Annotated in this window: 99 protein-coding genes, 5 tRNA genes, 1 pseudogene, 3 riboswitches and 2 other annotated features (1 of these 110 running past the window's edge); of the genes and pseudogenes, 24 read left to right on the top strand and 81 right to left on the bottom strand. The window is 32.5% G+C overall.

From position 1 onward, the window contains the following. The 4 genes from B7R65_RS08025 to B7R65_RS08010 all read right to left on the bottom strand — a co-directional run. Positions 1 to 289 carry the 5' end (the start) of an ATP-binding protein gene (locus tag B7R65_RS08025; protein WP_088042250.1) on the bottom strand. It extends 1,346 nt beyond the left edge of the window, so 289 of the gene's 1,635 nt are visible here — the first part of the coding sequence; it begins with the start codon at positions 287 to 289; the stop codon falls past the left edge of the window. 67 nt (positions 290 to 356) lie between these two features. Then, positions 357 to 1,883, bottom strand: coding sequence for a tripartite tricarboxylate transporter permease (locus B7R65_RS08020; RefSeq protein WP_088042249.1), 1,527 nt, complete (start codon positions 1,881 to 1,883; stop codon positions 357 to 359). Between the two features lie 24 nt (positions 1,884 to 1,907). Further along, positions 1,908 to 2,360 carry a tripartite tricarboxylate transporter TctB family protein gene (locus tag B7R65_RS08015; protein WP_088042248.1) on the bottom strand — a complete coding sequence of 151 codons (453 nt, stop codon included), beginning with the start codon at positions 2,358 to 2,360 and terminating at the stop codon, positions 1,908 to 1,910. 67 nt (positions 2,361 to 2,427) lie between these two features. Continuing rightward, a complete protein-coding gene (locus B7R65_RS08010; RefSeq protein ID WP_088042247.1) occupies positions 2,428 to 3,450 on the bottom strand; it encodes a Bug family tripartite tricarboxylate transporter substrate binding protein in 1,023 nt (340 codons plus the stop codon). A 401-nt stretch (positions 3,451 to 3,851) separates the two neighbouring features. Here B7R65_RS08010 and B7R65_RS08005 point away from each other — a divergent pair, with 401 nt between their 5' ends. Next, the gene (locus B7R65_RS08005; protein WP_088042246.1) at positions 3,852 to 4,436 is read left to right on the top strand and encodes a DNA-3-methyladenine glycosylase; all 585 of its coding nucleotides are present in this window, start codon (positions 3,852 to 3,854) and stop codon (positions 4,434 to 4,436) included. Positions 4,437 to 4,718: 282 nt separating this feature from the next. Here the strand turns inward: B7R65_RS08005 and B7R65_RS08000 are convergent, their stop codons facing one another. The 4 genes from B7R65_RS08000 to B7R65_RS21265 form a co-directional block, all read right to left on the bottom strand. Beyond that, a complete protein-coding gene (locus B7R65_RS08000) occupies positions 4,719 to 6,377 on the bottom strand; it encodes a glycerol-3-phosphate dehydrogenase/oxidase (protein WP_088042245.1) in 1,659 nt (552 codons plus the stop codon). Positions 6,378 to 6,502: 125 nt separating this feature from the next. Further along, entirely contained in the window at positions 6,503 to 7,993 is a 1,491-nt protein-coding gene (glpK, locus tag B7R65_RS07995; protein WP_088042244.1) for a glycerol kinase GlpK, read from the bottom strand. Between the two features lie 242 nt (positions 7,994 to 8,235). Then, complete coding sequence (locus tag B7R65_RS07990) at positions 8,236 to 9,012, bottom strand: GNAT family N-acetyltransferase (protein ID WP_088042243.1); 777 nt, start codon at positions 9,010 to 9,012, stop codon at positions 8,236 to 8,238. 140 nt (positions 9,013 to 9,152) lie between these two features. Then, entirely contained in the window at positions 9,153 to 9,296 is a 144-nt protein-coding gene (locus B7R65_RS21265; protein WP_179194808.1) for a hypothetical protein, read from the bottom strand. 254 nt (positions 9,297 to 9,550) lie between these two features. Between B7R65_RS21265 and B7R65_RS07985 the strand changes: the two genes are divergently transcribed. Next, the gene (locus B7R65_RS07985; RefSeq protein WP_088042242.1) at positions 9,551 to 11,431 is read left to right on the top strand and encodes an Ig-like domain-containing protein; all 1,881 of its coding nucleotides are present in this window, start codon (positions 9,551 to 9,553) and stop codon (positions 11,429 to 11,431) included. A gap of 88 nt (positions 11,432 to 11,519) precedes the next feature. Here B7R65_RS07985 and B7R65_RS07980 read toward each other — a convergent pair whose 3' ends face one another. The 10 genes from B7R65_RS07980 to B7R65_RS07935 all read right to left on the bottom strand — a co-directional run bounded on the left by B7R65_RS07980 (position 11,520) and on the right by B7R65_RS07935 (position 22,118). Next, positions 11,520 to 13,064, bottom strand: coding sequence for a response regulator (locus B7R65_RS07980; protein ID WP_088042241.1), 1,545 nt, complete (start codon positions 13,062 to 13,064; stop codon positions 11,520 to 11,522). Beyond that, positions 13,064 to 14,500: a sensor histidine kinase gene (locus B7R65_RS07975; protein ID WP_088042240.1), complete on the bottom strand. Its 1,437-nt coding sequence runs from the start codon at positions 14,498 to 14,500 to the stop codon at positions 13,064 to 13,066. Before B7R65_RS07975 ends, B7R65_RS07980 begins: the two co-directional genes overlap by 1 nt. Beyond that, positions 14,497 to 15,483 (bottom strand): sugar-binding protein, encoded by a 987-nt coding sequence (locus B7R65_RS07970; RefSeq protein ID WP_088042239.1) that lies wholly within the window; start codon positions 15,481 to 15,483, stop codon positions 14,497 to 14,499. The genes B7R65_RS07975 and B7R65_RS07970 overlap by 4 nt, the downstream gene beginning before the upstream one ends. A 622-nt stretch (positions 15,484 to 16,105) precedes the next feature. After that, the gene (locus B7R65_RS07965; RefSeq protein WP_088042238.1) at positions 16,106 to 17,329 is read right to left on the bottom strand and encodes a sensor histidine kinase; all 1,224 of its coding nucleotides are present in this window, start codon (positions 17,327 to 17,329) and stop codon (positions 16,106 to 16,108) included. 8 nt (positions 17,330 to 17,337) lie between these two features. Beyond that, positions 17,338 to 18,009, bottom strand: coding sequence for a response regulator transcription factor (locus B7R65_RS07960; protein ID WP_088042237.1), 672 nt, complete (start codon positions 18,007 to 18,009; stop codon positions 17,338 to 17,340). 59 nt (positions 18,010 to 18,068) lie between these two features. Further along, positions 18,069 to 19,223 (bottom strand): ABC transporter permease, encoded by a 1,155-nt coding sequence (locus B7R65_RS07955; RefSeq protein ID WP_088042236.1) that lies wholly within the window; start codon positions 19,221 to 19,223, stop codon positions 18,069 to 18,071. Next, complete coding sequence (locus tag B7R65_RS07950; protein WP_088042235.1) at positions 19,177 to 19,917, bottom strand: ABC transporter ATP-binding protein; 741 nt, start codon at positions 19,915 to 19,917, stop codon at positions 19,177 to 19,179. The genes B7R65_RS07955 and B7R65_RS07950 overlap by 47 nt, the downstream gene beginning before the upstream one ends. Beyond that, positions 19,907 to 20,857 (bottom strand): efflux RND transporter periplasmic adaptor subunit, encoded by a 951-nt coding sequence (locus B7R65_RS07945; RefSeq protein ID WP_179194807.1) that lies wholly within the window; start codon positions 20,855 to 20,857, stop codon positions 19,907 to 19,909. Before B7R65_RS07945 ends, B7R65_RS07950 begins: the two co-directional genes overlap by 11 nt. A 34-nt stretch (positions 20,858 to 20,891) precedes the next feature. Then, the gene (locus B7R65_RS07940) at positions 20,892 to 21,149 is read right to left on the bottom strand and encodes a hypothetical protein (RefSeq protein WP_088042233.1); all 258 of its coding nucleotides are present in this window, start codon (positions 21,147 to 21,149) and stop codon (positions 20,892 to 20,894) included. A gap of 594 nt (positions 21,150 to 21,743) precedes the next feature. Beyond that, on the bottom strand, positions 21,744 to 22,118 hold the full coding sequence (locus B7R65_RS07935; protein WP_088042232.1) for a hypothetical protein: 375 nt from the start codon (positions 22,116 to 22,118) through the stop codon (positions 21,744 to 21,746). A 647-nt stretch (positions 22,119 to 22,765) separates the two neighbouring features. Here B7R65_RS07935 and B7R65_RS07930 point away from each other — a divergent pair. Then, the gene (locus B7R65_RS07930; protein ID WP_256941212.1) at positions 22,766 to 24,016 is read left to right on the top strand and encodes an MFS transporter; all 1,251 of its coding nucleotides are present in this window, start codon (positions 22,766 to 22,768) and stop codon (positions 24,014 to 24,016) included. Between the two features lie 140 nt (positions 24,017 to 24,156). Here the strand turns inward: B7R65_RS07930 and B7R65_RS07925 are convergent, their stop codons facing one another. The 4 genes from B7R65_RS07925 to B7R65_RS07910 form a co-directional block, all read right to left on the bottom strand. After that, on the bottom strand, positions 24,157 to 24,495 hold the full coding sequence (locus B7R65_RS07925; RefSeq protein WP_088042231.1) for an antibiotic biosynthesis monooxygenase: 339 nt from the start codon (positions 24,493 to 24,495) through the stop codon (positions 24,157 to 24,159). A gap of 35 nt (positions 24,496 to 24,530) precedes the next feature. Beyond that, positions 24,531 to 25,343: an ABC transporter ATP-binding protein gene (locus B7R65_RS07920; protein WP_088042230.1), complete on the bottom strand. Its 813-nt coding sequence runs from the start codon at positions 25,341 to 25,343 to the stop codon at positions 24,531 to 24,533. Continuing rightward, positions 25,330 to 26,361: a FecCD family ABC transporter permease gene (locus tag B7R65_RS07915; protein WP_373419560.1), complete on the bottom strand. Its 1,032-nt coding sequence runs from the start codon at positions 26,359 to 26,361 to the stop codon at positions 25,330 to 25,332. Before B7R65_RS07915 ends, B7R65_RS07920 begins: the two co-directional genes overlap by 14 nt. Positions 26,362 to 26,501: 140 nt before the next feature. After that, a complete protein-coding gene (locus B7R65_RS07910) occupies positions 26,502 to 27,434 on the bottom strand; it encodes an ABC transporter substrate-binding protein (protein ID WP_088042229.1) in 933 nt (310 codons plus the stop codon). A 446-nt stretch (positions 27,435 to 27,880) separates the two neighbouring features. Here B7R65_RS07910 and B7R65_RS07905 point away from each other — a divergent pair, with 446 nt between their 5' ends. The 3 genes from B7R65_RS07905 to B7R65_RS07895 all read left to right on the top strand — a co-directional run bounded on the left by B7R65_RS07905 (position 27,881) and on the right by B7R65_RS07895 (position 30,700). Continuing rightward, the gene (locus B7R65_RS07905) at positions 27,881 to 28,375 is read left to right on the top strand and encodes a HugZ family pyridoxamine 5'-phosphate oxidase (protein WP_088042228.1); all 495 of its coding nucleotides are present in this window, start codon (positions 27,881 to 27,883) and stop codon (positions 28,373 to 28,375) included. Between the two features lie 236 nt (positions 28,376 to 28,611). Further along, on the top strand, positions 28,612 to 29,667 hold the full coding sequence (locus tag B7R65_RS07900) for a Surface layer protein (RefSeq protein ID WP_088042227.1): 1,056 nt from the start codon (positions 28,612 to 28,614) through the stop codon (positions 29,665 to 29,667). A 160-nt stretch (positions 29,668 to 29,827) separates the two neighbouring features. After that, on the top strand, positions 29,828 to 30,700 hold the full coding sequence (locus B7R65_RS07895) for a hypothetical protein (RefSeq protein WP_088042226.1): 873 nt from the start codon (positions 29,828 to 29,830) through the stop codon (positions 30,698 to 30,700). A 487-nt stretch (positions 30,701 to 31,187) separates the two neighbouring features. Here the strand turns inward: B7R65_RS07895 and B7R65_RS07890 are convergent, their stop codons facing one another. From B7R65_RS07890 to B7R65_RS07835, 12 genes are all read right to left on the bottom strand, one after another. After that, complete coding sequence (locus tag B7R65_RS07890) at positions 31,188 to 32,279, bottom strand: DNA alkylation repair protein (RefSeq protein WP_088042225.1); 1,092 nt, start codon at positions 32,277 to 32,279, stop codon at positions 31,188 to 31,190. Between the two features lie 30 nt (positions 32,280 to 32,309). After that, positions 32,310 to 33,080 carry a hypothetical protein gene (locus tag B7R65_RS07885; RefSeq protein WP_088042224.1) on the bottom strand — a complete coding sequence of 257 codons (771 nt, stop codon included), beginning with the start codon at positions 33,078 to 33,080 and terminating at the stop codon, positions 32,310 to 32,312. Further along, positions 33,061 to 33,549 (bottom strand): ECF transporter S component, encoded by a 489-nt coding sequence (locus tag B7R65_RS07880; protein ID WP_088042223.1) that lies wholly within the window; start codon positions 33,547 to 33,549, stop codon positions 33,061 to 33,063. Before B7R65_RS07880 ends, B7R65_RS07885 begins: the two co-directional genes overlap by 20 nt. A 17-nt stretch (positions 33,550 to 33,566) precedes the next feature. After that, on the bottom strand, positions 33,567 to 34,163 hold the full coding sequence (locus B7R65_RS07875; RefSeq protein WP_179194806.1) for a histidine phosphatase family protein: 597 nt from the start codon (positions 34,161 to 34,163) through the stop codon (positions 33,567 to 33,569). Further along, positions 34,160 to 34,900 (bottom strand): adenosylcobinamide-GDP ribazoletransferase, encoded by a 741-nt coding sequence (gene cobS / locus B7R65_RS07870; protein WP_088042221.1) that lies wholly within the window; start codon positions 34,898 to 34,900, stop codon positions 34,160 to 34,162. The genes B7R65_RS07875 and cobS overlap by 4 nt, the downstream gene beginning before the upstream one ends. Positions 34,901 to 34,911: 11 nt before the next feature. Beyond that, positions 34,912 to 35,472 carry a bifunctional adenosylcobinamide kinase/adenosylcobinamide-phosphate guanylyltransferase gene (gene cobU, locus B7R65_RS07865; RefSeq protein ID WP_218780410.1) on the bottom strand — a complete coding sequence of 187 codons (561 nt, stop codon included), beginning with the start codon at positions 35,470 to 35,472 and terminating at the stop codon, positions 34,912 to 34,914. Between the two features lie 17 nt (positions 35,473 to 35,489). Beyond that, positions 35,490 to 36,227 carry a hypothetical protein gene (locus B7R65_RS07860; RefSeq protein WP_088042219.1) on the bottom strand — a complete coding sequence of 246 codons (738 nt, stop codon included), beginning with the start codon at positions 36,225 to 36,227 and terminating at the stop codon, positions 35,490 to 35,492. A gap of 147 nt (positions 36,228 to 36,374) precedes the next feature. Beyond that, positions 36,375 to 37,490 carry a Ger(x)C family spore germination protein gene (locus tag B7R65_RS07855; protein ID WP_088042218.1) on the bottom strand — a complete coding sequence of 372 codons (1,116 nt, stop codon included), beginning with the start codon at positions 37,488 to 37,490 and terminating at the stop codon, positions 36,375 to 36,377. A gap of 8 nt (positions 37,491 to 37,498) precedes the next feature. Further along, positions 37,499 to 38,965 carry a spore germination protein gene (locus tag B7R65_RS07850; protein ID WP_088042217.1) on the bottom strand — a complete coding sequence of 489 codons (1,467 nt, stop codon included), beginning with the start codon at positions 38,963 to 38,965 and terminating at the stop codon, positions 37,499 to 37,501. Beyond that, positions 38,962 to 40,032 carry a GerAB/ArcD/ProY family transporter gene (locus B7R65_RS07845; protein ID WP_088042216.1) on the bottom strand — a complete coding sequence of 357 codons (1,071 nt, stop codon included), beginning with the start codon at positions 40,030 to 40,032 and terminating at the stop codon, positions 38,962 to 38,964. Before B7R65_RS07845 ends, B7R65_RS07850 begins: the two co-directional genes overlap by 4 nt. A gap of 173 nt (positions 40,033 to 40,205) precedes the next feature. Further along, a complete protein-coding gene (locus B7R65_RS07840) occupies positions 40,206 to 44,354 on the bottom strand; it encodes a S8 family serine peptidase (protein WP_088042215.1) in 4,149 nt (1,382 codons plus the stop codon). 675 nt (positions 44,355 to 45,029) lie between these two features. Then, positions 45,030 to 46,304 (bottom strand): helix-turn-helix domain-containing protein, encoded by a 1,275-nt coding sequence (locus B7R65_RS07835; RefSeq protein WP_088042214.1) that lies wholly within the window; start codon positions 46,302 to 46,304, stop codon positions 45,030 to 45,032. Positions 46,305 to 46,905: 601 nt separating this feature from the next. Here B7R65_RS07835 and B7R65_RS07830 point away from each other — a divergent pair. Then, positions 46,906 to 47,754 (top strand): MurR/RpiR family transcriptional regulator, encoded by an 849-nt coding sequence (locus B7R65_RS07830; RefSeq protein ID WP_088042213.1) that lies wholly within the window; start codon positions 46,906 to 46,908, stop codon positions 47,752 to 47,754. A 62-nt stretch (positions 47,755 to 47,816) separates the two neighbouring features. Here the strand turns inward: B7R65_RS07830 and B7R65_RS07825 are convergent, their stop codons facing one another. Continuing rightward, positions 47,817 to 48,515, bottom strand: a complete 699-nt coding sequence (locus B7R65_RS07825; protein WP_088042212.1) for a TetR/AcrR family transcriptional regulator — start codon at positions 48,513 to 48,515, stop codon at positions 47,817 to 47,819. A gap of 91 nt (positions 48,516 to 48,606) precedes the next feature. Here B7R65_RS07825 and B7R65_RS07820 point away from each other — a divergent pair, with 91 nt between their 5' ends. Beyond that, positions 48,607 to 49,797: a YhgE/Pip domain-containing protein gene (locus B7R65_RS07820; protein WP_088042211.1), complete on the top strand. Its 1,191-nt coding sequence runs from the start codon at positions 48,607 to 48,609 to the stop codon at positions 49,795 to 49,797. 59 nt (positions 49,798 to 49,856) lie between these two features. Here B7R65_RS07820 and B7R65_RS07815 read toward each other — a convergent pair whose 3' ends face one another. The 6 genes from B7R65_RS07815 to B7R65_RS07790 form a co-directional block, all read right to left on the bottom strand. Then, entirely contained in the window at positions 49,857 to 50,327 is a 471-nt protein-coding gene (locus B7R65_RS07815) for a YbaK/EbsC family protein (protein ID WP_088042668.1), read from the bottom strand. Positions 50,328 to 50,405: 78 nt separating this feature from the next. Continuing rightward, positions 50,406 to 51,500, bottom strand: coding sequence for an MBL fold metallo-hydrolase (locus B7R65_RS07810; protein WP_088042210.1), 1,095 nt, complete (start codon positions 51,498 to 51,500; stop codon positions 50,406 to 50,408). Positions 51,501 to 51,797: 297 nt separating this feature from the next. Beyond that, positions 51,798 to 52,259: a 6,7-dimethyl-8-ribityllumazine synthase gene (gene ribH, locus B7R65_RS07805; RefSeq protein ID WP_088042209.1), complete on the bottom strand. Its 462-nt coding sequence runs from the start codon at positions 52,257 to 52,259 to the stop codon at positions 51,798 to 51,800. A 15-nt stretch (positions 52,260 to 52,274) separates the two neighbouring features. Beyond that, positions 52,275 to 53,468 (bottom strand): bifunctional 3,4-dihydroxy-2-butanone-4-phosphate synthase/GTP cyclohydrolase II, encoded by a 1,194-nt coding sequence (locus B7R65_RS07800; protein WP_088042208.1) that lies wholly within the window; start codon positions 53,466 to 53,468, stop codon positions 52,275 to 52,277. Positions 53,469 to 53,480: 12 nt separating this feature from the next. Beyond that, positions 53,481 to 54,128 carry a riboflavin synthase gene (ribE, locus tag B7R65_RS07795; RefSeq protein ID WP_088042207.1) on the bottom strand — a complete coding sequence of 216 codons (648 nt, stop codon included), beginning with the start codon at positions 54,126 to 54,128 and terminating at the stop codon, positions 53,481 to 53,483. Between the two features lie 377 nt (positions 54,129 to 54,505). Continuing rightward, positions 54,506 to 54,654: riboswitch (FMN riboswitch) on the bottom strand. A 382-nt stretch (positions 54,655 to 55,036) separates the two neighbouring features. Beyond that, positions 55,037 to 56,308, bottom strand: a complete 1,272-nt coding sequence (locus tag B7R65_RS07790; RefSeq protein ID WP_088042206.1) for an APC family permease — start codon at positions 56,306 to 56,308, stop codon at positions 55,037 to 55,039. Between the two features lie 129 nt (positions 56,309 to 56,437). On the opposite strand from B7R65_RS07790, the gene B7R65_RS07785 reads away from it, so the two are divergent. Then, positions 56,438 to 57,331 carry a LysR family transcriptional regulator gene (locus B7R65_RS07785; protein WP_088042205.1) on the top strand — a complete coding sequence of 298 codons (894 nt, stop codon included), beginning with the start codon at positions 56,438 to 56,440 and terminating at the stop codon, positions 57,329 to 57,331. Positions 57,332 to 57,676: 345 nt separating this feature from the next. Here the strand turns inward: B7R65_RS07785 and B7R65_RS07780 are convergent, their stop codons facing one another. Continuing rightward, a complete protein-coding gene (locus tag B7R65_RS07780) occupies positions 57,677 to 58,636 on the bottom strand; it encodes a LacI family DNA-binding transcriptional regulator (protein ID WP_088042204.1) in 960 nt (319 codons plus the stop codon). A 290-nt stretch (positions 58,637 to 58,926) separates the two neighbouring features. Here B7R65_RS07780 and B7R65_RS07775 point away from each other — a divergent pair, with 290 nt between their 5' ends. The 4 genes and pseudogenes from B7R65_RS07775 to B7R65_RS07760 form a co-directional block, all read left to right on the top strand. Beyond that, a complete protein-coding gene (locus B7R65_RS07775) occupies positions 58,927 to 59,106 on the top strand; it encodes an H-type small acid-soluble spore protein (protein ID WP_088042203.1) in 180 nt (59 codons plus the stop codon). A gap of 302 nt (positions 59,107 to 59,408) precedes the next feature. Further along, positions 59,409 to 60,815, top strand: a complete 1,407-nt coding sequence (gene bcaP / locus B7R65_RS07770) for a branched-chain amino acid transporter BcaP (protein ID WP_088042202.1) — start codon at positions 59,409 to 59,411, stop codon at positions 60,813 to 60,815. A 194-nt stretch (positions 60,816 to 61,009) separates the two neighbouring features. Continuing rightward, a complete protein-coding gene (locus B7R65_RS07765) occupies positions 61,010 to 61,273 on the top strand; it encodes a hypothetical protein (protein WP_088042201.1) in 264 nt (87 codons plus the stop codon). Positions 61,274 to 61,453: 180 nt separating this feature from the next. Beyond that, a pseudogene (locus B7R65_RS07760) lies at positions 61,454 to 61,549 on the top strand (YjcZ family sporulation protein); the annotation flags it as partial. Positions 61,550 to 61,855: 306 nt separating this feature from the next. Here the strand turns inward: B7R65_RS07760 and thiC are convergent. After that, positions 61,856 to 63,634: a phosphomethylpyrimidine synthase ThiC gene (gene thiC / locus B7R65_RS07755; RefSeq protein WP_088042199.1), complete on the bottom strand. Its 1,779-nt coding sequence runs from the start codon at positions 63,632 to 63,634 to the stop codon at positions 61,856 to 61,858. A 132-nt stretch (positions 63,635 to 63,766) separates the two neighbouring features. Further along, a riboswitch (TPP riboswitch) is annotated at positions 63,767 to 63,881 on the bottom strand. Positions 63,882 to 64,170: 289 nt separating this feature from the next. Beyond that, positions 64,171 to 64,280, top strand: a riboswitch (TPP riboswitch). A gap of 93 nt (positions 64,281 to 64,373) precedes the next feature. Here thiC and B7R65_RS07750 point away from each other — a divergent pair. From B7R65_RS07750 to B7R65_RS07730, 5 genes are read left to right on the top strand one after another with little or no spacing between them, the layout of a single operon-like run. Next, positions 64,374 to 64,976, top strand: coding sequence for a thiamine phosphate synthase (locus B7R65_RS07750; RefSeq protein WP_088042198.1), 603 nt, complete (start codon positions 64,374 to 64,376; stop codon positions 64,974 to 64,976). Beyond that, positions 64,973 to 66,064, top strand: a complete 1,092-nt coding sequence (gene thiO / locus B7R65_RS07745; protein WP_088042197.1) for a glycine oxidase ThiO — start codon at positions 64,973 to 64,975, stop codon at positions 66,062 to 66,064. Before B7R65_RS07750 ends, thiO begins: the two co-directional genes overlap by 4 nt. A 30-nt stretch (positions 66,065 to 66,094) precedes the next feature. Continuing rightward, positions 66,095 to 66,298 carry a sulfur carrier protein ThiS gene (thiS, locus tag B7R65_RS07740; protein WP_088042196.1) on the top strand — a complete coding sequence of 68 codons (204 nt, stop codon included), beginning with the start codon at positions 66,095 to 66,097 and terminating at the stop codon, positions 66,296 to 66,298. A gap of 2 nt (positions 66,299 to 66,300) precedes the next feature. Continuing rightward, positions 66,301 to 67,068, top strand: a complete 768-nt coding sequence (locus tag B7R65_RS07735) for a thiazole synthase (protein ID WP_088042195.1) — start codon at positions 66,301 to 66,303, stop codon at positions 67,066 to 67,068. Continuing rightward, positions 67,065 to 68,072, top strand: coding sequence for a ThiF family adenylyltransferase (locus tag B7R65_RS07730; RefSeq protein WP_088042194.1), 1,008 nt, complete (start codon positions 67,065 to 67,067; stop codon positions 68,070 to 68,072). The genes B7R65_RS07735 and B7R65_RS07730 overlap by 4 nt, the downstream gene beginning before the upstream one ends. Before the next feature lie 421 nt (positions 68,073 to 68,493). Here the strand turns inward: B7R65_RS07730 and B7R65_RS07725 are convergent, their stop codons facing one another. The 4 genes from B7R65_RS07725 to B7R65_RS07710 all read right to left on the bottom strand — a co-directional run bounded on the left by B7R65_RS07725 (position 68,494) and on the right by B7R65_RS07710 (position 72,295). Continuing rightward, positions 68,494 to 69,303, bottom strand: a complete 810-nt coding sequence (locus tag B7R65_RS07725; RefSeq protein WP_256941209.1) for a hypothetical protein — start codon at positions 69,301 to 69,303, stop codon at positions 68,494 to 68,496. A gap of 71 nt (positions 69,304 to 69,374) precedes the next feature. Further along, complete coding sequence (locus tag B7R65_RS07720) at positions 69,375 to 69,575, bottom strand: cation transporter (protein ID WP_088042193.1); 201 nt, start codon at positions 69,573 to 69,575, stop codon at positions 69,375 to 69,377. A 12-nt stretch (positions 69,576 to 69,587) separates the two neighbouring features. Further along, a complete protein-coding gene (locus B7R65_RS07715; RefSeq protein ID WP_088042192.1) occupies positions 69,588 to 71,981 on the bottom strand; it encodes a heavy metal translocating P-type ATPase in 2,394 nt (797 codons plus the stop codon). A gap of 14 nt (positions 71,982 to 71,995) precedes the next feature. Then, complete coding sequence (locus B7R65_RS07710; RefSeq protein WP_088042191.1) at positions 71,996 to 72,295, bottom strand: metal-sensitive transcriptional regulator; 300 nt, start codon at positions 72,293 to 72,295, stop codon at positions 71,996 to 71,998. 116 nt (positions 72,296 to 72,411) lie between these two features. Between B7R65_RS07710 and B7R65_RS07705 the strand changes: the two genes are divergently transcribed. Continuing rightward, positions 72,412 to 72,957, top strand: a complete 546-nt coding sequence (locus tag B7R65_RS07705) for a hypothetical protein (protein ID WP_088042190.1) — start codon at positions 72,412 to 72,414, stop codon at positions 72,955 to 72,957. 108 nt (positions 72,958 to 73,065) lie between these two features. Here B7R65_RS07705 and B7R65_RS07700 read toward each other — a convergent pair whose 3' ends face one another. From B7R65_RS07700 to B7R65_RS07690, 3 genes are read right to left on the bottom strand one after another with little or no spacing between them, the layout of a single operon-like run. After that, positions 73,066 to 74,730 (bottom strand): acyl-CoA dehydrogenase family protein, encoded by a 1,665-nt coding sequence (locus B7R65_RS07700; RefSeq protein WP_088042189.1) that lies wholly within the window; start codon positions 74,728 to 74,730, stop codon positions 73,066 to 73,068. A gap of 12 nt (positions 74,731 to 74,742) precedes the next feature. Further along, entirely contained in the window at positions 74,743 to 76,245 is a 1,503-nt protein-coding gene (locus tag B7R65_RS07695; RefSeq protein WP_088042188.1) for a class I adenylate-forming enzyme family protein, read from the bottom strand. Position 76,246: 1 nt separating this feature from the next. After that, positions 76,247 to 76,627, bottom strand: a complete 381-nt coding sequence (locus tag B7R65_RS07690) for a MerR family transcriptional regulator (protein ID WP_088042187.1) — start codon at positions 76,625 to 76,627, stop codon at positions 76,247 to 76,249. 577 nt (positions 76,628 to 77,204) lie between these two features. On the opposite strand from B7R65_RS07690, the gene poxB reads away from it, so the two are divergent. After that, a complete protein-coding gene (gene poxB, locus B7R65_RS07685; protein ID WP_088042186.1) occupies positions 77,205 to 78,938 on the top strand; it encodes a ubiquinone-dependent pyruvate dehydrogenase in 1,734 nt (577 codons plus the stop codon). A gap of 93 nt (positions 78,939 to 79,031) precedes the next feature. Here poxB and B7R65_RS21970 read toward each other — a convergent pair whose 3' ends face one another. The 5 genes from B7R65_RS21970 to B7R65_RS07660 form a co-directional block, all read right to left on the bottom strand. Beyond that, the gene (locus tag B7R65_RS21970) at positions 79,032 to 79,676 is read right to left on the bottom strand and encodes a methyl-accepting chemotaxis protein (RefSeq protein WP_373419559.1); all 645 of its coding nucleotides are present in this window, start codon (positions 79,674 to 79,676) and stop codon (positions 79,032 to 79,034) included. A gap of 1,346 nt (positions 79,677 to 81,022) precedes the next feature. Further along, positions 81,023 to 81,703 (bottom strand): ABC transporter ATP-binding protein, encoded by a 681-nt coding sequence (locus B7R65_RS07675; protein ID WP_088042184.1) that lies wholly within the window; start codon positions 81,701 to 81,703, stop codon positions 81,023 to 81,025. Beyond that, positions 81,703 to 82,788 carry an ABC transporter permease gene (locus B7R65_RS07670; RefSeq protein WP_088042183.1) on the bottom strand — a complete coding sequence of 362 codons (1,086 nt, stop codon included), beginning with the start codon at positions 82,786 to 82,788 and terminating at the stop codon, positions 81,703 to 81,705. Before B7R65_RS07670 ends, B7R65_RS07675 begins: the two co-directional genes overlap by 1 nt. A gap of 117 nt (positions 82,789 to 82,905) precedes the next feature. Further along, the gene (locus tag B7R65_RS07665; protein ID WP_088042182.1) at positions 82,906 to 84,285 is read right to left on the bottom strand and encodes a sensor histidine kinase; all 1,380 of its coding nucleotides are present in this window, start codon (positions 84,283 to 84,285) and stop codon (positions 82,906 to 82,908) included. Further along, entirely contained in the window at positions 84,282 to 84,959 is a 678-nt protein-coding gene (locus B7R65_RS07660; RefSeq protein WP_088042181.1) for a response regulator transcription factor, read from the bottom strand. The genes B7R65_RS07665 and B7R65_RS07660 overlap by 4 nt, the downstream gene beginning before the upstream one ends. Positions 84,960 to 85,817: 858 nt before the next feature. Between B7R65_RS07660 and B7R65_RS07655 the strand changes: the two genes are divergently transcribed. Beyond that, positions 85,818 to 87,170, top strand: coding sequence for an Nramp family divalent metal transporter (locus B7R65_RS07655; protein ID WP_088042180.1), 1,353 nt, complete (start codon positions 85,818 to 85,820; stop codon positions 87,168 to 87,170). A gap of 134 nt (positions 87,171 to 87,304) precedes the next feature. On the opposite strand, the gene B7R65_RS07650 is transcribed toward B7R65_RS07655, so the two are convergent. The 5 genes from B7R65_RS07650 to B7R65_RS07630 all read right to left on the bottom strand — a co-directional run bounded on the left by B7R65_RS07650 (position 87,305) and on the right by B7R65_RS07630 (position 92,009). Further along, positions 87,305 to 88,012 carry a polysaccharide deacetylase family protein gene (locus B7R65_RS07650; protein WP_088042179.1) on the bottom strand — a complete coding sequence of 236 codons (708 nt, stop codon included), beginning with the start codon at positions 88,010 to 88,012 and terminating at the stop codon, positions 87,305 to 87,307. A gap of 157 nt (positions 88,013 to 88,169) precedes the next feature. Next, positions 88,170 to 89,033, bottom strand: coding sequence for an alpha/beta fold hydrolase (locus B7R65_RS07645; protein ID WP_179194803.1), 864 nt, complete (start codon positions 89,031 to 89,033; stop codon positions 88,170 to 88,172). A 314-nt stretch (positions 89,034 to 89,347) separates the two neighbouring features. Further along, positions 89,348 to 90,004 carry a VTT domain-containing protein gene (locus B7R65_RS07640; RefSeq protein ID WP_088042177.1) on the bottom strand — a complete coding sequence of 219 codons (657 nt, stop codon included), beginning with the start codon at positions 90,002 to 90,004 and terminating at the stop codon, positions 89,348 to 89,350. Positions 90,005 to 90,031: 27 nt separating this feature from the next. Continuing rightward, the gene (locus B7R65_RS07635; RefSeq protein WP_218780408.1) at positions 90,032 to 91,216 is read right to left on the bottom strand and encodes a sensor histidine kinase; all 1,185 of its coding nucleotides are present in this window, start codon (positions 91,214 to 91,216) and stop codon (positions 90,032 to 90,034) included. Between the two features lie 118 nt (positions 91,217 to 91,334). Further along, positions 91,335 to 92,009 carry a response regulator transcription factor gene (locus B7R65_RS07630; RefSeq protein ID WP_088042175.1) on the bottom strand — a complete coding sequence of 225 codons (675 nt, stop codon included), beginning with the start codon at positions 92,007 to 92,009 and terminating at the stop codon, positions 91,335 to 91,337. 163 nt (positions 92,010 to 92,172) lie between these two features. Here B7R65_RS07630 and B7R65_RS07625 point away from each other — a divergent pair, with 163 nt between their 5' ends. Beyond that, positions 92,173 to 92,874, top strand: a complete 702-nt coding sequence (locus B7R65_RS07625; RefSeq protein ID WP_088042174.1) for a polysaccharide deacetylase family protein — start codon at positions 92,173 to 92,175, stop codon at positions 92,872 to 92,874. 46 nt (positions 92,875 to 92,920) lie between these two features. Here B7R65_RS07625 and B7R65_RS07620 read toward each other — a convergent pair whose 3' ends face one another. The 3 genes from B7R65_RS07620 to B7R65_RS07610 all read right to left on the bottom strand — a co-directional run bounded on the left by B7R65_RS07620 (position 92,921) and on the right by B7R65_RS07610 (position 96,559). Continuing rightward, a complete protein-coding gene (locus tag B7R65_RS07620; protein WP_088042173.1) occupies positions 92,921 to 94,027 on the bottom strand; it encodes an MGDG synthase family glycosyltransferase in 1,107 nt (368 codons plus the stop codon). Between the two features lie 346 nt (positions 94,028 to 94,373). Beyond that, positions 94,374 to 94,964 carry an undecaprenyl-diphosphatase gene (locus B7R65_RS07615; protein WP_088042172.1) on the bottom strand — a complete coding sequence of 197 codons (591 nt, stop codon included), beginning with the start codon at positions 94,962 to 94,964 and terminating at the stop codon, positions 94,374 to 94,376. 260 nt (positions 94,965 to 95,224) lie between these two features. Continuing rightward, positions 95,225 to 96,559, bottom strand: a complete 1,335-nt coding sequence (locus B7R65_RS07610) for an amino acid permease (protein WP_088042171.1) — start codon at positions 96,557 to 96,559, stop codon at positions 95,225 to 95,227. Between the two features lie 53 nt (positions 96,560 to 96,612). Continuing rightward, positions 96,613 to 96,848 (bottom strand) — a binding site (T-box leader). A 46-nt stretch (positions 96,849 to 96,894) separates the two neighbouring features. Beyond that, positions 96,895 to 97,122: a binding site (T-box leader), on the bottom strand. A gap of 591 nt (positions 97,123 to 97,713) precedes the next feature. Here B7R65_RS07610 and B7R65_RS07605 point away from each other — a divergent pair. Further along, positions 97,714 to 99,015 carry a DedA family protein gene (locus tag B7R65_RS07605; RefSeq protein WP_088042170.1) on the top strand — a complete coding sequence of 434 codons (1,302 nt, stop codon included), beginning with the start codon at positions 97,714 to 97,716 and terminating at the stop codon, positions 99,013 to 99,015. Positions 99,016 to 99,142: 127 nt separating this feature from the next. On the opposite strand, the gene pssA is transcribed toward B7R65_RS07605, so the two are convergent. The 5 genes from pssA to B7R65_RS07580 all read right to left on the bottom strand — a co-directional run bounded on the left by pssA (position 99,143) and on the right by B7R65_RS07580 (position 102,944). Next, positions 99,143 to 99,634: a CDP-diacylglycerol--serine O-phosphatidyltransferase gene (gene pssA / locus B7R65_RS07600; protein ID WP_088042169.1), complete on the bottom strand. Its 492-nt coding sequence runs from the start codon at positions 99,632 to 99,634 to the stop codon at positions 99,143 to 99,145. Between the two features lie 297 nt (positions 99,635 to 99,931). After that, positions 99,932 to 100,501, bottom strand: coding sequence for a hypothetical protein (locus B7R65_RS07595; protein WP_088042168.1), 570 nt, complete (start codon positions 100,499 to 100,501; stop codon positions 99,932 to 99,934). Between the two features lie 341 nt (positions 100,502 to 100,842). Next, entirely contained in the window at positions 100,843 to 101,409 is a 567-nt protein-coding gene (locus tag B7R65_RS07590) for a TVP38/TMEM64 family protein (protein ID WP_088042167.1), read from the bottom strand. Between the two features lie 298 nt (positions 101,410 to 101,707). Next, positions 101,708 to 102,061, bottom strand: a complete 354-nt coding sequence (locus B7R65_RS07585) for a DoxX family protein (protein ID WP_088042166.1) — start codon at positions 102,059 to 102,061, stop codon at positions 101,708 to 101,710. A gap of 334 nt (positions 102,062 to 102,395) precedes the next feature. After that, a complete protein-coding gene (locus B7R65_RS07580) occupies positions 102,396 to 102,944 on the bottom strand; it encodes an NADPH-dependent FMN reductase (RefSeq protein WP_088042165.1) in 549 nt (182 codons plus the stop codon). 128 nt (positions 102,945 to 103,072) lie between these two features. Between B7R65_RS07580 and B7R65_RS07575 the strand changes: the two genes are divergently transcribed. Further along, positions 103,073 to 103,423 carry a winged helix-turn-helix transcriptional regulator gene (locus B7R65_RS07575; protein WP_088042164.1) on the top strand — a complete coding sequence of 117 codons (351 nt, stop codon included), beginning with the start codon at positions 103,073 to 103,075 and terminating at the stop codon, positions 103,421 to 103,423. Positions 103,424 to 103,926: 503 nt separating this feature from the next. Here the strand turns inward: B7R65_RS07575 and B7R65_RS07570 are convergent. The 13 genes from B7R65_RS07570 to B7R65_RS07510 all read right to left on the bottom strand — a co-directional run bounded on the left by B7R65_RS07570 (position 103,927) and on the right by B7R65_RS07510 (position 115,319). Continuing rightward, positions 103,927 to 105,111 carry a hypothetical protein gene (locus B7R65_RS07570; RefSeq protein ID WP_256941208.1) on the bottom strand — a complete coding sequence of 395 codons (1,185 nt, stop codon included), beginning with the start codon at positions 105,109 to 105,111 and terminating at the stop codon, positions 103,927 to 103,929. 386 nt (positions 105,112 to 105,497) lie between these two features. After that, positions 105,498 to 106,070, bottom strand: a complete 573-nt coding sequence (locus B7R65_RS07565) for a cupin domain-containing protein (protein ID WP_088042162.1) — start codon at positions 106,068 to 106,070, stop codon at positions 105,498 to 105,500. Between the two features lie 281 nt (positions 106,071 to 106,351). Then, entirely contained in the window at positions 106,352 to 107,539 is a 1,188-nt protein-coding gene (gene yhbH / locus B7R65_RS07560) for a sporulation protein YhbH (protein WP_088042161.1), read from the bottom strand. 277 nt (positions 107,540 to 107,816) lie between these two features. Further along, entirely contained in the window at positions 107,817 to 108,719 is a 903-nt protein-coding gene (locus B7R65_RS07555) for an aldo/keto reductase (RefSeq protein WP_088042160.1), read from the bottom strand. A gap of 102 nt (positions 108,720 to 108,821) precedes the next feature. After that, positions 108,822 to 110,717 (bottom strand): PrkA family serine protein kinase, encoded by a 1,896-nt coding sequence (locus B7R65_RS07550; protein ID WP_088042159.1) that lies wholly within the window; start codon positions 110,715 to 110,717, stop codon positions 108,822 to 108,824. Between the two features lie 563 nt (positions 110,718 to 111,280). Beyond that, positions 111,281 to 111,775 (bottom strand): tRNA (uridine(34)/cytosine(34)/5-carboxymethylaminomethyluridine(34)-2'-O)-methyltransferase TrmL, encoded by a 495-nt coding sequence (gene trmL, locus B7R65_RS07545; protein ID WP_088042158.1) that lies wholly within the window; start codon positions 111,773 to 111,775, stop codon positions 111,281 to 111,283. Positions 111,776 to 111,837: 62 nt separating this feature from the next. Beyond that, on the bottom strand, positions 111,838 to 112,749 hold the full coding sequence (locus tag B7R65_RS07540) for an amidase domain-containing protein (RefSeq protein ID WP_088042157.1): 912 nt from the start codon (positions 112,747 to 112,749) through the stop codon (positions 111,838 to 111,840). Between the two features lie 76 nt (positions 112,750 to 112,825). Then, entirely contained in the window at positions 112,826 to 113,950 is a 1,125-nt protein-coding gene (queG, locus tag B7R65_RS07535) for a tRNA epoxyqueuosine(34) reductase QueG (RefSeq protein WP_088042156.1), read from the bottom strand. Between the two features lie 856 nt (positions 113,951 to 114,806). Beyond that, positions 114,807 to 114,889: transfer RNA gene (locus B7R65_RS07530), tRNA-Leu, on the bottom strand. A gap of 100 nt (positions 114,890 to 114,989) precedes the next feature. After that, positions 114,990 to 115,074 (bottom strand) — tRNA-Leu (locus tag B7R65_RS07525). 15 nt (positions 115,075 to 115,089) lie between these two features. Continuing rightward, positions 115,090 to 115,160 (bottom strand) — tRNA-Cys (locus B7R65_RS07520). 6 nt (positions 115,161 to 115,166) lie between these two features. Then, positions 115,167 to 115,241: transfer RNA gene (locus B7R65_RS07515), tRNA-Gly, on the bottom strand. A 3-nt stretch (positions 115,242 to 115,244) separates the two neighbouring features. After that, positions 115,245 to 115,319 (bottom strand) — tRNA-Gln (locus B7R65_RS07510). Positions 115,320 to 115,343: the final 24 nt, after the last annotated feature.

The following is a 115,343-nucleotide window of genomic DNA, read 5'->3' as shown; positions in this document are numbered from 1 at the left end:
GATGCGAATAACGAATTTCATTTTTATTTCCTACTACAATAAATTCGGCTCCAACATTTTTTCGGATACTTTCTACAATCGGCTGAATAATCACAGTAGGATTTCCACTTGAAAATGCATTTCGAATTTCCGGCATATTTGCTACTGTTTCAGAGATTGCTAAAGCTTTTAATCCTTTTTCGTGCTTAAGATTTCTTTGTAACATTTCTTGAGATACTAATTCAAAAACACCACTAATAATTAAGATAAGAATTGAAATAAAGATGATTAGTTTATAATGTAAGCGCATAAAATTTCTCCTTATATTTTTATAATAATCAAAAAACTCCTTTTATTAAAGGAGTTTTCCAAGAAAATTATGCTTCAATATTAACAATTACATTTTTTCCTTTTAATTTGATAAGGATTGGGATGATAATCCATAACGCTCCAACTATTAAAAAACCTAATGAAATTGGGTGAGTAACGAATATACTGAAATCACCATTTGATACAGTTAATGCTCTTCTTAAATTATTTTCAATCATCGGACCTAATACGATTCCAAGTACTAAAGGGGCAATTGGATAATCGTTTTTTGATAAAAAGTATCCAAATACTCCACATGCTATCAATAAGAATAAATCATTGACTGATACTTGTACCGCATATACCCCGAAGATTGAAATTGCTACGATTAATGGTAATAAATACTTCTTAGGTGTCTGTATTATTTTTGCAAAAACCTTTACTAAAGGCATATTTAAAATAATGAGCATGACATTTCCAATAAACATACTAGCAATGAGTCCCCATGCAACATCAGGATGTTCATCAAATAAAAGTGGCCCTGGTTGAATGTTATACATCATTAATGCGCCCATTAAAATGGCAGTTGTCCCTGAACTTGGAATTCCTAATGTTAATAATGGAATCATCGCTCCACCAGATGCTGCATTGTTTGCCGATTCAGGAGATGCAACCCCAGCAATCACACCTGTTCCAAATTTTTCTGGCGTTTTACTAATTTTCTTTTCTAATATATAAGCAAAAAATGATGCTAAAATTGCGCCGGCTCCAGGTAAAAGCCCTATAAAAAAACCTAATACTGATCCCCTTGCAATAGGTGCTACACTTTCTTTCAATTCCTCTTTGGATGGTAGTAAGTTATTGATACTGGCCATTTCTCCATCTTCTACTTCATTTTCAATGATTGTCTTGAATACTTCTCCTAGTGCAAATAATCCTACAGCAATTGTTAAAAATTCTAGGCCTTGATATAACCAAGGAATATCATAAGTAAAACGAGCAACACCGGAAACCGAATCAATTCCAATTGTGGCAAGTAGTAGACCTATTATTGTCATAATTAGAGCTTTTGTTACTGATTTTCCTGCTAATCCACTAACTGCACATAATCCAAGAAGCATTAATGAAAAATATTCGGCGGGTCCAAATTTGATTGCTAATGCTGATAAAGGTTTAGCTAAAATGATTAAAGCAATTAATGTAAAGATTCCGGCAACAAAGGAACCAATTGCTGAAATTGATAGTGCACTTCCAGCTCTACCTTTTTTGGCCATTTGATATCCATCTAATGTGGTAACAACAGATGATGATTCTCCAGGTGTATTTAATAAAATTGATGTTGTTGAACCACCATACATAGCACCATAATAAACACCTGCTAGCAATATAATTGCACTTCCTGCTGCTTGTTCAGGTCCTAAAAAGCTAGTTACTGAAGCTGTAACGGGTATTAAAAGTGCTACACCACTCATCGGTCCAATACCAGGTAAAACCCCTACTGCTGTTCCAATTAAGACCCCTGCAAAAGCAAATAATATATTGTACCAAGTAAGTGCAGTTTCAAATCCCTGTATTAAATAATTTACTGTACTCAACTAGAAACTCTCCCTTCACGTTCCTTAAAACCAAATTGACCATCCAGGTAATGTACCTTTTAACACATCGACAAATACAAAATAAATAATGAATGAGTAGCCCAGAGAGATCGAAATTGATTTTATCCAATTTCCACGTTCCATCGTTTGAAAGCAAACAATAAGGAACAAGAATGAACTAATAATAAAGCCAATCTTTTCTAGCAATAACGCATAAAGAATTGTTGAAATTAAGACAATAAAAAACTGCTTATAGTTAAATTGGATTGACTCCGACTCTTTTTCTTTATATTTAAAAGTCTCGTAAAATAATCGGCAGCTAAGTACACAGAGTATACAGCCTAGTATAAAAGGAAAAACATTTGGTCCAACTACACTTCCATATGCTGTGGAGGAGATATTCCGACTTTCTATCATAAACGTAATTCCAGTTATTAGAAAAATGATCGCTACGATTCGATCAAACCTTTTATTCATGTGTCTCACCTCTTAATGTTTAGTTTAGTAAAGAAAAGAAGGAGTAATTTACTCCTCCTTTAATACATTATTTTTTCATACCAAGTGCTTCTAATAAGTCTTGAACTTGTGTTTCTTGTTCGGCCAAGAATTTTTTAAAGTCCTCGCCATTTTTATATTCTGGCTGCCAGCCTTGTTTTTCTACTTCAGATTTCCACTCATCAGTATTAACTAAATCAGAAACTGTTTTTTCCCAATAAGCGTATGCGTCTTTAGACATTTTTTCTGGACCAAATATTCCACGCCAAATAATGAACTCTGCGTCAATACCTTGTTCTTTAACCGTTGGAAATTTTGAAAGGATATCGCCTTGTAATCGCTCAGGTGAAGTGACTGCTAAAACCTTTACCTTGCCCGATTTTACAAACTCAAGCGTACTAGAAATGTCTGTTGAAATAACATCAGCATTATTACCTAATAAAGCAGTAATGGCTTCTGATCCGCCATCATATGAAACGTATTTAATTTTAGTAGGATCAATTCCATATTTGTAAGCTGGTAAAATACCAATTAAATGATCCATTGAACCTGGTGCAGAACCACCAGCTAATGTAATATCTTTAGGATTTTTCTTTATATCATCTAAAAGTGATTTTAAGTCGTTATATTTTGAATCTGCTTTAACAACAATTGCACCATAATCTTTTGTTAATTGTGCTAAAGGTGTAGAGTTTTTATAGCCATATGGACTATTACCTTCTTTTTTCAAGTTATTAATAATGATTGGTGGAGAGTTTACGAACAATTTCTCATTGTTTGCTTTGTCTTGTGTAGCGTACTCAGCCATAAATACCGTACCGCCACCACCTGGTTTATTCTCAACTGTCATCGGTTGATCAACAAGTTTTATTTCACTTAATATTTTTGCAAATGATCTAGCAGTTAAATCCCAACCACCACCCGCTCCAGATGGTGCAACGATCGAAATAGCTTTATCAGGATATGATGATTTATTATCTTTACCGTTTGTTTTATTTCCGCTAGTACATGCAGCTAGACTAACGGCTAACACAGAAGTCATTACCAATAAACTAGTTTTTTTAAGTTTCATTTTACTTCCTCCTCTTTTGTAAACGCTTTCTAATAATTGAATTATAGTTTAAAAATTCTGAAATATATGATTATGAACGTAAAAGACTTAAGACCCATTAAAATCATTTTGTTCATAAAAACCACACAAAAAATACGAGTTGAAATCAACTCGTAATCTTTCGTTCTCTTATTATTTATAAATCCATAATGCACCTGCAGAAATATTTTTTGTTTCATCATTTAAGATGTTTAAAATCTCCAAATTCCGCTAATATAACTAATACTCTACCTAGTGTTGCTAATTAAAAAATACTAAGTTAACATTTAGTATAATTTTATAATTACATTCTGAAAAAACTTATTAATCCGACAAAGTGTTTATTAATAAGTTTAAACCGACAGATTTAAGAGGGATTTCATATGAATTCGAAAATCGATAAAAACTTCTTTTCTAAACCAACATTACTACTTGCCCAAGATCTGCTTGGATGTTATTTAGTTCATGAGACTAATGAGGGGATACTTTCTGGAATTATAACGGAAACAGAAGCTTATATTGGTCCAGGAGATCGTGCTGCACATAGTTTTAAAAATCGCCGAACGAAGCGAACTGAAATCATGTTTCATGAACCTGGCTTAATTTACACCTATCAAATGCATACACATACATTGATAAATATCGTAAGTGGTGAAATTGATTCTCCTGAGGCAGTCCTAATACGAGCCCTCGAACCAATCGAAGGAATTGAAAAAATGATCGAATTAAGAAAAAGTCAACCTGTTTCAAATCTAACGAATGGGCCAGGTAAATTAACAAAAGCGTTAAACATTACTATGGAGTCATATGGTAGACCCATTTGGCAACCCCCCGTTTACATAACTGAAGGGATTAAACCTGCTAATATAAGTAGTGGTCCAAGGATTGGTATAGATAATACCGGTGAAGCAAAAGACTATCCTTGGCGTTTCTGGATTACGGATAATCAATTTATTTCAAAAAAATAAAGAAGACTCCAACCACATCGAGCCTTCTTTTTTAATGCTATTTTCTAAAATCATACATTTGATAAAAAACTTGATTGAATCGGAAGGTGCGAAGTCTCCCGTGGGAGTAGTGGGACAGCTGAGACTCATGCAAGTTGTCAAAAAGGTAGGCATGCTAATACCACGACGTACTGTCGTAACACATGCATGGCCCACATCGTGTGGGCACAGGAGGCTAAAGCAGCCTACCCCACGGAAAGCGAGCATCCTGGAGTGGAAATTAACTAAAATCCTACTATTATTTCATTCCTTAAATCCAGTTACTGCATTATATATTTGCTCTTCAAGCTGCAATCGGTATTCTTTTGTTAGATAGTTACTCCAACCTAATCTCTTCTCCATATATTGAATGACCTGTTCTTTATATTTATACACAGTAGATATTTGAAAAAATAAATATCCTGTCCTTCTAACAAAAAAATCTACAGGCTTAACAATCATTTCATTTTGAATGCCATACTCTAATTGTAGAAAAAGGGATAATGGTAAATTATGTGTATTATTTCGATTACTGAGTGCAATATTTAGTAATTGTTCTATATTTGAACCGTATATTCTACTTAATCTTTCATACTCTCTTTCATTTAATCCTACTGCCACACCAACTGATTCAAAACGTTTTCGATAATAATTGAATCCTTTTGACCCCTCAACATCTCCTCCGGAAATTGGTAAACTTCTAGTTTGGCAATCTTTATATGTTTTATTTGATTCGTTAGAAATGCTATTTGATATCAGATTTACAACTGTCTCTGACATTTTACGATAACCAGTTAATTTACCTCCAGCGATCGTAATCAAGCCTGAATTTGATTCCCAAATCTCATCCTTACGAGAGATTTCTGATGGGTCTTTTCCTCTTTCATGGATTAGTGGTCGAATTCCTGCCCAGCTCGATTCGATATCTTCTTCGGTTAATTTAACAGAAGGAAACATATAATCAATGCATTTAAGGATATATTGTCTATCTGCTAAATTTACTTTTGGGTTATCAGTCTCTTTATCAAAAAATGTATCCGTAGTACCTACATACGTCTTTCCATCTCTTGGAATAGCAAATACCATCCTGCCATCTTCGGTATCAAAATAAACAGCTTGATTCAAAGGGAATTTTTCATGATCGATTACTAAATGAACTCCTTTGGTTAAACTAAGGTTTTTGTCACTTTCACTCTGATCCCTACCTCTTAAATGATCCACCCAAGGTCCGGTAGCATTGACGACTTTCTTCGCTCGAATCGTAAATGGCACCCTTGTAATCATATCGATGACCTTTACACCGATTATTTTGTTTTGATCATATAAAAAATCTGTAACTTGAACATAATTTAATGCTCTTGCTCCATTCTCTACAGCCTTTTTAATCACCTCAATTGTTAATCTTGAATCATCTGTCCGATATTCTACGTAATATCCACCACCTTTTAATCCTTCCGTTTTTATTAATGGTTCTTTTTGAATTGTTTCCTTTCGATTTAGAATCTTTCTTCTTTCATTTTTCTTTACACCGGCTAAGAAGTCGTACAGTCTTAGACCAAATGAAGTACTAAGTTTTCCAAATGAGCCTCCTTTATAGATTGGGAGTAACATCCATTCAGGTGTTGTCACGTGAGGACCATTTTCGAAAACAATGGCACGTTCTCTTCCAACTTCAGCGACCATACTAATTTCAAATTGTTTCAAATAACGCAACCCACCATGAACTAGTTTTGTTGAACGACTAGAAGTTCCAGAAGCGAAATCTTGCATTTCCACAAGCGCTGTACTCATTCCCCTTGTTACAGCGTCGAGTGCAATTCCACAGCCAGTGATTCCTCCACCAATTATGAGAACTTCGTATTCTTCATCAATTAATTTGTTTTTAATGTTCCTTCTATTTAAACTTGAAAATTGTTCATTCATTTTAAAACTACCTCACTTTAACAATTATTCTCGTTTTCAAGAGGAAAACAAAAAGAGACCGATACAAGCACAAATGCATATTTGGCAATGTGGTGTATGGTCTAAAAAAATTATTACTGTAAACACTATTTGAAAGCTAAAGTTGCATTAATAGCTTTTTTCCATCCATTATATAAATTATTACTTAATTCATCTGACATTGATTGTACAAAACAATGATCTTTTTGCCATTGCTTAGCAATTTCCTCTTGATTGTTCCAAAACCCAACTGCTAAGCCTGCTAAGTATGCTGCTCCTAATGCAGTTGTTTCATTTATAATTGGCCTCTCTACTGGTACTTTTAAAATATCACTTTGAAATTGCATTAAAAAATTATTTGTAACTGCCCCACCGTCAACTCGTAAAGTTTTTAATGAAATGTTAGCATCAGCTTCCATTGCAGTTAAAACATCTTTTGTTTGATAAGCCAACGCTTCTAGAGTTGCACGAATAAAATGCTCTTTCGAAGTACCTCTTGTTAAACCGAAGACAGCACCACGAACTTCACTATCCCAATAAGGTGTACCTAGTCCCACGAATGCTGGAACTACATATACGCCATCAGTAGAAGTAACTCTCATAGCGTACTTTTCACTGTCCTTTGCATTCTTAATAATTCTTAGGCCGTCACGTAACCATTGAATAGCTGAACCAGCTACAAAAATACTACCTTCTAAAGCATATTCAACTTTTCCATTTATCCCCCAAGCAATTGTCGTTAATAATCCATGGTTTGATTTAACCGCTTGTTCACTAGTATTCATTAACATGAAACAACCAGTTCCGTAAGTATTTTTTGCCATCCCTTTTTCAAAACAAGCCTGACCAAATAATGCCGCTTGTTGATCACCAGCTATTCCTGCAATTGGGACTTCACTTCCAAAGAAATGATAGTTGGCAGTGTTAGCGTAAATTTCTGAAGATGGACGTACATTCGGAAGCATGCACTCTGGTACATCTAGCATTTTAAGCAATTCAGCATCCCATTTTAATTCATGAATGTTATACATCATTGTTCTCGATGCGTTTGAATAGTCAGTTACATGAGCCTTACCACCGGATAACTTCCAAACTAACCAAGTATCAATCGTACCGAACAATAAATCCCCTGCAAAAGCTCTTTCCTTTGCTCCTTCAACGTGATCAAGTATCCATTTTACTTTTGTTCCTGAGAAATATGCATCAATTAATAGACCTGTTTTATCTCGAACAATCGCTTCGTATCCATTTCTTTTCAACTCTTCACAAATATCAGCTGTTTGCCTAGATTGCCAAACAATTGCATTATAAATAGGAATACCTGTATGTTTATCCCAAATTACCGTTGTTTCACGTTGATTTGTTATTCCAATACCACTTATTTGTTCATGGCTAATATTTGCTTCTACAAGGCAAGTTGCAATAACGGCAAGGATCGAACCCCAAATCTCATTTGCATTATGCTCGACCCAACCAGGCTTTGGAAAATATTGAGTAAATTCTTTTTGAGCAGTATGTACAATCTTCCCTTGCTTATCAAATAAAATTGCTCTTGAACTTGTCGTCCCTTGATCAAGTGATAAAATATATTTTTCCATATCAACTATACCCCTTACTCATCTTCTATCTATTTTACTTTATTAATTTCGGTTTATGTTTTTAGTAGGTTGTTTTCGTAAACTTTGTTGCTAGTAAACATGACGAATTGTAGATTTCCACTACAGAATGATCGCTTTCCGCTCCAGTCATCTTCTTTACTTACAGTTTGCTTTAAAAAACTTTTTAAAAACAACAATCTTTTATCAAAGAGGCTTTGAGTAGGATATTTAAATAAAATACCTTAACGTACCTTAGCATTTAATAATCGTGTTTTAGTAACCATATTGGCACTTTCAATTGTTTGTTTTGATAGCGTGTTAAAATACCAGCATCCACATATCGGAATTAATTGATTATCATAACACCATTTTTTCAGATGATAAATAATTGTTCTCCCTATACCAAGTTGTCGATAATTTTCATTTGTAAACATCCCAATACTTGCATAACTAGATAACACTTTACTTTTTTCAACAATTCCTACTCCAAGTAAACTATTATCCTTATAGATTGTAAATATTTCCCCTTTAGTAATTCGATCTTCTAGATTATTTAAAAAATCTTGACTAATATCAATTATTTTTTCAATATCATTCATTGTTGCAAGGTTAAATTCACCTTTCATATACAATTTTTCAGTAGGAATATCTTCCTTTGTATCTGAGAAAAAGTAAGCTTGATTGCTAATCGAATATTCCTGATCTAAAACTAGACTTAAAAAAAGTTCATCACATGTCGGAACAAAGATTGATTCAATTGAATGGTCTTTAATGACTTTCCGAAAAATATCCTGAGAATATTTATAATGTGGAAAGTTTAAATAAAACTGCGTTAACAATTTTTTATGATGAACAGCAAAATATCCCTCAATACGATTATTAATCATAATTTTATAAAAAACAGAATCAAGAATATGATCCTCTAAGAATGAATCAATCGGAGAACTTAATGAATTAACATAATCTAAAATAAAAATATTTAATTCACTGGTATTACTTATTTTAAATTGAATACTCAATATTATATACCTCCAATAGCATTAATTACTTCTTATCTCTAGAAAACATATTCTATTTAAATTACATTGATTCCTTTCCTAAAGCAGCGTTTCCTTATTATTTATCCTTACCAAATAAAAAAACCTCTCTTCCTATTAGTTTAATAGTGAATAGAGGTTTTTTTATATTTGCCAGGACTGATTCCATATTTAATTTTTTTATTTCTAGAATAAATAGTTAACCAAAATGCAAGGATTAGGATTCCACCTTTAACGAAATACTGACAATATGTTTCTAATCCCATTAAATACCTCCTTGCTATACAAAGATTTCCTAACTAAATTTTTTCTCTTCCATTTAAGCAATCCACATTAAGACTAATACATATTTTTCCTATATTAACAAAGTTACATTATCTATATAATTTAATAAGTTATGTAAGTTGGTTTCATTGATACATATACAATTCAAAGATATCAAACTAATATCCTCTTATTTATTTGTTTCAGCGAAGATAAACAAACATTAACAACTTAAAATAAGAAAGGTCAGATCAATTTGTCTAAAAAATTATTATCGTTTTTTATCATTTTATTTTTATCTATATCTATTCCAGTGACTCATGCAAGTGAAGCTTATTGTCATGTAGAAGGTGATTCAAATCTTACCCCTCCAATTATTCATGATCAAATTATACCAAACATAGTTCAAGAGGATTTACATTTAACAGACGAGAACTCGCCATATTATGTAAACTCTAAAATTCAAATTGCAAATGGAGTAACTGTCACAATTGATCCAGGTGTTGTAATTAGAGGCAACTCAGTCGAATCATTCGAACTTTTTGGTAACGCTAAACTCATTGCTAAAGGAACTGATTTGAATAAAATAAAATTTATAAATATTACTCTTACTGCTGAAAAAAATAGTTTAGCATCAGTTGAAATTGAATATGCAAATTTAGATTGGGTAAATTACAACTCTTTTTCATCTGGATTATTGATATTAAAGAACAGTAACATATATGGTTATAGTACTATTAAGGTAGATCAACCTTCAGTAGATAGTTTTATAGAGAATAACTTGTTTTTAGATAGTAATTTTTTGTCTGTAACACCTTCAGTAAATAATTCGATATCCATCAAAAATAATACATTTAAAGATCGTGGTTCAAGAGCAGATATACTATTTAATTATAAAAACAGTGGTAATCAAAATATTAAAATCGAAGGAAATAACTTCTTAGGAATTAATAAACAAGCCATCCAATTAGTAAAAAGTGAAGACGCGGACTCACTCAAAACCATTAATGCTCAATACAATTATTGGGGAACGTCAAACCTAAATACGCTCGAATCAAAGATATTTGATCGAAATGATGATTTAAATTTATATGCTGTTGTCGATTATCAAAACTTCTTAAATGAGTACAATAAAAATGCTGTACCTTACCCATTAGATAAGCCAAAATTAGATAAACCTGTTGGAGATAGTGATACTGTTATAAAAGGTAAAGCAGAAGCCAATCTATCTGTTATTGCTAAAATAAATAATATTGAAATCGCCTCAAGTTCTACTGATGAACAAGGTAAATTTAGTCTTACGATTGAGAAGCAAAAAGCAGGAACGATTATTGATTTAACTGCTCAAAATTCGGATGGTGCTATTAGTCCAGTAGAAAGTGTATCAGTTAGGGATTATACAGGCCCAGAAGCACCAATTGTGAATGAGATTACAGATCAATCTCGATCAATAACCGGGAAAACAGAACCATTTGCAAATGTGGGGACTAATCCTGTTTATAACTTTATAAAGGCAGATAACCTTGGAAACTTTACTATACCAATTGGTCTACAAAAACCAAATACAATGATTACAATCTATACGACAGATGCGAAATGTATGATTGGTAAAAGTACTACTGTAAGAGTAATTGATATTACAGCTCCTGCTGCACCTATCCTTCGCACTGTTCTGCATAAACCAGATTTAATAATTGGTAATACAGAGCCATTTGCAAAAGTGAAAGCCTTACTTCCTAATAAGAAGGTTATTTATGGAACGGCTGATCAATCTGGATATTTTATAGTCAATATTGGAACACAGAAACCATATACACCTATTACTTTCTATGCAATTGATGAAGCTAATCATATAAGTAAAGGGTCTATAGTGAAAGTATTAGATACAATACCACCTAGTGCACCTAAAGTAAATAAAGTTACTGTTAAGTCTAGAACGATTACTGGAACTACTGAGCCATATGTAAAGGTTAAAATTATGGTCGGTAAAAAACAAATCGCACTTGTGAATTCCAGCAAAAGTGGTAGATATAGTGCTCCTATCATAAGACAAAAATATAATACGAGTATTAAAATTTACTCAATTGACAAAGCAGGAAATATAAGTAAAGGTACTACTGTAAAAGTAAGAAAATAATCTTCAATATAAAAAGGGATAATGAAAGTAAAAACTTTCATTATCCCTTTTTGATGTTTACAATCTTAAATAATCTAATTTTTTAAAGCTATTTACTTAATAATTTTTGACGATAAATTTTTGGAGATTCATTCGCATACTTTTTGAAAACTCTACTAAAATAATTCGGGTCCTTATATCCCACTTCATAACTTATTTCTTTTAAATTAAGGCTCTCATTTTGCATTAATTGCTTTGCGTGTTCAATTCGAATTTTCATGACGAAATCACTAAAGTTTTCCCCAGTTCTCTTTTTAAACATTTTACTAAAGTAGAATGGATTCAAATTCACATAACTTGCTAGTTGAACTAATGTAATATCTTCTTTATAGTTCTCATAAATATAAGCCTTCGCAATTTCAACAAAATGGTTAATTCTAGTTTCTTTTTCTTTGCTTATCATTTGAATTAAATTAATGATTTGTTGTTCAGAAACTTTTTTTATTTGTTCAAATCCCTCTATATCTGGAAACTGAAATGAATGGACTTTAAACTGTTGCTGACTAAGAAACTGTTCCAAATGATTAAATAAGATAATAAATTCAGCTCGTATTTGCTTAGGTTCTAGTTTTAATTCAAGAGTAAGTCGGTTATATAGCTTATTTAATTGATACAATGATGCATCAAGATCAATCATATTAATTGCGCTACATATAGAAATAAGTTCCTCATTTGTTATCTTTACATGATTTGAAGAAAGACTTGTTTCTTTTGTATCACTTGAACGACTATTGAAAGAATACATCGCCTCGAAATAAGATTTTCGCCATCCATCTATTCCCTTTTGTATAGAACCAACTGCACAATTTATTTGATAACCAGTCTGCTTTATTACATACTCTTCTAATCTTTTTGCTCTATTTTTAATTTCAATTTCTTGAATTAAATTTAGGCGTTCTAGCTCGATAGGTTCAAAAATTGCAATTTTCCCTTCAACTATTGGACTAACGATGCAATTATTCTCCGATTTCATATAATGTTTCACACATTCATAAATTCTTTTTTGTTCATGATCGAGTAAACTATTATATGAATCTATTAACACGACATTACTATATCCGTACTCAACTTTAAAATCTAATAGTTTTGAAATTTCATCTGAACTTAAATCCTGAATTGTATTCAACATAATCATTATAGATAGTTCATTTTCAGTAAAGGGTCTAAAATGAGATAACATTTCAATTTGATGTAATTCCGATACTCTTTTTTGATTATCTTTTTCAATTTCTGTGATTAAGCCTTTTAATAATGTAATTATTTGCTCTCTTTTAGCCGGTTTTAATAGATATTCTTTTACACCTAATGAGATAGCTGCCTTCGCATACGAAAAATAATCATATGCCGACACGATGATTACTTTTGCTAATGGTAATTTTTTCCGAATTACTTCAACTGCTTCGAGCCCTTGAATACCAGGCATTTTAATATCCATAAATATAATATCATAATGATCTTTTTCGGTAAGTTCAATTGCCACTCTACCATTCTCTGCATGATCAATTTTAAATATATCTGGTAAACCCTTCGTAATAGTTAATTCTAAACCTTCTCTTTCGATTGGTTCATCATCAGCAATCAATAATCGATACATTATAATCCTCCTTCCATTTTGTGATTTTTTAAAGGTATTGTTAAGTTAATTTTAGTCCCTTTATTTATCCCTGTTTCAATGCCTACTATATTTTCCTCGCCATAATAAAGTTTTAACCGCTTAAATACATTTGTAGTTCCTAAGCCTGTCGATTTCTTAACCCCTTGTAATTGATAAGAAGTATCTAAAAGACTAGCTTTAATTTCATCAGACATACCTTTTCCATTATCATACACACTAATGACGATATTATTTATTGCACTTTTAATCTCTAATCCTATCACAGCATCTTTCTCCATATGCTCAATTCCGTGTATAAAAGCATTTTCTAACAATGGTTGAATGGTTAAACAAGGAATTAGTTGATTCAAGCACTCTTCTTCCACATTAAGCTCAAAACGAACTCGCTCACGAAACCTAGCTTTTTGAATAGAAAAATATTCTTTCGCGTTCATGATTTCATCTGAAATACTTACTGCTTCATCAAGTTTTCTCAAGTTGTATCTAAGTAGATTTGAAGTGGAGATCGTTAAGTCACTAGTTTGTTCTGCTCCTTCAATATATGCTAACTTTGAGATTACATTTAAAGTATTAAACAAAAAATGAGGATTAATCTGGCTTTGCAATGCTTTTAACTCTAACTCTTTTACTAATCTATCTTTTTCAACGATTTCAAGATTTTTTGCCATAAGAATTTTCAAATTAAGTACCATTTCATTAAAAATTTCACCAAGAATACTTACTTCATCTTTTGTAGAGGTTTTGAATGGACCAACCTCAAAATCACCTTTACCTATTTGCTTAGCCATGTAGATTAGTTTATTAATTGGACTTAAAATGCTTTTTGATAGCCATATTGCAAATACGATACTCATTACAGTCGTTATGACAAATAACATAACTCCTAGCTTATTCATTGAAATTGTATTCTTTACAACATTATTGTAGATAGGAAAATAATTATTTAATTCAATATCTACTAGATTTTGACTATCCTCTTTTATAAAAGAAGCTATTTTTTCGACTCCTTTATACTCATCAACATAATTCGAATAATTTTTTTGCAATAAACTTTTTGTAATACCATTTTCATCTTCCAAAAATGTATCTAAAGTATAATAATAATTCTCAATATTAAGCTCATTATTTTTTTCAATACTTTGTTTCATTAGTTTATTTTTTAATTGCCTCAGCTTATTTTTATGTTCAATTAGTAGTTTATAATTTTTTGCATCTTGGTAGATGATATAACTGCTTAAGTAACGCAAATTTTTATCGGTTTCATTTGAAATTTGTTTATAAATATATATCTTATCAATCATTAAATTATAGCTCTCTTGTACCTTTTTTCCACTTTCAAATATAAAAAAAGAGATTAGGTTTAATAGAATTACAATGATTGGAATAAAAATAAAAAGTTTCGTGCGTATTTTCAATGTCTAACCTCCTCGAGGACATTATCCTCAGTTATGACCTCAGTAGGAGTATAGTTAACTTTAACAATCTTCTTTCCTCTTAATGTATCGTCTAATAATTTCACACCTTGGAAACCCATATCATATGGTTTTTGAACAATTGTGGCCTTAATTTTGCGATCAATGATTCCTTTCATTGTTTCCTCTAAACCATCAAAACCAAATATTTGAATTTCACGATCAACTACAGTATTCGTTGCATTTGAGATTCCAATTGCATCTAGTGCACTGATTCCTATCATTATGTTAATATTTTTATACTTTCGAAGCATTCGTTCTGCTTGAAGAGATGCCTGAATTTTAGAAATATTTGAGCTAGATCTTTCAACTACATGCATATTTGGATAACGCTTTATAACATTTAATATACCATTTAATCTCATTTTTTGGCTTTCAGATGTCTCGCTCCCTATGATAATCCCGATATTTCCTTTACCTTCAGTCATATCTGCAACAGTCTGTCCTAAGCGAATTCCTGCATCATAATTATCTGTTCCAATATATGATTTTCGCAAACTATTAGGGGCATCTGTATCAATCGTTACAACAGGTATATTCTTAGCTATTGCTTGATTTATTGTTGGTGTAAATGCTTTATTATCTAAGCTTTGAACAATAATTCCATCCACCTTTGATGCTACAGCTTTTTCTAATAATTTTAATTGCTCTTCAACACTCGTTCTTAATGGAGCAACATATTCAATATTGATATCTAATTTCTTCGCACTATCCCTTGCGCCTTTCTCAACGCTTTTCCAGTAAGGATTATCATATTCTTGCCCTATTAAAATAAAGTGTTTCTTCCCTACCTTCGTTTCTTCCCGAACTGAAAGAGACTCAATAGCGCGCTCTATATTATTTGAACTTGATTCATATCTAAGAAGAACAAATATGAATAGTATTAGTAAAATAGTAAAACTAAATATCCATCGATCAAATTTCATATTTCCTCCCACCTTATAATTCTATCTTATTCATTAATGAATACGTTTTCAATATAATCTTTTATTATACTTTCTTAAGAATCTACATTCCCCACCGGACGAACCACCAAGCTTACTCACTCATTTCTTAATATAGGTTCTTTCATGGTTCTTTTTTCCACTAGAATGCCGTTGTTTTTCTCTGTAATTAATATTTCTAAAAAATAACATCAAATAATATAACTATACTTTGTTATAAGTAACATTCTATTTTTATCTTATTAAATATCTTCCTCATCCTAAAAAATCGGTAAAATACAAAGTTAAATGCTCTTCTACTATTTCACATTCGGTTATGTGAATTTCCACTTCAGGATGCTCACTTTCTATGGGCTCGGTGGTGAGTATCCTCTTCACACAATTGCGCCAGTGGGGTCACACATTCGTTCAAATCATTTTCAATAGTAAGATTTGCTTTAATCTATCATTCCTTAATAGAAGCATTCTTTTAGAAAAGGGGAGAAATTAAAAATAAAAAAATCTACTAAACCATTTTAGTAGATTTTTCACGTCAATTAATTTCCTAAATAAACAGTTCACTTTCCGACAATATTTCCTAAGAAATAACTTTAAACTACAAATCTTAAGCGGTGTTGATAGGTAAAGTAATTTCAAACATCGTTCCTTGGCCTAGTTTACTTTGTACTTTAATCTTGCCACTGTGTTCTTCAACAATCCATTTAGCAATAGAAAGTCCCAAGCCAATACCACTATTTGAAGTACGAGATTCATCTTCTTGAAAGAATCGGTCAAATATGCGATCCATATTTTCTTCTTTAATTCCTATTCCACTGTCTTGTACTTTTAGTACAAAATTATTTTTTACTTGTTCGCAGCTAATTTGAATAACATCGTTTTCTTTCGTAAACTTCATTGCATTATCAATTAATATGACTAATAACTGATGAATTCGTTCTTGGTCCCCAAAGTAAAAATAAGTATTCTTTACTTTTAATGAAATATCTTTATTTTGAAAGGTTACAATCTCTGAAAAATGATCCATTATTTCTTCTAACAATTCATTTAGAGAAAACATCTTCTTACTTAATTGAATTTGTCCTGAATCAGATCTAGCCAATGTTAATAAACTTGATACAAGTTTTGAAAGCCTTCTATTTTCTTTTAAAAGGATTGAAAAGTCTTGCGCCTTTTCTTCGATTGTAGCGTTTGGTTCCCGCAATAACAACTCCAAACGGGACTGTATAACTGTTAATGGAGTACGTATTTCATGAGACGCATCGGATACAAATTCTTGTTGTTTTTGCCAAGCATTTTTAATTGGAATAAGTGCACGCTCTGCGAGAATAAAACCTGCAACAACTGATAAAACGCTACCTAGAACCCACCCGATAATTAGAATAACAAGTAGTGTATTCAGCAAGTCTTTTTCAGAATCTATATTACGTAAAATTTGAAGTGTTATTTCCCCTCGAGGTGTATCCCCTTGAATTGAAATCGTTCGGTAATTCATATCGCCAATTTTATCATCGTATAACTGATTAATTTTTTTCGGATATTTTAGTTCATCTTGTAAAAAGATTGCATTCGCACCTGGCATTTGATTGATTAGTTTTTTATTTTCATCCCACATGACCATTAACACCCGAGGATCACGGTTTGATATCGGCATTCGAGTCGGATTTTCACTTTGTTGTACACGATCAATCATCCATACTAAGGATTGATCAACCTCTTTATACAAACGTGTATTTGTATATGAATAGATGATGAATGAAAGTATGCCTATTAGAAGACTAAATACAACAGAATTTATTATCGTTAATCTAATCTTAGTTCTTTTAAACATCTCATCACCTAATCTTCTTTCATAATATAACCAATTCCTCTAACTGTTTTGATTGCTGCTCCATAATTAAAGGGTTCTAGTTTTTTTCGAATTTGATGAACATACACTTCAACTATAGCAACTGTTGTATCTGAATCAAATCCCCAAACTCGATCAAATATTTGTTCTTTCATTAAAATTTTCCCTTGGTTTTGAATCAAGTATTCTAATAACTCGTACTGTTTTATTGTTAAATGTATTGTTTCATTATTTACCTCAACGGGATGTTCTTTCCCTCTTAATAAAATTCCATCATATTTTAATGAGCTATCGATTGTTAGATTACCACTTCTTCTTAATAATGCATAAATTCTTGCAAGCAGCTCGGGACCTTGGAATGGTTTAACGAGATAATCATCTGCACCTAAATTTAGTCCTTCGACCCGATCTTCTAAAGAATCTTTTGCTGTTAAAAACAAAACAGGTGTATGAATTCCTTCACTTCTTAAATCTGTCACTATCTCAAAACCGTTCTTCTCCGGTAACATAACATCAAGTACGATTACATCATAAATATTTTGCATCGCCATAAAAAATCCTTCTTCGCCTTCTACAGCCTTATCAACAGTAAAGTCTGGTAAGAGTAGCTCTACAATTGAATTTAATACTTCTTCATGGTCTTCAACTACTAATATCCTCATATTTCGTCCTCCAATAGACTAAAAAGGAGCGTTCCACTTGGCAACGCTCCATTCTATGTTTACTCAAAACGTAATGCCTGAATTGGTCGCATATTTGATGCTTTGTATGCAGGAAATACACCAAAGATAACTCCCACAAGAAGCGAAAATGTAAACGATAATAATATTACAGGTAACGAGAAAGCAATTGTTGTGCTTGATATTATTGAATATATTTTAGCAGCACTCATTCCTAAACCTACACCTATCATACCACCAAACGAGCTTAATACGATTGATTCGATTAAGAATTGTAACATTATATCAATTTTTTGTGCTCCAATTGCTTTTCGTATGCCAATTTCTCGTGTTCTCTCAGAAACTGATACTAACATAATATTCATGATTCCAATGCCACCAACAACTAATGATATACATGCTATTCCACCGAGCATAATCGACATTGTATCTGACACCGAGCTCACAGTATCTATAACATCCTGCTGATTTGTCACACTAAAATCGTCCTGGCTTCCACCAAATAAAACGGAAAGCGTACTTTCTACATTTACTTTTGCAAAATTAACAATGTTTTCGTTGTCTGCTTGCACGTAAACAGTACTAATCGTTGTATTTTGAAGTAATCTTTGTGCTACTTTAATTGGAAGTAGAACCGTATCATCTCCATTACCACTTGATTGAAGTACCCCGACAACTTTATATGATGTTCCATTAATTTGAATTGTTTCCCCCACAGGGTTAGACAATCCAAATAGTGTCGTTGCAGTATCGGAACCAAGGATTGCTGTTTTTAATCGTTCCTCATTATCAAAATCTGTAAAGAATCGTCCAGAACTAATTTTTAAATTTCTTACATCCTTATAAGAACTAGTTGTACCTGTCAATGAGACTTCTGAGCTCGTTTTTCCATTTTTAACGCTTACACGCCCTGATACAACTGGTGAGACCTCTTTTACGCCATTTATTTTTTTCAATGTAGCCAAATCTTTCTCTTTAAATTGAGTTGTATCAGTATTATAGAAATTAGCTGTCAGTAAATTCGTTCCTAATTCACCAATTTGATCGGAGATTTGTTTACTTGAACCTTGGCTTATTGATACAAGAATAATGACAGATGATACACCAATTATCATACCTAACATCGTCAAGAATGCCCGTAATTTATTACTAACTATACTTTTTATTGCCATTTTGATTAATTGAGACATTCCCATTTGGCATACCTCCTTCCTCACTTAGGCAGCCATCTTCAATTCTTACAACTCTAGTGGCCTCTTTTGCAATATTACTATCATGAGTAATCAGTATAATCGTATGACCTTCTTTATGAAGTTTTTTCATTAAGTCTAGAATTTCTCGTCCAGTTTTTTGATCAAGAGCACCAGTTGGTTCATCCGCTAAAAGAATATCTGGTTTTCCAGCTAATGCCCTTGCAATTGCAACCCTTTGTTGTTGACCACCTGATAGCTGAGTTGGAAGATGATTCATCCGTTCCTCCAACCCAACCTCTCTTAATACTTCAGTTGCCATATCTCTTCTTTCTTTTTGAGAAAGTCCTCTATAGCTTAATGGTAGTTCAACATTTTCTAACGCACTTAATTTGGATAATAAATTGAAGTTTTGAAATATGAACCCGATCTTTTGATTTCTTATTAAAGCCAATTGCCTATCATTCATTCTTTCGATTGCCTGTCCGTCAAATAAATAGCTTCCAGAATTCGATTGATCTAAACATCCAATCATGTTCATAAAAGTTGATTTCCCTGAACCTGATGGACCAACAATAGCAATAAAGTCTCCTTTATTAATCGTAATCGAGACATTATTTAATACATATAATGTTTCTCCACCGAACTCATAAGAATGGTTCATATTGGTTATATGAATCAAATTTTCTTTATTGACCATTCTTCCCACCGCCACGAATCATCATTCTTTCACCGTTTCCTTGAGCGCCGAAGTTCCCTCCACCCATTTGAAAACCACCTTGACCAAATTTATTAAAATTCGATGATGATTGAATTTGAGGTAGTACTACAAGTTGTCCAGCCTGGATGCCTGAAGTAATTTCAACATAATTTTCATTCGTTATTCCTGTCTTTACTTCCACAGTCTTTGTTGCTTCTTCATCTGAATTAGAAGATGAAGTACTCACAATTACATATTTAACATTGTTTCTAGAGTTTATAGCTTCAACAGGTACATATGTTACATTTTCTTTCTTTTGAACTAGAATTGAAGACTCTGTTGTCATTCCAATTTTTAAGTTTTTTGCTTCAGTCAATTTAACTTTTACGTTAAATGTCGAAACACCATTCGATACTTCACCTTCTCTTGATACTTCACTTACTTTTCCCGTATATTTTGTATCTGGAAAAGCACTTACGTCGACACTTACAGATTGTCCAACTTTTACTTTTGATATATCTAGTTCATCTACACCAATTGATGTTTCTAAATTTTTATAATTTGTAATATGTGCGATAACTGCTCCCTGGTTTACTTTATCGCCTTCTTCAACAGAAAGTGATGTAATCGTTCCAGCAAAAGGAGCCTCAATTGAATCACTTCCGTCTGTAAAGCTAATTAATTCGTCTCCTTTTTTTACCGTATCATTTACTGAAACTAGTACTTCATCAACCTCTGAGTTTGTCTCCGAAGTTAAATCTTCACTATTAATTGCTGAAATTGAGCCTGATCCACTTACTTTAACTTCCAACGTTCCTTTTTGTGCAGTTTGTGTTCTTGTTATATTTGATAAGACTTGTGCCTTAGGTTTTAAGTAAAAATACCCTCCTGTTCCAGCACAAATTATGATGATCACTATTCCAATAATCCATTTTTTCATTCTATCTCCTCCTAATTTATTAGTTGACGCTTTACTATTGGTTAAACATTCCACCATTGCCATTACCATTTGGTGGAACCTGCATGCCACCGTTACGGAAATTTTGCATCATTTGACCTCGGTCATTATTCTTAAAACTCAAATAACCAATTCCTGCTAAATTAATAATTCCAATTACTAAATTAATAATTAATAAAATAGCTACGACTTTAGGCGAAATTGAGCCAAGCTTAAAATTTGTTTTTGATTTCTTTTCAACTACATTCGTTTCATTTGATTCTAAGTTTTCCATATTTCCCACTCCTTCTAAATTGAATAATTGAATTATGAAATAGAATCCTTAACTTTTTCTTAATAAAAATAAAAAACAAAAAAGAAGCTATTATCGAATAGCTTCTTTCTCAGGCTGTTGAAAAAGTAGACAGCCTTTTATTTTGGCTATTTTCGCAAACTTGTTCTACTAAATAAGTACTATGTCGATTTTCACTCCAGGATGCTCCCTTTCCGTGGGGCGTGAGCTTAGCCTCCTCGGCGAGCCTGCGGGGTCTCACCTTCCTGCTACTCCCACAGGAGTCTCGCACCTTCCGTTACAATCACTTTCTTGCTTTTTAGTGATATTCCTGTAATCCAATATTGAATAGCCAACAAAATGAATAATCTATACTTTATTACCAACTTTCATAAACTACCTAGCATCTACTAAAAAGTTCAAACATACTTTTCATATCTCCTAGAGATAGACCCCATTAGTTTTTAGAGTGAAATGTTATTAAATCAAAAAAAAACGGCAACAAATTAAGATGTTAATTTGCTGCCATTTTTTTGATATTTTATTGTATTCTTCCTGCTAAGAGAACCCGTTCTTATCAAATTGCTTCTTTTATCATTAGGCCAATTTTACTTTACGAACAACTTGAATCTTTACATGTTTTGGAATATCACCTTTAATTATTATTTCTCCATTTGGTAATTGGATTTTTGCACCCCAACCATTTTTAAACTTTTTAATTTTCACTTGCAAAAAACGTATATCAACTAAACCTAAACCCGACTTGTTTTTTATTTCTAATTCTTGTGTCCTAGCATTGCTAATATTATGTAGTAATAGTTTTACTTTTAAAACTGGATCTTCCTCACTTTTTACAATTACATAAGCATTCCCTAATTCATCTTCTTTGAATTGATCGTAGGATACTGAAAAACTTTTTGTACTTAAGTAAATCTCACCTTGATCATTTACCTTGTATACCGGTGAAAACATATGTCTCTTCTCCTTGCTGTTAACTAAATTATGTATAGACAAACAATAAAAAATTGACGTTAAAATAACACATTATTCAAACGTCAACTCTAATAATAGTATGGGCTTAACTACTAAAAAATGCTCTTTCCAATATTTAATTAGTTTAATTAATTTTTTTTTGAATCAATAGACAGATTCCTCTAGTTTAATAATTATTACGGTTAATTGCAATTTTAAAAGACTTTTTTATGCATATTATTTGAAGTTGATATACCAACATTTTTAGTTTAAATAGGCTCTTTTCTTAAAGATTGTTTTAAAAAAGTTTTTTAAAATCAATCTAATAATGAAGAAAATGATTGTAGCGGAAGGTGCGAGACTCCTGTGGGAGTAGCGAGACAGTTGAGACCCCACAGACGCGAATGCGCCGAGGAGGCTCAACGGAAAGCGAGCATCCTAGAGTGGAAATCTAGAAAATCCATTTTTTCTAGAAACAAAGTTTACAAAAAAGACTTAAATCATAAATTTTTCCATCAAAAAATATAGGTCATTTGCATAGAATTTTAACGATAAATATGCTATTGTTCTATTGAATTATTTAAAATTTTTAACAATTATTAATCACAAGAAAATTCATTACTTTATCATGGAAGAAGGAAGTTCAGTTGATTTACAGTAAAGAGGTCGTATTACACAATGAATCACAAAGTATTAAAAATGGAGCTGCTTCAACCATTGCACTTAGTTTATCAACTAATTACTTCATTTTATTTGCAATTGCAATCCTAGGCGCATCTAACTATCAAGTGGGATTAATTTCTTCATTACCTTCTATTGTTGGTATGGCTGCTATGCTACCAGCCGCATTTATGGTAAACAAATTACAGGAAAAGAGAAGATTTACAGCTTATTCAATTTTCTTTACTCGCTTTTTTCTTCTTATAATGGTGTTTCTCCCATTCGTTCATTCTGATCACATTGCGTGGTTCTTTGTTATTTTAATTGCGCTAATGAATTTTCCAGGAACTTTTATGAATTTAAGTTGGCAAGCTTTTATAGGTGACTTAATTCCAGCAGAGCGTAGAAATACATTTTTTGGTCAAAGAAATCGTACACTTACTTTTATAGGGATGATTGTTACATTAATCGCCGGAATAAGTATGAAAGCATTTAGCTCTTCAAATGCTTTTCCATATCAATTACTTTTTTTATTTGCATTCATATTCGGAATGCTTGAACTTTACTATATTCTAAAACACAAAGAGAAAAAAACGGAAGTTCAATTAACTAAACATTACTCCCCTTTCTCGAAACATCTTTTTCAATATAAGCCATATGTTACATTCTTAATTTGTGCATTATTTTTTAATTTTGCTTGGCAAATGGCTTGGTCACTTTTTTCGATTTATCAAATACGATTTGCACACGCTACTGCGTTTTGGATGAGTTTATTTACTGTAAGCAATCAACTTTCTCAAATCGTTAGTTATAACTGGTGGGCAAAAATGGCTAATCGTTATAGCAACACTCAATTATTAATTTGGATTTCTATTGGAATGGCTTCTGCACCAATATTAAATATATTATCTACAAATTATGTTTACTTATTTATTGTAAACTTTTTCTCAGGATTTTTCGTATCGGGTACAATCTTAATTCTGTTTAATAGTTTATTAGAAGCTACTGAGGAAGAGCATCGCACTTCTTATATTGCAAATTATAACTTCTTACTTTCAATTATCGCTTTTATAGCACCACAAGCTGGAGTTTTTTTACTCGAAACATATAGTATGAATTTCGCAATGGTTATTTCAACGATCTTCAGAGGATTGGCTGGTATACTTTTTGGTATAATGGCCTACCGAATGTCTCACTCTAATCAATTAGATTATAAACAAGATAAAATGTCACTTTAATGAGAAGAAGGAGTTCTTAAAAATGAACTCCTTTTTTTGTTTTTGGCTCTATAAAAAAAGATTGTTGATTTCCACCTCAGGATGCTCGCTTTTTGCATTTCTTTCGATTAAACCAAAAAAGAGCCCCATTAGGACTCTACTTAAATTTCTACAGTTTCTGGTAAGTGTTCAACAGGAATTTCATAACATGTAAGCTGGGAGCCTAAAATAATGCTGTTTTCATTAGAAGCTTGTTGCTCTTGACGTTTAGCATGTGCAGCACGGAAAGAATCTGAGTTAACCCAACTTTGAAAGTTCTCCATTGATTCCCAAGTTGTACAAACTCTAATCTCATCATATTCTTCTAAATCCATCGTTTTTAACACTTGCATACGAACAAAACCCTCAAATTTATGGATTCCTTTTGAAACTCTAAAGCGCTCAACTACCGTATCACCGTGTCCTTTTACTACTCGAATCGTATTTGTTGTCATTATCATTTTTTTTAGCCTCCCATTTGTATTAACTTATTTGATTACTTTGCAATACAATCTTGATCACATTCATCTTTTGACTTACAAATATTTCTTTTTGGCGTAAAGAACGGTCTTTCTCCATCATTGTAGATATCAACATCTATGTCAAAAATATCTTGAAACATTTGTTTACAAATAACACACCCCGAATTTCCATCATACTCGATACGACCATTTTTCATAACAATTAGTCGATCACTATACCCGGCTGCTTGATTAATATCATGAAGAACCATTACAATTGTCATACCAAAACGCTCATTTAACATTTGAACGAGTTCCATTACTTCTAATTGATGAGCGATATCTAAAAATGTAGTCGGCTCATCTAATAATAATACACTCGGTCTTTGTGCAATAGCCATCGCAATCCACGCTCTTTGTCTTTCACCACCAGATAATGATTGTAAAAAACGAAATTCATATGACTGTAAATTTGTCACTTCAAGTGCCCAATCAATAATTTTTTCATCCTCATAATCTAATTTTTGAAACCAACCTTTATGAGGATTTCTACCAAATGATACAAGCTCTCTAACAGTCAAATCAAGTTCATTATTATGAACCTGAGGTAGCATCGTTAACTTTTTCGCAATCGCTTGCCTACTTAACGATTTAATTTCATCACCATCTAATAAAACCGAACCTTCATTTGGCTTTAAAAGATTTGATATGACTCTTAACATTGTAGATTTACCTGAACCATTAGGTCCAATCAAACTTACAATTTCACCTTTAGTTATTTCCACATTGATATCTTCAAGTGAAAATGTTTCTGAATGTCTAAAAGCAACCTTATTAGTTAAAAGCACGTGTTTTTCCTCCTTTATTAAGAATATATAAGAAGAATGGTCCACCTAAGAAGGATAGTAAAACACCAACTGGTAATTCGATTGGATCAAACCAGCTTCGTGCAATCGTATCGGAAAACACTAAAAATACGCCTCCGCCAAGTGCAGATAAAGGTAATACATACCTATAGTCATTTCCCACGATCATTCTCATTATATGAGGAATAACAAGTCCTACAAAACCAATTAAGCCAGAAACACTTACAGCTATGCCTGCTAAAAATGTACTAATTAAAATTAGGAAAAATCTGCTACGTTCAACATTATGACCTAAAATTTTGGCTACTTCATCACCCAAGTTAAGAATTTTAATGTGTTTTATTGCAAATAAAGATAAAACTAATGCCGGTAATGCATAAATTGAAACGAGCTTCGCTTGATCCCATGATGCACCTGATATTCCACCAGCCATCCAAGGTAATACTGCTTGAACTCGATCGCTAAATAATAGCATTAATGCACTCATAAACGCGCCAATCACCGAGTTAACTGCAACTCCCACTAAAATTATTCTTGCAGGGGAAGAACCATTTTGCCAAGCAAGTCCGTATATTAACATTGCTGTTACAAACCCACCAGAAAAAGCAGCGATTGGTAGTAATAAAATGTATTGTGGAAGAAGAATCATAATGATAACTGCCATCAATGCAGCTCCTGAAGAAACCCCGATAATACCTGGATCTGCAAGTGGGTTCTTCATCACACCTTGCATGATTGAACCAGAGACTGCTAAGCACATACCAACAACTAATCCAACTATAATTCTAGGTAGTCTCAATTCCCACACAATTGTATGCAACATAGGGTCCTTCGAGCTTGTTAATCCTTCCCACACTTCATGTAAACTAAGCTTAACACTTCCAGTAATTGTGGAATAAAGAGCAACAAGAACAATTGATACTAATAAAAAGATTAAAGCAGATACTCTTTTTTTCGTGTATGGATGTGTTCTATTTTCATTATTTGTAGTTGGTTCAATCTGTGCCTGAGCTACATTAGATTGCCTTTCCATCATAAAACTTCCCCCATTGACAGTAATAAAGGGTGACATGAAATACAGTATGAGTTAAATCTCACGACACCCTATATGTACAATTCATTATTTATTTATTTATTTATTTATTTATTTTTCTTAGCTTTTACTTTTAATAATTCTTTGTTCATGTAATCAAGAGCATCTGTAATTTTAATTCCTGGGTTCGATGCAAATAAATCACTTGGAAGGTAAACAACATTTTTCTTCTTAACGGCGTTTAAGTTTTTCCATGCCCCTGAAGACATCAACTTAACCATTGCTGCTTTTGTTTTCTTAGGATCTGTATGTGTAATCATAAAGATTACATCAGGATTACTTTGAATAATTCTTTCTGTACTTAAATTAGCGTAGCCTGGAAAATCCTTTACTTCAGAAAAGCTTGAAGCAATATTAATTCCACCAGTTTTCTTTAATACATCACCAGAGAATGAACTTGGAAGAGCTACTAGTGAACTTGATCCAGAACCGAAAAGAATAGCAGCTTTTACATTTGTTTTACTCTTACTATATTTTTTTAATTTACTGTCAATTTTCCCAGTTAAAACTTTTGCTTTCGATGTTTTATTTAATACTTTTCCTAATAATGTAACACTTGATTTAATCTCATTTACGGATGCTCCAGAAGTAATAACAACTTTCACTCCAAGTGCCTCTACTTTTTTTATGTTTGCTTTAAAAGCAGTACTTGCGATAACTACATCAGGTTTTACACTTGCAATTTTTTCATAATTTGGAGAGAAAACGGTACCTATTTGTGTAATGTTTTTTAAACTAGGATCTACTGTTGATACAGTTGTTGGGCGACCAACGATTTTTGACCCTAGTGCTTTAACCGTACCAAGATCACCTGAACTTAATACCGCTACCCTTGATGGTGCCTTACTAAATGTAACTGTACGACCTGCAAAATCTTTTACTGTAATTTTCTTGCTTGCTGCTTCTGATACATTCGTATCAAATGCTATTAAACTAAAAGTTAATAAAACGGTTAACATACTTAGTATAAATTTCTTCATGATTATTACTCCTCAACTTATTATTAATGATTATCATTATCAATTACACTCTCTGACTTGATAATAGTTTACATTGAGAACCGTTGTCAATTAGATTTTTTATTTTTTTTTAATACTTCTAATATTTTCTTAATTATATGACTCTATAAAAATGCTTTGTTTATCTTCTGAAAAATTCACTAAGACTCCTCTATCTCCCCCCTGAAATCTCGCTCATTCTGATCCAATCATCTACTTTATTTACAGTTTGTTTTAAAAACAATCTTTTAGAAAAGATCCTTTAGAAAAAAAGCCTAAAATATGTAGCAATTTCACATATAGTCTAAATAATAAAAAAATTGTGTTGAAATTGATAATGATAATTGTTATCATCTGTAGTAGCTTATTAATCATTTTTTAATTTAGAAGCTAATTATTAATTCTCTACTATTCTTAGGAGGTTTGTTATGCAAAAGCAACTTAATATTGATTCGTTAAAGCAAAAGTACTTTGATTTTTTAAATGAATCAAAAACATTTGTCATAAGTACGAAAGATCGTAATGATGATCCATTTATTAGTTACGCCCCATTTGTTAAACATGACGATCGTTTTTATATTTTTATTAGTAAAATTTCTGATCACTATCAATTCATTGAAGCAAACGAGCAGATTCATATCATGCTGCTTGCAGATGAATCAAAATCTCCGAATCTATTTGCGAGGGAACGTGTTCGTTTCCAATGCACTTCTGAAAATGTCGGAAATGAAAATAAAGAAGAGATTTTTGCTAAATTCGAGGAAATTCATGGGGCACCAATGATGAATATGCTACGTAGTATAGATATGTCATTATTTGAACTTACGCCAACTTCTGGACGCTATGTTATAGGCTTTGGTGCAGCTTTCGAAGTTGATTTATCTGGAAATCGATTTGACCATGTTGTTGTAGATAAAAAATAACCTCTAAGATAAAGTAAAATAGATACTCCACTTTCACCTTTAAACTGATTATCGGGAAAGTGGATTTTTTCTTTTTTATTAAATTTATAAAACTGAATATTTTCAAAAAAACAATTGACAATGCTTCTCATTTACATTTATGATTTAATTGAAAATGAGAATCGTTATTAATTACTTTTGATCTTAAATCAATATACACTCTATCTAATTATTTCCGAGGGGAGAATTTTTTTTCAATGAAAATTAAATCAATTATTAATATAGCTACGGTAAGTGCAATTGTTGCAAGTGCCTTTTTAACTGGTAATCCTAGTTCATCAAAGGCTTCAGTTCAAGTATCTAAAGTAGTAAACGAATCGAAAGCACAAATGAAAAAAGCCTACACAACATATAGCACTCCAATCCAAAAGACAGGTAAATTACCTAATAAGGCTACTGTTATTGCTGAATATAACAAAGCAAAAAAACAATATATTACTTCTAAAAAAACTGTTCAAAAATATTCTAAAAGTGCTAAGAAAAAGTATTTAACTGAGTTAAACAGTACATATAAAATGTATATTACAAGTCGAGTTGAACCTTATCTTAATGCTGCTACTTTGTTAGAGACATCTACAAAAATTGAATCAGAATTTAATGAAGCGATACTAAATGAGGACATTGATTCTTTAGAAATCGCACATCAAAAACTAGGAAAATATATAACTTCTAAACAATTTAATACGTATAACAAGGTATTTGATGCAAAAGCAAAAAGAATATTCCTGAAAGAATATATGGAACAAAAAAGTGAATTTAATACGTACAAGTTCGACGTTAGCGTTTCAAATAAATTAGAACAAGTTACTAGTTTTCTAGAAGATGGAGAATTAGCAAAATCGAATGCAGTATTAAAATCAATTAAACCATTATTAAGCCATACTTCAGTATTGTTTAAAAAAGAATTAACAAAAGAATATACTGATTTATTAGAAGTTTACAATGATGCAATCACTCCACCAACTGCTGATCTTGATTATATCGACGCTATTAACGGTAAATTAACTCTTGAATTTGACATTGCTGTAAAATCACTTACAACAAACGATTTAAAAATCTCAGTTATTATTAATGGTGGTACTGAACAAATTATTACGCCTAAAAATATTACACTAAGTGATGATAAAACATCCGCTTTCATTACAATTGATGAATTAAATGCAACTTCAACAGTTCAAAAAGTTGAGTATTCAGTAGAATTTAATGGCGAAAAGCTATCTGCTGACGCTTTTGAAATTCCAGCTGCCCAATAAAATAATTCTAAAAATAAGTCTAAGAGGTTGATATTAAATCAATCTCTTTTTTTATTCCAACTGTATTTTATTAATTTCATATTATTTCATTATTAAACCTTTAATCGCATCATAAATTTGATAATATTAGATTAGTTACTATTAGGAAGGGATCATAAAAATGACAATTACTTATCGATTTTATGAGAGCCATACAGATCTTGAATTGCAATACGATTTTTGGAATAAAATTACGAAATCTTTACCATATGCGTGGAAACCTACTCTATCTCCAAAACTATTTGAATCACAATCAGAATTTAATCCAAAGTCTAGATACTTTGCTTTTGATGGGGAAACATTAATAGGATATATGAGTTTTTCTGGAAAAGGTGAATTCGTTTCTTTAGGTTACCCGTGGGTTTTGCCAGAATATGAGGGTGAAGTTCAAGAAGAATTATTTACGAAAGTATTTAATTTTGCAATTAGCGAAGAATATGGTGGAAAAGTGCTGGCTCAACGATTTAGAGGTCAGTGGGATAAACAAATTAAATATTTTGAGTCAAAGGGCTTTTCGATTACGAGTCAGTCCCAAATTATAGGGGCCCATTATCCAATGTTAATTAAAAACATGCAAGCTATACCTGATTTTTCTTATCAAATTAATGATCAGTTTTCATTTGATCTTTGGAAAGAATTAAAAACAAAACAGCAGGCTTTATCCAATGAACAAATCAATATGATGAATGAATATTATCAATCGATCGAGTTTGATTACGCAGTTGAATGTAAAATAGGAGAACAACTAATCGCTTATTTCGGTGTAACAATCCGTCCAGATACAGCCTATTCAGAAATTCTAGCTGTTGCTTTTGATGAGAAAGCGATTCCATATTTTTATGATTTAATGTCACTAATACACAATGAAAATAATAATCGAAAAGTAAAAATTGTAACCATTTCAAAATCTCATTTACCAAAAGGTATTATTCTAGAAAAATTAGGTTTAACCCCTTTGACTGAAGATGTGATGATGTATAATAGGCAGGGATAAAGAGCTGAAATAATGATGATTCATTCAAAAGAGACTCCGAAATTGTTTAGGAGTCTCTTGCTTTTTGGCTGTTTCCGAAAACTTTCTGCTATTTAATTAGGAGTTTCGTCGATTTCCACTCTAGGTTGCTCGCTTTCCGTGGGGCGTGAGCTGAGCCTCCTCGGGGCAAACCTGCGGGGTCTCACCCTACCCGCTACTCCCGCAGGAGTCTCACACCTTCCGTTCCAATCACTTTCTTTATAACTGGATTAGCATTAAAGAACCTACAAAAAACAAGACCAAAATTATTATTATGGTTCTGCTAATCTTCAAATGATTTATTTTACTAATTATAGCCTTGTTAACTAAGAAAAACCTATTAAATCAAAATAACAGAGCAATTTCAAATGCGAATCGCCCTGCTATTATGGATGTTTTTATATATGTTATTATACCTACGATTACTCTTAAAGAGAACGGTTGAAAATTTTTATAGGAGTCTCTTATTTTACTCAATACTAAAATCTTTACTGATTACTTCAGTTCCATTTATTAGTATTGTAATGGTATGTAAACCTCTATAATGTTTTCTAGTAGATAAATCTTTAAATGAATATACCTTATCGTAAGAAAGTGTTTTTCCTTTTTCGATTGTGTTTTCTGTTATTCTAAATATTTTCTTTGTCCTATTTCCTTTTGCTTTTACAAAGTCAATCGCGTACTCAATTCGAACCTTAGTCATTAACGACTGATCACTCGTTAGATTAAATGAAAAATGTAAGTCCTCACCCAAACATAAATTTTCTGGATAAATTTTAAAGTCATTAATTTGAACAGTTGACTGAGTAACATCAAAACCGAAAATTGCTAATGCTTCCACATTTCCTTTTTTTAATAAAGTTCTACAAGCATGCTTAATGATCCAATTCGTATGCGTATTTTCACCGTACCACTTTTTTGCAATATCCAATACTAGTTTTGGATGATCTTTTGAAATATCATTTAAGTTATTTGCCACACTTTTTCTAACGTATAATGATTCATCTACTTTCAAATTCTCTAAAATTGGAAGTATTGCTGTGGGATCTTCTTTAAAGTGTTTAAGAGCCATTCCCCAAGGTAATCTTGGACGTGAGCCCTCACTTGCAAGTCGTCTCACATGTTCATTTGAATGCTTAGACCATAATAACATTTGCTTCATCATTCGCTCTGAATCTCGGACAATAAATGGTCTAACTGCAAATTCAGAAGTGGAATGTTGAGTGAATAATTCTAAAGCATTTATTGATGTCTCCCAATCTTCTAAACCATATACTTCAACAAAATCTGGAAAGAAGATACATCCTAAATTATTTTTTGGAAATTTATCAACAGTTGTACTTAATATGGTGATTGCTTCCTTATAATTGTCTGGTAATGTTTCCCCTAAACAAATCGTAATTTGTCTCATTCTTTCTTTTAAAGTTTTATCTTCCCAATTTCCGCTGAACACTTTTTCGTAAAATGATTCATTATCGAAAGTTGGGTAAACTTCGCTTATTGCCTTAGCTATTTTCGAGATAAATTCTTCATTATATATATCCTTTAACGCATTAGCCATATCAATTCTCCAATTCAATTATGCATTAATCTAAATAACCTCACCTATTAATGTAATAGGCTGTGAAATAACTTCTTTTAACTCTTTCAATATATCTTCTTCTATAACTGCTAATACACAGGTAGCAGGTCCTGCAGACTTATCTAGTGGAATTGTTTGATGATCAACTAGATGAATCATTTTATTATGCGTTTTCATCAATTCATTTATTTCATATCTTACACCTTTTGAACCAACGGGCAAAACATCAATTACTTTTGAATGATTTGTTAAGTATTTTAATGCGCTAAAATCAATTATCTCATTAAAGTTTGTGTTTAATTCATCTAATACTTCTTGTCCAACCTTCGGGTAACCCACCAATATAATAGAAGCACCTTTCTTTGCTTCCCGTTTATTAATTGGATACTGAATTTCTCCCATCAACGTGACGCCAATCCCTGTTTGTTGTGTAGGTATATTTTCTTCAGTACTTCCCGTTATATTTATTTCTAAAGCTTCATTATAAAATTGAGCTTTATTATAGTCTTTAATTGCTCGATCAATTCCTTTTAATATCCGTTTACCCCTACCTTCCATTTCAACACATAATGTATTAATTAAAACAGTCGGTTTTGCACGGAATGCTAATGTCTCTATAAGACAAACTCTTGTCGTTAAATAACCAACAATTTCTTCCTCAACTTTTACAATATCTAATTCACTCATCCCTATTCCACCACAACTATCACAGGCAATCGTAAAATAACGATTCGAATCAATTTGCAATAAAGTTAAATCTCTATAATTGGATACGCGCACGTTTTATCACCTTCTGAATAATGAATGCTAGAATAATATTTGCTGCCGAAACGATTGTTAATGGGATAACCATTACCTTAAAAAAGCCACTTACTGTAAAAGTTACATCTATATAAGTGATTAAAACTCCACTCAAAAATGTAGCAACTGGACCGTTTAAAATGATTGCGATAATAATAGCGATATATTTGTTCGCTTTTTTAAATAAAATACCATAGATCCAAACGATCGCAAACATCTGGACTGTTATGAATAAATGCATAGGTACGGTAAGTGGAAAACCAGAAGTATATGCAGTTAATATGTGCCCAAGTGCTCCAACAATCCCACCAGCAATTGGCGATATAATCATAGCAGCTAGAAAAGCTGGCATTGAATCAAATGCGATTGAAGAAAAAATCTTAAAATTAGATAATATTGCACTGAGTGCAATAAATAACGAAAGTAAAACAATCCGTTTTGCGTTCAAGTGTCCTCATCCTCTTATTAAAGTTGAATAATATTTTTTAAATAACCAAAACCTTCATTGTGCTCGATTTCAATTATACATCCATTGCTCGTAAAAAATTTCCAAAAATGATTAATATCAAGATTTAATAAGTTTAATAGAATTAACTTAATGATTCCTCCATGCGAAACAATTATTGAGTCCTCATTTTTCCATTTAAGCTCCTCACAAAAAGAACTAATGCGCTCTTCACACATTATTAAACTCTCACCTTTTGGAATTTGAAAATGAATTATATCCTTATTCCATTTATCGAGTATCTCAGGAAATTCATTTATGAGATCATTGTATGTTTTACCTTCAAATAACCCAAAGTTTGTTTCACTCAATCGATTATCTATATGTTTTTCTACACCAATTGACTTTCCAATCTCCTCACTTAGAATCGTACATCTCTGAAGTGGGCTAGAAAAAAGATTATATATGGATTCTTTATCTAGTATTCTCTCAAGCTGATTAACAACAACATGAATTTGTGTTATGCCGTACTCTGTTAATTCATAATCGGTCGATCCAGCGTATACCTTCATTTTATTCCCTATGCTTTCTGTATGCCTGATTAAGATTATTCTCATAATAATTTCCCACCAATTGTAGCAAATAATAGAAAGCATAATTGTGATAGTTCAATCGTAAATCCAATCACGTCACCTGTAATGCCATCAAGCTTTTTATTTATTTTTTTTGTTACCCAAGAAATAAATAAAAGTGAAATACAAACAGAAACGATTATCTCTAATTGGTGAAAAATAATACTACCTACAAAAACAAATAGGATGGAGAAAATTAAAACAAATAGTGATTTCGAATGCTTTGCTTCTATTATAAATTGGTTTCCTAAACCTTCTTTTCTAGCATATGTACTCAATCGGCAAGTCAACAGTGCAACGCATCGTCCCATAAAAGGAAATAAAAAGATAACGAATAAAGAGCTTTTAGTTAAAAGTAACCAATCACCGAGAAACAATATAATTAAAGAAATTACACCAAATGTTCCTACGCGACTATCTTTCATAATCTCTAGTATTCTTTCTTTTGACCTGTGACTAAATATTCCATCACAAGTGTCAGCAACCCCATCAAAATGTAAGCCACCTGTCAAAAACAAATAAATAACTAGAATTAAAAATGCACAAATCTCTCTGTCTATAAACAACGAAAAGATCCCACTACTAATCCCCAGTAAAATACCAAATAGTACCCCAACTAAAGGGACCATTCGTATTCCTTTACCTAGCTCAGTTTCGATAAACTGATAATTCTTTACTGGAATGGTTGAAAAGAAACTTAGGATCATTTTAAATCGATTCATAAATAGTTCTCCTATTTTATTCTTAATGGTATTCCAGCTGTTACTAATACAACTTCTGTTGCTTTTGATGCGATCAATTGATTCATTCGCCCAGCGATATCTCTAAATATAGCTCCTAGACGATAGGAAGGTACAAGTCCGTAACCAACCTCATTTGAAACGATTACCAGCTTTTTATCATTTCGATGACAAATAGTAATTAGCTGAATGATTTCCTTTTCTATTTCGTTTTCTAAATGAACAATCTGATCATTTGTGATTGAGTCAAAATCAGTATAAAAATCAAACATAAGATTTGTAATCATAATCGTAATACAATCAACTAAAAGTATTTCGGCTTGGTTGAATTTTTCGTTTCCTTCTAACTTATGGAAATGTTTATACTGCTCAAGTGTGTGCCATTCTTTTGAACGATCTTCTCGATGACGTTTTATGCGATTTTCCATATCTTCATCTGTCGGAATAGCAGTCGCAATATAAATGACATCATTTGAAGAAGTTTGCATTTCTTTTACTCGTTTTTCAGCATAGGAACTCTTTCCACTCCTCGCTCCCCCAATAACAAATATCAATCTTTTCACCTCTTTACTTAACCTTTTTCTCCAATTATGTATAAAAATAGTAGCAAAACTATCATTAAAATCGATGAACCAAATACTTTTTTCAAACTTGGTCTTGGCCCATCATTTAAAACTTTTATGCCCAGAGGGACAAGCGAAATACATAATCCCAATAGAGCAATTATAGAAAAATTTGTTGTACCTTTAAGTACACCAAGAGGAAGTGCAGACATTACTCCTAATGATATCGACCTGATCACCCCTAGTACTTTCCCTAGATAAGCCCCAATAGCAAGTATAATCCAACCAAACAAGATCATTGGAGAAAAGCTATGAAAAATGTGAAATGAGCCATAAGATTTTGCAATAACATTTGTAGCGGTTTTTAAATCTTGAATTTTCACCATCTGAAAGGCAAGATGGTCAACACCCGCATGAAATGTACGAGCGAACAGACCAAATATGGCAAAGCTTCCACCCCACAGTGCTAATGTAGGTCTATTCATACCAATTAATCTACTTAGTGTGATAACTGCAGGCCACATTATAACATTACCTGCTATAAAGAAACTATAAGATAGAAATATGATAGAAGGGTGGTCATTATAAGCAGCAAGCTGGTCCGGGAAGAAAAAATAAAATTCACTTCTCAATACAACTCCAATCAGTAGAAAAATCGGACCTAAAATCAGGGCAATTCCACCAAGCCAACGACCAGGAAACCAGAATTCTGTATACTTTTCAATTGCAGGCTTATTATCTTTCATTAACGATCTCCTCACAGAAACGAGTGTTTATTTTAATTATTATTTCGAATGAACGAAATTACAATATTATTTTGAACTAAATAAAATATAAATGACCCCAATTCAAAATTGGGATCATCGATTGTTATTCGATACTATTCAATATCATTATCTTTTATAAGATTCACTTCCTAAAATGTTAACATTTACTTTTATATCTTTAATTGATCCCAGATTCAGCGCATTGAGTGTTTCAGAATTCCACTCTTTTGGACTAAATCGATAAGGTTTTTCAGATAGATTGAGAAGATCCGCATGAAGTTCTTCTCCCTTTTTTATTGTTTTAATAATTTCACTTTTAATTTTTTTATTTAATTTAGACTTAATCGCCTTTCTACTGATTCCATTTTCATTCTGTATTATTGCCACATTTGTTTTTACATTGATAGTATATTTCGGCTTTTTTCCTCCATGTATAACTTTAACCGATGCTTTTGAAGTTCTTACTTCTAAATTCACTTTATCTTTTTCAAGTAGAAGCGGCATACTATAATTCTTTTGTTCGAACCAGTTCAGTGATTTTACGTCCTTTACCTTTACATGTCCTTTATACTTTTGTTGTGCAATGACATACGCACCATTAATAATTGCGATCTTGTCTTCAACTTTTTCTTTAAAATTTTTATTATCAATATCCAGTGACGGAATCAACAGCGTACCAACAGGCTGAGTATATCTTGAAATTAATTGGTGGAATTTCATATTTAATAAAATAAGACTACCTCTACTCCTTTCTTCTGGATTAGTAACAACTGTATATAAATAGGGTAAATTAAAAAAACTTTTGCTGGTGAAAATATCTTTTATATCCTTGTCGGTTCCATAAATCCACATTGTATATCTTAATAACCGTTTTCCATTGATAAAGGAATTGATAGCTTGCATTTTCCCTTCAATGATACTCTTACCTAAGATTATGCTATTGACATGGCCATAATATAATGGAATTGCTGACTTTGATTCCAACTTATTAAATGCAGACTGGATACTTTTCCCTGAGGCTTGCCCAATTAAAGGATCAGGTGCTTCTTGTAATGCACCACCCTCTTGTTTCGCAATGTTTGAAAAATTAAGTGCTTGAATCGTAACTACAAACATATCATCTTTAAAATCAATTCCTATATTCGTCACAAGTGTTTGGTCTATTATCGTTCGTTCTCCCCAACATCCCGTCAATAGTAAAAGTTGAAAGATAATTAGTATGATTACTACAAATTTTTTCATCCTATTTATCACTCCTTCTGACGGTCTTCGTCAATTGGATGAAGTGATTGATTTCGTTTTTTCTTAAACTTTTGTGGCAACTTAATAACTACATTTAAGAAGTCTGATTTACTTGGGGTAGACAATAATGTTACATATGGTTGACCAAAGCTTTCTAAAGAAGCCATCATCGTAATGATTAAGAAAAAACTAGTAAAAAAGCCAATTAATCCTAATATAGAAGAAATAAATAAAACAATAAATCGAAGGATTACAATATTTCCTGAAATATTTTGGTTAATTAGCGTATAACCTGAAATAACTGTTAATGCTACTATAACTAACATAGAAGGTGAAGTTAAACCAGCACGTATTGCTGCATCACCAATAAATAATCCCCCTAAAACGGCAACTGTTTGACCTACTGCCTTCGGTAAACGTATACCTGCTTCTTTAAATAATTCAAAAAACGACAGCATTAAGTATGCTTCTAACGGGGCAGAAAATGGTAAACCATTTCTTGCAACACCAATAGTAGCAAGTAACGGGTAAGGTATTTGGTCAAGATGGAATGTCACCAGTGCAATATAAAACCCCGGTAAAAAAATTGTCGTTAAAATTGCTGTAATTCTTAAGTAACGAACAAGATTTAAATAATAAAAACTCGCATGAATGTCTTCTGGAGAATAAATTAACTGATTTATGTTTGTTGGACCAATTAAACAAGTTGGATTACCGTCGACTATAATTGCAAATCGTCCTTGATTTAGTGACTGGACAACAAAATCTGGTCTGCCGATATTATCTAATAACGGAAAAATTGAAAAAGGTTGGTCATATAATATCTCCTCAATTTCATAACTACTAACAATGACATCTTTTTTTATCGAGCTTAAGCGTTGTTGAACAGTTGATAAAATTGAAGGATTAATAATATCTTCAATATAAACTAACAACACTTTCGTTCTACTTCGATCCCCGATTGTATATTCAACACTTTTTAAAGTGGAAGTTTTTAATCGTTGACGGATTAGTGCCATATTATCTGAAATATTTTCGATAAACCCATCCCGAGGTCCTCGAATTGAATTTTCTAAATTAGATTCTTCAGGATTTCTCTTTGGAGGACTAGCTGTTTGAATAAAAAAAATGTCATTTAAATAGGAACTAAATATGACTAGATTTCCTGAAAATAAATTTTCTTCAACCTCTATTTTTATCTTTGATTCTTCTTTTAATTTTTTCGTTTCAACTAGATTTGTTAGTATTTCAAAATTTAATTTTTCTTCTTTATGTATGACATCAAAGATATCTGCGATAATTTGATTACAATATTGATTATCAACTAAATTTGGGCAATACATCACTTTAATAAAATGTAATGTATCCCCTTCATTATATGATTTTGTTCGAAACAAAATATCTGATGAATAACTAAATGATTCTAGAAACTCTATTAGATTTAAGTTATTAAGTGCAGTTGTTTCTTGAGTCATGTTGAATCACCTCTTAGTTTCGACATAATCAATAGTAATAGCATCGTACATAGTAAAAAGATTAAGTTGATTGGAAAAAAATAGTTCTGTAAAAAATAAAAAAAGGCAGTTGCATTCCATGGAATCAATACCCCTACTAGTAAAAATAAGGAAAGTATTGGTAATACCCATTGTTTACGTCCACTATAGTTAACTATGTAATTTGCAATAAATAAATCTAAGCTAGTGCGTATGAATGCTCCTGACAACCACTGAAAAATAGAGAGAAAATCCAGCCTTGTTATATATTTTCCAAAAGTTAATATCTTCCATTGTTCATATACTGGATTTCTCATTTTTTCTGCTTCATCAGATCCAAATTCAACAATTGCTCCTGTAAGAGGGCCTAAAATCAACATTAATAATATAATGCTAACTATCATTAACCATTTTGCTTTTAATTTATCACTGACGAATGAAGTCAAAAATAGAATGAAAATGATTTCAAAAAAACCTGAGCATGTGAAAATAAAACCTTTAAAATAATCATGATATCCATTTTCGAAAATAGGAAATAGTAAACTATAATTTTTATTTTTGCCATTCCCTATCCCTACTAAAAATCCAAAGAAGACAACTAGTGGTAGAACAAGAAATGCAGTTGTACTAATTGTGCGAATCCCTTTATGTGCGGCATAGAAAGAAATCAATATTAGCAAAAAAACAACTACAAAATTTGGTATGTCTTGTGTGTAGTTAGTATTTGCCCAAATAAGTGAAAATCGAAGAGAAATAAAAGCTGACAATAAAAAATAGATAACAAAAATAGATGAAATTATGATGGAGATCGGCCTATTAAATACTTTATACATTAAAGACATAACATCTTCATTTTTAAATTTCTTATACAAATAGAAAACTAAAGTAGTCCAAATTAGAAAAGGTAAAACGCTCGTAACCACTGTTACCCAAGAGTCTCTATGTGAAGATGTTAATAAACTAGGGACAATAAACACATGTAACATAAATCCAGTCGACATAATTAGTAATATATATATATGAAGAGATTGAATGACCTTGTTATTCATAAAAAACTCCTTGCCTATCCTTTATTCAATTAAGTTAACCTGATTACCAATCGTTTATGTATAAAATTCCCAATTTCAATAATAGGATTTACAAATAAAAACCTTCTCCCAAATACAGTTGGGAGAAGGTTGCATCTAAATATGTTTTGTTCTTTACCTTAATTCTTCCTTTACTACTTCAGTCCTAATGCTGTTAAGATACTGTCTAAAGTAGCCCCTTTATACGAGTTCTTAGCTTTAGGAGCATTTGAAACAGTCGGATTTTGTAGTCCAAAGTTTTTAACAATGTAATCCATATCCTTTTTATCAACTACTTTATCGAAGTTCAAATCAGCAGAAGCTTTATTTGTTCCCCAATATGTCTGAACAGCTAATGCATCTAATACATCGATAACAGCATCTTTATTTACATCGCCTGCCGCTGCTGTAGATAAACTATATCTATACCACTTACCGAGTATTTCCCCTCGAACCTCATCAGATAAAACAACTTGCTGATTCATCGTAAAATGTCCAGGTACATCTACTTTTAATGTATAGGCTTTTTTATCTGGTTTTAATCCATCAGCATTATATGAACCATATTTATCAGTAATTGGCACTTCAACAACTGTTTTTCCATCGTACGAAGTAACTGTTACTTTTGCGTTAGCTTTACTTAAATCAATAGCATAATTCGTATCACCAGTAACTGGATCCTTTCCACCTTCAACTTGTATTGCTCCTTGTATTCTTGAAGAAGCTGGCTCAACTTTATAACTTTCCATATAAGTATAGATATTTGTCGTCTCTACATTTGCTTGATCAATTGTAGATGCACTCATACCATACCAATAAGGGCTATCCTTCGTATATTTGTTGTCTGTTTTTAGATCGAAATTAAATAATGGTAAATCTTCTGGTAATTCTTTATTCCCTAAATAAGTAAATGTAAATGTATAATTCGTTGGTGAAGTTTCTACACTAACCTTCGCATCGCCATATTTTTTAACTACGTCATTTACAATAACATTCTCAATTGAAGCATAATTATAGTTTTTCATCGTAATTTTAGTTGATTTTAACTTTTTCACATTATTCGAACGAACAGTAAAGTTAACAGCATCACCTGTATTAACGATTTTTTTATTTGATTTTAAATAGTAATATGGTAGATTTTGATCCACAAATACGACTCTTAACATACTACTAGCATTAGCGGTGAAGTTTCTCGCCGCATCAAATCCATAAAACTGCACTTGCATCGGTGCAGATTGTTTTCTAACTAAAATTTGATCTTTATAATCTCCGTTTTTATCAGTTTTAATTGGATTTGCCGGAAACGGACTATTATAAAATGAGACAACAGAATTGCTAGATTGATCTACTGATAGACCTAAGCGACTAGCTTCTTCAGTTTCTTGGTCATTTAAATTAATATTAAAGTCATATAAAAATTCATCTTTAGAATCAAATTGACTATCATTATATTCAATTACTTTTTGGTCTAATGAATCAAAACTAGACGTCATAGTTGGTGCTGCTAAATCGTAGATAAAATCCGATACTTTAGAGAATGTTCTTCCTTGTTCATTCGTTCCAACCATTTTTAGTTGATAATGACCTGGTTGCGCAAATTTTGGTTCATTGCTAATTGGATTTTTCGAGTCACCTGTGAATGGATAGTAAATTGTATTAAATCCTCTTCCAATAAAGTATAACTGGTTTTCGAATAACGTGATTGGGGTAAATGAGCCGACTAAACCAATGTCTTCACCTGTAATTGGATCATGTAATAATACATCCAATGTCTTCATTTCAGATTTTAGAGAGAATTCAAAACCAAGAAACGGAAATGCATTTGCTGGCCATGATGTATCAGTTGAAAACGTCGGATCTGCTTTAAAGAAATCAATTCCTTCATTGACTACTCGACCACCAAACGGAACTTGATATTGCTCTGTTGAATCTGCATTATTCGTAAACGTAATATACCCTTCGTATGTTCCTTTATCTGCAGTTTTAGGGATGTTGAATTTAAAATTTATTGATTTTGAGCTAATTCCATTTACCTTTACTGAAGCAGGACCATCTAACGTTACATTGTTTTTTGCTGCATCTAATGATCCCCGAATGCCTGTCTGGAATTTAACATCTACTTTAAAAGTTTTCGCTTTTTCACTACGATTTTTTAACGTAACATTTCGTGATTCTGATACATCTTGATCATCAAATCCAAAAGAACCAAAGCTAATTCCACCGGTTAATTCTTTAATCATTTTTTGTTTTCCATTTATAATAGTTGGTGTTTTGTCAACTACCTGTAATTCAACATTTGAGTGAATTGCTTCATATGCATCAACTCGACCACTTCCTACTTCAAATACACTATAGTCTTTAGATAATGGATCAGCTGTATTCATTAAAATTGATTTAACATCAGCAGGTTCAAGATCTTTATTTGATTGAAGTAATAATGCTGATACACCAGCTACATATGGAGTAGCCATCGAAGTTCCGGATAAACGTGCGTATGCATACTTGTAATCCTCAGGTTTTGATCCGTCTACAGTTTTATCGTTCACATAAAATGGAACTGTTGCAAGAATCGAAACACCAGGAGCTGTTACTTCAGGTTTAATATCATAATTCACTTTCGATGGACCTCTTGAACTAAATGCTGCTAATTCATCAGACGCTGTTTGAATTTTTTTATAATCACCGAATGTGAAATCTGTTTTACCAGCCTTAATTGCAGTTGAAATCTCTAATCCCTCTTCAAAGGAAACTGAAAAAGAAGGAATGGCTTCCATTGATTCACCTAAAAATGCTTGGATTGCTCCTTCTGCTTTGTTTACTTCATCATTAGCCATGATCACACCTACAGCACCTTGAGCTTTTGCATAAGCAACTTTAGAATCTAAAGTATAAACGCCTCTGTTCATGAATACGATTTTGCCTTTTACATCTTTACCTTTATAGCCAGTTGGATCTCCCAGCCCGACATCAACAATTTGAATCGTTTTCTCCTTTAGTGCTGATAAGTCGTCTTTATAATTTTTCGTTAATTGTCTTAAATTATAATTTTTACCATCTTGTAAACCAGAATATTGATAAATATCAATAGCAATAGATGAAGCACCAACAGTTAATGCTAATGCAGCAGAACCTGGAGAACCAAGTGTCCACATTTTATCACCGGCATTACCTGCAGCTACAACTGTCGTAACACCACTTAAAACCGCATTGTTTACAGCAATTGAGGTAGCGTAAAGTGGATCATTTAATGTTGCACCAAGTGACATGTTAATGACATCCATTCCATCTTGGACTGCTTTATCGATTCCTGCAATGATGTCTTCACTCGTACCACCACCACCTGGGCCAAGCACTCGATAAGCATATAAATCTGCTTCCGGAGCTGCACCGACATTTGAATATTCACTATCTAGTACTCCACGTCCCCCTATAATTCCCGCTACGTGAGTACCGTGTTCTGTATAATAGTCCGCACCATTCGCTGACCCTGGTTTACCAGCCTTTACCCAATCAGCATATGTAGTTTCCATTGGATCATTATCGTCACCTACAAAATCATATCCGCCTTTATAAGCATCCTTTAAATCTGGATGATTATAATCCATACCAGTATCTAAAATACCAATCTTAATACCTTTACCTGTATACCCTTCAGCATGTAAACGATCTAATTGATCATATGGAGAATAATTTGCAACATTAAACTCATCCGCTTTTAATTCTTCGTTTTTAATTGCTTCTGTAGGTGGATCGATTGAAAACTTCTCATTACTCCATACTGTTTTTACTGCTTTTGATTTTAAAAGATTTTCAATTTGGTTAGCTGGTAGAGTCATTGAAACGCCATTAAAGGCATTTTTATATGAACGTTGAATTTTATAATCTACTTTTTTACTATTATCAGCTTTTAAAAGTTGTCCAACCTCATTTGAAAAAGTCTCATGATCTTGATCAACTAATTTCGAAGCTTCTGCTTTAGTCAAAGTTTTTCCTTCAGCACTTGCCTCAATTTGTGCAACTTTGGCAGGTTTATTTGCAAACTCAACAATAATATTTGTTTGGCTAGAAGAGGTTAAATCAATATCAGAAGATAATTGAAGTCCAGTTTCTTCATTTGTAGAAAGTTGCTTTAGAGCTGCCCTTTGCTCTGAAGAAAGACTTGCTAGAATATCCTCTACTTTTTGGGGGCTTGCTGCTTTAGAAACGTTTGATACTTGTCCAAGTGAGCCTAGTATAAAACTTGATGTTAAAGCTAAAACCGTAAAGCTTTTTACAAACTTACTATTTTCTACTTTTTTCCCCATTCTTCTTCCTCCTTGTCCATTTTTAATAGCTAAATAGATAGTCCTCACTACTAAAAACAGATTATAAGTATCGCTTTTTATAATGACTTTCTTTTTTTCAAACAAACTATCGCTTGTATACTTCTTATTATTAAGAATATTTGGCATATAAACAATTGGGTTATTAAAATCGTAATCTATAACAGTTATGATCCCTTTTTAGTGAATTTCGACGAATTTCTACATTAATTACAACAAAAATAAACCAATTTCTATCTTTTTTTAAAATAGTATAATCGTAATTAATTAAAGTAGATTTAAATAATTTTCTTTAATTGTTAGACTTTAGCAAAATTAAATCAAAAAAATGGCTCTTTTTTAAAAGATTGTTGTTTTAAAAAGGCTTATTAAAAAGCATAAAATTGAAAAGAAGTTGATTGGATTGAATATGCGAGACTCCTGTGGGAGTAGCGGGACATGTGAGACCCCGCAGTGGTCAAAAAGGTAGGCATGCTAATACCACGACGTCCTGTCTTAACGCATACATGACCCACATCGCGTGGGCCTAGGAGGCTCATCACGCGCCCCACGGAAAGCGAGTATCCCTCCGTTCCAATCAACTAAGATCTTTCTTAAATATCAACAAAGTTTACGAAAACAGCAAAAAAATACATAAAAAACGTATAGAAACGTTTTCTATGTATTCTGTAATTGTTTATTTGAAAATGTAGGGTTGATTGTTTGAGATAGTTCAATAGCTTTTTGATATTGATATGTTTTAATGTAAAACCTATATAACTCTTCACCATATTGCTCGATATAAAACTTATGATTTGTAGAGTTGAAAAATGGAAGTGCCTCTTCAATTAGGAATTGAAAATACTGATTTAATTTATTCTCTGCTTTATATTTAAATAATTTAAGTAAAATAGTGTGCACTGGGCTTTTTAACATTTTTGCTAAAGCTGTACCTCTAGTTATTATTTTAATTAAAACCTCTTTTTCGATAAGAGATCCTTCGACACATGTCTCAACATAATTACATAATCTTCTTAAATAATTAATTGAATTATTGTTTTCTGTTTCATTTAAACTTTCCTCAAAATATTGTAATGCTTCCTCAAACTCTGCTCGTTTAAAATACTTAACCCCTAAATTATTTAATAAAATAGCTTTTCGGTCCCGTGCGCCTAAAACTTCACAATTATGAATCAAAGCTTTATATCGATCAACAACCTCATCAAAGTCTATTTCCAATTCACTGCCGTATTGTAATAACATTAAAGATTCTGCACTTATTGCTAATAAATAATTATTCGTTCTCTGAAAAAATTTGAGTGCCATTTCCGCATATTTGTATGCTAATATTTTTGAACTACTGTAATGGTAGGCAATAGCAAGATGATGGTAATATTCTTCATTTCGATAGACTTCAATATCTATTTTTTTTAATAGTTTAATCGCCTTTAGATGGTCTTCATTGCTTGAACTTGTATAAATTTGAATATAGTACATCCCTTGAAGATGATATAATAGATTTTTTTCAAAAGGAGATAAGTTAGGAAATTCCTTTTTAACGTATTTAATTGTTTGATTAACCATCTCCAAATTTGGTTCGTTAAAATAATACCTAGCTCTGAGTAAATAATAATGAGCTGCATATTGTGAATACTCAATAAAAGGTATCTGTTCAAGTTCCACTCTTAGCTCCTCAACTTGATTTTCCTTTTTTAAAATTAATGCTTCATGCCAAAGATGGAGCTTTTTATCAATCAAGTGAAAAGATTCGATTTCTTGTTCAATATCAATTCCTAATCGTTCTGAAAATAAGGCGATAATGTCAGGTGAGTAAGCAGTTTTTCCTCGTTCAATCTTGCTAACATGAGTAGTTGTACAGATGCCTTCACCAAGCATTGCTTGAGTTAGGCCCATTTTTTCGCGATAGAATTTTATGATTTCACCTTCTAACATATTCGCCCTCCTTTATACTTTTTTCTTTTTCTTCTTTATCTAATTATTCTTGATTGAAAATTTTTTCCCTTTAAAGTACCGAACAATTAAGGCATTCTACCTAAATATTCCGAAAATAAACAAAAAAAAAGAATGAGGCAAAAAATATACTTCATTCTTTCCGACTAATTTTTTCCATTTTAGACAATTGCATTGATCAACATGATAAAGGCTAATGCAAAGCTTAATATTTATTACAATGAAATGTTTATTTTTTGGCTGATTCACGCATTTCGCTGAAGTTATAGAAATCCATTGCTCTTATTAGGGTCCCGCACCTTCCTCTCCAATCATCTTCTTAATAAATAGTATGAATTAATCCATGCCCTTTTTATTGTAAAAATAAGAATTAGTTGATTGAGAAAATTTTTTTCGTGTAAACTTATTGTATATAAAATGTTTTTTTACATGAAAGGGTTTTCATTTTATTGTTAAAAAATTTTCTATTTTCCTTTATACTATGTATATGGAGTTAGCCTAACAAAAAAAAACGTGAAAAATATTCTTTCTAACAAGCTACGATCTGAAGAATAAATACTACTTTTTGAAAGGTGCCAATCAAATGGAACAAACAAATAGTCTAGGTAAAATTCGTTCTTACTATGCGCGATTCAGTGATAAAGAGAAAAAGATTGCTGACTATATATTACAAAACCCAAAACATATCATTCATAGTACAATTACTGAAGTGGCTGAAGATTTAAATGTTGCAGATGCAACTGTGTTTAGATTTTGTAAACGAATTGGATTTAAAGGTTACCAAGCACTTAAAATTGCTCTTGCTACAGAGATCATGACACCTATTCAACAAATTCATGAAGAAATTAATGAAAAAGACGACGAAATTACAGTAGCTAATAAGATTTTCAAATCAAATATTAGAACGCTAGAGAACACAGCGCAAATGCTAGATAGTCAATCATTTAAAAAAGCAGTAGAACTAATTTTACAAGCTAATCGAGTATTTATTTATGGATTAGGCGGATCTTCTGTCATTGCAATGGATGCTTTCCATAAATTTATTCGTACGGGAGTAAAAGCAAACGCTTACACTGACTCACACTTTCAATTAATGTCAGCCTCTCAATTATCCAAAGAGGATGTAGCAATTGTTATCTCTCATTCAGGTTCGAATAAAGATACGATTAGAATTTTACAAGTATTAAAAGAAACAGGTGCCAAAACAATTGGTATTACAGGTTTCCCTAAATCACCTTTAAGTCAAAATGTTGATGTTTCCCTTTACACATCATCAGAAGAAACTGAATATCGCCCGGAGGCACTTTCTTCTAGAATTGCTCAATTAAGTATTATTGATGCTTTATATGTTAATATCATGATTTTGAATTCTCATAAGGCGAAAACATCATTTGAAAAAGTGAGAACTGCCATTTCCGAAACTAGAACATAATTTAAATAATCGAAAAAATAGACACTACATTCTGCATGTAGTGTCTATTTTATGAGTACATCTTACTTTACTATTTGTGTAACAAATTGCTTTAAAAACTTCATAACTTTCATATGTACCATCGCCATTTCTTCAGGTGAATGTGGTACATCTTTTTCTAACCATTCCTCGATTACACCAAAAAATGCTGATGAAATAAATGCTGTAGTATATTCTTTCGGTATCGCATTTATAGAGTGGGCTTCAATCACTTTAACTAATTTCTCATATAAGGCTATTCTGATAAACTCCTTCATTTTTTTCGGAAAACCAGGATCGCCTTTGGAACTAAGTAAGATTTTAATAAATCGACTATTTTCCATTAAATAATGAAATACTTGAAGAATTGGCGGATAAATCATGTCTTTTGAGTAATACTCATCAAATTCATATGGCTTCACGCTAATAAATTTTTCTTGTAAGCCTATTAATATTTCATTTTGACTTTTTTCCATTAAATCATATTTATCACGATAATGTAGATAAAATGTTCCACGATTTAGTCCGGCGTTAACTGTAATATCACTTATCGTAATTGCATCAAATCCCTTTTCCTCAATTAAATCCACTAACGTATCTCTAATTAATTTTTTTGTTTTTGCAACTTTCAATTCTCGTAACGATTGAGTCAATTTAATACACCCTTTAAATAATATTTTCAAAAGACTAAACACTTTTTTAAAATGTGTTGAACAATGAACATTACCTAATGTATTGCTCATTGTTAATAATTAAAAATCATTGTAATATTTCCTCATAACAATAGTCAACACGTTGTTCATTAATTATGTTTTTCATTAAGGGGGAAAGTCTATGAATTTATTTAAACAAAAACAAGCACTATTAGCACCGCTAATTGTATTAGTGATAGCAGTAATATTCAGTCTGACATTAGCATCTACCGTGAATCCAACACCAAAAAATCTTCCTATCGCAATTGTGAATTTGGACCAAGGTGTTACGATTCCTTCAAAAGGAAATGTTAATATGGGAGCAATGATGGTATCGAAAGTTAATGAATTAGGAAAAAGCACATCAGATGAACCCGCGATTAAATGGATACGTGTGTCTAGTGAAGAAAAAGTAAGAAACGGTTTACATGATCGAAAGTACTACGCAGCATTAGTCATACCAAAAGATTTAAGTATTAAACAAGCATCTTTAAAAACTGCTAACCCATCTTCAGCAACTATTCAACTATTGATAAATCAAGGAATGAATAGCAATGCATCAACTATGGCAAATCAACTATTAGCACATCTAATTGAAAATATTAACTTAAACACTCGTACTGAAATTTTTAATGAATTAGATAAAAAAGGGGTAACATTATCGGCAAAACAAGCATCTATTTTAGCTAATCCTATTATTAGTACCGTTGAAAATGTGAATCCAATTGGTACACACGCTTCAGGTGGAAACGCTCCGGTTGTGTTAATTACACCTCTTTGGATGTCTAGTTTGATTGGTGCAGTAATAGTATTCTTTGCAAAAAAGAAATCATTACTGTCTAAAGCAGCCAATCGTTTTAAAATAATAATCGAACAGCTCGTTTTAGCAATTATTTTAGCATTTGTAGCAGGTTTCGGAATTACCCTTATGGCGAATTGGATTGGGATTAATCTACCTAATTTTGTAGATACAGCATTATTCTTAACAATTGCATATTTCTGTTTTCATATCTTAATCTCTGCGGTCATGTCATGGATTGGTCTTGGAGGGGTTGGAATTTTTGCATTAATCTTTTTCTTCTCTGGCTCAATAATTGGTATGGCACCAGAATTACTTCCAAACTTCACAAGAGACTGGATTTACTCTTGGGTACCAATGCGTTTTGGAGCGGACGGCTTACGAGGAATATTCTATTTCGGTGAAGGAATATCAATGAGTCATTCGATGAAAGTATTATTATGGATTGGCGCAGTTTCTCTCATTTTATTATTAAGTTCTACATTAAAAAGTAAAAAAGAAATAAAGGAACATACAGTTTCAATTCAACATTAATAAAAAGAGAAGCAAATTCACTCAGAAAAAATAGTGAATTTGCTTCTTTTTTTAAAATTTTATTTAACTTTTATTACTTTACCTTTTGTCATTTCTACTAACTCATTTGGCGCTAATTTAAAAATCGCTTTCGGATGGCCAGCAGCAGCCCAAACTTCACTATAGTGAAGTAAATCTTCATCGATAAATGTAATGATTGGATTTTTATGCCCAAGCGGGGCTACTCCACCTATTACAAAACCTGTTTGTTCTCTTACGAATTCTGCATCGGCTTTTCCTAACTTTTCATTGAGTTGGTTTTCAATCTGCTTTTCATTAACTCTATTTACACCGCTTGCTACAACTAAAACCGGTATATTTGAGGTTTCTAAACGGAAAATGATTGATTTCGCAATTTGAGCAACTTCACAATTTAATGCATCGGCCGCCTCTGCTGCAGTGCGGGCACTATTAGGTAGTTCAACTACTTTATTTGTATATCCTAGTTCTAAAATATAATCTTGAACTACTTGTGCACTTTCTTTTAACATTTCCACTTTCATCACTTCCTTCTATTGATTTTTTTATTATTCAATAGTTCCTCTAGCTTTTCCTCTAGTGAAATCGAACTATTTCCACCAAGTTGAAGTAGGAAATTCTTTAATTGTTAGATTAATTGACTCACCTATTTTAGGTGTAGAGATTTGTAAGTTCGAGTCTTTTGCAGCTTTTAATACCCTTTCGACAGGATCATTCCAATCGTGGAATGCAAGTGTAAAAGCCCCCCAATGAATAGGTACTAGCACTTGACCTTTTACATCTACAAACGCTTGTACAGTTTCTTCAGGCAGCATATGAATTGCAGACCACCTCTCATCATATTGTCCACATTCCATGAGTGCGATATCAAAGGGACCATACTTCTCACCAATTTCTTTAAAGTGGAGAGCATAGCCGCTATCACCACTAAAGAATATTCTATTCACTTCGTTCGTAATAACCCATGAACACCATAAAGAAGAATTGCGATCAGTTAAACTTCGCCCTGAAAAATGTCTAGCCGGTGTACATGCTAATGTTAAATCTTCAAATTTAAATTCATCCCACCAATTATGTTCAGTTACTTTTTCTTTCTGAACTCCCCAGGTTACTAAGTGACTGCCGACACCTAATGGAACAATAAAACGATTTACCTTTTGCATTAATTTTTTGATCGTACCATAATCTAAATGATCGTAATGATCATGTGAAAGTATGACTGCATCAATTTTTGGTAAATCATCTATTTCGAATGGCAAACCTTTGCTAAAGCGATTACCACCAAATTGAGGGAATGGTGAAGGTGTATTTCCAAACATTGGATCTACAAGAATGTTTTTCCCCGCTATTTCAATTAATAATGCGGAATGTCCAAACCATGTTATTTTTGTATCTTCATTCCTATTATTTAATTTGGATGCATTCATATTTGTCATTGGTATATGCTCTTTTGGCGTTCGGTTGGGATTTTTCTTTATAAAATCTCTAAGCATTGTATATGTAGTTTTCAAATCTGAACTCATACTAGTTGGTATTTGGTTCACGAATTTTCCATTTGAATAATTTTCGAGCGCTCGATAACTTTCCATCCTTGCTTTAGAATACTTCTTTCCAAAGTGTGGATATGTGTTTAAAAATATGATAATTATTACTACCAATATCGCTAATATTAATAAAAAAAGCATTTTTTTAATACCTCCATAATCCCCTTAACAAATCTATTTATTCGTTGTTTTGCTGATATTTTCTTAACACTAACATACAAATTAACAAGTAAACAAATTTTAGGAATAGAGTAATTGTTTAATTTGTTATATAAAAAACACCTTTTATGATTGGATTCATAAAAGGTGTTTTTTAGTTTTGCTGTTTCTTAAACTTTCTTACGTTTAAGAAATGCGATTAGTTGATTCCACTCCAGGATGCTCGCTTTCCGTTGGTCTGGTGCTGAGCCTCCTGGGCCCACACGATATAAAGTTACATTAGTTAATCGTTCTTAATAAGTTTGCCATTTCGATTGCAGACATTCCAGCGTCCCAACCTTTATTACCTGCTTTTGTTCCAGCTCTTTCAATTGCTTGCTCTATATTTTCTGTTGTCAGTACCCCAAAAATAACTGGTACGCCAGTTTGAAGGGAAATTGCAGCTACCCCTTTCGCTACTTCATTACATACATAGTCGTAATGAGTTGTAGCTCCACGAATTACTGTACCTAGTGTAATAATTGCATCGTATTTTTTTGTATCTGCAAGTTTTTTAGCCACTAATGGAATTTCGAATGCGCCTGGAACCCAAATCACATCAACATCCTTTTCCTCTACCCCATGACGAATTAAAGCATCCTGTGCTCCACCAAGTAATTTTGATGTAATAAATTCATTGAATCGTCCTACAACTACTGCAACCTTTAATCCTGATCCTAGTAAATTTCCTTCAAATTTCATATTAATCTCTCCTATTTAATAGTTTAGTAAGTGTCCCATTTTTTCAATTTTGGTCGTTAAATATGTCTTGTTCGCTTCTTTCAATTCACCTTGTAATGGAACTCGTTCGGTAATTTCTATTCCATATTCTTTTAATTCATCTATTTTTAATGGATTATTTGTAAGTAATTTTATCTTTGAAATTCCTAAATCCTTTATAATTTGGGCACTTAATACATAATCTCTTAAATCTGCTTCAAAGCCTAAATCTAAGTTAGCCTCAACTGTATCAAGTCCTTCTTCCTGCAACTTATATGCTTTTAATTTATTAACTAACCCAATCCCTCTTCCTTCTTGACGCATGTAAATAATTGCACCATTACCTTCTTTTTCAATCATTGAGAGCGAGGACTGTAATTGATGGCCACAATCACATCGACAAGATCCAAACACATCACCTGTTAAGCATTCCGAATGAACTCGTATTAAAACAGGTTTCCCATCGTCTATTTGCCCTTTTACTAATGCCAAATGCTCCTTATCATCTAATTTATTTGTATAACCTATCATCTTAAAATCACCAAAATCAGTTGGTAAATTAATTTCTACTTCTCTCGTAATAAGTTTTTCTGATTGATTTCGAAACGCAATTAAATCCTTTATTGTAATCATTTTTAAATTGAATTTTTCTGCAACTTTTTTAAGTTCAGGTACTCTAGCCATTGTTCCATCATCATTCATTATTTCACAAATAACACCGACTTCTTTTGATCCAGACATTCTAGCTAAATCAACCGCTGCCTCAGTATGACCTGGTCGCTTAATAACTCCACCTTTTTTAGCGATTAAAGGAAAAATATGCCCTGGTCTTTTAAAATCGGTACCTTTTGATTCTGTTTTTAGCATTTGCAAAACAGTATGTGAGCGTTCAAACGCAGAGATACCTGTAGTTGAATCCATATGATCAATACTGACAGTAAAAGCTGTTCCATGAGAATCAGTGTTATCCGATACCATATCATGTAAATCTAAATGTTTTGCAATTTCTTCGGATACTGGAACACAAATTAGTCCACGTCCAAATGTTGCCATAAAATTTATATTTTCTGGTGTAGCAAATTCTCCACTTACGACAAAGTCACCTTCATTTTCACGATCCTCATCGTCACAAACGATAATTACTTTTCCTTTTTTTAAATCTTCAATTGCTTCTTCTATTGTAGAAAACATTTGCTTACTCCTTTATACATAGCCATTCTGAGATAGAAATGCAGCTGTAATTTTGGACTCGTTTTTCGGTTGATTCATACCAATCATTTTTTCAACATACTTAGCTAGTAAATCAAATTCGATATTTACTACATCGCCTACATTTTTAAATCCGAGAATTGTATGTGAGCGAGTATGTGGAATTAAAGATACAGTGACGAAATCATTCCCTGCTTCAAAAAGTGTTAAACTTGTGCCGTCGATCGTAATACTACCTTTGTTTATGCAATATTTCGAAAATCGACTTGATATTTTAAGCTTATAAACGACTGCATTTTCCATCGACTTAATTGAGAGTATTTCTCCAATTCCATCAATATGACCAGATACAATATGTCCACCGAATCGACCGTTTGCGGACATCGCCCTTTCCAAATTTACTTTATGATTAGGTGATAAATTTTTTAAATTAGTAGCTTGATAGGTCTCCGGCATAACATCAACAGAAAATTGCTCCTTTGTAAATTGAGTAACGGTTAAACAAACTCCATTTACTGAAATACTATCTCCCAAATGAATATCATCTAAAATAGTTGTCGCTTGAATTGTTATTAGTAAAGTATTTCCTTTTTTTACAATGTTTTTTACAGAACCTATTTCTTCAACAATACCTGTAAACAATTAATTCACCTCATTTCGGAGATGCATATGAATATCGTTTACATAGGTCTCAATTGATACTAAATTTAAAGTTATTGCATCCTCCATAAATTCAATACACTCAAAGTTCCCTAAATTCATAAATAGTTGATCCAACTTATCACACCCTCTAATTCAATTTAATTTGAAAAAGTGAAAAAGCCCCTTAGAAAAAATCCTAAGGGGCTTTAGATGTTTAAGAAAGGAAGCAAACTTAAATAAACGCTATCATTATTTGCAAATATCAATATACAAAATAATCAACGCGTTTCTTGCTGTACCACTTAGATAAATGGCATAACAAACTAAGCCTACACTAATCGTATTGAAAAAATTCAAATGCCAATTAGTATATGCACTCCATCCTTCTCCCATCCAGACTATACTGTCGGCTCTAGATTCTAACTAGATCAGCAACATACAAATTTCATATGAAGCTCACGGGCTTAGTATAGTAAAACTAAACATCACCGCCGGTTGGGACTTTCACCCGACCCCGAAGGACACTATTTATCAAATTTGTTTTATTATAACTAGCAAAAATATTATTGTAAAGAAATAAACCTGGAAATTGTGATTATTAAAATATAGGCTCTGTTAAAAAATATTGTTGATTTCCGTTACAGGATGCTCCCTTTCCGTGGGGCGTGAGATGAGCCTCCTCGGCAAGCCTGCGGGGTTTCAACCTTCTCGCTACTCCCACAGGAGTCTCGCATATCCGTTCCAATCAAATCTCTTATACACTCTTTGCTTTAAATCCTGTTAAACCTTTCAGAACAACGCGTTTTGTTTAATATCAACAATAAACATTATCTGAGCAAAAATATAAAAAAAGAAACCTCTTGAACAAAAGGTTTCTTTTACAATGCTTAGTTTGAATTCATAGTTTGTTATAAATCACTTCCAGCTTTTACGATTACTACTTGTTCTTTTATATTTTCTTTTCTTTGTAGCCAAATAAAATAAACAGTAACAACTACAATTAAAATTAATATGATTGGTGAAGAAAATAATAAAATTCCTAGAAAACAAATTGCAAGAATTCCTGAGCCTATTTTTAAATAAATTGACTTAAATAAACGCATACATGCTAATACGCCTAATAGTGCATTACATAAGAAGAAGGCATTAGCAATTGATACTAATTGCTGAATACTAACGATATCCATAAAGAAAAGAATGAATCCGACTGTGTGTATACAAAACAAACTTAGCAATGCACGTGACGCGACATTATTTTTATTTTTATATGATAACCATGTTGGTAATAATCCGTTTTTTGCTTGATCTGATATTAGCCTAGAAACTGCTCCAATTACTAACAGAACTGTACTAATACATAAAGCAATTGTAATGGTCGATATAATCGGAGTTGCCCATCGACCAAATAAACTTTGAAGTAATGGAGCTAAGGATTGATCTGATGCAATCGATTCTTTTGAATGAACCCACTGGAATGCCAGAGCTACCGTCAGACTTACAAGAGCAATCACTGAAAAACTTAATGCTACAGCTTTTGGTATTGTCTTTTCAGGAGACTTTACTTCTAATGAGTAACTTCCAATTACTTCCCACCCAATCAATGCCCAAAACAGCAATAATAAGCTTTGACCAAAATCTTTCACAGTAATTGAATTGGATAAAGATATAGTGCCATCAACTGTAAATAATGTATGAAAGCTACCTACAAGTAGAGTTACTACTATAAAACTCGACATAAAAAATGCAAATTTCCCTATATCTGCAATATTCCTAGTTAAGATCAAATACACAAAACATAGTAAGCCGATTGTTAGCCATTTTTCATTAAAGAGAGTTTGGGTTGTTAATAATTGTAAATAATGTCCCGCTGTCCCTAACACTGCAATAGGACCAAAACAAACTGCTAGTAAAAAGAATATAGCTGAAAGATTTTTAATTTGAGTTCCAAATGCACGCTCTACTGCTAAAGGTACACCTGAATCACCCGGAATCATCAAACTTAATTTCCCGAACATATTTGCAAATAACCTACTTAAACCAAGCATAAGTATCCAAGCAAAAATTGCATAATTTCCAGCAATTTCAAATACAGCAGGAGGTAATATGATAATTCCTGAACCCAATATTGGACCGATCATTAGCCCACTTAGCAATATATACCCTATTTTCCGATTCTCCATAAAATCACCTCAAAATTTATTGAAAGAAATAGTAATCTCGTATAATTTAATTATATGTAATGACATATAATCGGTAAAATGAATATATACGATATTATCAATCGAAATTTTCGATAGAAGGAGGTATTTATGGAAATACGCCATCTGATTACATTTAAATCAATCGTAGACTTGGGTGGTTTTTCAAAAGCTGCAGTCCATTTAGGGTATGCTCAGTCTACCGTTACAGCACATATCCAAGCACTTGAACAAGAATTAGGTGTCCCATTATTTGATCGAATCGGTAAAAAGGTTCAATTAACCGAAGTTGGTGGTCATTTTCTTACCCATGCAATTGATATGATTCAACTCTATACAAAAGCAAAAGACGTGTTTCGAATGGATAAAGAAGAACCCACGACTCTTCGGATTGGCGCGCCAGAGTCCCTTACAATTTATCGCCTACCATTTATCATTCAGTCCTTTCGGAAGCTTTATCCAACCGTAAATATCATTATGAAATCAGGGTTATGCTGGGAATTACAGGATGAGCTTAGAAGAGGTGATTTAGATATCGCATTCTTCTTGCAAGCACCATTATCAGATCCAGATTTGCATATGGAAACTCTTGTTGAAGAAAAACTTGTCATCTTGTTACCTCCAGATTCGGAAACAAATCGAACTCTGACTCAGTTTTCGTTATATGAAAACGAAAATATACTACTGACTGAACAAGGAAGCTATCGAGACTATTTTGAGGCATTCTTAAGAAGTAAAGGGATTGCCACTGAATCTGGAATCGAATTTTGGAGTGTCGAAGCAATAAAACAATGTGTCATGTGTGGACTTGGTATTTCAATGCTACCGCTGATGACAGTAAATAATGAAATCGAACAACAAAAAATGCGCTCAATTGAATGGGATACTAACTTAGGGAGTGTATTTACAATCATGGCATGGCATAAAAATAGATGGCAATCTCATGCTACAAGAAAATTTATAGAGATTGTAGAAGAACGTGCAAAAATATGGAGACAAAAATAAAATAAGCACAACTAGTTGAACAGCAACTTAATTAGTAGTTAAAACTATCAATTAAGTTGCTGTTAAATATTACACTAGTTTGTGCTTTTTTTGACTCTCGACTAAAAGATAATTCAAAAAAAAGGACTTATTAAAGTAATCTAACTGTGTAAAGATAGTTGAAGTAAATGTGTAAGATTCCTCTGGGAGTAACGTAAAAGGTGAGACTCCGCAGGCGGGATGAAATTAAAGGAGACTCACCAACCGTCACACTTAAAAACGAGCATCCTGATGTAAAACTAACCAATTATTAAATTAAATAACAACAATTTTTATGAAAACAGCATTTTATCTATTATCGAACCATTAAACTGATCCACGTTCTATCATTTTTACTAAAACCTCTTCTTGTGTTACGTCCTCCTTAATTGCCTGATTAAAAAGTTTTTTACCTACCTCAACTAATGGGATTTCAACTGTCGTAATTTTCATCGCCTTGGAGATTGGTTGATTATCAAAACCAATTATAGATAGATCATCTGGAATTATTATACCCTGATCCCTACAACAAGTGAGAATACCTGCAGCCACTTGATCACTCGTTACTAACAAAGCTGTTGGGTGATTTTCTAAATGTATAAATGATTGGACAACACGTTCACCATCCTCGAAATGGAAACAATTATTAAATATATAATTATTTATAAAAGGCAGATTATATTTTTTCAGAAAATCTTTATAAGCCATTTCTCTTTGTAAACTATTCGTACCCGTACTTCTCCCAATACAATAACCAATTTTCCGATGTCCCTTTTCATATAAATAGTTGAGACCAATTTTAAAAGCCTTGTAATGATCAATAAAAGTTGAAGAAACGCTTGTCTTCCTTGTATCCTCACTTAAGATTATTTGACCATATTTTAGATATTCTTGTATAATTTCGAATCGACAAATTCTTGAACAAATTATTAGGGAATCAATTTGTTTATGTTTCAACATTTCTAAAGCTTCAATTTCTCTATTTTCATCATAATTCGATTGAAATAACATTAATTTAATATTATTTTTTATGGCTTCATTAGCAATTCCCTCAACAATTAATCCAAAATATGGATGATTTGAAAATGGAATGACAATCCCCATGAGATTAGTTTTTCCTTTGCTTAAATTTACAGCATTAAAATTTCTGTGATAATTTGTAACTTCAATTGCGTGTAAAACTGCTTTTTTCTTATCCTCACTTACATATGGTTCATCATTCAATACTCTTGAGACAGTTGTAACCGAAACACCAGCCATCCTCGCAATATCTCTAATATTAGACATAACCTCACCTTTTCTAAATTTTTTCTTGCTCTGAAACTAGTTCCATACTTTACGATGACATTAAATTATAAAGGAGGAACTTATATGAATGTTCTATTGGGATTATTTTGTTTAATTTTCATGTGTAGCTCAATATTGTTTTTTTCTTATTTTGCTATCATACAACAAGAAAAGAAGCGAGTTAAGAAAGCATCCAAGAAATAATCGAACTACTTTATCGATTTAATATGAATAGGTTTTCAACACTAAGTTAATAATAGTATCGGTTATAAAGTAAAGGAGGCAAAAAAATGGATACAGAAAGAGCATTAGAAATTGTTTCTTCACCTAATATGATTGAAGTAACATGTGAAGGTGTACCAATTTATATTCAACATGTTAATAAAAATGAAGGAACGGCTAGAATTTATCCACTTGATGAACCTCAAAATGATAAAGAAGTCTCATTAAGTCATTTAAAGGAACACTAAAAAATCAACGTTCTGAATCTCATATTTCTTTGACTTTGACTACACACCGAAACCTCTTTTTAAGAGGTTTATTTTTTTGTTCTCATGACTTTTTTACCATTTTTTGGCACGTTTTTTTAAAAAAATAGTCGAAAAATTCTTTGAATTATCCAAAATCATATGTTATTATAAAAATCACTTAAAACTAACAAATAAATTATTTCTGTTAGTAATTGTCAGAAATTTCTGTTTTTATTACAAAACTATGAAAATAGTAATCTAAAAAACAGAAAACTATCAACAAGATTCCCAAGGAGGTTCTTATGAATTTATTTCGCAAAAAATCTGTCGCGAGTGAATCATCTAATTCACTCAAAAAAGTACTAGGTGCATTTGATCTTACTATGCTAGGAATTGGGGCAATCATTGGTACTGGTATCTTCGTTTTAACTGGTGTAGCAGCTGCTGACTATGCTGGTCCAGCACTTATTCTATCATTTATTATCGCAGGTTTAGCCTGTACATTTGCGGCGTTATGTTATTCTGAATTTGCTTCAATGATTCCAGAGGCTGGTAGTGCTTATACTTATAGCTATGTTGCTTTCGGGGAAATCGTTGCATGGATTTTAGGTTGGGATATGGTACTGGAATATGGACTAGCATCTTCTGCTGTTGCTAGTGGATGGTCTGGATATTTCCAAAGCTTACTCTCAGGATTCGGAATTCATTTTCCAACAGCATTAACAAGTGCATTTGATCCTTCTAACGGTACTTTCATTGATTTACCGGCGGTTATAATTGTTTTATTAGTAACTTTTATCCTTACTAGAGGCGTAAAAGAATCTGCAAAATTAAATACAATCATGGTAATAGTTAAATTAGCGGTCGTATTACTTTTCATCGCAATCGGCGTTTGGTATGTTGAGCCAGGTAACTGGACACCATTTATGCCAAAGGGATTCTCTGGTGTAACTGCTGGAGCTGCTGTTGTAGTATTTGCTTACTTTGGTTTTGATGCAGTATCTACTGCTGCTGAAGAAGTTAAAAACCCACAACGTAACTTACCAATCGGAATTATCTCGGCTTTAGCAATTTGTACTATACTTTATATTGTAGTTTCATTAATTCTTACTGGTATCGTTCCATTTGATAAACTAGGTGTAAAAGACCCTGTTGCTTTTGCATTAAGCTTTATACATCAAGATTGGGCAGCTGGATTCATTTCTCTAGGTGCAATCATCGGTATTACAACAGTATTAATCGTAATGATGTTTGGACAAACTCGTCTATTCTTCTCTATTAGTAGAGATGGATTACTACCAAAGAAATTATCAAAAGTTAATACAAAAACTCAAGTTCCTACTGTAAGTACTTGGGTAACTGGTGGCCTAGTTGCTGCGTTTGCTGGCTTAATTCCACTTAATAAATTAGCAGAATTAACGAATATCGGTACTTTATTTGCTTTCTCTGCTGTATCGTTAGGTATCCTAGTATTGAGAAGAACACAACCAAATTTAAAACGTGGATTTAAAACACCATGGGTTCCTGTGATTCCTATATTAGCTATTCTCTTCTGTGGATTTTTAATGTCTCGTCTATCAGCGTTTACTTGGAAAGGTTTTGTAGTTTGGTTAGTAATCGGACTAGTTATTTATGTAGCTTACGGTTATAAAAATAGCCGACTAAACCCAGCAAATTCAATAGATAAAGATTCAAATCAATCTGCATAAACAAGAAATCTCCCATCATGGGAGATTTTTTTTAGTTTAATGGCAAAAATGCTAACGAAAACAGAATATCGCTTTAGTTATTTTTATAGTAAAATATGTCCAACAAACAATTAATTAATTTAAGCGATTAGATAAATTAGTGCGAAAGAATCGATATACGAAATCTATTTATTATGTAATAAGGAGTTGGAGAAATGTTTCCTTTAAAGAATTACTATGAATCGTTTATAAAAAAGGACATCATAGGTTTAAAAAGAGATGTCGCTTTAAAGCGATTAAGTAACTTACTTGCATGTCAAAAAATTAGTAAGGATACGAAAGAAGTTGTTCATATCCGCTATTTTACATGCACAGAATCACTTCAGCCTTCTGATACTTATTTAGGGACAATCGCGCTAAAGTTCTCTAATGGATATGTTGTTGAATCAGCAATCTCAATACCAAAAGAAAAAAATTAGTGCTCTCATCAATTTCAATTAGGTTATAGCCTAATTGATAAATAGACTAGTTTCATAGTTCTTAAAATTACATACGATACATTATCCACCTCTCCTATTTTGTAATATTTTCACAATTAGCTACATTACCCTTAAAGGGACTAAAAACCCTAAATTTTTGAGGGAAGGAGGTAATAATGTATGAGTACTGGACATCATTTTCATCATCATAGCTTCGCTCTAATCGTTGTATTATTTATCCTATTGATCATCGTAGGTGCAGCTTGTTTCTCATGTAATGACGGTTACGGAGGCTATGGACACCACTGGTAAAAACTAAAAAACATAAAACTCCTGTATTTTACAGGAGTTTTTTTTACATATGAAACTGATCGTTTAATCATATTAGTTTATGTTACCAATATAGACTTTCAATCAAATAACATTTTTTACATTTTTGGATGTAATTCTCTTTTTGAAAATCATGCTTACACTTTTTTTGTATATGATTCAGTTCTTTTATTAGCAGCTTTAAATTAGCTTCTAATTGTTTAATTTCTTCCGTAATTTGATTCACACGATTTGCCAAAGGTATCCTCACCCTTACTGATAGATTTCTCCACCATTCTTTCTAAACTCATTCGCTTTTTCTTTCAGTCCTTCATCAATTGCAGTTTGGTCGTTCATTTCGCCATTTTTTACTAAATCACGAATATCTTGTGAAATTCTCATACTACAAAATTTCGGACCACACATTGAACAAAAGTGAGCTGTTTTAGCCCCCTCAGCAGGTAAGGTCTCATCATGATATTCTATCGCTCTTTCTGGATCAAGTGATAAATTAAACTGATCACGCCATCTGAATTCAAATCTTGCTTTAGAGAGTGCATCATCTCGTTTTTGTGCTCCAGGATGCCCTTTTGCTAAATCAGCTGCATGAGCTGCGATTTTGTATGTAATCACGCCGATTCTCACATCCTCTTTATTTGGAAGTCCAAGATGTTCTTTTGGCGTTACATAACAAAGCATAGCTGTTCCAAACCATCCAATCATCGCGGCACCAATTGCAGAAGTAATATGGTCATATCCAGGTGCAATATCTGTTGTAAGTGGGCCAAGTGTATAAAATGGCGCTTCATGACAGATTTCCAGCTGCTTATCCATATTTTCTTTAATTAAATGCATCGGAACATGGCCAGGTCCTTCAATCATGACTTGAACATCGTGTTTCCATGCAATTTTTGTTAGTTCGCCTAGTGTTTCTAATTCAGCAAATTGCGCTTCATCATTTGCATCAGCAATTGATCCAGGACGTAAACCATCTCCTAAAGAAAAGGTCACATCATATTTCTTCATGATCTCACAAATTTCCTCAAAATGAGTATATAAAAAACTCTCTTTATGATGAGCAAGACACCACTGAGCCATAATCGACCCACCTCTAGAAACTATACCCGTTACTCGTTTTGCCGTTAGCGGAATGTATCTTAAAAGAACACCCGCATGAATAGTAAAATAGTCTACCCCTTGTTCTGCTTGTTCAATTAATGTGTCCTTAAACACTTCCCAACTTAAGTCTTCTGCAATTCCATTCACTTTTTCAAGCGCTTGATAGATTGGAACAGTTCCTACAGGTACAGGAGAATTACGAATAATCCATTCACGTGTCTTATGAATATTCTTTCCAGTTGAAAGATCCATCATCGTATCTGCTCCCCACCGAGTTGCCCATGTCATTTTTTCGACCTCTTCTTCAATCGAGGAAGTGACAGCCGAGTTACCAATATTAGCATTTATTTTCACATGAAAATTACGCCCTATAATCATAGGCTCACTTTCTGGATGATTAACATTCGATGGTATTACTGCCCTTCCACTAGCTACCTCTGCTCTCACAAACTCACTGGAGACATTTTCTCTAATCGCAATAAATTCCATCTCAGGGGTAATGATTCCATTACGAGCATAATGCAACTGTGTGATATTCCCTCCATTTTTTGCTCGCAAAGGTTTTCTTTTAAGACCTTGAAAATTATCAATACTTTTTTGAGATGATAGTTCTTTAAACCCATTATCTTCAGGCTTTATTTCACGCCCTGCATACTCTTCTACGTCATTTCGTTCGATAACCCATTTTTCTCTAATTGGATCTAAACCTTTACGAATATCAACTGACATGGTGGAATCTGTGTATGGACCACTTGTGTCATATACACGAACTGGTGCATTTTCCTCTTCCCCAAATGTACCAGTTGTAGGACTTAATTCAATTTCACGCATTGGAACTTTAATGTCAGGTCTAGATCCTTCAACGTATACTTTTTTACTGCCAGTGAAACTGGACATGATTGAAAAATTCATTTCATTTACAAAATTGTTCATTGATTACATTCTCCCTTTTAAATGAATTAAAAAGGACGAAATCTAATCCATTTTAAGCATGAAAAAAGCCGAATCTTATAATTAAGACCCGGCTGATGGTTAGTAGACTACAATAATGATAAATAATCATTAAAGAGTAGATTCTAACTTCCCCACGCTGGTATGAACCAGATCAGGTCCTGAGGGTTAAGAAACTTTAACGTGTTTCTCTCTCAGCCCAACTAATTGGACACCCCTAGTCAAACTATTAAAATGTACAGCCTTAATATAAACCCACTTTTCAAATTTGTAAATCATTTTATTTACCTAAATTTTTACAAAAAAAGTTAATCTTGTTAAAAAGTGTCTTAAAAGTTATTTTACAAAAAAGCAATACTTCTTCAGAAAAGAGCATAAAAAAAATATTTTATAGCCTTAATAATTCTATATCTCTTAAGTATTTAACTCTGTTTTTATATGTTGCTTTTAATTTACTAAATTAATTTTATATTGAATTAAATTTTTTATATGCTATGCTAAGATTAATTTTCATAGATATTCATCACTAGGGGATCCCTTGATAAGGGCTGAGAATAAAGTAGCTACTTTTAAACCCTCAAAACCTGAACAGGCTAGTACCTGCGTAGGAAAGTGGCGCATCTATTTGTGCTTTTTTTGTGCAAATTAACCACTTTCCATATTAGGAAAGTGGTTTTTCTTTTGAAAAAAATACGGTATCCCAAATGAAAGAGGCGATCGAATGGAACTCTTTGCAATTACGGATGATAAGCACTCAATCGATGATCTTGCTTCAAAAATTATTCAAATTATAGACGTTGTTGATTTTGTACATATTCGTGAAAAATCGAAAAAAGCAGGCGAAGTAATTTCACTTATAAACCTTTTGAAAATCAACAAAGTGTCTATGGAGAAAATAGTCATTAATGACAGATTGGATATTGCAACCTTATCGAATTTATCTAATTTTCATTTACCCAGTCAAGGACTCCCGATTGAATCAGTAAAAGAATATTTTCCTAATTTACGAGTTGGTCAATCTGTCCATACACTTTCTGAAGCAAAAAAAGCTCAATCTAATCAAGCAGATTACGTCCTATATGGTCATTGTTTTGAAACAAAATGCAAGGATGGAATACCACCGAATGGAGTCAACCAACTAATTAAAATAAAAAAATCTCTGAATATACCAATCTATGCGATAGGTGGAATAACGCTAGATCATATCCAACTTTTAAAAGAGATACAAGTAGCGGGAATTGCCGTCATGTCAGGAATTTTTTCTTCTTCAGACCCATATAAATCAGCTCTACAATTTTACGAAAAGGTACAGGATCACTTATGAAAAAGAAATTTGATGTAGTCGTTATTGGTGGCGGAATTATAGGATGTTCCATTGCCTACTATTTAGCAGAAGAAAAAATAGACGTTGCAGTTTTAGAGGGTCAGCAAGTTGGGCAGAAAGCAACAAAAGCTGCGGCAGGAATGCTTGGCGCACATTCGGAATGGAGTCACTCTAAATCATTCTATACTTTTGCCCGAGACAGTCAGCAGTCGTATTTTCAACTCCACGAAGAATTAAAAGAGCTAACTGGAATTGATCTAGAACTTAAGAAAGGAGGAATTTTCAAACTTGCCTATACAGACGTTGAAAAATATCAATTGGATTCCCTTATTACACAAACTTCTGCCAAATGGTATGAGCGAAAAGAGGTTGCAAATCAAATACCTGACATTCATCGAGACATAATAGGGGCAGCTTATATTGAAGATGATGTAAATGTTGTACCTTATGTTGCTTGCCAAGCTTTTAGCAAAGGTGCTCAAGTACACGGTGCTACTATTTTAGAATTTACTCATGTTCTTGGAATTCAAAAAAAAGAAAAATATTTCACTATACAAACAACTAATGGTCATTTTGAAGCAAGGACTGTAGTAATTGCAAGTGGCGTTTGGAGCAATTCATTTTTTAAACAACTTGGGCTAAATCATCAACTTTTTCCTGTTAAAGGTGAATGTCTTTCAGTAACAACTGAAAAAGTAATTTTAAAACACACCCTCTTCCATGAACAAAATTATATCGTTCCTCGAAATAACGGAAAACTTGTTATTGGTGCAACGATGATTGAGAACAATTGGAATGAGAAACCAAGTTTAGGTGGCATTGAATTCTTAATCCAAAAAGCAAAAAGGATGCTTCCCGCAATTTCTGATTTAAAAATAGAAGCATTTTGGGCAGGGTTACGTCCAAGTACCTTTGATCACAATCCATTTATTGGGATTCATCCTGAGGATGACAATATTTTATTTGCAACTGGCCATTTCCGCAATGGAATCCTTCTAGCTCCAGCAACTGGAAGACTGATTAAAGATTTGATTATACAAAAGAATGTAAAAACTGATTGGGTAGAAGCTTTTAAAATTAATCGATAGCATAATACGATTTAGCGAGGTGATTAACATTTGAATATTAAATTAAATGGAAAGGTCTTACAGCTTCCCGATTACATAGCTACAATACAGGATTTACTTTTAAACTATCAGTTAGAAAATCGAATTGTGGTAGTCGAGTTAAATAAACAAATTATATATAAAGACCAATATGCATTTACAGTTCTCTCGAACGAGGACAGTGTAGAATTAATTCATTTTGTTGGCGGAGGTTAATTATGTTAAAAATAGGCAACCAAACATTTCATTCAAGATTATTACTAGGGACTGGCAAATATCCAACTTTTGAAATTCAGAAAAAGGCTGTTGAGGTATCAAGTGCTGAGATTCTTACTTTTGCTGTAAGAAGAATGAACATTTTTGAGGATTCACAACCAAATTTCCTGGAACAATTAGACTTAACTAAATATAAGCTGTTACCGAACACAGCTGGTGCAAAAACTGCAGAAGAAGCAGTACGAATAGCTAAATTAGCAAAAGCATCAGGCTTATGTGACATGATAAAAGTTGAAGTGATTGGATGTGTTAAGTCTCTGCTACCTGACCCAATCGAAACTTTGAAAGCTTCCGAAATATTATTAAACGAAGGCTTTATTGTGTTACCTTACACATCAGATGATGTCGTTTTAGCAAAACGTCTCGAAATATTAGGGGTTCACGCTATAATGCCTGGTGCATCTCCGATTGGTTCAGGGAGAGGTATTATAAACCCATTAAACCTCAAATTCATAATAGAGCAATCAAACATTCCTGTTATAGTTGATGCAGGTATTGGCTCGCCAAAAGATGCTGCTTATGCGATGGAACTTGGCGCCGATGGTGTGTTATTAAATACGGCTGTTTCAAATGCAAAAGATCCTATAAAAATGGCGATTGCGATGAAGATGGCGATCGAAGCAGGGAGACTTGGCTATGAAGCTGGTAGAATAGAAGAAAAAAACTTTGGTGTAGCAAGTAGTCCTTTTACGGGGTTGGTGAATTCTTGACAAACCGTTATGTAAAACAAGAATTATTTATTGGTACAGCTGGTCAATTAAAAATACAAAAAGCTCATGCCATTATTATTGGGTTAGGTGCACTTGGATCATCGGTTGCTGAAATGCTTGTAAGAGCTGGAATAGGCAATATAACGATTGTTGACCGTGATTATGTTGAATGGAGTAATTTACAAAGGCAGATTCTTTATACTGAAGAAGATGCTATAAAAAAATTACCGAAAGCTATTGCTGCAAAAAATCGACTTCAACAGATTAATAGTAAGGTTAAAATTAATAGATTTATAACAGACGTTACGAATTTTAATATTGAAGAATTAATAAAAGATAAAACAGTTATTCTCGATGCAACTGATAATTTTGAAACAAGAATGGTCGTGAATGATGCTGCAATTAAACATGGTATTCCTTTTATTTTTGGGGCTTGCGTGGCAAGTTACGGTCTTACTTTCCCTATCATTCCCGATAAAACACCATGTCTACATTGTCTTTTAAATCATATACCAACACTAAACATGACATGTGATACGGTTGGAGTAATCAGTCCAATTGTTCAACTAATTACTGCTTATCAGGTAACTTATGCCTTGCAACTTATTACTAATTATGAGCTATCACCTAGCTTGCAGTCATTTGATATTTGGAAAAATGAAAAATCAGAAATAAACATTAGTCAATTAAAAAATATAAATTGCCCAACATGTGGTCCAGAACGGATCTTCCCATTTTTAAAAAATGATGGTCAAATGAAAACAGATATTTTATGTGGGAGAGATGCCATCCAATTGCGAGTAACATCCCCAAAAAACATCTCACTAAAAGACTTAGCTCAAAGATTAGTAGGCTATGTAAATGACTTAATTGTAAATCCCTACTTACTATCATGTACGTATGAAAGCCATCGAGTTGTATTGTTTAAAGATGGTCGAGCCATAGTTCATGGTACTAAGGAACCTACTATTGCCAAAGATATATACAACAAAATCTTCGGCTAAATTAAAAAACATGAAAACTTAGTAAGGTTTTCATGTCAGTGTGTAAACAAAGTCCCAAAAACCTGATAGTCAGATTGATTGAAAACGCTTGCCTTTCGAGGCGCGAAGCCTGATGAGGAGCGGAGTTACTAATGACGGTATTTCAGCACCGCAAGAAGGCGAAGCAACGAAGAAAGCGCGCGTTTCTCAACAATCTGACATGAAAACTTATTTAAGGTTTTCATGTTCGTGAGTAGACAAAGTCCCAAAAACCTGATAGTCAGATTGATTGAAAACGCTTGCCTTTCGAGGCGCGAAGCCTGATGAGGAGCGGAGTTACCAGTGACGGTATTTTAGCACCGCAAGAAGGCGAAGCAACGAAGAAAGCGAGCGTTGCTCAACAATCTGACATGAAAACTTATTTAAAGTTTCCATGTTTTCACTATGGAACATTCACTACGAATGGTACAATAAATACCTTTCCCTTTTGTTTAAACTGTCCCCAAATTTTATATGTTCCTTTTTTAGGAAAGCTTGTCATAAATTCAGCATCTGGCCCGCTTGCTGTTTCATTCATAGGATGAACATGCAAGTATGTCTCTGTGTCACCACTTATCACAACAACATGTCCAATCGCTCCCAAATAAGGCTGCAAATCTGAAATAGCCTCCTTTGATTTAGCATCTTTCATTGAAAATGTCATTTTAATTTCCTTATTTATCATTAATTGATCAAATTTTAAAGTAACTTCTTTTCCATCAACAGTTTTTGATAATACTTTATCTTCAACGAGAGAGCTTGGTTCTGCCTTTTTACCCGATACCTCTATTGATTTTGTTTTTACAATTTTAGAAGATCCTTTTGGTACAAAATCTGCAAATAATTTATACTCTCCACCAGTTGGAAAATTTGTTGATACTGTAAATAATCCTTTGCCTTTATATCGAGGATGTAAATGTTCGAAAAAAGACAAGTCTTTACTTACAACGATTAAATGCATTAATTTCTCATGCTCTAGTTTAAATTGATTTATTGGTTTTCCGGATTCATTCTTAACTCGAATCGTTAATTCCTGATTCTTTCCACTCTCTGGACTTCTTTCAAATGAAAAACTTACTTGAGTCCGAATTTTTTTCTCTTTTTCTTCATGGTTCATATTGTGATGATTCGATCCTGTATGTGTTTTGTTTCCACAACCGCTTAAACCAATAATTGTTACTAAACTAAGTAATAATAATAGGTTTTTCATCATCTTTTATTTCTCCTCAACATTATGATAAATTTTGTTATCAATGAAAAAGCGAACCATGGTTCGCCTTTTGTTTATACAATATCGTATCCTTGATCTTCAATCGCTTCTTTCACTTTATCAACAGTTTCAGAGTTTGAGTAGTTGAATATTACTTCTTTATTCTCTAGATTGACTATGACATTATTTGTATCAGACACACTTTCAACAGCTTTTGTTACTGCAGCTTTGCAGTGCCCACATGTCATACCATTTACTTTTAACATTGTTTCCATTATAAAATCCTCCTAAAGTTTAATTCGTTTTAATCGAAGTGCATTTAAGACAACCGACACTGAGCTAAATGCCATTGCAGCACCTGCTATCCAAGGTTGAAGTAACCCAATAGCAGCAATCGGTATACCTAAACTATTGTAAAATAGTGCCCAAAACAAGTTTTGACGAATATTTTTCATTGTTTTTTTACTCAAATCAATTGCTTTTGGAATATGTGCCAAATCACCACCAACTAAAGTAACATCCGCTGTTTCAATTGCTACATCAGCACCAGTACCGATTGCCATTCCTATATTTGCTTTTGCAAGAGCTGGCGCATCGTTGATACCATCGCCTACCATAGCTACGATCTTTCCTTGCTTTTGAAGTTCTTCTACAATTTCAGCTTTCTTCTCGGGTAAGACTTCAGCATAGACATTTTCAATCCCTACTTGTTTAGCGATAGCATTTGCAGTCCGCTTGTTATCTCCCGTTACCATAAATACATCAATTTTTAAATCTTTTAAGGCTTTAATCGCATTTTTGGAAGAATCTTTAATCGTATCTGCAACAGCTACAATTCCTTCTACATTCTCGTTAATTGCAACAATCATACCTGTTTTTCCATTTGACTCGAATGTAATTAATTTTTCTTCGATTAATGATGTATCAATATTCTTTTCATCCATTAATTTACGTGTACCTATATAAATCTTACTATTATCTATCATTCCCTCTACTCCATACCCAGGGATTGTCACATAGTTGGTTACTTCCTTTAATTTGAGCTCTTGTTTTTTAGCATATTGAACAATCGCATGAGCTAAAGGATGTTCAGACATTTTTTCAATACTTGCAACCATCAATAAAAAATCATCTCGTAAATTTAGATTGATGATATCAGTCACTTCAGGTTTTCCATTTGTCACTGTACCAGTTTTATCAAGAATAACTGCATTAATCTTGTTAGTGGTTTCTAAATATTCTCCACCTTTATAAAGGATGCCTTGTTCTGCACCTTTACCACTTCCAACCATAATCGAAGTTGGAGTAGCCAAACCTAGCGCACAAGGACATGCTATAACTAAAACAGAAATTCCTATTTCAATTGCTCTCGGTAGATTTTGTGTGTCAATTACAAAATACCATAGAATAAAAGTTAAAACGGCAATTCCAATGACAATTGGTACAAAGATAGTTGAAATGCGATCGGCTAATCGTTGAATAGGCGCTTTTGATCCTTGGGCTTCTTCAACAATTTTCACAATATTTGCTAAAGCAGTATCTTTTCCAACCTTTTCTGCACGTATTGTGAGAACACTATTCCCATTTACGGTAGCTCCAACGACCTTATCATCTCTCTTTTTATCTACTGGTAATGACTCACCAGTAATCATTGATTCATCAACAGTAGAAATACCTGATAAGACTATTCCATCTACTGGTATCTTTTCTCCTGGTTTAACAAGTAGGATATCTCCTACCCTCACTTCTTCCAAAGAAACACTTTTTTCTTCCCCATTTTTTAGAATTATTGCTTCTTTTGCTTGAAGCTCCAATAATTTAGATATTGCCTCAGTTGTTTTACCCTTGGCAATATGTTCAAAATACTTACCAAGTAAAACTAAAGTAATTAAGATTGCACTTGTTTCAAAATAAAGATGTGGTGTATACCATTCGTTAGATATTGTCTTAATTGCTTCTATAAAACTATAAAAATAGGCGGCTGATGTTCCTATCACTACAAGAACATCCATATTTGCACTTTTGTTCCTTACAGCTCGATATGCTCCTACATAAAAGTGCCATCCAATAATGAATTGTACTGGTGTAGCAAAAATGATCTGGAACCAGGGATTCATTAATATATGCGGCATCCATATATTGGTACGAAATGGGATATGAGCCACCATTGAATATAGTAAGGGTAAAGAAAGGACAATGGAAATGATTAACTGAAGTTGTTTTTTCTTTGTTGAATCCTTCAGACTACGAACTTCTTCACTTTTTATCGACCCTTTATATCCTATCTGTTCAATTTTGTCCAAAATCGTTTGAATCGGAAGAACTTCAGGTAAATAAGAAATTGTTGCAGTATTCATAGCAAGGTTAACATTCACATGAACGATTCCATCCATTTTTCCAATCACTTTTTCAATTCTTGCAGAGCAAGCAGCACAAGTCATTCCTTCAATATTTAAAGATACCTTTTCTACAGCAACCTCATATCCGATCGTTTGGATTTTATCTATTAAATCAGTCGTCTGATATTTTTTTTTATCATATATCACAGTGGCTCTTTCCAATGCAAGATTCACATTCGCATTGATGCCATCCATTCGATTCAAACTTTTTTCAATTCGGGTTGCACATGCAGCACAGGTCATACCCTCGATACCCAGTGTTAACTGCCTTGCATCATTCATCTTTTCCAACCCCTTTATTTTACATACCGCTTAATTACATCCATTAATTCACTTACAGACTCTTGACCATTATTATCTTTGACTGCTTTTAACATACAATGATTCGCGTGTCGTTCAATTAATGAAAAGCTTACTTTTTTCATCGCAGCTTCAACGGCCATAATTTGAGTTAATATATCTATACAATATCGATCTTCTTCAACCATTTTTTGAATTCCTCGTACCTGACCTTCTATTCTACGAAGACGTTTCGTTAAATCAGTTATTTCTTCTTCACTTCTAGGGACCATTTGATCATCATGACAATTTTCCATTTCATCACCTCGATATCATTATATACTCATAGGGGGTATAGGTGTCAAATTTTTATTCTATTTATTTTAAGATGTCCATATGATGATATAAAGCGAATATTTAGGGGGTACCAAATATGTTTACCGGTTGGATTTGCATTAGTGCAAGTATTATTATGACATTCGTATCTATCTATTTGAGGCCAACTAAAGATGATCGGATGAATCAAATGATGTATATGATGATGATTAGTATGACAACTGGTTTAACGATTGGCATATTAATTACATTAAGCTTTCATGAACACTTCTTCTATTCGTTAATCTTTTCGATGGGTCTTTCTGCATTTATCGGATTATGTATCGGTATAAGGCTAGACTTTCTTGCTTTACTTGAAGGGATCTTTACAGCCATCATGTCTAGTATGATGGGAAGTATGATTGTCGTTATGCTTTCTATTTCAGAAGCAAACACACTTTTATTAATTTGTTTATTGCTATTAACTTGTACTTCTTTATTTTGTACGGTCATCATTTTAAATGATCGATTTCCGAAGCTATTATCCTCATTCTTTCCAGCTATTTTTATTTCTAGCCTATTACTGATTGCAACTGTGTATTATTCATTTACTCATTTCGAAAATCAACGTATATCGGTTGAAATACAAACACCACATTCATAATAAAAGGCTATTTTCATATAAATTGTTGCTCATTTACTTAAAAACAACAATCTTTTAGAAAAGAGCCTAATAAAAAGACACCATTTACGGTGTCTTTTTTTGTTAAAGTTATTTTTTTATGGAAACTTTGTAATTAACAATTTCATCGTAATACTTTAAGGTAACATGTTCCTTTATAAGTTCATCTTTTTGAAATCTTTCTTGAATTACTACTTTAGCGACATATTCTTTTCGGACATTATCTTTTGCATCATCAATTGCAATTACCGCTTCGCAGAGGTCTGCCATTTTATTCGCTAGCTTTTTAGCATAAAATGTCTGAAGATTTGAATCTAATGTAGAGGCATATCGTACGACGTCCTCTAATTCTTCCATTTTTTGATTAACTAAATTCGTTTCAATCTCTAGAGATGATTGAACATTTACTAATTTTGATTGGATAAATGACTTAAACACTGGGAATGCATTCATTTTATGAAATAATCGTAATACTTCTAATCCTAAAATATTTGCAGTTCCTTCCCAAACCGTTAATACTTGAGCATCTCTCAATAAACGAGGTGTAACAAAATCTTCTATATAACCGTTACCTCCATGCATTTCTATTGCCTCGTGCGAGAAATGGATGGCTTCTTCCGCTGTACGCATTTTTAAAATGGCAATCAGTAATCGAACTAAAGCTTGTTCTTCCGTTGCGCCACTTTCGTTTCCGATTACACGATCATACAAAGCAATTAAATTAAATACTGCGCTAGTTTGTACTTCTTGTATTGAGGCAAGTTTTGAAAGTGTCTCTTGAATCATAGGATAGTTTGTTAAAGGGTGTCCAAATGCTGGTCTATTTTTTGCATAGTTTTTTGCTTCAACATATGCTCTTCTCATTATTCCAACTGAAGCAACTGCATTACAAATTCTAGATAAATTCAATGCTTCCATCATATAGTTGATGCCTCGACTTGCATCCCCTATTAAAAATGCTTTCGCTCCATCGAATTCTATTTCACCAGATGGTACAGCTCTAACACCTAACTTATCCTTTAATCGACGAATCGTAAATCCATTGTTGGATCCATCATCGTTCTTCCAAGGTACTAGAAATAGACTTAATCCTTTACTTCCAATCGGAGCTCCTTCTATTCTTGCTAGAATAGTAGTAATGCCACATTGGCCAGCATTACTAGCAAAATACTTTTCTCCATAAATTCTATAATAGTCACCATCTTTAACTGCCTTCACTACATTTGCTCCAACGTCTGAGCCACCTTGTCTTTCAGTTAAAAAGGTTGCACCTTCATATAAATCAGTTTCACCAGTTGAAAGTAAGTGAGGAAGATATTTCTCTTTTAAAGACTCATCCGCATATCTTTCGACTAAAAAAGTAGCTGCCATTGATAAAGTTACGGGACAATAGAAGCCAGCTTCAGTTTGGGATAATAAATAGCCTTGTGCGTATGAATAGATATAATTCCCTTTTACACCTAACCCTGGAATCTGTTTATGAATATATGCAACAATTCCCCTATTATAGGTATCTTTTACTGTTTGTTTATACCCCTCATTTACCCAAACATGCGAAATATCGTTTCCATACGAATCATATTTTATTAATCGTGGTTGCCCTTCTCGATCAGTGTGAATTGCACGTTTATCAATCTCATTGGCGCAAAGCTCCCCGAATTCCTCTAGTTCATTATTTGCCCAAGCCATAAACTCTTTACTTAAATATTTAGCTAATATGTCTTGTAGATTCTGATCATCTAAATAAAAATTCATCGTTACACCATCCTATTTTGTTTTTAATAGCGTTTTCAGGATCTTCCCTGTTGCATTTCTAGGAAGTTCGTTAACAATTTCATACAATCTAGGAATCTTATAACTGGCTAATTTCCCATCTAAAAAGCGCTTACACAATTCTTCATAATTAGCTGTTTCGTCATCAACTACAAGGAATGCTTTAACCGTTTCTCCCCATATTTCATGATGGGTCCCAACAACTGCAGCTTCTCTAACCATAGGTATTGTTTGAAGTAAATCTTCTACTTCTTTTGGATAAATATTAACGCCACCTGAAATGATGACATCCTTTTTTCGATCAACTATCCAGTAATAGCCCTCTTGATCAACCATTGCTAAATCTCCTGTTTTTAGCCACTCACCTATAAATGTTTCTTTCGTCTTTTCATCATCTCGGTAATAACATTTCATCGTACCTTCACCTTTTAAGACTATTTCACCAACTTCACCAATTCCTACATCGTTGCCATGTTCATCAACTACTTTTATTTCGCAATACAATGCTCCACGATTTCCGATGCTTCCAGCTTTTTGGTAATGATCTTCACCAACTAATAGTGTTCCGCTAGGTCCTGCTTCTGTTAACCCGTATACGCAAGTAAAATTCGAGGACTGGAAAGCTTCTTCAATAAATTTGTAGTCATTTGAAGAAAAAGGTGATCCGCCATAAATCCAGCGTTGAATTGAAGATAGGTCATACTTATTTATAGGAAGAGTTTTCGCCGTTAATGTATAAACAACAGGCGCACCAAAGAAGTGCGTTATTTTTTCATCTTGAACAGTTGTTAAAAATTTCTCAGGTACAAATATTGGTAACAATACATGGGTTGACCCTGTTATCAGTCCACTCATAAAGATTAAATGCAAAGGTGCAGAGTGGCTTAATGGCATCATATGAAGTAAACGACTATTTAGATTAACATTCATTTCAATACAAATCATTGTTGCGACAGTCAAGATATTCTTATGAGTAAAAAGAACACCTTTTGGACTTCCCGTCGTTCCTGAAGTATAAAGAATCGACACCTCATCTTCCTGAGCACTAGCGTTAATAATTTCTTCAGATGAACCATTTGAGACTAACTGTTCAAACGAATGCCACCCATCATTTCGATGGCCTGTTTTTATACAAATAACTTGCTCATTTTCCCATTTGTCAATTTGAGGGTGTAACAATTCGTGAACAATTATTGCCTTTGCATCACAGTGATTTACAATATAGGAAACTTCCATTTTTGTTAATTTTGCATTGATTGGTACGATAATCGCTCCGATACGAATTGTTGCAAAGTAGGCAATCACGAATTCAATTGTATTTGGCATATAAAGAACTACACGGTCACCCTTATTTATGCCAAGACTTAATAATGAATGTCCAAGTTTGTTGACCTCTTCATTCCATTGTTGAAATGATAATCGCTTTTCTCCAAATACTAAGGCTTCTTTATTTTTATACTTTCTACTATTTACTTGTAATAGACTTGAAAGATTCATACTACACCTCAATTTCAATTAATATTTGTTCAAGCTTATTTTTCATTTTTATGATTTCATCTTTTAATAGGTGAAGTTCACTAATTTTATTTTCTATTTCCTCAATCTTTTGATTTCCATATTCAATTGTTTTTTTCAATTGCTTTTCACCAGTACGGTCAATTGTAAAAAGATCAATCATATCTTTGATCTCTTGTAAATTAAATCCTAAACTCTTACCCCTTTGAATCAAATAAAGTCTAGTACGATCCTTTTGGGAGTATTTTCTTCTACCACTTTCCGAATACGTAGGTTGTAACAATCCAATTTCCTCATAATACCTTAATGTTCTATGAGTCATATTAAACTCTTGAGTCATCTCACCAATCGAAAAAAATTCCAAAATCCCCTCCCCTTTCCAGCTTTGCTTTTATTATAAATGTTACGTTAACGTAAGTTTCAAGATAGAATCTTTCGACAAATAGCATGATTTAACCTTTTTACTAGGAGTACTTTTTTCTAAATGCTGTTTTCTTTGAAGGTTCTAAGTTGATCTCCATTCCAGGATACTCGCTTTCTGTGGGGTGGGCTGCTTTAGCCTCCTTTAGCCCACACGATTGTAGGTCATGCATGCGTTACGACAGGATGTTGTGGTATTAGTATGCCTACCTTTTTGACCACTGCGGGGTATCACCTGTCCCACTACTCTCACAGGAGTCTCGCATATCCGTTCCATTCAACTTATTTTCAGTATGCATTTAAAGAAATTTATAAAACAACAATCTTTTAGAGAATAGTTTCTAGTTAATTAGCCATCTGATATATAAACTACATGAAAAATGTAAAAAAATGGTATAACCATTTCATATTCTGCAAAGCATACATTTAGCTAGATATATATTATTAGAAATCCAATACCTACAATTAAAAGTGAATATGGACTATCTTTTAACAGATCAATTAAGAAGGAGAATTCAAAGATGAAAACAATAGCTGACTTACTAATTGAATCATTGCTTCAAGCAGGCGTTAAAAGGATTTATGGAATTGTTGGAGATTCCTTAAATGCTGTATTAGATTCGATTAGAAGATCTGAAAAAATAGAGTGGATTGGTGTTCGCCATGAGGAAGTAGCGGCTTTTGCTGCAGGATCAGATTCTGTATTAAGCGATAGTATCGCCGTATGTGCCGGAAGTAGTGGACCAGGTAATCTCCATCTTATTAATGGCTTATATGATTGTCATCGAAGCCGTATACCTGTTCTTGCAATTGCTGCACATATACCTAGTGTAGAAACTGGTGGTGAGTATTTTCAACATACCCGTCCAGAACAATTATTTAAAGAATGTAGCCACTATTGTGAGACAGTAACTAGACCAGAACACATGCCACGTCTAGTTACAATCGCTATGCAGCATGCTATTTCACGTAAAGGTGTATCCGTTCTCGTTTTACCTGGAGATATTGCAATGCTTGAAGATCATCAAACTGTTCCTGAACATGTGGTTCACATTACGCATCCGACAGTAACCCCATCTAAGGATGAGCTATATCGACTTGCAGAATATCTAAATAATGGAAATCAAATTTCCTTACTTTGTGGTGCTGGATGTGAAGGAGCACATTCTGATTTAATGCAGCTTTGTGAAAAACTAAAGTCTCCAATGGTTGTTGCACTTCGAGGAAAAGAACATCTTGAATATGACAATCCATACTATGCAGGATTAACTGGCCTAATAGGTTATTCTTCAGGTTACCATGCTTTAATGGATTGTGATGTGTTATTAATGCTTGGCACAGACTTTCCATATCGACAGTTTATACCGAAAGATTCTATTATTTTGCAAGTAGATATTAGAGCCGAACATCTAGGAAGACGTGCAAATGTTACATATGGACTTTGCGGTGATGTAAAAGATACAATTATTAATTTGTTACCTCTATTGGTAGAAAAGGAAGATTCCAGTCATCTAGATAAATTCGTAACTGCCCACGAAAAAGTGCGTGAGAATTTGGATAGCTACGCTGTTGGAATACCCGGACGTAAGCCAATTCATCCACAGTATTTAACCAAGTTAGTAAGTGACTTTGCAAGTGAAGATGCTGTATTTACTTGCGATGTAGGTACGCCAACATTATGGGCTGCTCGTTATTTACGTATGAATGGCAAAAGAAGATTACTCGGTTCCTTTAATCATGGAACGATGGCTAATGCAATGCCGCAAGCCATTGGTGCTCAAAAATCCAAACCTAATCGCCAAGTTATCGCATTATGCGGAGATGGTGGATTAGCTATGCTAATGGGTGATTTATTAACAATCCGCCAACATAATCTACCTGTCAAAGTGATTGTTTATAACAACAGTGCATACAGTTTCGTAGAATTGGAAATGAAGGCTGCAGGCTTTTTAGAAACTGGGACTAGTCTTGATAATCCCAATTTTGCAAATGTAGCACAAGCAATAGGAATTGAAGGTATAAGAGTAGAAGACCCATCCGAATTAGAGTCTGCTGTTCAACAAGCGTTACAGCATAACGGGCCAGTATTACTTGATGTAGTCGTAAATAGACAAGAACTAGCGATGCCTCCAAAAATTTATTTAGAACAGGCTCAAGGATTTACTCTGTGGACCTTAAAAGCAATATTGAATGGACATGCAGATGACGTGATTGATCTTGCGAGAACAAATTTAATGGATAAATTTCATCTGTAAGTTTTCAGTTTTAAATCACTTTTTTAAATAGAAAAGTTAAACCCGTTCAAAGCTATGTTTGAACGGGTTTTTTTAACTTTATTTCATCTTATGTTAATCAATTTGACTATTACTTGTTAATTTTTCAATGACTGTTTGTAGTCCATTTACTGCATCATTTAATCGGTTAACAACATGGAATATATCTTGATTATCTGTTAATTGCTTGTTAACTAGTTTATTTGTATCTTTAAACGTATTAGCAAAATCCCCAGCTATATTTGAAATCTCCATTACTTTTGATACTGCTTCTTGAGACGAATTCATAATTTCATCAGTGGATTTTACGATATCTCGAATCTTTGTAGACACATCCTTCGTAGATACCATTATTTGATTAAATGATCCTTCCGTTTGATTCGCTACTTTTACACCATTTTTCAACGAGCTCGTAACTCGTTCCATCGACTCAACTGATAATCGCATACCATCGTCAATTTCAGTAACTAATCCAGTAATTCGTTTAGCTGACACATCAGATTGTTCAGCTAACTTACGGATTTCAACTGCTACTACAGAAAATCCTTTCCCAGCTTCTCCAGCTCTCGCTGACTCAATTGAAGCGTTTAAAGCTAATAATTTAGTTTGATTTGCAATTGCCTGAATCGCACCAATAATCGTTCCAATCTCTGTTGAATGATTGTGTAAATTACGAATTTGCGTTTCGCAATCATGTATTGATTGTTGAAGTGAATTCATGCTATCCATTAACATAACAAGATTTTCATTACCTTTATCAGCATAGTTTGATGTCGCTAACGACAGGTCTGAAACAACAGATGTTGCATTCACAATTTTCAATATGTCATGATCTACTTTCTCCATCGAAGATACAGCTTGATTTGCTATTTTAGTTTGAATTTCAGAACCGTTAGAAACCTGATTGATATTCTCTACGATTATTTCGCCTGAACGAATCGTTTCATTTGCACTGATAGATAGGTCTTTTGTATTTTTTACAATTTCATCAGAAGTCTCAGAAAGTTTATTTACAATATCTTTCACAATTACCTTCTCTTTTTCTTCCATTTCATCTCTGACTTGTTTCATAATTTTGTTATTCGATAGTATTTGAAGAGTAATTGCCGACGATGTTAGTATTAAAAAGATTGCATGAATAAGTAGCATAGTAAAGTCATATTTAGCTACGCCGAACACGATTTCTGGAAATAGAAAAAATCCTAAAATATGTTGTAAAGCAAACAGAATTGTCATAACTGCGATTAATTTTATATTCTCGTAGTAGCACATAATTGCTACAACCATAAAAATTGAAAAATGGAATTCTACATGCCCACCTCCACCAGCAATTATTGAAATACTACAAAAAGTTAGAGCCAATGTGATTAAGATGGGAATGAGCTTATGGTCATTGTTAAATCGGTAAAGTATAAATGAAGTTAATAATAAAACTAAAGGAACAATTAATAATAAATTTAAAACCCATCCATAATCTTGACTGATCATATCTATCGACAATGTTCCGTGCCCCATTGCAGCATGCCCCATAGAAGTCATATGATCTAGCAGTTTAAATTGTCTTCCAATTACATGTACAATTGCCATCAAAATAAAAACACAAAATGTCACAATTAGCATTGTACGATTTTTGTACTGTTTCATTATCCTATCTTCTCCCTAATCTTCAATTATCTTAAACAACGTATTTCTTACAAAATAATAGTAATACAGTCTAAAGATTGATTATTCTTACATATTTTAATTTTGCAAAAATTTAACATATTTTTCCTTCTATTAATAATATCGTTGCGTATCCTCCTCTATAAATAGGACAATATCCCTAATTATTAATTGGCAATATTTCTTATTTATTGTACTCGCAACATTTGTCTAATTAATGGTTAAATTTCATCTTTTAATAGAAGTTAACAGACATGTGAAATGTAAATAAAACCCGTTCAGCACAATAGGCGAACGGGTTTTGTTTGTTTTATTTTAATTTCTTTCAACTAGTATTTTTAATACTTAATCAAGTAATTGATTTACAGATGTACTTCTTCCCATTTGATGGATGGATTTGATTTTTACATCTCAGTGAGTTTCCCATTTTCTATATAAACAACTCGATCACACAAATCTAACATTCTCTTATCATGAGTTACCATTATCGCAGCTTTTTGACTTTGTTTTACTTCTTTAGATAACATTTCAACAACTGTTCTACCACGTTCAGCATCCAGGCTTGCGGTTGGTTCATCTGCAAAAATTATCTCTGGATCATTCATTAGTGCTCTAGCAATTGCTACTCGTTGCCTTTCACCACCTGATAATTTTTCAGGATAATTCATTTTCCGTTTTGATAGTCCTAATTTTTCAAGGAGTTGATTGGCTTTTTTATTTGCAATTTTGCTTTCAATTCCAGCTAATTCGGATATAAGAATTAATTGATCTTTCACTGTTAAGTAGGGTATTAAATTCGACATTTGAAAAATAAAACCGATTTTGGATAACCGAAAATCATTAAGCTTATGAGTCGGCAACTTATTAAGTTCAATATTATCAAGAAGGACCCTTCCACTAGTTGGTGATAGAAGTGCACCAGCAATTGATAAGAAAGTACTTTTCCCAGAACCTGACGGACCAACAACTGCAACAAGTTCACCAGCTTTTACTTGAAGCGATATTTGGTCAAGAACTTTTACAGAAGAATCTCCATCATTATAAATTTTACTTATATTCTCTAACACTAGTTTATGGTTATTCATTAAAATGCCCTCCCAATTGCTTCTACAGGATCAATTTTCAATATTCGAGTTAAGGATAATAATGAACCAACAAGAGCAACTAAAAGGAATAGTATCGAACTTCCTAATACCAACTTTAAATCAAATACAAAAGGTAATTTTGTTGATATTATTTTTGAAAATCCGAAAGTGATTGAAATGCTAATAAAGAGACTCACAGAAGTAAGTGTTACTACTTGGAAAATTATATTTTTAGCTAAATAACTTGTTTTTGAGCCTATTGCTTTTAATACGCCAAATTGATTTATTTTTTGAATTGTTAGTACATAGAAAAATACTGCTAAAACAACGGCTCCGATAAAGAATAGAAATGTTATCATCATTAATAAAGAGCCTTGTTCTTCTTTAAACCCTGGTACACCTTTTAGTGATTGTTTTTTACTAATCACTTCAATTCCAGAAACATTCTTCTTTATTTTGTTTATCGTACTTGAATCAGTCTTCAATGCAATTACATTGTAGGAAGGACTTCTTTTAATCATTGACCATTCTTTATTATTCATATGAATTACTGGTGTATGACTATATGATTGATGCTTAGTAAACCCTATAATAGTAAATTCTTTACCTGACATTTGATCGACGATCTTATCACCTATTTTAACTCCTTCATCTTTTAGGGATGGATCACCAACAACTTCATCTGTTGTAGAATTATCAATCATTTTACCCTCAATCACTTCGGGCGAAATTATGCCATCTGTATTTATTCCAAATAATGTGGAATCAATTTTTTTTGACGTACCATTTTTTATAAAAGTAGTCATTTGAACACCTAGAGTAGCATTATTTTTATCGGTCACGTATTGTTGAACATCATTAATTTGGTTTTCCAATAACATTGAATGATTAATTTGTTGATTAGATCCTTTTTGTAAAACTAAATAGTCTGTATTCATACTTTCGATAGAGGATGCATTATCAAAAGACAAACCTTTTGCCAAGCCTGAAACAAATAGGACAAGTAAAGATATAAGAATCATAATTAAACTTATTAATAAAAATCGTAGTTTAGCATGTTTAAATTCTCTGATTGCAAGAAACATCCTGATCAACTCCTTTTCTATTTAAAAAAAGAGCGATAAAAAGTTTAATTCAAACCTTAATCACTCTTTACAAAATAAATTATAGAAATGGAAGATGAACATTAGGTGAACAATTAATTACATTTTAGGAATCGATAGTATAAAACTCGTTCCTTTTCCTAATATACTTGTTACATGAATCTGCCCATTATGTAGCTCAATAATTTGTTTTACAATTGCTAAACCTAGTCCACTACTTGATTCTTTTCGAATTCTTGCTTTATCTACTATAAAAAAACGATTAAAAATTTGATGTAAATCTTCTTCTTTGATCCCAATTCCGGTGTCTTGAATCTCGACTTCAACTACATGTCCATCATTTCGAATTTTTATCGAAATCGAACCACCCTGATGATTAAATTTAATACTATTTGTAATTAAGTTTGTCCAAACTTGATGTAGCATATTTTTATCGGCGTTGATGATCGTTGATGGCAGTTCCATATCAATTGCAAGTTCTTTCGTACGCCAACTCCATTCAGTTGTACGTATGACAAGTTTTATTTGCTCAGCAATATCAAAATTAGTTTTTTGTAAAATGTTTTCTTCCTTATCTAAAGAAGCTAAGGTTAATAACTGTTTACTTAATAAAGATAATCGACTGCTTTCTGCCTCTATAATAGATAAATACGAATGTCTTTGTTCTTCAGTTAATTCATTTGATTTTAGTGTTTGAGAAAACCCTTTAATCGAGGCAAGGGGTGACTGAATTTCGTGTGAAACATTCGAAACAAATTCTTGTCTCATTTCCTCAATTTGTTCCAATTGTTTTGTCATTCGAGAAAAATAATTTGCAAGTTTTCCAATTTCGTCTTGTCGTTTAATTTGTAGTTGAACATTATATTTTCCTTCAGCAATTCTTTTAGTTGCTTCCGTTAACTTAATGATTGGTTTGACAATATACCTTGTGCTTATTAATACAAATAGAATACTTAATATAATGGTCATCATTAATATAATTGAAAATAATATGCGTAATTCGCCAAATTGAAGCTCCACATTAGGGCGAATAAATAGTGCATATTGTTTGTTATTCGTAACAATCGGAACACCAATTGTATTTTCTAAGGTATTATCAAAAAATCCTGTAACTAATAATGATGTAGGAAATTGAGCAATACCATGATATACATCCCCACTTAATACAGATTCAATAACGGAATCATTTAACTTCTTTTCTCTATAGCGGCCTCCATAAAACGATCTATTTCCTTTATCATCGACTACATAAATTTGATAACCTAATTTCCCAATATGATTTAAATATTCATCTATATTGATGCCATTATTTTTTTCATAAAAATCCTGAATTGTTAAAGCCATTTTAGTTAATTTTTTATCATTGTAAGGTTTTAAAGTGTAGTGGTAAAATACATTTGAAATAAAGAAAGACATTAGACTACTAAAAATCATTACGAAGATGATTGTAATTACGATCCTTAAATATAAAGTTTTCACTTCTTATTGACCTCCAGTTTATACCCTACACCGCGAACTGTTTTTATGTTAAAATCCTCCGTTAAAGTGGAAAACCGTTCACGTAAACGCTTGATATGAACATTAATCGTTCGATCATCACCTTCAAAATCTGCCCCCCAAATCAACTGTATTAACTCCTCACGCGTAAAAATCCGATCTGGATAACTTGCTAATTGAGATAATAATTCGAACTCTTTCATCGGTAACATAAGTAATTTCCCATTACAATAAACTTCGTAGCTTTTACGATCGATAATCGTTTCGTTTAGCGTTATTTTTTGAGCACTTACCATATTAAAACGCCTTAGTAGTGCCTTGATACGGAATAATAATTCTTTGGGTTCAAACGGTTTCGTTAAGTAATCATCCGTACCGACTGAAAATCCCTTTTCCTTATCAGTAAGCTCACTTTTTGCTGTTAATAAAATAACAGGAAAATCATAATACTTTCTTATTTCCTCACAAAGTTGATATCCATCAATACCTGGCATCATTACATCTACAATCGCTAAGTTGACTTGTTGGTTTAAAAGTAAGTTTGATGCCTCTTCACCACTCGATGCTTCGAAAGTAACAAAACCTTCTGATTGAAGATATAGCTTTAATAGTTCCCTTATATTTGAATCATCATCTACAATTAATATACGAATCATACTTTCCATCCCCTACAAAACTTGTATTTATTTCCAAAAATCATATCATATATTTAGTTTTAATACCCTCTACATTCTTGAACCAGTAGAAGAAAACCTAAAGCATTCATTAAAAAATATAGTTTGTCCCCCATACATTTTAGTTTTTCGAAAATACTCAAATCCAAAATTATTTAAAAGCTTTCCAGTTTGATCTAGAGCATTAAGCGTTTCACTGTCCAAAGTTAGTTTATGCATGTTTTTTCCAGATGTAAAAAAACTAAAAAGTATCATTTCCAACTTGCACTAACATAATTGGTTCCACTGACAATGCTGGTCAACCTTTGACTGAAACTCAAGTAGTAATTGCTGCTTACGATGCTCTTGGAGTTCCTGCAGAATAATAAATAAGCAGTAAGGGAAACTTACTACTTAAACAACTAACCACCGCTATTCGCTTTCGTATACGGTGGTTCTAATTTTGTCCGCTGAATATTTTTTCTTCGTTAAAGTTATAAGATGGAATTTTGGACGACTTTTATACTTCTTCTATTATTTTTTTTTGGAATAAATTAACTAATCCTCTTAATTATCCTCATAGAAATTTTATTCTTATCTTTTAAAATAGATTGCACTGACAACAAACTAATCTTTTAAAAATGATAAATATTCTTCCATCTTACTCCCAAATTTTCAAACTTTTTTTAAATTCAAATCCAATAAAAGGTATAAAATTGCTCTACTATTCAAATAAAATAATAAATCTTAATTTTTTTTTATTACAAATAAGAACTATTATGATAAAATCAGCATATAATTTAAAAACTTTCCCTAGGGAAAAACTATTTGATGTGTACAATAAAACAGGTGGTGGGAAACATGTCACAAGAGTCTCAGGAAAAGGCTATCTACGACGAAACTGGTTGGAAACAACAAAAATCACAACCTAGTTTACAAGAAGTACATCGTTCATTACCAATTCCGAAAAAAGGTAGTTCGTTTAGAAAATTTATGGCATTCGCCGGACCAGGTTACTTAGTTGCTGTTGGATATATGGATCCTGGAAACTGGGCAACATCACTCGCTGGCGGTTCAGCGTATAACTATACACTTTTATCTGTTATTCTTATTTCAAATTTAATGGCAATCATTTTGCAGTCTTTATCTGCTAAGCTAGGTATCGTTACAGGTAGAGATTTAGCTCAAGCTTGTCGAGATCATTTTAGTAAACCTGTTTCTTTTGTTTTATGGGTACTTTGCGAAGCGGCAATCGCAGCCTGCGACCTAGCCGAATTAATAGGTTCAGCCATCGCGTTAAATTTACTATTTGGAATTCCACTTTTTTATGGAATCTGTCTAACTACTTTCGATGTATTGCTTGTGTTAATGCTACAAAATAAAGGATTTCGCTATATTGAAGCGCTTGTTATTTCATTAATTGTCTTAATTACAGGAAGTTTTATTTTTGAATTAACGATGTCACAGCCTGACATTAAAGCTGTTTTTAGTGGATTTATACCAAGCACTCAAATTATAACTGACCCAACAATGCTATATATTTCATTAGGTATTTTAGGGGCAACTGTTATGCCACATAATTTATATCTTCATTCCTCAATTGTTCAAACTAGAAAATTTGAGGTATCTGATGAGGGGAAAAAAGAAGCAATTAAGTTTGCAACGATTGATTCAACAGTTGCATTAATGATCGCCTTATTTGTAAATGCTGCTATCTTAATATTAGCTGCATCTACATTTTATAAAACAGGTCATACATCAGTTGCTTCAATTGAAGATGCATTCAAACTACTTACACCATTATTAGGTACGACTCTCGCTAGTACATTTTTCGGATTGGCTTTATTAGCATCAGGCCAAAACTCTACATTGACTGGTACTTTAGCAGGTCAGATTGTAATGGAAGGTTTTTTAAATATTAAATTATCGCCTTGGATAAGAAGATTAATTACTCGATTAATTGCAGTTACACCAGCATTAATCATAACCTATCTATACGGAGCAAAAGGAACTACGGATTTACTGATTTTGAGCCAAGTTATTCTATCATTACAGCTATCTTTTGCAGTTATTCCATTGGTCATGTTTACTAGTGATCCAAAGAAAATGGGTAAGTTTGTAAATAAGACATGGCTAAAGTCAGTTGCTTGGACGATTGCTTCTGCCATTGCGGTATTAAATGCATACTTGCTTTGGGCAACATTTTTTAAATAATTGTTTATAAATATAGTCACTAAACAAAAAAGATTGAACGAATGTTTTTAAACATTTGTTCAATCTTTTTTATTTTGACAGACTGCTTGTACAGTAGTTCTTAAAACTTAATGAAAAAACTTACGGTAATCTCCTCAAGTTTTTTTAAGTTCTTGTAACTCATTTACTGTTATAAACTTATACCCTTTTTTAGATAAATCTTTCAAAATACCTTCAATAGTTTTTAATTCACTACCAGTTCCATCATACATTGGATGTAATAATATAATGGAACCTGGCTTAACATTTTTATTTACATAATCAATTTTACTATATTCAGTTGTGTAAAATGTATCTGGTTCAATATTCCACGTAATCGTATCCTTATGATATTTATGCAAGTAATAAGGTAAACCAACGAGTTTCTTTCCGTTAGGCGGTCTAAAATCTATTTCACCTTTATATCCTACTTTTCGAATCAACTTATCTGTTTTTTTGATTTCCTCTTTAATAAAAGTAGGTGATTTTAAAACCATTCGATTATGAGAATACGTATGATTTCCAACTTGATGACCTGCTTGTACAATTTTTTTAGCTTCGTCTGGATTCTTTTCAATCTCATTACCGATCAGAAAAAATGTTGCCTTTGCATTGTATCTATCTAACAATGGCAGAATTTCATCTACGTTTTTCGTAGGACCATCATCAAATGTTAATGCCACTACTTTTTTGTCAGTGTTGACTTGATCTGTTAAACCACCAAATAATTGAAATGATCTCACATTCATTAATTTATATAACGCAAATAAAATAAGGAAAACAATTAAAATACTTATTCCGATTTTTGTTAATTTCTTTTTCATTAAACAATACCTAACTTTCTACTATTTAATCGTTCATTGATAAATATTTTATCACATTCTTATTTTTTCGTTTTACATTCTACTACTTATCATTTGGGCTTATAAAAATTATGACGATGAAGAATATGGCTATAAAAAAGAATAACCCGCATTGGAGTTATTCTTTTTTATATCTTATAAAATTCTCTATAACTAGAATTTGATCTTCTGTATTTAAAGCTGGAGCGTGACCAAGTTTTGGAATTGTAACCATTTTGCAATTTTGAGATTGCTGCATTTTTTCTGCCACATCTAATGGAAAAACGTCTGATATTTCCCCTCGGATGAGTAGTATTTTAGCTTCAATGGACTCCCAATAATCCCATAAGTTTAGATCCTCTGTATGCTGGAACTGCAAACTAATTTTCGGATCATAATTAGGGCAAATGCTCCCATCATCGGTCCGTCTACACGAATTTTGAGTAAAATCATTCCACTCCTGCTCTTCAGAAAGTCCGAATGCAGAGTATACCATCTTATAGTAATTTTTTAGTTCAGTTACTGTATTGAATCTAGGTTGGGTCCCAACATAACTAATAATACGTTTAATCCCTTCTATATCTTGCGTATTATTTTCAATAGCACCTGCTCCGATATCATTTAAAATTAAATGTGAAATTCTATTTTTATGCTCAGTTGTACCAGCTAATCGAATACCAATTGCACCTCCCATTGATGTTCCAACCCAACGAGCTTGTTTTATTTCTAGATGATCTAATAATCCGATTGCAAGGTTAACATAATTTTCAAAACAATAGTCTGTTTCTGGACTAGTACTCCACTGGCTTAATCCACGTCCGATTGTATCCGGGCAAAGAATATGATATTTATCAGCCAAATGGCTGGCCAAAATATCAAAATCTCGTCCATTCCTAGTTAAACCATGCCAGCATACTACAGTTGGATTCTGTCGGTCTCCCCATTCAGTAAAATGAACTTCCATCCCATTAATTACTTCAAACCTAGTTTTAGGTGATTGCATATCAGTCACTCCATTCATTAATAGTGTCCTATTTATGTACTATTCACTTTACACAAAAATATCCCTGCATTAAGAAAAACTAACCGTAAAAAAAGGACTACACATGACTTTACTGAATTATAAAAAAAGGTTGGCGAAGCAACCTTTTAAAAAAATTTATTGGAATAAACAAATTCCAAACTATAATAAATTGCTTAAGATAAATTTTGAAGGTCTCTTAAGCATCCATGCTAATAATTCTATTAGTCTACAAAATTACAATCTAGTAATATAACAAACCTTTTTTACATTATTCCTCGGAAAAAAATATAATTTTAAATTTGTCTATTTTTACTTTTTTTCATAAAACTTATAATCACATCTTTAACGATTGGAACAACTGAAACAATAATTATACCGATTGTTAACAGTCCAAAATGATTTTTGACTAATGAAATATTACCAAAGAAAAATCCAATTAAAACCATTAAACTAACCCAAAGTGTCGCACCAAGGATATTATACGTAATAAACTTGGAGTAATTCATTTTTCCAATTCCAGCCACAAATGGCGCAAACGTTCTTATTATTGGTATAAACCTTGCCAATACAATAAATTTAGATCCCTTACGGTTATAAAACTCCTGTGTATCTTGAATGTATTTTACATTTATTAATTTCATTTTTTTATTATTTAGTACTTTTAAACCAATTGTTCTACCAATAAAATAATTTAGTGTATCTCCCAAACTAGCCGCAATAATTAAAAGCACAAGTAAAACATAAATATTTAAAGAACCTTGCGCAGCGATTGCTCCTGCAGTAAATATTAATGAATCTCCAGGTAAAAATGGTGTTACGACAACTCCTGTCTCAAGTAAAATAATGATAAATAAAATCATATATGTTAGTGCTCCGTACTGATGCACAAAAGATAATAAATGATGATCTAAGTGCAAAATGATATCAATAAAACTCTCCAATAGTGCCATGTTTTCCCCAAAAAATGGTGCTAGTTTCTATGATACTTTTAAAGGTATTTTAATTGTAAAAGTGCTACCTCTTCCAAGTTCACTTTCAACAAAAATTTTCCCATTTAACGTCTCAATTATTGATTTTGCAATTGATAGTCCTAGTCCTGTGTTCCCCTCTTCACGAGATCTATGTTCTTCAATACGATAAAAACGATTAAATATTTTCTCTTGTAATTCTGGTGCGATACCAATACCATTATCAATTACTTCAAAATATAAATAAGGCTTTTTCTTTTCAGCTCGTACAAAGTAATTAAGTGTGATCTTATCTCCTGATTTAGAGTATTTAATTGCATTATCAATAAAGATATAAATTAATTGCTTAAAACTTTCTTGATTTGTTTTTACTACTAATTTATCATTTGTTTTTAGTTTAATTTGCTGGTTTTTTTCAGATGCTTTAAATTGCCAAGTCTTTTGAATTTGTATTGTAAAAATATCTAGCCGAAATTCCTCTAAACTATCATTTTGTATTTGTTGATGATCGAATCTAGCAAGAAAAAGTAAATTATGAACTAAGTTACGAGTATCACTTAATTCCTTTTTTAAATCTGATAATGTTTCTTTTCCGAAATCTGAAAGTCGGTCTTCTTCAATACTTATTACTTCAATACCAGCTTGCAAGACTGATAAAGGTGTCCTTAATTCATGTGACGCATTTTCTATAAATTCTTTTTGCTCAGTATAAGATGCGATAATTGGTTCCATTGCTTGATTCGTTATTTTCTTCCCAAAATAAAAAGCCATTAAACAAAAGATTACAGATAATAAAAATGAAATACTAAAAAATTGTTTTATTATATAAATAACTAAGGATAGATCCTTCCCACTATAAATCGTACCGATGAAATGATTTGATGAATCATATACGTTTTCTACTGCAATCATTAAATATAACTCTTCTTTTTTATCTGGTGCAATTTGTTTAATTGTTACTTTGTGTGGATCTGGATTTAATTGTCTCAATACTTTTTTGATATCCTTATCATAACCAGGTCCGATTTCATCGTAAATTTCAAAGTCACCATTTTTTTTAAGAAAATAATTTATATAAACCTTTTTTCGCTTTCCCTTATGAATAATTTCTTCTGTATTTGAAGAATCTGTATTTACCTTAACTTCCTTCATTTCTTGCTTCATAACAGAGAGTACGTCACCTTTTTGATCCAAGTAAATATAAAATGTGAATACAACACCCACCGTAATATTAAACAAAATAATGAAAATCATTAATATTCTAAGATTAAAGAAAGTTAGGCGTTTGCTAATTTGTTGAAAGATTGAAAGCTCATTTTTCGATTGTATATCCAACACCTCTAATACTTTTTATATAAGTCTGCTGATTGGGCAAATCTATTTTTTTCCTTAGATTTTTGACATACGCATCTACTGTATTACTTGTTACTTCTGAATCATTTCCCCACACTCGTTCAAATATAACTTCTCTTGTTAGAACAATGCCCCGATTTTTTACTAGTAAATCAAATAATTGGAACTCTCTTTGAGTTAATACTATTTGATGATCTCCTCTATTAAGGCTATAGCTTGTCCGATTATAGGTTAAATCTTCTAATGTCATTACTTCTTCTTGTAAAGGAGCAAAATTTCGTCTATTTAACACTTTAATTCTTGCAATAAGTTCACTAAAATTAAATGGCTTTATCAAATAATCATCCGCTCCAGCTTCTAAACCTTCTACTCGATGATTAATACTGTCTTTTGCTGTCAACATAAGTATTGGACCTTTAAACCCATCCCCTCGAAGTTTTTTGCAAATGTTTAAACCACTGACTTCAGGCAACATCCAATCTAAAATAATTAAGTCAAAGTTAGTATGTGACGCAAGTTCTAATGCTTCTCTTCCATTCGTGCACCACTCAATTTGAAAAGGTGTTTGCGCTTTTAATAGATGAGTAGTTAATTTTCCTAATTTATGATCGTCTTCAGCAAATAATATTCTCAATAATATCCCCTCTTACTTTTATTTCTCTTTCCTGTGTCCATTGTTTCCATAATTAGTTTTCGTTAAATTTTACTATCCCTCTTCTAAGCAAGAAATATTGTATTAGGATATTTAAAATGTTATGTTAATCTTCTAAGTAAATGTTCGTGAGGAGAAATTAAAATTGTTTTTTTTCTTGATAATCGGCTGTATTTTTTTAGTATTTTTTGTTATTTACGCTCTTATTCCTAGTTTTTTAACACGTGTGTTTGAGATTCGTTCGACTAATCGTTTAAAGAGTCATTCTAGTATTGCTTTAACATTTGACGATGGCCCAAATCCAACTTATACACCAATTATTTTAGATTTACTTAAAAGTCATTCGATAAAAGCTACGTTTTTTGTGTTAGGATCTGAAGCTGAAAATAATCCAACAATCATTAAACGAATTCATGAAGAAGGTCATCTAATTGGTATTCATAATTATTTCCATACATGCAGTTGGTTCTTAAGTCCAAAGGTATTACATAAACAAATAGAAAAAACTGGTAAGATTATTAAAGAACTTACAAAAGCTGAACCTAATTTTTACCGCCCACCGTGGGGCTTAGTATCACTTCCTATTTTCTTTCAAAGAAAATACAATACGATATTGTGGACAGTTATGGCTTATGATTGGAATAGTAAACAAGGAAGCAAAGGTATTTTAGATCGACTAGTAAAAAATACCAAACCAGGTTCCATCATTTTACTACATGATAATGGTAAGACTCTTGGAGCAGATGAAAATGCACCGCTCAATACAATTGAGGCTTTAGAAAGCTTCATTACTTATTGCCAAGAAAAACAATATCAGTTTGTAAGGGTTGATGAATTTAAAAGTTAATAAGAAGAAATACAAAAAAGAGAGTTTCAGTTACTCTCTTTTTTTACTAAGAAGTGGAACTAAAAATATCATTCACAATTAATTGTGAACTAAATCCTTTATAGAGCATTCGCAATGAAGATTTCATTTGATCTAAAGCATTAGGCTTCGCAAGAATTTGATCTATAAATTCAATTAACTCTTTTATAGTCTTAACTGTAACCGATGCTCCAACATTTTCAAATACGCGTGAATTCTCAATCTCTTGACCTGGAGTTGGACGATAAAGAATAGTTGGTAAACTACATGCAATACATTCTGTTAATGTTATACCACCAGGTTTTGTAATTAATAAATCTGCTTTTCGATATAGATTTTGTATATCATTCACGTAACCATACACATGAATTCTACCCTTGTATTCTTCTTCTAAATTAATTAGTTTTTTATATAAAATCCTATTATTTCCACACACAACCATTACATTCAACTTTTCATCAGTAAGTAATTGCTTGGCTATTTTTTCTACATCTTTTAAAATCCCGAACGCACCAGCAACAATTAAAATCTGATAATTTAACACTGATTTATTACTCTTTTCATTTATGATCGGCATTATTTCTCTAAACTCTTTACGAAGAGGTATACCACTTACATAAATTTTTGACAAAGATACTCCTAAATCCACCATTTGATATTTTAATTCTTCAGTTGCAATATAATAACGATCAATTTCTTCATGAATCCATGAACGGTGTATATAGTAGTCAGTTATAACTGTATATAATTTGAATGGGTGTACAGATTTTTTTTTCCATTTAGCCACTGTACCAACCGGAAACGTTGTTACAATAATATCTGGTTTTTCATTTTCAAGAATACTTTTTATTTTTTTACCGCTTCTTTCTAAAAGCCAGTCAAAGATAGCTGTGTTACAAATTTTTTCTGATCCATAAAAAAACCATTTGTACATTGTTTGGGCATGTTGAAACAATTGTAAATGTAAACTTTTGGCGAAAGTATTTAAAGTAGGATACGCTTCATCATATAAGTCAATGATCGTTACATTCTTAAAATTACAATGTTCAAATTCACTTTTTAATGCTTTGGAAACTTGTTTATGCCCACTTCCAAAACTTGAAGTTACCACAAGTACTTTAGATTGCTTTTCCATAATCTATCCACCTTCTACCACTTTTTACTTATATTCCAAGTAATTTTCAAAGGTCCCGATAAGCCAATGATTGAAAATTCATCATAATTTTTATTTTTAAACCAATATGGAAGTTGAATTAGTTTATAACGTATGTCAAACACTTATGAAACTAATTGCTCCATATTTGTCCTCCTTTTTATTTCATTTACAATGTACATGAGAATAATGAAAATCCAATGAAAATCTGTAAATTTTTTAAATTTTTTTTATATTTCTTGGAGTAGTATTAATATTATCTTCTCCAGCTTTTATCTCTTCAACTCTATCATTAACATTTCCATTTTCTTACATCAATTTTGTTTTTTTAATCTAAGGATTTAAGCTCTTTATTATTTAAAAATGGAACTTTCCTTACTATAAATTCGTTTAGTTTCATTAATATTTTCATTATAGGGTTTGTTAAAGAGGCCGTTTTAATAACAACAAGTGAAGTAATCCCTGACAAAATAATTGCACCGATTATATCTAAAGGATAGTGCACTCCAACATAAATACGAGATAGACCAACTAAAATTGCCCATAGTAAAGTAAATTTCGCTAATCGATCTTTTCTCATTAATAAGATAAAAGCAATCGAAAATACTAATGTTCCGTGATCACTTACAAATGAAGAGTCCGATGAATGACTAATAAGTTTTACAACATGATGTGAAATAAATGGTCGTGGATGGTAATAAAATGCGTGGATAATGTAATTACTTCCTAATGCTAAAATAAGTGTTAATCCGATATAAAAGGCTGTATACTTACGTTCATTTTTATTTAGAAACCATAAATACATTACAAGACCAATCGCGATAATGATTGCGGATTTAGACAAGATAATCATTGCTTGATCTAATACTTCGGATTTTCCTGCGAAACCATTTATCAATTTAAATAATGAGTAATTCATTAATTTCTCCTCCAATTTAGGTAAGTCCCGAATCATTATAACGATGGTTTATGAAAAAATGATGAAAATCTTGATACTAGGTCTAAATATAACTTCTAAAAAACAACTGCTAAACTACTTGGTTTCCGTATTACCGGCCACATACTCTCTTGACTAGCCTTTATTTAAATATCAGCAATTTATATTTACAGAGCAAAAAAACAGAAAAACCCGTCACTTGGGTTTCTCTGTTTTTTAAAAATCCGATTCTTACTGGGTATTTACTTATTTTTTTTACTTTTTTTGTCTCTTAAAAGTGAACATATAATTAAAATAATTAACATACTTAGACAAACAAACATACTCAATCTATTCTGTTCGCTAAATGCAAATGCCACACAACTAATACTTAGCGCTATTACAGTAAAAGAAGTGGCATATGGAAATCCCCATACTTTAAAATGTGGAATGTCTTTATATGTTTTACGAAGCTTCAATTGAGCTAAACATATGCTAATCCAAACTAATGAAACTGTAAATCCTGGTATTGCCATCAAATAGCCAAAAACACGATCAGGTGAAAAGTACGCAACAAATGTACCACCAACAAGAATAATTGCACTTAAAATAACAGTATAAATAGGCACACCGTTTTTAGAAACATATGAAAACAGCTTTGGTGCTTCACCTTCCGCGGCTAAAGAGTACATCATCCGTGTACAACCATAAATACCAGAGTTTGCTGCAGACAGAACAGCTGTAATAAGGACGAAATTCATTATATGAGCCGCTCCTTTAAATCCAACTGTAGATAATACTTGTACAAACGGACTAGCTTGATTTCCAATTTCATTCCATGGAATTAAACCACAAATGATAAGGATTGGGAGCGTATAGAATATCACAATTCTCCAAATTACTCCTTTTATCACTTTAGGCAATACCTTCTCTGCATCCTTCGTTTCAGTTAAGGTCAATCCGATCAGTTCAGATCCACCGTAAGAAAAAATTACAATTAATAGTGCCGAAAACACTCCCGACCAACCGTGCGGGAAGAAGCCTTGGTGTTGTACGTAATTTTGAATATAGTTACTGTCATTACTTGGGATGATTCCAAATAGTATACATGCCCCTAAAACAATAAATAAAACAATCATCGTAATTTTTATTCCGGCAAACCAAAATTCGATTTCACCGTAACGTTTCACATTCATAAAATTAATGGCAACAATAAAAATAGCACTAATAAAACTTAATGACCATAAAGACATAGAAGGAAACCAATACTGTAGAAAGCTTCCAGCAGCTATAACTTCAATGACACAAACTACGATCCACATAAAACAGTAAAGCCACCCGATTACAAAGGACACCTTAGTCCCAAACGCTTTTCGAATAAACCCTTTCATATTCAACCCAGGGAAAGCGATAGCCATCTCGGCAATTGCACTCATTACAACTAGAAGTAATAAACCAGCAAACAGATAAGAAAATATAACTGCTGGCCCCGCTATCGATACTGTTTCAGAAGTTCCTTTAAAAATACCTGTTCCGATGGCTCCCCCGAGTGCCATTAAACGGATATGTCTTGGTAATAATTTCTTTTGTAATTCCATATTTTTTTCTCCTCAATAAGATTTAATATAAAAAAATCGTCCCTGTCATTTACGACAGGGACGATTTACACCGTGTTACCACCCTAATTACAGACTTAAATAAATGTCTGTCTCTTGATTTTGATTAACGATCAAATGACCGTCTTTCCCGTTCTAAAAGTCACCCTTTACTTCGAAAAAGATTGCTCCAGGACTGTAATTCATGCTTGTTTATGTACTGATTCGCACCTTCCATCAGTTCTCTAAAACAGGGAAACTAGCATTACTGTGTTCCTTTCATTGCATATCCGATATTAAGTTTTTCATAAAATAAAAAAGCCCCTACTGATTGTATCAGTAGGGACGAAAAGTTCGCGGTACCACCCTAGTTGCAGACCAAGTCTGCCTCTCGAATTTGTTAACGATCGTTTTTGACCGTTTTTCCCTCTATAAAGATAATCTTTATTTCGAAAAAAATGCTCAGGGGTTGTAATTCATCCTTATCTTTGTACTGATTTCCACCTTCCATCAGCTCTCTAAAACAGTGAGATAAGCACTACTGAAATTCCCATCATTGCTTAATATGTTAATATAATCATTTCTTACTGCAGTAAGTATGTTTTGTATTATAGAGGTAGCATAACTAATCTGTCAATGATAAAAGTATTAATAAGTTATATTTTTTCAAAAACATTTACTATTTAAAAGGCTCTGCTATAAAAGATAATTGATTTCCACAATCCATAAATATAATTTCATGTGGGATTATGCCGGTACCTTCTTCTATATCCGTTTTGTAATATTAACAGTATATTACACAGCATATCATTTAATAATAATGAAGGTAATACTTTAAGTTATTACCTTATGACAATTCCGGTACACGTTCACAATACTAGCTTAAAATATTTTCCAGGATCAATGTAAACTATTGAAAAATCAGTACATCACAATTAAGAACTGAACAACTAAAAATAAAAATGAGCCTCTAGAATCGATTCTTAAGGCTCGTTTTACATATTATGAGAGAAATTTGTACACTTAACTTTTATACTAAAAATACCAATTTTTCAGAAATCCTAATCATATTACTATGTTTTTTATTTTATATTTTGATACGATGAATTAAATAAATTTAAATTTACTTTTATTTGAGTGTTTTAGGAGCTGAAGTAATGAATGCAATCATTCATTTATTAAATGAGTATGGATATATTATTCTATTTTTATCCTTGATGTTGGAACTAATCATTTTACCTATTCCAAATGAAGCTTTAATGAGTTATGTCGGTGTCCTTTGTTATCAAGGTAAGATGAATCTTATCCTCTCCATTATTTCTGCAGGATTTGGTGGAATGATTGGTGTAACAGTTTCCTATTGGATAGGGTATAAGCTTGGTGCCCCTTTTTTCCGTAAATACGGTCATTTCATTCATATGGGACCTGAGAAAATGGAGAAAATGGAGATTTGGTATCAAAAATACGGAAAAATTTTATTGATATTTTCTTACTTTATTCCTGGCGTTAGACATATTGCAAGTATTATATCTGGCGTGATTAAACTTCCCTTCCGCTCTTTTTCCATTTTTGCAAATATAGGTGTCCTTCTATGGATAAGCACCTTTATTTGGTTAGGAAATGTTCTGGGTCCAAAATATCATCAATACGAAAGTGTAATAACAAAATGGTTGGTGCTAGGTAGTATAGTTTTTGCTTTTGTTGCACTTATTTATTTTATTGTAAGAACTAACAGGGTCTTTATAAAAGAGTCTATGTTCCTTATATTTCAATCGGTTTTTCATAAATACAATAGCCTTTTAAAAATAAAGTTTGTATTATTAACCTTTCTAATCATATTTATTACTTTCTTTACCTTAATGATTGGCATCATTCAGGATTTAGTAAGTAATGAGTTTGGTAAGTTCAATTCAATCTTTAAAACAATTGTATTCTCATTGATAAATGTAAACTATAAAGGTCTTATTAAATTCGTATATTTCTTTTCTTCTTGGAGCTTGTTACTAACAATTACACTTATTACAGTTGCTGCAATTTTATTGAATAGGAAAAATAAATGGTTAGAGCTTACTTTTTATGTTTCAATCGTGATCGCAACCATTCTATTTTCAAAAGGAATTCATTGGTTCTTCAATTTTATGTTTAGCAGTATTAAGATCGCTGCTTCTATTCCATTTGAACAATCAATGCTGTTATTTTCTGTGTATGGGTTATTTTACGTTATGCTGATTCGCCACCGTTCGAACTTACTCTTTGCCGTTGGAATGTTTATCTTTTTTATTAGCATTTTAACGGGCTATTCAATAAGTGCTGTGTACCTTTTCCATTTCACACCAAGCGATATAATGATCGGTTTTGTTTTCAGTGCTGTTTTGGTGAGTGGATCAATTTTATCAATGGAAATGTTTCGCTTCTTGTCTCTTATAAAAGAGGGCATTCGTCTAGAGAAAATATCTTAAGTGATGTTGCAGCTTTTCATCCTATGTACATTTGGTCATAAAAACACCCCGTAATGTTAGTTGGTGCTAACCATTTACGGGGTATTTCACGATAAGGATACTAGCTTTATTTTGATTAATAAACTACTTAAAGTTTTTTTATTCTGATTGGACTAACCATTAAGATAGCTAGGATTAAGGTAATCCACGCATTGCTATATAAAAACAATCCCATAAAAGCCAATGGTAATCCAGCAGCTGGAATAGGTAAACCTTTAAAATACCCAATGGTTGGTTTAACACTAAATTTAGCTAATCTTAACGCACCCATCGTAGGAAAAAGGATAAATGCCAATGAAGTCAAAATTGATGGAGTAGCTATCGAATAGAATATAAGTGCAGGAGCAACTCCGAAACTAACAATATCAGCTAAGGAATCCAATTCTACTCCAAATTCACTATTAACTTTTAATTTCCTAGCTACTCTTCCGTCTAAAAGATCAAAAAAGGCTGAAATAAAAATAAAAATGCAGGCTTCTTTTAATAAGCTATTCATATTTAAAGTTATTGAAAGCACACCACAAACTAAATTTCCTATTGTTAATAAATTGGGTATAGCTTTTACTATTTGATTGTACAAAGTATCCCCCCTAATTTTGAAAACTCCTCACCAATTAAGTATTATTTTCTATCTATTCTTGCTTTATTCTTCATATTTTATTAAAGTAGTTTACTTAACCAAAACCTATTAGTAAAACAACAATCTTTTTAACTTAGTTGAAAAGCTAAAGTAGTTTATAAGAATATAAACGAATTAAATATAAAAAAGATAAAAGCAGAAACGCCATCAATTTGGGTTTTCTGTTTTTATCTTTTTAGGATGATAATTTATTGAATAGGTAAATTCATTTTTTCACCAATAAAAAATACTTCTTTTTTAAATAAAAGTATGGATTAACATGGAGATAACAACTGCAAATGATAGATAGTAGTGCCAGTTTTTATCTTTTCTTTTGTATCGTAAGAATCCAAATATACCTAGTGGAAGTAAAAGCAAATATGCGATTACACCTGATATATAAACTGCATTTGTCTTCCATTCATAAAAAGTCATTACAATCGAGTGCACTGTGATTAATGCAAATGTGATCAATGAAATTGGTACATGGAGTAACTTAACCCATTTCAACACCTTTGCAAGTGATTTTTTTAACTCTTTTTTATTATTTAATTTATTTACTCTTAATAAAAAATAAATAGGGAAAATTGCAAATGCTGTAAAAACGCCAAGTCGACCGAGAGAGCCCTTGCTCTTGGCATAAGATTTCAAGGGATTAAATTCTTTCAAATGATTATATCCATTTTGAAGGTGAGATTGAACATTAGTTGACAATGCAGAGCGATGCTCAATTGTCCACCATCCAGCAATGAAAATAATGAACGAAACAATAAATGCTAAATAGATTAATTTCCTCTCATTTTTATTTCTGATCCAATTTACTAACATAAATTCAATCCTTTCTATAAAAAAGGAATTTCTTTTTTCTTAATTCCGATTAATAGATAACATACAAAAGAAAAGTGAAAATACAATGAAAAATTAATACGACATATTAGGACAAATTTGTAACTTTATGGAACATTAAGTGTTTAAAGTAAAGGATGATCTATTCAAAAGACATCTATTTTAACTTAAAACAAACAAAAAAACAGAAATAGCTTTACTTGGCTTTTCTGTTTCTCATTTTCTACGAATTTAGAACTACATTTGTATCTACTCACATTATCCCAAGCCGTGTTAGTTGATTAACACAGATTAAATCTTATTTTTTATATCTCCCAATAGGATTAATTACTATTTCCAAATACTTTAGTTCTATTTTTATAAAAATAAATAATTATTCCAGCTAAAATTATGCAGATTAGGATTTTACCAAACAAAGTGAATTCTAATACTTGATTTACAGAATATGTTTCAAGGATTAAAACTGGTATTTTACCAATCAAACTGGCCAAAAAGAAATTTTTTAATGTAACTTTTCCAAACGCAGCAAATAAAGTAATTAAACTAGATGGTATAAATGGAATTAAACGTAAAGAAAGAACCGCGTAAAAAGACTCTTTACCTTCTAAACTTAAAAGCTTTTGTAAATACTTAAATTTACTTGAATTTTTCTTAAATCTATTTTGAAATCCAAATCTATATAAAAAGAAAGCAACCATCGTTCCAGAGAGTTCTCCAATATAAGATACTAAAAAACCACCTGTTATCCCAAAAAGTTTAATATTAATTGCTGTAAGAAACCAGCTAGGAACTACCCCAATTATGCTGATCAGTATATTAATTAAGATGCTTAATACAATGGCATAATCTTTATAAGTAATCAGTAATTGGGCAATATCATCAAATGTCATAATTTTCTCCTAAATAATGATTAATCCGGTTACAAAAATCTTAGCTTATCGATTTAAGTCTACAACATTCACACTATATTAATTACTCCACATAGTAAAATCCAAATATTTTCCATTTAATATATAGCATTATCTATTTCGTATGTATTATTCAACTTAATTAATTTTCAGTGTTTTTTACACAAAAAAAGGTGAGCAAATTGCGCACCTTTTTCTCTATTGAATCATCCAAACTGCTTTCCATTAAAAAGGGAAACTTAACCAATAACTATTGATGGGGTCCAAATTATTTCCGCTCTTACCAACGACCAATTGCCACAAATATTGCTAACGCAATTAGAATAATATTCATTCCTATTGCCGCATTTTCTTTTCTCTTCGCATGAAACACAGCAGCAAAAAGCATGACCAATCCAAGTGCTAAAGCAGCAATTGGTGTTAATATCGGTGCGATTCCTGTTGCAAAAGGTATAATTAATCCAATTGCTCCAAGTAATTCTGAAATGCCGATAAATGTAACAAAACCCTTTGAATAATCTTTTACCCAAGGTAAGCTTGATTTCGCTTTTTCATATTGAAATGCTTTCGTTAACCCAGCCATCAAAAACATTAATGCTAAAATTATTTGAACAATCCATAAGGCGATATTCATAAAATAACCCCTCCTTATTAAATGAGTTTGTTTAATCATTTTGGTTTCATTTTAATACCTAAAGAAATTATATTATCTATAACTAATTATTAGAAGTAGTTACTATAATGTGTCATAGTATACAAAAGGATACCTTAAGGAATGATGGGGAAATTAATACAATATTTAATAAATAAAAGGCTATTCTCCTATACAGCGTTGATTTGTTATAGGTTTTGTTACTGCAAAAAGAAATTGATAGGATCTGAAGATACGAGACTCCTGCAATAAATTTTTACGAAAACTAAAAAAGAAAGAGAGATAAAAATGTATCCCTCTTTCCTTCAAATCAATTTTATCGTAACGTTTTTAATGCTCCACTCCAAGCCACAACTTGTTTCAGCATATCATTGACATTTTTTTTATGTAAATCTGATGGTTTAAACGTAGTAAAGTTCTCAAAATCTGTGAATAAAGAAAATGTTGGATGAACCCTTACGTCTGCAATTTGTACTTCTCCTAGGATGCCACGTAGATGCTCAGCTGCTCGAGCACCACCTGTTGAACCGTAGCTTACAATACCTGCTGCCTTATTCGCCCATTCATCTCTTGCAAAATCAATCGCATTTTTCAATGCTCCTGAAATACTATGGTTATACTCTTGGACTACAAAAACAAATCCATCTAAACTAGTTAGTTTTTCAGACCAAGCTTTAATTCCTGGCTCTGTTCCATCAGTTGTTCCTAGAAATGGTAAATTGAATTCAGCAATATCGACTATTTCATAATTAGCATCACCACGTTGTTCAGCAATCCCTTTCACCCATTCACCAACTTGAGGGCTAACTCTTCCTTGTCGCGTACTTCCTAAAATAATTCCAATTGTAAGATTTCCATTTGACATTGTTTCTTCATCCTCCTTGTTTAAAATTTATTACTACTGTTATAATAATCCCAAAGAAACTAATTTAGAAGTAGACACTTTAATGTGACATAGTATACAAAAAGAAACCATTAGCGGGAGGTAATTAAATGGCTAAAGAATGTGCGGGAACGATTGAAACAGCTTTAGATATACTTGTGGGAAAATGGAAACCTGTCATACTATTTCATATTATTGAAAATGAAACATTACGCTTTAGTGAACTACAACGATTAGTACCTGAAATTACAAAAAAGATGCTGACTACACAACTTAGAGAATTAGAATATCACGATATTATCAATCGTAAAGTATATGCTCAAATTCCACCTAAAGTTGAATATTCAATTTCTAAATACGGCAAAGGTTTAATGCCTCTTTTAGAATCAATGCACCATTGGGGAACATCTCATCTAGTACACTTAAAGGAGCTTTATGGGGAAGAAGTAAGAAGTAAATAATATTTATCCATTATTCAGTTTAGAACCATATCTTGGCTTGGATTGGCTTTAGTCGTCTTAATAAAATTGATTAGCTACTCCATAATATTCATACTACAAGAAATCTTGAATATTACTATTATCTTTCGTAGCTAACCATTGAACTCAATCAAGATTAACTGCATCTGACAATATTTATAGCAACAATGTTATTGTTTCTATCTGGTTTTGTACACCTGTTTGATTGTTAGTTAAATAAGAAATATACTACATTATTAAGTATTTTAAGGACAAATTCGCTAACGAATTTGTCCTATTATTGTTCAATAGATCAAGAGTTTATTCTAAATTGTTAAATCTATATCGTTATTAAAGAATCATATTTGGATGATTTTATTAAGTCTATTTATCTATAATTTATTGCTACACTTGCTTTAAAATATACAAATGCAGCAATCCCACCCTCCAAATGCACTTTATCCTCATACCCAAAAAGGAACCGCTAGTAGCGATTCCTAAAGTGATTATTTATTTGCTCCGTTTATTACACTAAGCGAATTGTTTAGTGCAGTTTTACACTTGCTTGTATCAGGATTTGAATTACGAACCGCAGCTAATACAACGTCAATAGTTCCATCAATTTTGGTCCAAGTTTTACCATCTGTATTTCTAAGTTTAGCCTCTGATGTATCCCACTGATGTTCTAAATTGTCGGCACCTTTTTTAGCTGTAGTAAAGTCTTTTGAATTCACATCTTTTAGCATATCATTTTCAATTTTAACAAAATCAGTTAGTTGTCCAGCTAATGTAGTTTGAGAAGTATTAGTTTGCGAAGCTAGATTATTACTGCGCCAAACGTATCCGCCAACACCTGCAACTAAGAAGATACAAAGTACTGCAATAGTTTGTATTAAAACATTTTTCCTGCTTCTATTTGCTTCACTTGTATCTGCTGATTCATTTTTAGCTGATATATCAATTTTTGTAACGGCAAGGAAAACGATTATCGCTAAAATTGCTATAAGAAAAATTGCACTAGTAACTGTTGTCCCTAATCCTAATCCGCCATTAACCTTTGGTTGGGATAGGTAGTCACCTAATGAAGCTCCGAGTGGTCGAGTAAGAATATACGCAACCCAAAAAGCTAAAATACCATCAAGCTTTAAGAATTTCCATGCAAAAAATACACAAAGTATGATAATAATAACTGTTATTCCCGTGTTAAAATAGCCAAAACCTAATTGTTCTGAATATAAATCTCCGACTGCCGTTCCAAGTGCAAATGTGAAAAGAATGGCAAGCCAATAAAAAACTTCCCTTTTTCTTGTGAAAATTGAGTGTATTGAAAGTGTTTTTTCACTAAGATACCAAAGAATAAAAGTTAATCCTAGTAACACTGAGAAAACTATTGTACTAGTCTCGAGTGGAACTCCCATTGCGTCTGTCAAATTATCAGTTACCAGTGTTCCAAATACACTTATCAGTACAACTGTAATCCAATAGATGCTTGAAACATATTTAGTTGCTTTGAACTGAAAAAACAATGCGATTAAAAATGCAATTCCCATAATTAAAGTAGTGCGTCCTAAACCAAATCCAAGGTTAAAATTCAGAAAATCAGCAAATGTTTCACCGACGGTCGTACATAAAACTTTGATTATCCAGAAGAAAATAGTAACTTCTGGAACCTTACTAAGTAAAACTTTCATTTTATTTTCGTTAGTTACCATATTTAAATTCCTTTCAACTTGATTTAAATTACAAAATTATATTCCCATATAATTATGAAAGGAAAATGAAAATAAGAGATTTTTATGTATTTTTTCTAACCTCACATTTCGTACCATCACTATCAAGCCATCTGTCCACTTGTTATAAAAATAATTAATCATCAATTTCTTTATGACAATAAAAACAGAAAAACCCTCTATTGGGCTTTTCTGTTTCCTTACGATCTATTTACTTTAGTACTTCCATTTTTATGCTTCTATTTCGCTGCTTTCTCATGCTCTCGTGTAAAGAAACTCTTCATCGAATGGAACCATCAGATTTCTGCTTTAAGATGTAATAAACCAAGCTTGTAATGACTTTTACTTCATTCCTCAGTCATTGCATCTGCTTTGGTTACATGAATAGTACCGAATGGATGATTAGGAGGTGCGTATATTGAGTAAAGTTTTAACGGAGTATTCCCTATATTGATTACATTGTGCCATGTTCCAGCAGGTACCATTATTGCAGTATCATCATTGACATTACTTTTAAAATCTAACTTATCTTTACTCTTTCCCATTTGAACTATCCCCTGCCCCTGTTCAACACGTAAGAATTGATCAACATTGGGGTGTATTTCCAAACCTATATCTTCGCCAACATTGAGACTCATTAAGGTAACTTGCAAGTGCGTTCCAGTCCATAATGCAGTACGGTACGTATTGTTTTGTTTAGTAGCTTCATTGATATTAACCACAAACGGTTTTGCTCCATAATCTTTTAACATAATGCTGACATCACCACTCGATGGTTGAAAAAAGCCATATCTGTTTACGTATTCCACCCCAAAAGGATTAGTCCAGTAACCAAACTGTCTATTATGGTTATACAGTGGTACATAATAATAATAAGGATAATGATATTGATATGGATACATATTTGGAGCATAATTCATTTTATCAATCCCTTCACTGCCATAGCTTATTAAACTATCCTATGCACTGTGTATATGTAATGTACTTAGACTCTTTGTTAAACTAAACTATTTAGTTGTATCAATTATTAATACAAAATCAAAGGTGAGTTAGACTACCTATTTGTGGAATAGCCTATTCTATCTCATCAATTATACTTAATCAATATATGACAAAAAACCAGAAAAACCCTCATTAGGGCTTTTCTGGTTTCTCACTTTCTATGAATTCCGCACTCCTTTTAACTCTTTATACCCACACATTATTTCGCAGCTTTCTCATGCTCCTGTTTAAAAAAGCTCTTCATCGAATGGAACACATCAGATTTCTGCTTTAAGATATAATAGCGGAATTTTTCATCATTTAAGTTTTTATATGCAGACATTAGAGTGGAATGACGATTGTATTGGTTTACTTCTCCATATCCGAACATATTACTTACTTTCATTAATTCCTGAACTAACTTCACGCATCGTGCATTGTCTGATGTTAAATTATCACCATCAGAGAAATGGAATGGATAAATATTATAACGCTCTGGTGAATATTTGTACTCGATCACTTCTAATGCTTTTCGATAAGCAGATGAACAGATTGTTCCCCCGCTCTCTCCTTTGGTGAAAAATTCTTCCTCACTAACAACCTTTGCTTCTGTATGATGAGCAATAAATTCAATATCAACAGATTCATATTTCGTTCTTAAAAATCTAGTCATCCAAAAGAAGAAACTTCGAGCCATATACTTTTCCCATAAGCCCATACTTCCGCTCGTATCCATCATGGCTAGCACGACAGCTTTGGATTCAGGTTTTCTTATCTCATTCCATGTACGGAATTTTAAGTCTTCTGGTGAAATTGGATAAAAGGAAGGTGTACCACTCATTGCATTTCGTTTAAATGCTGACATCATCGTACGTTTTTTATCGATATTACCCATTAGACCAGTTTTTCGGATATCATTAAACTCAATATTTTCGACAGTATTTAAGTCTTGTTCTTTTCTTTTTAAATCTGGTAATTCTAACTGACTAAATAGAGCTTCCTCTAATTCCATTAGTGAAACCTCTGCCTCGTAATAGTCTTCTCCTGATTCCTTACCAGCACCTTGCCCTTTACCAGCACCTTTTTGTGGCTGGCCACCTTGTGATCCATCTCTTGCTACTACATCGCCAACTTTACTGTCTCCAGTCCCTTGACCAACGTGTTTATTTTTATCATAGTTATATCTAATCTTGTATTCATCTAGTGAACGAATAGGGATTTTTACTACATCTCGCCCGTTTGACATGATGATACTTTCTTCTGTAATTAAATCGGCTAAATTCTTTTTAATAGCCTCTTGCACTTTTTCTTGATGTCTTTGTTGATCGTCATGTCCTTTACGATGGAGGGTCCAGTCTTCCTGTGAAATGGTAAAATTATGCTTTTGTTCTATATTTTCATTACTCATTTTCTTTCCCTCCCTTACTCTAGTTGTATTTATTCTTTAAAATAAAAAAAATCGTCACACACTTATACACAAATGCATACACTAAATCGGTAGGTGAAATTCTACCCTTTTTTATGGATTACTCTATCATATGCAAGAGGACACAATTATTGACAATGTTTCTTCTATTTTTTGCACCCATTTTTTCAGAAAATAGGACAAGACTATAAAAAATATATTTGTGAAATAAAAAAGAAGTGTCTTCCGTTTTAGGATAAACACTTCTTTTTATTTTTTTTTATGGTAATGAGTGACCCATTCCAGCAACATAAATCCGTAACCATTGCTCTGCAGTCATACTTAATCGAGACGATTCTACTGCTGTTCTTACACGTTCAATTTTCCCCGATCCAACAATCGGCATCATATTTGCGGGATGAGCCAGTATCCAAGAATACATTACTTCATCGATTGAGTTTGCCCCTATTTCAGCAGCAATTTCACCCAGCATCGTACGAATACTTTCGGCCTTGTCAGTTTGGCTTGTGAATATTTGTCCACCTGCAAGTGGAGACCAAATCATAGGTGCAATACCTTTTTCAAGCAATAGGTCTACAGTGCCTTTTTCAAAATGTTCTAATTGCATTGGTGAAACCTCAATTTGGTTTGTCACTAACGGTGTATTAAGATGTTCTTGTAACATATTGAATTGAGATGGTAAAAAGTTTGATACTCCAAAATGACGCACTTTTCCTTCTGATTGAAGTTGATTAAAAGCTTCAGCAACTTCTTTTGGATCCATAAAAGGATTTGGCCTATGTATTAAGAGTAAATCGATATAGTCTGTTTGAAGATTCTTTAGTGAGTTATTTACACTCATTAAAATATGTTCTTTACTCGTATCATAATGATTCATTTTTAGTTCTGGAAATTTTGCTGATTTTAGTTTAATTCCACACTTAGTAACAATTTGGATTTTTTCACGAAGCTCTGGTTTGAATGCTAACGCTTTCCCAAAAATCTCCTCACATGTATAACCACCATAAATATCAGCATGATCAAATGTTGTAATCCCTAATTCTATACATTCTTCAATAAATGTAACTAATTGCTTGGTCGTCATATTCCACTCAGATAAGCGCCATAAGCCATGGATAATTTGTGAAAACTCTAAGTCTTCAGCTAGCTGTATTCTCTTCAATTTAGGCAACCACCTTTCTTATTAAATCTTTATCTTATTATAAATTATACAATCCTAATTGCAAAAGAAAACGGCTATCAAAATGATAGCCGTTTTACATATTTAACGGTTAAGTAAAGAACCTACGTAACGTAGAAGTTCATTTGCTGATGTAGAATTATATCCATACTCATCAATTAAGCGACTTACCACATCATTGATTTTCTTTAATTGACGCTCATCAGGCGTTTTAGTGGACGTCGTAATTTTAACAACATCCTTCAGATCCGAAAAAAGTTTCTTTTGGATTGCTTCTTTTAAACGTTCATGCGAATTATAATCAAATCGTTTTCCTTTACGTGCGTAAGCAGAAATACGAATCAAGATTTCTTCACGGAATGCTTTCTTAGCATTTTCAGAAATACCAATTTGCTCTTCAATCGAACGCATTAATTTTTCATCTGGATTCATTTCTTCACCAGTTAATGGATCGCGTAATTTGTTCTTATTGCAATAAGCCTCTACGTTATCTAGATAATTATCCATAAGCGTTTTTGCTGATTCCTCATACGAGTAAACAAAGGCTTTCTGTACTTCTTGTTTGGCGATATCATCATATTCTTTTCTTGCAATCGAAATAAAGTTCATATAACGCTCTCGATCTTCATTCGAGATAGAAGGATGCTGATCTAATCCGTCTTTTAATGAACGTAATACATCTAATGCATTAATAGAAGGAATTTCTTTTCGGATAATCGTTGAGGAAATTCGGTTAATGACATAACGCGGATCAATACCGTGCATACCTTCATCCAAATATTCTTTCTTCAACTCTTCCAAATCAACTGTATTATAACCTTCTACCATTTCACCATCATATAAACGCATTTTTTTAACTAGATCAATGTCGCCACGTTTTGGTTCTTTTAAACGGGTTAAAATCGTGAACATTGCTGCTACTCGTAAAGTATGTGGAGCAATATGCACATTCGAAACATCACTTTCTGAAATCATTTTTTGATAGATCCGCTCTTCCTCACTTACCCTTAAATTATAAGGAATTGGCATAACGATAATACGTGAATGTAAAGCTTCATTTTTCTTATTATTAATAAACGATCTGTACTCTGTTTCATTTGTATGAGCTATAATCAATTCATCCGCAGATATCAATGCAAAACGCCCTGCCTTAAAGTTTCCTTCTTGCGTCAGGGATAGTAAGTGCCATAAAAACTTTTCATCACATTTTAACATCTCTTGGAATTCCATCATGCCACGATTTGCCTTGTTTAATTCTCCATCAAAGCGATAAGCTCGTGGATCGGATTCCGAACCAAATTGAGCAATTGTTGAGAAATCGATACTACCTGTTAAATCAGCGATATCTTGAGATTTAGGATCAGATGGACTAAATGTTCCAACACCTACTCGACGATCTTCTGATAAGAAGATACGCTCAACCATAACGTCTTCAATTCTTCCACCATATTCTTGTTCAAGTCTCATTAAGTTTAATGGAGAAAGATTCCCTTCAATTCGTATACCATATTCTTTGAAAAAATCATCTCTTAAATGGTTAGGGATAAGATGTAATGGATCTTCATGCATTGGGCAACCTTTAATAGCATAGATAGAACCTTGTTCTGTTCTTGAGTAAGCTTCTAAGCCTCTCTTTAACATTGTAACGAGTGTTGACTTACCACCACTTACTGGACCCATAAGTAATAAAATACGTTTTTTAACATCTAATCTCTTGGCAGCTGGATGGAAATATTCTTCTACTAGTCTCTCTAGGGCTTCTTCTAATCCATATAGGTTGTTACTAAAGAAGCTATAGGTTTTTTTACCATTCACTTCTTCAATACCTGCGTCTTTTATCATATTATATATTCTAGAATGTGCAGTTTGGGCAACCCATGGCTCCTCTTTTAATGTTTCAAGATACTCAGCAAAAGTGCCTTCCCATTTCAATCTTTGTTCCATGTCCCGATGCTGCTCAAGTTTCTTTAAAATATCCATGGACAAGTACCTCCTTTTTCTCATCTGTAAGAGAGATTATTAAAGGATATGCGAGGATGTCCGTACTAATGCTATATCTTAAGTGGGAAAATATTTTTTAATCGAGACTTAATTCACAAATTTAATTTCATATTTCTACGTTTTTTTTGTATAATAAGTTTAGGGTAATGGCAATTTTTTAAATTGGGAGGATACATACTGATGAGATTAGCTCTAATATTATTGGTTACAGCTACATTTTTAGTTGCAATTTTCACTGGCGGCTATAATGACAGACCAGGACTTAAAAACAAATAATTAGTACAAGATGTTTCTTAATTCGGACCTGAATTTGTTAAAAATTTACGCATCCGTTTTAATGAAGCATCTTTTTTTTCAAAAAATTCGTTTCTCACTTTATTCGGATGAACCCTCAATCCTTCTCTCACTTCATTATTTTCTGGATATAGTTGCTTATAATTCCGAGGTGAGCAGTGGATTCTCTACTTTATCGATTTCTAAATACTACTCATTATTTAAAAGTTTTCATACAAAAAAAGCACCAATACTGGTGACTTTTTGCTTTAATTAGAATAATCTTTCACTTTCAATAACTCACGAAAATCTTGTTGTCTTAAAGCTTCGTATATTAAAATCGCAGCAGTATTTGATAAATTTAATGAGCGAATATGATCTGTCATTGGAATTCTTAAACAAGTGTCCATATTTTTTTCAATTAATTCCTTCGGTAGGCCTGTTGTTTCTCTTCCAAATACAAAGAAAATTTCTTCATCCACAGTTGAATAATCAAAATTTGAATATGTCTTTTCACCAAATTTTGTTATGAAATAAAATTTCCCATTTTCATACTTTGAAAATAACTCATCTAAAGAGTCATGATAATGAATGTCTACATGCTCCCAATAATCTAAGCCTGCTCTTTTTAACATTTTATCGTCAGTAGAAAAACCTAATGGACGAATTAAATGTAAACTTGTATCTGTTCCTGCACAAGTACGTGCGATATTTCCTGTATTTGCTGGAATCTGTGGTTGATATAATACAACATGTATTCCCATTTTTTCACCTCTATATTGTTTCAATGCTTTATATTATACCAAATTCATTACTATTATTGGTATTAATCGTTAATAGGATTATTTAATCCATCAATTATATGAAAAAACTTATACGTGATATTATCTGTATAGGCAGTCGAGTCATAGTATGACCAATATCGTTTCCTACTATTTTGCGTATGTGCATTCACTAATGGTTCACCATTTTCATCTTTGGCAACTACGATTGTACAATGATTCCATCTTCCATCACCTTCGAAGTCATATAAAATGATATCTCCTAGTGTTAGTTCCTTCGGATTAGCCACTTCTTCTGCTTTAATTCCGGTTTGTGATCCTGGAAGGTACTTTCTTAACGCATGTGCTACTCTCCAACTATAACTACTAGTAGAATAATTCTTATACCACCAGCCAACTGCTACTTTCGGCATACCCTTCATTTGAAATCCACCAGCTCTAAGACATTGAGAAATGAAATTAGTACAGTCATTTGCATAAAGAGGGTATACACTATTATGGCCATCCCACCACGTCTCTGCATATTTAACAGCATTAAACCGATTGTATATATTACTACGTTCTAATTCTTCTTCCATACTTGTATCTTCTTCAATTTCAAAAAATTCGTCTTCATCCTCTATTGGAAACTCTATATCATATAGTATTTCCGCATTACTAATCGCCATCTGTCTTTCTTGTTGGTCTTCTTCAAAATATAAGTCCTTTTGTTTTAAAAAATATCTCGTATGCAAAGTATAATTTAAGTACGTTATATCATTTTCTTCCCAGTTATGTGTAACTTCTAGATTTCCATATGCTTTCACTAAAGAAATATTTCGTTGCGAAAACAAATCCACCTTACGTTGAATCGCTAAAAATTCTTTTTCTTGTATGAGACGACTTCTTTGTCCTTCACCAAAAAAAAGTTGCAATCGTTCCTTTACATAGTTCTCAATAAGATCCCGATTTAACAAGAAAATCCCCCCTTTTCAACATTCGCCTTATTCTATACGATGTTGAGAAGTGGGAGATTATACCTTACATTCAATATTACTTTGACAGTACTGTATTGATTTCTTCTATTACAATAGCATCTAATTCAGTTTTTAGACATTCTTTTATAAACGGTAAACCTTTGTTTCCTTCTATTTCGGAAATTGCCCAGATAGCCGTACCACGAATAACAGGTCTAGCATCATTTTTTGCCATTTCCATCAAATCAACAACTGCGGACTCATCTTTAAAATGCGCTAAAGCAATTATTGCATTTCGTTGAATTGGGTTTTTCCCTCTCCAAGAACCTGACATTTGTCCAAATTGATTTTTAAATTCTCTATTACTTACCTTCAAAACTGATCTCAATAATGGTTTAACTGTCTCTGGATCAGGTTCCATCTCTATATGATGTGTAAAATTAATACCTTTATTTTTAGGACAAATTGTCTGACAAGTATCACATCCATAAATACGATTACCGAATTCTTTGCGATATTCTAAAGGGATCATTTCTTTCGATTGAGTTAAAAAAGCGATACAGTTTTTAGCATTTAACTGTCCGGGCGCGACAATAGCACTTGTGGGACAAACATCTATACATTTTGTACATTCTCCACATTGGTCTTCAATTGGAGAATCAGGTTCAAATGGTAATGATGTAATCATTTCTCCTAAATAGACGTAAGAACCGAATTCAGGCGTAATTATTGAACAGTTTTTAGCGCTCCACCCTATTCCTGCACGTTCCGCTACTGCTCGATCAACTAGTTCACCAGTATCAACCATTGATTGTACTTTTGTATTCGGATAGTGCAATAAAATAAATGACTCAAGTTGAAGTAGTTTGTTCTTAACAACGATATGGTAATCTTCTCCCCATGAAGCTCTACAAAAAATCCCTCGAGTTGAGCCCTTCTTACTCTTTGGAGAATCTTTCATTTTTGACGGATATGCCAAAGCAATTGCTATAATCGAATGTGCCTCATTCATAATTTTTCTTGCATCCGCCCTACGCTCAATATCCTTTGTTTCAAAGCCTGATTGATAGTTTAACTCTTGCTGCCTATATAAGCGATCCTTCAATGTTAAAAACGGATCAGCTGTTGTAAATCCTATTTTATCAATTCCAATTTCTTTACTATATTTAATCAATTCTTTTTTAAATTCTTTTATGTTCATTCTTATCACCTTATTGCCTTGTACCCAAAATAACAATGTATTTTTATTATTCTAGTCAAGAAATTAACTATTTAAAAACAATAAAAAGATAATACACTATTTATCTACTTTTAGACATACTAAATGTGCAAATAATAAAAAAACGCAATGTATCGTTCTTCAATGGAATCAATACACTGCGTTGTTATCAAGTTATAAGTGCTAAAGCTATAGATAAGAAACAAACTCTAACCCTACGCTTTTAAGGCTTCAAATTCAAACTAAAATATACCTTCATAACATCAGGTAATTTGTATCATTTAGTTAGTAATTAGTGAACCTGTAAATAAATTTAACATACTAATGTCATTAACTCAAGAAGAAAATCACATTTTGTCGAAATTTAGCTTATGTAATATTTCCCATTCGATTTTATGAGGAAGTGTAAAAATACCGAGTAATAAAGCATAACCAATTCCATTAGGTACATGGTGGTTTTAGATTACCACTCCAGGATGCTCACTTTCCGTGGGGCAGGCAGTGAGCATACTCAACAAAAAGGTACTTGCGTCCTAACAACTTACGTTCCAAATCATTTTCTTTATTTACAGTTCACTTTAAAAAAGCTTTTTAAAAGCATCATCTAATGAAAAAAGAACACTAAGAGATCCCAAAAACCTCTCGTATCCTCCGACGAACAGACAAGACCCTCGCTCGTCCCTCTGAGGGGTGCTGGCAGCCTTTTTTAACGCAGAAGGGATCTGAGTTATCTATTATACAATATTTCTAAAAAACAACATTTTAATACCAAATAGGATCTAATTAAAAAAGAGTCTTGCATCTCTGCAAAACTCTTTTCACTATTTCCGTTAAATTATAGCGGTGACAGGACTTGAACCTGCACGTCCGTGAAGACAATAGATTTTGAGTCTACCGTGTCTGCCATTCCACCACACCGCCAAAAGATATACAATAATTATAGTATATCATTAAAGATTTGTCCAACTTATTAGTTCAATAATAAATAAAATCCTCTTATCGAAATAAGAGGATTTTGTGATACCGAGGGCCGGACTCGAACCGGCACGGGTGTCACCACCCGCAGGATTTTAAGTCCTGTGTGTCTGCCATTCCACCACCCCGGCATGGGATAAATTAAAAGGCGGTAACCGGATTTGAACCGATGATAAAGGTTTTGCAGACCTCTGCCTTACCACTTGGCTATACCGCCGTATATTGGAGCGGAAGACGGGGCTCGAACCCGCGACCCCAACCTTGGCAAGGTTGTATTCTACCACTGAACTACTTCCGCAAATGGCTGGGCTACCTGGATTCGAACCAGGGCATGACGGAATCAAAATCCGTTGCCTTACCGCTTGGCTATAGCCCAATACTATAAAGAACTTACTATATT

Origin of the sequence: Bacillus sp. EAC (genome assembly GCF_002156875.1) — a bacterium.
Taxonomy (GTDB): domain Bacteria; phylum Bacillota; class Bacilli; order Bacillales; family Bacillaceae_G; genus Gottfriedia.
Note: the sequence above shows the minus strand (reverse complement) of the source record. Positions and strands in the feature narration are given on the sequence as shown.

Coding starts and splice junctions, on each gene's coding strand:
- B7R65_RS08015 (WP_088042248.1), bottom strand. CDS start 2,360: ATGAATAAAAGGTTTGATCGAATCGTAGCGATCATTTTTCTAATAACT.
- B7R65_RS08010 (WP_088042247.1), bottom strand. CDS start 3,450: ATGAAACTTAAAAAAACTAGTTTATTGGTAATGACTTCTGTGTTAGCC.
- B7R65_RS08005 (WP_088042246.1), top strand. CDS start 3,852: ATGAATTCGAAAATCGATAAAAACTTCTTTTCTAAACCAACATTACTA.
- B7R65_RS08000 (WP_088042245.1), bottom strand. CDS start 6,377: ATGAATGAACAATTTTCAAGTTTAAATAGAAGGAACATTAAAAACAAA.
- glpK (WP_088042244.1), bottom strand. CDS start 7,993: ATGGAAAAATATATTTTATCACTTGATCAAGGGACGACAAGTTCAAGA.
- B7R65_RS21265 (WP_179194808.1), bottom strand. CDS start 9,296: ATGGGATTAGAAACATATTGTCAGTATTTCGTTAAAGGTGGAATCCTA.
- B7R65_RS07980 (WP_088042241.1), bottom strand. CDS start 13,064: ATGTATCGATTATTGATTGCTGATGATGAACCAATCGAAAGAGAAGGT.
- B7R65_RS07970 (WP_088042239.1), bottom strand. CDS start 15,483: ATGAAATTTGATCGATGGATATTTAGTTTTACTATTTTACTAATACTA.
- B7R65_RS07965 (WP_088042238.1), bottom strand. CDS start 17,329: ATGTTTAAAAGAACTAAGATTAGATTAACGATAATAAATTCTGTTGTA.
- B7R65_RS07960 (WP_088042237.1), bottom strand. CDS start 18,009: ATGAGGATATTAGTAGTTGAAGACCATGAAGAAGTATTAAATTCAATT.
- B7R65_RS07955 (WP_088042236.1), bottom strand. CDS start 19,223: ATGGGAATGTCTCAATTAATCAAAATGGCAATAAAAAGTATAGTTAGT.
- B7R65_RS07950 (WP_088042235.1), bottom strand. CDS start 19,917: ATGGTCAATAAAGAAAATTTGATTCATATAACCAATATGAACCATTCT.
- B7R65_RS07945 (WP_179194807.1), bottom strand. CDS start 20,857: ATGAAAAAATGGATTATTGGAATAGTGATCATCATAATTTGTGCTGGA.
- B7R65_RS07940 (WP_088042233.1), bottom strand. CDS start 21,149: ATGGAAAACTTAGAATCAAATGAAACGAATGTAGTTGAAAAGAAATCA.
- B7R65_RS07935 (WP_088042232.1), bottom strand. CDS start 22,118: ATGTTTTCACCGGTATACAAGGTAAATGATCAAGGTGAGATTTACTTA.
- B7R65_RS07925 (WP_088042231.1), bottom strand. CDS start 24,495: ATGATAATGACAACAAATACGATTCGAGTAGTAAAAGGACACGGTGAT.
- B7R65_RS07910 (WP_088042229.1), bottom strand. CDS start 27,434: ATGAAGAAATTTATACTAAGTATGTTAACCGTTTTATTAACTTTTAGT.
- B7R65_RS07905 (WP_088042228.1), top strand. CDS start 27,881: ATGCAAAAGCAACTTAATATTGATTCGTTAAAGCAAAAGTACTTTGAT.
- B7R65_RS07900 (WP_088042227.1), top strand. CDS start 28,612: ATGAAAATTAAATCAATTATTAATATAGCTACGGTAAGTGCAATTGTT.
- B7R65_RS07895 (WP_088042226.1), top strand. CDS start 29,828: ATGACAATTACTTATCGATTTTATGAGAGCCATACAGATCTTGAATTG.
- B7R65_RS07890 (WP_088042225.1), bottom strand. CDS start 32,279: ATGGCTAATGCGTTAAAGGATATATATAATGAAGAATTTATCTCGAAA.
- B7R65_RS07875 (WP_179194806.1), bottom strand. CDS start 34,163: ATGAGAATAATCTTAATCAGGCATACAGAAAGCATAGGGAATAAAATG.
- cobS (WP_088042221.1), bottom strand. CDS start 34,900: ATGAATCGATTTAAAATGATCCTAAGTTTCTTTTCAACCATTCCAGTA.
- B7R65_RS07860 (WP_088042219.1), bottom strand. CDS start 36,227: ATGAAAGATAATAAGCCTGCAATTGAAAAGTATACAGAATTCTGGTTT.
- B7R65_RS07855 (WP_088042218.1), bottom strand. CDS start 37,490: ATGAAAAAATTTGTAGTAATCATACTAATTATCTTTCAACTTTTACTA.
- B7R65_RS07850 (WP_088042217.1), bottom strand. CDS start 38,965: ATGACTCAAGAAACAACTGCACTTAATAACTTAAATCTAATAGAGTTT.
- B7R65_RS07845 (WP_088042216.1), bottom strand. CDS start 40,032: ATGAATAACAAGGTCATTCAATCTCTTCATATATATATATTACTAATT.
- B7R65_RS07840 (WP_088042215.1), bottom strand. CDS start 44,354: ATGGGGAAAAAAGTAGAAAATAGTAAGTTTGTAAAAAGCTTTACGGTT.
- B7R65_RS07835 (WP_088042214.1), bottom strand. CDS start 46,304: ATGTTAGAAGGTGAAATCATAAAATTCTATCGCGAAAAAATGGGCCTA.
- B7R65_RS07830 (WP_088042213.1), top strand. CDS start 46,906: ATGGAACAAACAAATAGTCTAGGTAAAATTCGTTCTTACTATGCGCGA.
- B7R65_RS07825 (WP_088042212.1), bottom strand. CDS start 48,515: ATGAGCAATACATTAGGTAATGTTCATTGTTCAACACATTTTAAAAAA.
- B7R65_RS07820 (WP_088042211.1), top strand. CDS start 48,607: ATGAATTTATTTAAACAAAAACAAGCACTATTAGCACCGCTAATTGTA.
- B7R65_RS07815 (WP_088042668.1), bottom strand. CDS start 50,327: ATGTTAAAAGAAAGTGCACAAGTAGTTCAAGATTATATTTTAGAACTA.
- B7R65_RS07810 (WP_088042210.1), bottom strand. CDS start 51,500: ATGCTTTTTTTATTAATATTAGCGATATTGGTAGTAATAATTATCATA.
- ribH (WP_088042209.1), bottom strand. CDS start 52,259: ATGAAATTTGAAGGAAATTTACTAGGATCAGGATTAAAGGTTGCAGTA.
- B7R65_RS07800 (WP_088042208.1), bottom strand. CDS start 53,468: ATGTTTTCTACAATAGAAGAAGCAATTGAAGATTTAAAAAAAGGAAAA.
- B7R65_RS07790 (WP_088042206.1), bottom strand. CDS start 56,308: ATGGAGAATCGGAAAATAGGGTATATATTGCTAAGTGGGCTAATGATC.
- B7R65_RS07785 (WP_088042205.1), top strand. CDS start 56,438: ATGGAAATACGCCATCTGATTACATTTAAATCAATCGTAGACTTGGGT.
- B7R65_RS07780 (WP_088042204.1), bottom strand. CDS start 58,636: ATGTCTAATATTAGAGATATTGCGAGGATGGCTGGTGTTTCGGTTACA.
- B7R65_RS07775 (WP_088042203.1), top strand. CDS start 58,927: ATGGATACAGAAAGAGCATTAGAAATTGTTTCTTCACCTAATATGATT.
- bcaP (WP_088042202.1), top strand. CDS start 59,409: ATGAATTTATTTCGCAAAAAATCTGTCGCGAGTGAATCATCTAATTCA.
- B7R65_RS07765 (WP_088042201.1), top strand. CDS start 61,010: ATGTTTCCTTTAAAGAATTACTATGAATCGTTTATAAAAAAGGACATC.
- thiC (WP_088042199.1), bottom strand. CDS start 63,634: ATGAACAATTTTGTAAATGAAATGAATTTTTCAATCATGTCCAGTTTC.
- B7R65_RS07750 (WP_088042198.1), top strand. CDS start 64,374: ATGGAACTCTTTGCAATTACGGATGATAAGCACTCAATCGATGATCTT.
- thiO (WP_088042197.1), top strand. CDS start 64,973: ATGAAAAAGAAATTTGATGTAGTCGTTATTGGTGGCGGAATTATAGGA.
- B7R65_RS07735 (WP_088042195.1), top strand. CDS start 66,301: ATGTTAAAAATAGGCAACCAAACATTTCATTCAAGATTATTACTAGGG.
- B7R65_RS07725 (WP_256941209.1), bottom strand. CDS start 69,303: ATGATGAAAAACCTATTATTATTACTTAGTTTAGTAACAATTATTGGT.
- B7R65_RS07720 (WP_088042193.1), bottom strand. CDS start 69,575: ATGGAAACAATGTTAAAAGTAAATGGTATGACATGTGGGCACTGCAAA.
- B7R65_RS07715 (WP_088042192.1), bottom strand. CDS start 71,981: ATGAATGATGCAAGGCAGTTAACACTGGGTATCGAGGGTATGACCTGT.
- B7R65_RS07710 (WP_088042191.1), bottom strand. CDS start 72,295: ATGGAAAATTGTCATGATGATCAAATGGTCCCTAGAAGTGAAGAAGAA.
- B7R65_RS07705 (WP_088042190.1), top strand. CDS start 72,412: ATGTTTACCGGTTGGATTTGCATTAGTGCAAGTATTATTATGACATTC.
- B7R65_RS07700 (WP_088042189.1), bottom strand. CDS start 74,730: ATGAATTTTTATTTAGATGATCAGAATCTACAAGACATATTAGCTAAA.
- B7R65_RS07695 (WP_088042188.1), bottom strand. CDS start 76,245: ATGAATCTTTCAAGTCTATTACAAGTAAATAGTAGAAAGTATAAAAAT.
- poxB (WP_088042186.1), top strand. CDS start 77,205: ATGAAAACAATAGCTGACTTACTAATTGAATCATTGCTTCAAGCAGGC.
- B7R65_RS21970 (WP_373419559.1), bottom strand. CDS start 79,676: ATGAATTCACTTCAACAATCAATACATGATTGCGAAACGCAAATTCGT.
- B7R65_RS07675 (WP_088042184.1), bottom strand. CDS start 81,703: ATGAATAACCATAAACTAGTGTTAGAGAATATAAGTAAAATTTATAAT.
- B7R65_RS07670 (WP_088042183.1), bottom strand. CDS start 82,788: ATGTTTCTTGCAATCAGAGAATTTAAACATGCTAAACTACGATTTTTA.
- B7R65_RS07660 (WP_088042181.1), bottom strand. CDS start 84,959: ATGATTCGTATATTAATTGTAGATGATGATTCAAATATAAGGGAACTA.
- B7R65_RS07655 (WP_088042180.1), top strand. CDS start 85,818: ATGTCACAAGAGTCTCAGGAAAAGGCTATCTACGACGAAACTGGTTGG.
- B7R65_RS07650 (WP_088042179.1), bottom strand. CDS start 88,012: ATGAAAAAGAAATTAACAAAAATCGGAATAAGTATTTTAATTGTTTTC.
- B7R65_RS07645 (WP_179194803.1), bottom strand. CDS start 89,033: ATGCAATCACCTAAAACTAGGTTTGAAGTAATTAATGGGATGGAAGTT.
- B7R65_RS07640 (WP_088042177.1), bottom strand. CDS start 90,004: ATGGCACTATTGGAGAGTTTTATTGATATCATTTTGCACTTAGATCAT.
- B7R65_RS07620 (WP_088042173.1), bottom strand. CDS start 94,027: ATGGAAAAGCAATCTAAAGTACTTGTGGTAACTTCAAGTTTTGGAAGT.
- B7R65_RS07615 (WP_088042172.1), bottom strand. CDS start 94,964: ATGAATTACTCATTATTTAAATTGATAAATGGTTTCGCAGGAAAATCC.
- B7R65_RS07610 (WP_088042171.1), bottom strand. CDS start 96,559: ATGGAATTACAAAAGAAATTATTACCAAGACATATCCGTTTAATGGCA.
- B7R65_RS07605 (WP_088042170.1), top strand. CDS start 97,714: ATGAATGCAATCATTCATTTATTAAATGAGTATGGATATATTATTCTA.
- B7R65_RS07595 (WP_088042168.1), bottom strand. CDS start 100,501: ATGTTAGTAAATTGGATCAGAAATAAAAATGAGAGGAAATTAATCTAT.
- B7R65_RS07590 (WP_088042167.1), bottom strand. CDS start 101,409: ATGACATTTGATGATATTGCCCAATTACTGATTACTTATAAAGATTAT.
- B7R65_RS07585 (WP_088042166.1), bottom strand. CDS start 102,061: ATGAATATCGCCTTATGGATTGTTCAAATAATTTTAGCATTAATGTTT.
- B7R65_RS07580 (WP_088042165.1), bottom strand. CDS start 102,944: ATGTCAAATGGAAATCTTACAATTGGAATTATTTTAGGAAGTACGCGA.
- B7R65_RS07575 (WP_088042164.1), top strand. CDS start 103,073: ATGGCTAAAGAATGTGCGGGAACGATTGAAACAGCTTTAGATATACTT.
- B7R65_RS07570 (WP_256941208.1), bottom strand. CDS start 105,111: ATGAAAGTTTTACTTAGTAAGGTTCCAGAAGTTACTATTTTCTTCTGG.
- B7R65_RS07565 (WP_088042162.1), bottom strand. CDS start 106,070: ATGAATTATGCTCCAAATATGTATCCATATCAATATCATTATCCTTAT.
- yhbH (WP_088042161.1), bottom strand. CDS start 107,539: ATGAGTAATGAAAATATAGAACAAAAGCATAATTTTACCATTTCACAG.
- B7R65_RS07550 (WP_088042159.1), bottom strand. CDS start 110,717: ATGGATATTTTAAAGAAACTTGAGCAGCATCGGGACATGGAACAAAGA.
- trmL (WP_088042158.1), bottom strand. CDS start 111,775: ATGGGAATACATGTTGTATTATATCAACCACAGATTCCAGCAAATACA.
- queG (WP_088042156.1), bottom strand. CDS start 113,950: ATGAACATAAAAGAATTTAAAAAAGAATTGATTAAATATAGTAAAGAA.